The organism is Amycolatopsis sp. NPDC104819, from assembly GCF_055583145.1.
This window is the reverse complement of record NZ_JBVJON010000011.1, coordinates 229,604-318,267: the sequence shown is the minus strand read 5'-3', so window position 1 is coordinate 318,267 and position 88,664 is coordinate 229,604. Positions and strand designations below refer to the sequence as shown.

The window sequence follows — 88,664 nt, the reverse complement described above, 5'->3', positions numbered from 1 at the left end:
CCCCTCCCCCCCCCTCCCCCCTCTCCCCCCCCCCCCCCCCCCCCCCACCCCCTCCCCCCCCCCCCCCCCCCCCCCCCCCCCCCCCACCCCGAACCGAAAGAGGTACCGACGTGACCGTCCACGAGGTGGATGTCCTGATGATCGGCGCGGGGCCGGCGAACCTCGCCCTGGCCGTGGCGCTCGAGGAGAGCGGGAACACCGAGCTGGCCCGCGGCTCGATGATCCTGGAGCAGTACGAAAACGTCGTGTGGCAGCGCAACCTGCTGCTGCCCTGGGCCCGCAGCCAGGTGTCCTATGTGAAGGACCTGGTGACCCTGCGGAACCCGCGCAGCCGCTTCTCGTTCCTGAACTTCATGCACGAGCGCGGTGAGCTCGACGAGTTCGTCAACCTCGGCACCTTCAACCCGTTCCGCTGGCAGGTCTCGGCCTACCAGCAGTGGGTGGCCGACTCCCTCGAGCACGTCCGGATCCGCTACAACGCCCGCGCCGAGCGGATCCTGCCGATCCACTCCGAGGACGGCTCGGTGCTCGGCTTCACCGTCCCGCTGTCCGACGGCGACACCGTGCTCTGCCGCGACCTCGTGGTCGGCGGCGGCCGCGACGCCCACGTGCCGGACGTCTTCAAGCACCTGCCCGCCGAGCGGGTCGTGCACAGCACGCAGTACAGCAGCCGCGTCGAGACCACCGTCGGGCTGGCCCGGGAGGGCAAGCCGCTGCGCCCGGTCGTCGTCGGCGGCGCGCAGAGCGCGGCCGAGATGTTCATGGCGCTGCACCAGCACGCGCCGGGCTCGTCGCCCACCATGCTGCTGCGCTCGATCGCGCTGAAGGACTACCAGACCAGCAAGTTCGTCAACGAGCTGTTCTACCCGTCCTTCGTGGACGAGTTCTACCGGATGTCGGACGGGGTCCGGGCGAAGGTGCTCGAGGAGATGCACCTGACGAACTACGCCGGCCTGGCCGCCCCGTTCCTCGAGGAGCTGTACACGATGATCTACCGCCAGAAGATGCTGGGCGAGCCGGTCTCGACCATCCGCGGCCTGACCGAGGTCACCGGCGCGTGGACCGAGCACCGCCCCGGCGGCGGGGAGGAGGTCGTGCTGGAGGTCCACGACCTCAAGACCGGCGGCAAGGAGCAGTTCCACTGCGACGCGGTGTTCCTCGGCACCGGCTTCGACCCGCGGATGCCGGCGATGGTCCGCGACCTGGCCGACGCGATCGGCCTGCCCGAGGTGACGGTCAACCGGCAGTACCGCGCGGACCTCGGCGACGACGCCCGCGGCGCGCTGTACCTGCAGGGGGTCAACGAGGCGACGCACGGCATCTCCGACTCGCTGATCAGCGTGCTGGCCCAGCGTTCGGGCGACATCTCCGGCGACATCTTCGACCGGCGGGGCGCCCGGCCCGCGGCCGCGCCGGGCTCGAACGACCAGTCCGTGGTGGTGGCGGCATGATCGACGTCCGTCCGCTGGACCGCGCGCGGCTGGAACGCGCCTACGGCCTCGACGGGCAGCGGCTGCTGCCTTGGCCCGAGCTCAACGCCCCCTTCGAAGGAGCCTGGTGCGTCCTGCGCGCCGGCACCGAGTCCGACCCGCACGCCCACCACGAGTACGAGATCTTCATCGCGATCAGCGGTTCGGCCGAGCTGGTCGTCGACGACGAGCGGCGCTCCTTCGCCGCCGGCGACGTCGTCCGGCTGCCGCCGGGTTCGACGCACCGCGTCGTCAACGCCGGGGACGCGGACTTCGAGTACTTCGGCGTCTGGTGGGACCCCGAGATGTCGGCCCGGTTCGTGGCCCGGCACGAAGCGAGCGCGCCATGAGCACCCGGACCGTGATCATCTCCCCGGCGCCGACCGCGAACGGGGACCTGCACCTCGGGCACATCGCCGGGCCGTTCCTGGCCGCGGACGTGCACACCCGCTACGCGCGGGCCCAGGGCCGGGAAGTGCTGCTGGGCACCGGGTTCCAGGACACCTCGACGTTCGTCGTCACCACCGCGCACCGCCGGGGCGTGACTCCGGCGGAGCTGGTGGCGAACTCGGCGGCGCAGATCGAGGCCAGCCTGGCCGCGCTGGGCATCGGCGTCGACGGCTACACCGGCGACGACGACCGGTTCACCAAGTGGGTCGTCGACTTCATCGGCCGGCTGTACTCGGCCGGCAAGCTCGAGCTGCGCACGATGAAGTTCCCGTTCTCGACGCGGACCGGGCAGTTCCTGGTCGACGGGTTCGCCTCCGGCAACTGTCCGGAGTGCCTGTCCGAAGGCTGCGCGGGGCTCTGCGAGAGCTGCGGGCAGCTGGTGGCGGCGGGCGAGCTCATCGACGTCCGGTCCACTTTGGACCCCGACGACGTCGTGGAACTGCGGGAGGCCGAAGTGCTCGTGCTCCCGGTCGAGCGTTACCGGGAGCAGCTGCGGGCGCACTTCGCGGCGCACGCCGACGGGATCCGGCCGCACATGGCCCAGGCGCTGGCGGCGATGCTGGCGCGGCCGCTGCCGGACTTCCCGGTCACCTACCCGATCTCGTGGGGCATCGGCGTGCCCTTCCCCGAGGTCTCCGGGCAGGTCGTCAACCCCAACGCCGAGCCGATGGCGTGGAGCATGCACGCTTCGGCGCTGGCGGCGGAGGCCCGCGGGGTCGCGGAAGGCACCGAGGACGCGCTCTGGCTCGCCGGCGCGGGTTCGGAGATCGTGTACTTCCTCGGGTTCGACAACATCTACCCGTTCGCGATCGCCGGGCCGGCGATGCTGCTCGCGCTCGGCGGGGTGTACCAGCTCCCGACCCGGTACCTGACCAACGAGTTCTACGAGCTGGACTACCGGAAGTTCTCGACCAGCCGCGGGCACGTGATCTGGAGCCGGGAGCTGGCCGAGGAGGTGCCGCGCGACCTGATCCGGTTCCACCTGGCCGCGACCAGCCCCGAGCACCAGCGGACCAGCTTCAGCCGGGACGCGCTCACGCAGGTCACCGACACCCGGCTGGTCGGCCCCTGGAACCGGGTGGCCGACAAGGTGAACCGCTGGGTCGGCCTCGGCCCGCTGCCGGTGTCGGACCGCGCCGTCCGGGCCGCGGCCCGGATGGGCGAGCGGTTCGCGGCCTCCTACGAGCTGGCCGGGTTCAGCCTGAACCGCGCGGCGGAGGCCATCACCGAGCAGCTGGCGCGGCTGGACGGGCACGAGGTGACCGGCGCCGACGCCGGGGACTTCTGCTTCGAGGTCGACCGGCTGCTGCGCGCGGCGGCGCCGGTGCTGATCGACCTGGCGGCGCAGGTCTTCGGGCCCGACGCGGGTCCGGCGCCGGCCGCCACCGGGTCGGTCACACCGGTGGCCCTGCCCCGCCTGAGCCCGGCGCGGGCCGCGCGATGAGCGCGGGCACCCGGCAGGACGGCCTGCGGGTCGTGGTGGTCGGCGGCGGCATCACCGGGCTGCTCACCGCGATCGGCTGCGTGCGGGCCGGGCACCGCGTCGTGCTGCTGGAGCGGGGCCCGGTCCCGCACCCGGGCGCGACGTCGTTCGACCAGCACCGGGCGTTGCGCGCGCTGGTCGCCGGCGACCCGGAGGCCACCCGCCGGAGCGCGGACCTGCACCGCCGGTGGCGGGCGCTGGACGCGCTGCTGTGCGACCACCTGCCGGGTGCCTGCCTCTACCGCCGCGTCGGCGTGCTGACCGCGTTGCCCGCCGGCGAGGTGGCCGGAGCCGTCGCGACGGCCGAAGCCGCCGGGGTGCCGGTCCGGGTCGCCGACCCGGCGAGCCTGCCGCTGATCGGGTTCCCGGCGGGGTCCGGCGCGGTGCTCGAGCCGCACGCCGGCACCCTGCTGGCCGACCGCGTGCTGCACGCGGCCGCCCGCTGGCTGCGCCACCACCCCCTGGCCGAGCTGCGGCCCGGCCGGGAGGCGGTGGACATCGACGCCGGCAGCGGGCGGGTCCACCTGGCCGACGGCACCAGCGAGCACGGCGACGTCGTGCTCGTCGCCGCCGGGCCGTGGTCGTCGGCGCTCGTCGACCGGCCGGTCACGGTGCACCGCCAGACGATGGTGTACCTGCGCCCGCCGGCCGAGCTCGCCCGCGCGTGGGCGGCGACGCCGACGGCGGGCGGCATCGGCGCCGACGGCCGGGCCTGGCTGCTGCCGTCGGTGGCGGGCACCCTGCTCAAGATCAGCACCGACGCGGCGCGCCGCGAGGTGACCGGTCTGTCCACGTCGGACGACGGCACGAACTGGGCCGGGCGGGTGCTCTCGGCCGGCATCGTGTCCGAAGTGGACAGATACGCCGTCGACCGCGTCAAGCACTGCCACTACGCCACCACCGACGGCGGCGAAACCGGCTTCGTCCGCGTCGGGCCCGCCGTCTGGGCCCGCGCGGCCAGTGGCGGCGACGGCTTCCGCACCGCTCCCCTGGCGGCCGACGCCGTTGTCGCCGAACTGGCCCGCCACACCGTCCGAGCCGCGGCCTGACCGCGAACCACCCATCCGACCGGAGGACGACCTTCATGACCACGAACGCCCCGGGGGCGCTGCTCGTCATCGGCAGCGGCCTGAAGCTCTACCGCGAGTACATCGTCCGCACCGTCTCCGCCCGCGCCCGCGAGGCCGGCCTGAAACTGGTGCTGGTCAACAACCTCAAGCCCACCTGGCAGCACGAGTACTTCGACGACATCACCGTGGTCAACGTCTTCGACCACGCGCTGCTCGCCGAGACCGCCCGCGAGCTGGCCGGCCGCTACGCCGTCACCGGCGTGCTGTGCTGGGACGAGCCGCTCGTGATGCCCGCGGCCGAGCTGGCCGCCGAGTTCGGCGTCCCCGGCCTGAGCATCCCCGGCGTGCACGGCTGCCGTGACAAGCACAGCTGCCGCACCCGGCTCACCGCGGCCGGCCTGCCGCAGCCCGGGTTCGAGCTGGTCCCGGACCTCGAAGGGGCGAAGGCGGCCGCCGCGCGCATCGGCTATCCGGTGATCGTCAAGCCGCGCGCGCTGGGCGCCAGCATGGGTGTCTCACTGGCCGCCGACGAAGAAGAGCTCGTCTCCGCCTACCGCGTCGCCCACGAGGCCAGCCTCATCGGTGACGAGCCCTACCGCGGCGGCGCGCTCATCGAAGGGTTCGCCGACGGTCCCGAGATCAGCATCGACGGCGCCGTCTACAAGGGCGAGTACCTGCCGATGTTCCTGGCCCGCAAGAGCACCGGCATGCCGCCGTTCTTCGAGGAGACCGGCCACGTCGTCGACGCCGCCGACCCGCTGCTGCGCGACGAGGCCCTGCTGGACGTGCTGACCCGCGCCCACCACGTGCTGGGCATCGAGAACGGCATCACCCACACCGAGGTCCGGCTGACCGCGAAGGGCCCGGTCATCATCGAGGTCAACGGCCGCCTCGGCGGGGACCTGATCCCGTTCCTCGGCAAGACGGCCACCGGCATCGACCCCGGCGGGGTGCTGTTCGACGTCGCCACCGGGCAGCGTCCCGACGTCGCACACACCCGGGGCGGCACCGCCGGCATCCGCTTCGGCTACCCCGCACACGACTGCGTCCTGCACTCGGTCAAGGTCCCCGAGGAGGCCCCCGGCCTGGTGCTCGCGTCGCCGATGGCCGAGCCGGGCACCACGCTGCGGCTGCCGCCGGGCGGCTACATCGCCCGGCACTCCCTGGTCGTCTGCGAGGGCTCCGGCCCGGACGAGGTCTCGCGGCGGCTGGCGCACGCGGCGTCGCTCGTCGAGATCGACACCGAAGAGATCGAGCCGCCGCCCGCCGGCACCACGCTGGAGATGCCGGCCGGGCTCCTGGACGTGGACGAATGAGCATCGACTACGACGGCCGCCGGTTCCGCAAGCTCGGCGGCGGCGACGGCACCTGCGCGGAGTACCACCAGCGCGGCGACCTCGTCTGGGCCGTGTTCGAAGGCGGGCGCGTCCGCCGCGGCACGATCACCGGCACCTGCGACCCGGCCGGCGTGCTGCGCCTGGCCTACACGATGGTGCTCGACAGCGGCGAGGTGATCGCCGGGCACAGCACCAACAGCCCGCAGCGGCACGGCGGCACCCTGGTGCTGCGCGAGGTCTGGGAACGCTACGGCGAGCACGCCGACACCGGCGTCTCCTTCCTCGAGGAGATCCCCGCCGCGGTCCCGGTCGGAGCGGCGTCGTGACCGCGTGGTCTTCGCTGGCCGGCCGGGTGGACGGCGACCTGCGGCTCCCCGGCGAGCCCGGCTTCGACGAAGCCACCGCGCCGGAGAACCGGCGGTTCGCCGCCACCCGCCCGGCGGCGGTCCTCTCGGTGGCCCACTCCGGCGACGTCGCGAAGGCGATCGAGTGGGCGCGCACCGAGTCGGTGCCGCTGGTCGTCCGCGGTGGCGGACACAGCTACGCCGGCCACTCGACCGGCACCGGCCTGGTGCTGGACTTGCGGCGGCTGGCCGGCATCCGGATCGACTGCGACACCGGGCGTGTCACGGTCGGCGGGGCGACGCCGATGGCCGCGCTCTACGCCGGGTTGCGGCCGTGGGACCTGACCTTCCCGCTCGGCAACTCCGACACCGTCGGCATCGGCGGCCTGACCCTCGGCGGCGGGGTCACGACGATCTCCCGCGCGTTCGGCCTCACCTGCGACGCGCTGGTGTCGACCGAGGTCGTGCTCGCCGACGGCCGGACCGTGACGGCGTCGGCGACGGAGCACCCGGACCTCTTCTGGGCGTGCCGCGGCGGCGGGGGTGGCAACTTCGGCGTGAACACGAGCTTCACGTTCCAGGCGCGCCCGGCCCCGGCCGGCTCGACGTGCCTGCTGCTCTGGTCGTGGCCGCACGCGGTCGAGGTGCTGGCCACGATGCAGGAGATCATGCTGACCGCGCCGGACCGGTTCTCGGCCCGGATCGGCATCGCCCGCTCGGCGGGCGACGACGGCGTGGTTTCCGTGGTGGGCCACCACCTCGGCCCGGCCGAGGAGCTGCGCGAGCTGCTCGCACCGGTCTTCGCCGTCGCGGTCCCCGACCGCGCCGACATCGAGGACCGGGACTTCTGGGAGGCCGCGCGGTACCTGCACCACGGCAGTGAAGGCGGGGCGTTCGCCGCCCGCACGCGGTGCACGCCGCACGCGATCGGCGACACCGGCCTGGCGGCGCTCGTGCGCGCCGTCGACAAGTGGCCGGGCAGCGGCAACCCCGACGGCGCCGGGGCCGCGCTGTTCGCGTGGGGCGGGGCGATCAACCGCGTCCCCGTCACGGAAACGGCGTTCCCGCACCGGGACACGAAGTTCCTGCTCAGCCTCGACACGTCGTGGACCGAGCAGGACCCGGCCACGACCGTCCGGGCGAACCTGGACTGGCTGCACGCCCTGCACGCCGAGGCCGGGGAGTTCGCGCCCGACGCCTCGTACGTCAACTTCACCGATCCGGACCTCGAGGACTGGCCGCGGGCCTACTACGGGCCCAACGCCGGCCGGCTCGCCGAGGTCAAGCGCACGTACGACCCCGACCGGTTCTTCCGCTTCCCGCAAGCCCTGTGACCCCACCGGCCGGCCCGCGTCCCGCGCGGGCCGGCCCCGACCCAGGAGCAGCCGAATGCCGCCCGACCTCCGCGGTGCCATGCGCGCGTTCGCCACCGGGGTGTGCGTCGCGAGCACGTACCGCGACACCCCCGACGGCCGCCACCACGACGCCGTGACCGTCAACTCGCTCAGTTCGATCTCCCTCGACCCGCCGTTGATCTCCCTGTGCTTCCGCAAGGGTTCGGCGTTCCTCACCGACCTGCTGGCCAGCGGCCGGTGGGTGGTGTCGATCCTGCCCGCCGACGCGCGTGAGCTCGCCGGCCGCTTCGCCGGTCCGCGCGAACGGCGGGCCGAGCACCTCACCACGCTCGCCGCCCGGCCCGGCGCGCACACCGGCGCGCTGGTGCTCGACGGCGCGTCCTGGCTGGAATGCGCGCTGCAGGAGCGGTTCGACCTCGGCGACCACACGCTGGTCGTCGGAAACGTCCTGGCCACCGGACACGATCGAAGGACGCCGGCCCTGGTGTTCGTGCACGGCGAGTACCACGCCGTGAGCCGGCCGCCGGCCGCGACGCTCGACCTGTCGGGGCCGGGGCACTGGGGTGAGGCGGTGTAAATTCAGGCCGGACTGAGGGGGATTCCTTGACGAGCAGCGAAGACAGCGCGATGCGGTGGAGCGGCCAGCGCACCGACCGCGTCGACGACGGCACCCTGCCGGGGCTGGCGCGGATGAGCGGGTTCGTCCGCAGCGTCCGGACCCCGGACTTCCGCGGGGTGACCTTCCACGAGGTGCTGGCGAAGAGCGCGCTCAACCACGTGCCCGCGGACGCGCGGATGCTGCCCGGCGAGTACACGATCAACCCGTACCGCGGCTGCACGCACGCGTGCCAGTACTGCTTCGCGCGTCCCACCCACACGCGGCTCGGGCTGAACGTCGCCGGCGACTTCGACAACGAGATCATCGTCAAGACGAACATCGTCGAGGTGCTCCGCAACGAGCTGGCGCGCAAGCGGAAGCTGCCGCCGCGGGTGGCGTTCGGCACGAACACCGACGTGTACCAGCGGGCCGAGGGCCGCTACGAGCTGATGCCGGGCATCATCGACGCGCTGGCGGGCCACCGGGTGCCGTTCTCGATCCTGACGAAGGGCACGACGATCCGCCGTGACCTCGACCGCCTGGTCAAGGCGAGCCGCGCGACGACGGTGCACGTCGGGCTGTCGATCTCGATCATGGACGAAGAGCTGCAGCAGTCGGTGGAGTTCGGCACGGCGACGACGACCGCGCGCCTGGCCACGGTCCGCGCGATCCGCGACGCGGGCCTGGACTGCACGGTGTTCCTGTCCCCGATCCTCCCCCGGCTCACCGACTCCTCCGAGCAGCTGGAGGAGCTGGTGTCGGCGGTGGCCACCGCGGGCGCGACGACGGTGCTGTTCCACCCGCTGTACCTGTCGTCCGGGGTGAAGGACGTGTTCTTCTCCTGGCTGCGGCGCAACCATCCGCACCTGGTGCCGGACTACACAACGCTGTATTCGTCCGGGTCGGAGACGCTGCGGCCGTACCGCCGCGAGGTGAGCGAGCGGATCCGGGCGATCATCGCGCGGTACGGGCTCCCCGACCCGGACGAGTCGATCGAGGACAAGTTCGCGCTGAACGGGCGGCGGAACCAGCCGGAGGCGGAGCCACAGCAGGCGACGTTGTTCTGAGCCAGGCACCGAATTCACGGCGGGCGTGCAACGCTCCGCCGGTGCGCTCTCGTATGTCCCTGCGAGAGGGGTGGTCGTGGCCGATCGAGGGGAATTCAGCCGGGTCGCGCGGGAACGCGCGGCGATCTGGCGGCGTGAGGCGTTCCTGATGTGCGGGGACTGGGCCTTGGCCGAGGATCTGGTCCAGACGGCCCTGCTGCGGCTCTACACCCGCTGGCACCGCATCGACCCGGCCGGCGTCGACGCCTACGCCCGCCGCGTGATCTCCCGGCTGGCGATCGACGAGGCCCGCCGCCCGTACCGGCGCGCGGAGCTGCGTCACGAGCTCCCGGACACGCCCGTCGCGGGCGCGGAGCCGGCGGACGCGCTCGACGTCCGGGCCGCCCTGCAGCGCGTGCCGCCACGACAGCGAGCCGTCTTGGTGCTGCGGTACTTCAGCGATCTCACCAGCATCGAAGTCGCGAAGGTGCTGCGCATCTCCGAGGGCACCGCGCGGTCGCAGGCCGCCCGCGGCCTCACCACGCTCCGCCGTCTGCTCGGCGAAACCACCGCGGTGACCGAGAGGAGCAGCTGATGACGGACGCCAAGGACCTGCTGGCCCGCGCCCTCGGCGACGGCGAGCCGCCGCTGCGCCTCGACTTCGGCGCGCTCGAGGCCCGTGGCCGGGCCCGCCGTCGCACGCACGGCCGGCTCGGCGCGGCCGCGGTGGTGGCCGGGGTCGCCGTCGTCTCCGGCGCGGCGATGCTGGTGTCCGCGCCCCGGGACGCCGCACCGGGCAGCCTCGTCGCCCCCACCGAGCGGGAGATCGGCTACTGCTACCGCACCGCGGACATCGGCAGCACGGCGCCGGACCAGCACGTCGCGATCGGCGTCGGCGGCCGCGCCGGCCGGGTCGACGTCACCGGCGAAATCATGCAGATCTGCGGTGACCGCCGGCCGTCGGACGGCGGCCCGCTCGTCGCCTGCGTGCTGACGCCGGAAGCGGCGGACGTCGTGGCGGGAGCGGTCGGGGTCTTCCCGGGCGACCCGGGCACGTGCGCCCGGCTGGGGCTGCCCGCGGCCCGGTTGTGAACCCGCCGACGACCAGGCCACGTCACCTTCGGCCTCGTCCGGCTGCCCCCGAACCAGCCGGATACGGTGGGCCGGGAACTTTCGGGCGGCGGAGGGCGGCGGTGTGGCGGGCAAGCGCGACCTGATCCTGCGGGCCGCGGCCGGCCTGGTCGCCCGCAGCGGGGTCCGCGGGCTGCGCGTCGAGGAGGTCGCGGCCGAAGCCGGGACGTCCACGGGTCTCATCTACTACCACTTCAAGGACCGCGCCGGGTTGCTGAGCGCCACCCTGGACCACGTCAACGACCGCGCCGCGCGGTACACCACCGCGGCGCTGCCGGCCGGCGGGGACGCGCGGGCCCTGCTGGAGCAGCGGCTCCTGCTGGAGCTGCAGGACGTCGACGAGGTCCGCGAGAACAGCATCGCCTGGGGTGAGCTGCGCGCCAGCGCCGTGTTCGAGACCGACCTGCGCGAGCGCCTCGAAGAGGCCACCCGGATCTGGGTGGCCGAGATCGCCGAGCTGGTCACGGCCGCGGGCCCGGCCGCCGAGCCGCACGACGTCGCCGAGCGGCTGACCGCGCTGGTCGAAGGCCTTTCGGAGCGGTGGCTGTCGGGGACGCTCACCGTGGACCGGGCCCGTGGCCTGCTGCTCGGCGCGGTCGCGGCCGAGCTCGGCTCCTGACGTCTGCGTGTCATCCAGGTCACCCGAAGCGCGACTCGATTTGACTGAATTTTCAGTCAGTGTCAGGCTGGGGTGACCGACCCCGGCCGCACAGGAGCACCCACCCCATGCCCTCCGCACCCTTCTCCCGCCGCAGCGCCCTCACCACGGCGCTCGGCCTCGGCGCCGCGCTCGGGATGTCGGCGTGCAGCTCCCCCGGCTCCCCCGCGAGCGGCGGCGCGCCCGCCCCAGCCGGCCGGGTCTTCGGCGCCGAGTGGGAAAAGCACGCCCGGACAGTGATGGCGTGGCCGACCTCCGACGGGATCTGGGGCCCCGACCTGCCCGCGGTCCAGGCGGACATCGCACGGCTGGCGCGGGCCATCGCCGGGTTCGAGCACGTGGTCCTGCTGGCCGGGTCCGGCGACCGGGAACGCGCGCAGCAGGCCGCGGGCTCCGGCGTCGAGACGGCCGACATCCCCGCCGACGACCTGTGGGCCCGCGACACGGCCCCGGTTTTCGTGCGGGACAACGGGAAGCTGACCGGCGTCGACTTCAACTTCAACGGCTGGGGCGGAAAACAGCGGCACACCCGGGACGCCCGGGTGGCCCGCGCGGTGCTGGAGACCGCCGGGCTCCCGCGCGTCACGGCGCCACTGGTCGCCGAAGGCGGCGCGCTGGAGACCGACGGCGAAGGCACGCTGCTGGTCACCGAAAGCTCGATCGTGAACGACAACCGCAACCCCGGCAAGAGCCGGCAGCAGATCGAAGACGAGCTCAAGCAGACCCTCGGCGTCACGAAGGTCGTCTGGCTCGCGGGTGTGAAGGGGCAGGACATCACCGACGCCCACGTCGACTGCCTGGTCCGCTACACCGCGCCCGGCGTTGTGCTGCTGGACAAGGCTTTCCCGGGCACCCCGCCGGACGTCTGGTCACGCTCGGCCGAGCAGGCCCGTGCCGTCCTCGCCGGCGCCACGGACGCCGCCGGGCGGCCGTTCCGGATCGTCGACCTGCCGCAGCCCGATCCCGACCGGATCACCGGTGAGGGTGACGCGTTCGTGTCGTCCTACGCGAACTTCTACGTCGCCAACGGCGCCGTGTTCCTGCCGGAGTTCGGGGACGCGGCGGCCGACGCGCGCGCCCAGGACATCCTGGGTGCGCAGTTCCCGGGCCGCGAGGTGGTCCCGGTGCGGATCGACGCCATCGCCGCCGGAGGCGGCGGGATCCACTGCTCGACCCACGACGTGCCCGCGTAGGCGTCAGCCGACCAGGCGCGGGAACAGGTCGCGCACGCGCTGCCGCAAATCGCCGAGGGCCGTTTCGGCGCCCGCGAGGTGGTGCTGCAGCGCCTGCTGGAACAGGCCGTCGAACAACGCGTACGCCTCGGCCGGGCCGCAGTTCGGCTCGGCGCCGGTGAGGTCGGCGTACGCGCGGACATTGCGCCAGATCATGTCCCGCAGGCTCTCGTCGATCTCGGCGACGTCGTCGCGGAACGCCGCCTCGAACAGCGACTGCGTGCGCAGGTCGTACCAGAGCCGGTGCATCAGGGGCGCGTCGCCGAGGGTGGCGGCCAGCCCGTCCGCGCAGGCGGCGGCGAGCCCGGCCGGCGTGGCCGCTTCGGCGACACCGCCTTCGTAGCGCGTCACGCAGGACGCCTTGTACCGCCGCACGCAGTAAGTGATCAGCTCGACCTTGTCGGCGAAGTAGTAGTGCAGCAGCCCGTGCGAGAACTTCGTGTGCTCGGCGATGGTGCGCAGGCTGGTGCGGGCGTAGCCGAGGTCGGCCAACGCCAGCAGCGCCGCGTCGGCGAGCTCGCGACGGCGCTCCTCGAACTTGTCGGCCCGGCTCCGGTGCCTGACGGCGGCTGCGCTGGTCACGGGCCCGAAGATACCATCGAGCCACTCTCTGACCAATCGTCCAAGAAAATCTTGACATTCGTCCAAACGGCGGCCAAGGTCGTGTCCAGCGACCGACGGAGCTCGGGAGGGACGACGATGTCTCTGTACTTCTACCTGGAAAAAGGCGCCTCCCTGGACCCGGACGCGCCCTGCCTGACCCTCGACGGGGTGTCCCGCACCTACGGCCAAGTGGTCGAACTCGCCCAGGCCGTCGCCCGCGCCCTGCGCCGGTCCGGCGTGCGGCCCGGGGACAAGGTCGGCATCCTCTCGGCCAACGACCCGGCGGCGTTCACGTGCGTCTTCGGCGTCGCCCGGGCCGGCGCGGTGTGGTGCCCGATCAACCCGCGCAACGCCGCCGGCGAGAACGCGGAGCTGCTGGACCTGTTCGACTGCGCCACGCTGATCTTCCAGCCCGGCTTCGAAGAGCTGGTCCGCCAGATCGCCCCGAAGCTGCCCAAGCTGACCACGCTCGTCCGGCTCGGGGACGGCGACGACTTCGCCCCCGGCTTCGACATCTGGCTCGGCGCCGCGAAAGACGATCCCTCGGCCGAAGCGGACCAGCCCGACGGTGTGGTCGCCCTCGTCGGGACCGGCGGCACCACCGGGCGTCCCAAGGGTGTCATGCTCACCGACCGGAACCTCGAAGTGATGTCGGCGATCACGCTGATGAGCTACCCCTTCGACGGGCGCCCGGTGTACCTCGCCCTGGCGCCGCTGACCCACGCGGCGGGTGTGCTCTGCTTCCCGGTGCTCGCCCGCGGCGGCGAGATCGTGATCATGCCGAAGCCCGACGTCGGACGGTTCCTGGAGCTGATCGAACGGCACGGCGTCACGCACACGTTCCTGCCGCCGACGCTGATCTACATGGTGCTCGGCCACGAGGCGCTCGCCACGACGGACCTCTCGTCGCTGCAGTGCTTCTGGTACGGCGCGGCGCCGATGTCGACCGCCCGGCTGACCGAGGCCCTCGACCGCATCGGGCCGATGGCGCAGCTGTTCGGCCAGTCCGAGGCGCCGATGATGATCTCGACGATGTCCCCCGCCGAGCACCGCCGTCCCGACGGGACCGTCCACACGGGCCGGCTGTCGTCCGCCGGCCGGCCGTCGCCGCTGGTCACCGTCGCGATCCTCGACGACGAGGGCCGGCCCGTGCCCCGCGGCGAACGCGGCGAGATCTGCGTGCGCGGCTCCCTGGTGATGGCCGGCTACTACCGCAACCCCGAGGCGACGGCGGAGGCGTCGGCCCACGGCTGGCACCACACCGGGGACATCGGTTTCCTCGACGACGAGGGTTTCCTCCACATCGTCGACCGCGCCAAGGACATGGTGATCACCGGCGGCTTCAACGTCTACTCCGCCGAAGTCGAGCAGGCGGTGATGGCCCACGACGCCGTCCGCGACTGCGCCGTGATCGGCCTGCCCGACGACAAGTGGGGCGAACGTGTCACCGCCGTCGTCCAGCTCCAGCCCGGCCGCGAGCTGGACACGGGCGAGCTGATCGCGTTCGTCAAGGACCGCATCGGCAGCGTCAAGGCGCCGAAGCAGATCGAGATCTGGCCGGAGCTGCCGCGCTCAGGAGTCGGCAAGGTCCTCAAAGCCGACATCCGCTCCACCTTCACCCAGCACAGCAAGGAGGCTGTCCGACCATGAAACTCGCGCTCTACCTGCCGAACTTCCGGGACAAGGTGACCGTCCGGGAGCTCGAAGACCTCACCGCCCTCGCGGAAGACCTCGACTTCGACTCCGTCTGGACGCTCGACCGGATCATCGTGCCGGAGTCCTCGGACCGCGGGGAGATGCAGTACCCCTTCGGGATGCTGGACGAAATGGGCAAGCAGCTCCCGGTGAGCTCGCGGGGCGAGTTCCTGCAGGGCATGCCGCTGCTCCCCTGGCTCGCCGCGAAGACCTCGAAGGTCCGGATCGGCATGAGCATCATCGACACGCCGTACCGGTCCCCGGGCGTGCTCGCCGCGGAGCTGGCCACCATCGACCACCTCTCGGGCGGGCGGCTCAACGTCGCCGTCGGCTCCGGCTGGATGCCCGAGGAGTTCGCCGCCGCCAGCGCCGCGCACATCTTTCCCAAGCGGCACAAGCACGTCCGCGAAACCCTGGAGATCATGCAGGGCATCTGGACGAACGAGGTCTTCGAGTACCACGGCGAGTTCGCCGACTTCGAGCCGGCCGGCTTCGGGGCCAAGCCGGTGCAGAAGCCGCACCCGCCGATCTTCTTCAGCGGCCTCAAGGACCCGAAGCGCTCGGCCGCCCGCATCGCCAAGTACGGCCTTTCCGGCTGGATCGGGATCCAGGACTCGCCGGAGGACATCCGGCGGTGGCGCACCGAGATCCAGCGCGAGCTCGACGCGCTCGACACCCCGCGGTCGGTCGACGACCTCGAGATCTCCAGCATGATCTGGTTCGTCATCACCGACGGCGACATGGACCAGACCCCCCGGGGCAAGGGCACCAACCTGCTCGTGGGGTCGGCGGCGCAGATCACCGACCAGCTCAAGCGCTACCAGGACGCCGGGCTGACGATGCCCTTCCTGTGGCCGCCGTTCCAGGACGTGCCGGTGGCCAAGACGCTCGACGACCTGAAGCGCCTCAAGGAAGAAATCCTGCCCAAGATCGAAGCGATGTGAAGGGAAAGACCATGTCCGAACTCGAGGGAAAGCGCGTCTTCGTCACCGGGTCGGGCGCCGGCATCGGCAAGGCGATCGCGAAGCTGTTCATCGAACGCGGCGCCCGGGTCGTGGTCAGCGACCTCAACGCCCTCTCGGCCAAGCAGGCGGCCGAGGAGATCGGCGCGGCCGGCGTCGCCAACTGCGACGTCACCGACGAAACCCAGGTCCAGACCGCGATCGAGCAGGCGGTCGAGATCCTCGGCGGCCTCGACGTCCTGGTCAACAACGCCGGCATCGAGGTGTCGTCGCCGCTGCTGCAGCAGTCCACGGAGAGCTTCGACAAGATCTTCGCGGTCAACGTGCGCGGCACGTTCGTCGCGATGAAGGCGGCGACCCCGCACCTGGTCGAGTCGAAGGGCAACATCGTCAACATCTCCTCGATCGCCGGTGTCGGCGGCAGCCCGCTGCTCGGCTCCTACTGCGCGACGAAGGCGGCGGTCATCCAGCTGACCCGCGTCGCCGCGGTGGAGATGCGCCCGGCCGGCATCCGGGTCAACGCGGTCTGCCCGGGCTTCGCCGACACGGCCATGGTCGAGCGGCTGGTCCCCGACTTCGAGGCGGCGACCCAGGTCCCGTTCGGCGACCTCGTCGCGGCGAAGCAGGGCCGGCTCGGCACCCCGCAGGACATCGCGGAGGTGGCGGCGTTCCTGGCGTCCGACCGCGCGAGCTGGGTGACCGGCAGCCACTACGTCCTCGACGGCGGGCTGACCGCGTCGCTCGTGTGAGACGCCGGTCGGCGGGTCTGCTCCGGGCGGCCCGCCGGCCGGTCACTCGAAGAACTTGAGGCTCCAGCCGGTGTCGGTGGTCGCGCCCGGGACGTTGGCGCGGCGGTAGGTGGTCGAGCCCCACCAGCAGAAGGTTCCGGTGTACCAGTACCGGTTCGCCCACGAGTAGGGCGTCCCCTTGGCGACGGCGTGGAACATCAGCGGGAACTTCGGCCCGGCCGGTGGGCTGGTCGCGATGTCGCCGTTGAGCAGGACGAAGCTGTGGCTGCCCGGCCCGTCGACGTACAGCGTCGGGTCCCAGCCGGCCATCATCGTCTCGCGGTGGGAGCCGAAGAGACAGCCGTTCGACTTGTACCAGTCCCAGACGTAGGTCGGGTCACCGCCGGCGCGCAGGCGGACCTCGGCGATGCAGTACTGGTCGCTCCAGCTGCCGTTGGCCGAGTAGGCGATGTGCAGCTGCCCGCCAGGGTCCTTGATCGGCACGGGCGCTTCGTTGATGTAAGGGTTGCCGACGACGCGTTCCCAGCTCTCCCGCGGCTGCGAGATGATGTACCGGGCGCCGGTCGGCGTCGTCGGGGTGCTCATCCGCGCGATGTAGAGGTTCTGTTCGACGTTGGTGTCCCCGGCCCAGCCCGACCAGACGAACCAGCGTTGCCCGTTGAAGGTGAACTGCGTGCCGTCGATGGCCCACTTCCCGTCGGGCAGCGCCAGCTGGGTCTCGCCGGTGTAGCCGCTGTCGGCGGCGGCGGAGCTGATCACGTACATCCGGTGCGCCGCCCCGGTTCCGGCCGAGAAGTAGACGTAGAACCGGCCCCCGTCGGTGACGATCTCCGGCGCCCACACCTCCCCGAGCCCCCGGCTGTCACTCCAGATCCGCCGCGCGGGCGCGCCGGCGAGCCCGTCGGTGGAAGCGGCCTGCCGCACGACGATCCCACCCCCGGCGGACTGCACGGCGACATAGGTGGACCCGACCCGGAGCACACCCGGATCGGCGGCCCGCAAGGAGGTCTGCCCCGCCACGGCGGCCGGCGCGCCACCGAGAGCCACGGCGAAGAGCAGAACGAGAGCGGCGACGCATCGGGAGAGCTTCATGACCACATCCCTTGCTCGGTCGTGGTCCCGGCGAAGCGGGCCCTCCCGGAAGGATCACCCGCGGGCGCGGGATCCGGTAGCGCGCGGGGGACTTGCTCGATCCAGCTCGGGCGGAATTGGTCTGAACCGGTGTGCGTCGGGTGGAGTTCAAGCGAGGTCGTCCGCCGGAACCGGCAACAGCGCCAGCTCCGCCCACTCCTCCCCCGGCATCCTCGTCATCAGCACCCGAGGCGTCTCGGCCAACGCGGCCGGCCACTCACGCTGGATCTTCGGGATCAGCGGCGACTTCAAATGCCGCTCGACCCCCTCCTCCCGATGCCCCTCCAGCAGAAAGAACACCCCGGGCTCGTCCACACTGCGCGCCCACCAGAACCAGAGATTGGTGTCCTCCGAACGCGTGGCCCGGGTGAACTCCTCCACCAGCCCGAGCCAGCGATCCGCCCACTCTTCGCGCACCGTGAACCGGATCACGACGACCTGCATCAGCGGGCACTCCGTTCGCGCACCGGCGCCGTCCACCGGGCGAGGACCGCCGCCCAGTCGCCGGACTCGGCGATGCCGGCCCAGGCGATGTAGCCGTCCGGGCGGACCAGCAGGCCCGGGCCGTCGTCGGTGCGGTGGACCACCGGGACCGGCGCCCGCACCGGCCCGGCGTCCCGCTCCGCCACGAGCACGAACCCGCCGTGCCGCAACGCTTCGGCCAGCCGTCCGGACCGCAACGGGATCTCGCGCGCGGGGCGGCCGACCAGCCGGTGCGAGGACGGCGGGCGCCGGTAGCGGATGCCGGTTCCGGTGAACATGCCCGCGGCCTTGCCGGAGACCCGGCCGTTGCGCAGCAGCGCGCCGAGGACGTGGTTGCGCAGCAGCCGCGCCGGCCACGAGCGCACCGTCATCAGGCGGATCGTCGCGCCGCTCGTGCGCAGCACCAGCTTGCCGACCGGGTGCCGCTCCTCCTGGTAGGTGTCGAGGATCGCGGGGTCGGCGCCACCCAGGACGGCGGCCAGCTTCCAGCCGAGGTTGAGCGCGTCCTGGATGCCGGTGTTCATGCCCTGCCCGCCCGCGGGCGAATGGACGTGCGCGGCGTCGCCCGCGAAGAACACCCGGCCCGCGCGGTAGGCGCCGACCTGACGCTCGTCGCTGCGGAACCGGGAGATCCACCGGGTCTCCCCCATGCCGAAGTCCGTGCCCATGGTCTGCCGCAGGATGTCGCGCACCACGGCCGGCTCCGGGCGGAACGCCGGGTCGCCTTCGTGGCGCCGGTCCCAGGCGATCACGCGGAACCACCCGTCGCCGAACGGCGCGACAAAAGCGAAGCTGTCCTTGACGGCGTCCACCGTGACGACGTCGCCGGGCGGGTCTGCGAGCCGCGTGTCGGCGAGCATGATCGAGTCCAGCAGCACCTTGCCCGGGAACGCCGTGCCGGTCAGCCGCCGGACCGTGCTGTGCGCGCCGTCGGCCGCGACGACGTAGGACGCCTTCAGCGCCGGTTTCCCGGCGGACCCGAGGTGCACCAGGACCCCGTCGTCGCGCTGGTCCAGCCGCGTGAGCTCGGCCCCGCGCACGATCCGCGCGCCAAGCTCCCTGGCGCGCTCCTCCAGCAGGCTGTCGACGTTGCGCTGCGGGGTGACCAGCAGGAACGGAAAGCGTGACGGCAGCCGGGTGAGGTCGAGCCCGGCGCTCTTCCACAGGCTCAGGCTGCCCGCCTTGGCGCCCGTCGCGACAAGCGCGTCGGCGAGGCCACGGCTGTCCAGGACCTCCAGCGTCCGGGCGTGGGTCCCGAACGCCCGGCTGAGCGGCGACGCCTCCGCGTGCTTCTCGACGACCACGACCGACCGGCCGGCCAGCGCCAGCTCCCCGGCGAGCAGGCAGCCCGCCGGGCCGGCCCCGACCACCACGACATCCACGGTCTCCACCGGAACCTCCTAAGTCAACAGCGGGTGACTTAGACGGTAGCGGCCGTCCCGAAGCCAAGTCAACCGCCGGTGACTTATGCTGGCGGCGTGACCGCACCGCGCCGCCGCTCCGCCCCCGCCACCCGTGCCGCGATCCTCGAGGCCGCCCGGACGCGCTTCGGCGCCCACGGGTTCGACCGCGTCCGGCTGCGCGACGTGGCCGCCGACGTCGGCGTCGACCCGGCGATGGTGATCCGCTACTTCGGCACGAAGGAAGGGCTCTTCGCCGCGGCCGCCGAGTTCGACCTGGACCTGCCCGACCTCACCGGGGTGTCGGCGGACGACCTCGCACGGGTCCTGATGCCGCGCTTCTTCGGTGTCTGGGAGGGCGACGCCGGCTTCCTGTCCCTGCTGCGCGCCGCCACGACCAGCGCGGCCGCGGCCGAGAAGATGCTGGAGCTGTTCACCGCCCAGGTCACCCCGGCGGTGGCCGCGGTCGTGCCCGACCGGGCCCCGCAGCGCGCCGCGCTCCTCGGCTCCCAGATCCTCGGCCTGGCCCTGTCCCGCTACGTGCTGAAGGTGCCGCCGCTGGCGGACATGGGACGCGCGGAGCTCGAAGCCTGGGTCACGCCGGTCATCCGCCACTACCTCACGGACCCGGCGTGACCGCTCAGCCGGCCAGGACCACCGACCGGGTCAGGTGCGCCGGGCGGTCCGGGTCCCGGCCGGCCGCCAGCGCCAGCTCCACCGCCAGCCGCTGGACGGCGACCAGCTCCGCGAGCGGGTCCAGCCGGCCCTGACGGAGGTGGGCGCCGGTCGCCTCGATCTGTCGCACCAGGCCCGCGTCCAGGGGCGCCAGGCTCCATACCGCCCGGCCCGGCGCCGCGACCGCGATCGGGCCGTGGCGGTACTCCATCGCCGAGTACGACTCCGTCCACCAGGCCGCCGCCTCACGAACTTTCAGCGCGGCTTCGTTCGCCAGCCCGCCGTGCCAGTCCGCGCCGAGGAACGAAATCTGGGCCGCGGCGAGCAGTTCCGGCTCGAGCGGCTCGGCCAGGGCCCGGGAGACGTCGGCCAGCGCGCGGTCGACCGGCAGCCCCAGGTGCGCGCGCAGGAGCAGCAGCTGCGTGGTCGGGAAGCGCGTCTGGACCACCGACCGCTCGTCCGCGTACGGCAGGGCGACCACGTCGTCGGACAGCTCCGCGGCCGGCGAGCCGGCCACCGCGGTGATCGTCGTGACGCGGGTTCCCGGGCGGGCCCGGCCGATCGCGGTGAGGATCTCGGTGGTCGTGCCGGAGCGGGTCATCACCAGCAGCCGGTCGTAGGGCCGGTCGAGCTTCGCCTCCGACGCCGGGAAGACGTCGGTCAGGCCGAGCCCGGCGTCCTCGCGCAGCTGGGCATAACACTGGGCCATGAACAGCGAGGTGCCGCAGCCGACCACCGCGACGCGCTCCCCCGCGGCGGGCAGCGCGGGCGCGTGGGACGGCAGTTCGCGCAGCACGCGCGCCCAGCACTCCGGCTGGCTGGTGATCTCGTCGAGCGTGTGGGACATGGTTCTCCTACGGGTCAGTGGCCGAGGACGGCGCGCAGGGCGGGCTGGAGGCGGTCGCCGTGCGCGCGGACGAGGTCGTCGCACAGCTGGAAGATCCGCTCGACCGGCAGCGCGGCGGCGGTCGCGGGATCGGTCATCGCGGCGTGGCGGATGTGCCGCGGGTCGTCTTCGACGGCCGCGCGCACGACGAGGTCGTTGACACTCAGGTACGTCCGGTTCAGCGCGGCGAGCTGCGGGGGCAGCGCGCCGATGCGGGTCGGCCGGACGCCGGTGCCGTCGACCAGGCACGGCACCTCGACCACCCCGCCGGCCGACAGGTTCTCGATCAGGCCGTGGTTGACCACGTTGCCGTACACCGTGCGCGGGGTCCCGGTGAGGACACTGTGGACGATCTGCGGCGCGTACTCCTCGGTGCCTTCGACGGGCAGCGACTCGTCGGCCGCGACCGCCCGCCGCGTCCGCTCGTATTCGGCCTCGTTCTCCGCGACGATGTTGAGATAGGCGCCGATCGGCAGCCGCAGCCGCTCGACTTCGCTGTCGTGCTTGAGGTACCAGGGGACGTACTCGGCGGAGTGCTCGCTGGTCTCCGTCGGGTAGAAACCCAGGCGCCGGAACATGTCGAACCGGACGCGCCGCCGCAGCTGCTCGTCGGCCGCGGCCAGCTCGGCCAGCCGTGGGTAGAGGTCGGCGCCCCCGTGCTCGAAGCGCAGCACCCAGGCCTGGTGGTTGACCCCGGCCGCGACGTAGGTGACCTCCTCGAACGGCACGCCGACCAGCTGCGCGAGCCCGTGCACGGTCCAGTACACCGAATGGCACAGTCCGACGACCCGCGTCAGCCCGGTCGCCTCGGCCAGGTACTGGACGTTCATCGCCATCGGGTTCGTGTAGTTGAGCAGCCAGGCGTCCGGGCAGACGTCGGCGATGTCCGCGCCGAGCGCCTTCAGGAACGGGAACGTGCGCAGCGCGCGGAAGATCCCGCCGATGCCGAGCGTGTCGCCGATGGTCTGGCGCAGGCCGTAGCGCGCCGGGACCTCGAAGTCGACGCGGGTCGCCGCCCCCATCCCGATCTGGACCATGTCCACGACGAAGTCCGCGCCCGACAACGCTTCCCGGCGGTCGGCGTGCGCGGTGAGCAGCGGCTTGACCCCGCGGACGGCGGCGATCCGCCGCGCCGCGGCGAGCGCGGTCGCGAGCCGGTCCGGGTCGATGTCGTGCAGGGCGACGTGCACACCGTCCAGCTCGGGGTAGGCGAAGAGGTCGGCGAGCAGGCCCTGGGTGAACACGACGCTGCCGGCGCCGACGAAGGTGATCTTGGGGGTCATGCGGGGTCCGATCCGGTGCGTTCGAGGTGGACGAGGACGTCGTCCCACGTGGCCTGGCCTGCGGTGCCGCCGCGGGCGCGGACGGAGAAGCCGCCGCAGACGACGCCGCAGCGCAGCGCCGTCGCGAGCGGCAGCCCGGCCAGGAGGCCGGCGAGGAACCCGGCGTCGAAGCTGTCCCCGGCGCCGACCGTGTCGACGGCGGCCGCGGGGGCTCCGGGAGCGAAGGCGAATTCGCCGCCCTGGCAGCAGAAGGCGCCGTCCTCGCCGTCCTTGACCACCACGGCGGGGCCTCGCGCGGCCAGCATCGCGGCGGCCCGCCGCGCGTCGGGCACGCCCGCCAGCCGGACGGCCTCCGCGGCGTTGGGCAGCAGGAAGTCCGTCTCCGCCAAGAGGCCCCCGACATCCCAGGTCCCGGCCGGGTCGTCGTTGGTGTCGACGGACGTGGTCGCGCCGTGCTCCCGGGCGGTGCGCAGCAGGGCGGGCAGGTCGGCGGCGAGCTTCGGCAGCAGGAAGTACGACGACGCGTGGACGTGCCTGCTGCTGGCCAGCAGCTCCGGCGGGACGTCGGCCGCGGACGTCGTGGCCAGGGTGCCGGGCGCGGTGACGATCGCCCGGTCGCCGTCGCGGGTGAGGACGGTGGTCAGCGGGGTCGGCAGGTCCGGGTCGGTGCGCAACGCCGTGGTGTCGACACCGCGGTCTTCCAGCGCGGCGCGGACGAACCGGCCGCCTTCGTCGGCGCCGACCCGGCCGGCGAGGGCGACCTTCAGGCCCAGCCGGGCGGCGCCGGCGGCGGTGATGGCGCCGGAGCCGCCGAGGGTGAGCGTGCCGGAGGGGGCGAGCTGTTCGCGCTGGCCGAAGGCGAGGTCTGTCCGAAGTGGACCGAGGATGACGTCGGGGTTGGCGTCGCCGACGACCAGGAGGTCGAAACGGTGCATGGTCAGCCCTTGAGCCCGCTGGTGGTGATGGACTGGATGAACGTCTTCTGCGCGCCGAGGAAGGCGAGCAGCACCGGCAGCACGGTGATCACGTTGCCCGCCATCACCGCGGCCCAGTTCGTGTGGTGCTGGCCCTGGAAGGTGGTGAGGCCCAGCTGCAGCGTGTACGTCGTGTCGTGGTTGAGCGCGATGAGCGGCCAGGTCAGGTCGTTCCAGGTGCTCAGGAACGTCAGCACGGCCACCGTGCTCAGCGCGGGCCGCGAGAGCGGCAGCACGATCGTGACCAGCACCCGCAGCCGCGAGCAGCCGTCGATCCACGCCGCTTCTTCGAGCTCCCTGGGCAGGGACAGGAAGAACTGGCGCAGCAGGAACACCGCGAACGGCGTGACCAGGGACGGCACGATGAGCGCGCCCAGGCTGTCGATCAGGCCGAGCTGCTTCATCACCAGGAACGTCGGGATCATGGTGAGCTGGAACGGGATCGCCATCGTCGCGACCATCAGCCCGAGCAGCACCCGCGACCCGGCGAACCGCATCCGCGCGAACGCGTACCCGCCGAGCGTGCCGAACAGCAGGTTGGACCCGACCGTCACGGCCGAGACGATCAGCGAGTTCGTGAACCAGCGCACGAAGAGCGCGTTGTCGAGGACGTAGCGGTAGCCCGAGAAGTCCACCCGGGACGGCCACAGCGCGGGCGGGAAGCGGTTGATCTCGGCGTTGCTCATCACCGAGCTGAGCAGCAGCCACACCAGCGGCGCGGCGAACACCAGCGCCAGCGGCACGAGCAGCAGGTGCCACGGGCTGAAGGGCAGCCGCGGCCGGCGCAGCACGGGCAGGACGCGCGGGGCGGGCACACTGCCGATCCGGGTGGTCATCGGAGCACCTCCCGCCGGCGGCGCAGCAGGCGGACGGCCACCACGACGACGAGCAGGGCGAGCGCGAGCACGTAGGCCGACGCCGCGCCGTACCCGGCGGTGAAGTTCTTGAACGCCTGCTCCCAGACGAAGTAGACGATCACCGTGGTGGAGCCGAGCGGGCCGCCCTTGGTCGTCACGTAGACCAGGTCGAACACCTGCAGCGACGTGATCAGCTGCCACAGCACCAGGAACGCCGTCACCGGGGTGACCGCGGGCAGCGTCACGTGCCGCAGCACGCGCCAGGTGCCCGCGCCGTCCAGCCGCGCGGCCTCGACCAGCGACGGCTCGACGTCCTGCAGCGCGGCGAGGTAGACCACGATGCAGAAGCCGGTGCCGCTCCACAGCGTGATGCCGACCAGCACCAGCAGCGCCTGCCCCGGATCGGTCAGGAAACCCTGCGGGGACACGCCGAGGTGGTGCAGCAGCGAGTTGGCCGCCCCGAACTGCGGGTCGAGGATGAACGAGAACAGCACCCCCTGCGCCGTCGCCGAGAGCACGAACGGGACGAACACGAGCGTCCGGTAGACACCGATCAGCCGGATGCGCCGGTTCAGCGCCTGCGCCAGCAGGAAGCCGAACACGATACTCAGCGGGACGTAGAGCACCGTGTACAGCACGGTGTTCCAGACAGCCTGGGCGAAGTGCGGGTCCTGGGCGAGCGCGGCGTAGTTGTCCCCGCCGACCCACCGGCTGGGCGTCACCAGGTCGTCGACCTGGAACGACAGCAGCAGCGACCAGGCCACGGGCACCACACCGAGGCCCAGGATGATGAGGACAGCGGGCGAGACGTACGCCCAGGCGGCGGCGGTTTCGCGCCGCCTGCGTTGAATGGGGGTGACGGTGATGGGCCTCGGCAGTCCGGGCATGGCGGCTCCCTATCGCGGAATGATCAGGGCGGCGTTCGCGGCCGCGGCGCAGTCGCGCAGCGCGTCGGCCGGGGACGCCTGGCCGAGCAGCACGGCGACGATCGCGGTGCCCAGCGCCGCCGACACCTGCGGGTAGGCCGGGTGCACCGGGCGGACGCGGGCGTGGTCCAGCGCGTCGACGAACACCGGCAGGCCCGGTGTTTCGGCGGTTTTCGCCTGCCACGCGGGCAGCTGCTGCGTCCGGCGGCTCAGCGGGAGGCTGCCCGCGCCGTCGTCCCAGCGGACGTCCTGGGCCGGGTCCGCCAGCCAGGACAGGAAAGTCCGCGCCGCGTCGACCCGTTCTTCGCCGTTGTCGAAGAGCGTCCAGGTGTCCGGACCGGAGATCGTCACCGGGCGGCCGCTGAAGCTGGGCAGCGGCACGACCGTGTAGTCGATCCCGGCGTCGGTGATGTCGGGCAGCTGCCACGGCCCGGTCGGGACCATGCCGATGTGGCCGGCTTCGAAGGCCTGGTACATCTGCTCGCTGCCGGTCTTCGGGTCGAGGTAGACGGACTTCGCCGCCGCGAGGTCGCGGACGACTTCGAGCGCGCGCACACCCTGGCCTTCGAACCCGATGCCACGCCCGCCGGCGCCGATGACGTCGCCGCCGAGGTCCCACACCATCGGCCACAGCCGCCACACGGTGTCCTCGTCGCCGGTGGCGGGCCACGCGGTGCCGAAGGTGCCGCTGCCCGGGTCGGTGAGCTTCGCGGCCACGGCGACGAAGTCGGCCCACGTCCAGCCCGCGGCGGGCAGCGGGATCCCGGCCTGGTCGAACAACGTCCTGTTGCACACCACGGCCAGCGAGTCGAGCAGCGCCGGGACCGCGCGGGCGCGGCCGTTGACCGTGACCGCTTCCCGGGCCGGCGCCCAGAAGCCGGGGCCCGCGTCGACGAGCCCGGTGACGTCGACGACGTTCGGGCTGCGCGCCACGCTGGCGAGGTCCGAGCCGAAGACGTAGGCGATGTCCGGGAACGACCCCGACGCGAGCGCCGCGGTGATCTTCTGCAGCATCGCGTCGGCGAGGACACCGCCGCCCAGGTCGATCCGGATGCCGGGGTGCGTCCGGTGGAAGTCCGCGACGAGCGTGTCGAGGACCTTCTTGCCGGTGTCGGTCTGGCCGTGCCAGACCTCCACGGTCACCGGACCGCCGTCGCCCGTCGTGGCCGCGCCGCACCCGGCCACCGCCGTGCCGAGGGTGAGGCCGCCGACCCCGCGGAGGAAGCTCCGCCGGTCCATCAGCAGGTCTTGCGGACGTAGCCGGACTCGCCCTTCGGGACGACGTCGAGGTCGCGGCGGACGATGCTCAGCGAGCTCCACCGGCTGCAGGCGGTCTTGAGCCCGCTGTCGGTGTACTCGATGACGATCACGTGGTCGCCGAACGCGGGCGTGAACTCACCACAGTTCTTCTGCTGCCCGCACTCTTCGGCGATGGCGAAGTCGAGCCCGTTCGCCTGGCGCTGACCGGCCAGCTCGGAGGTGTTCTTCTGCGCGATCGCGAGGCCCTTTTCGTGGGCGTGCGCGGACAGCAGGCGGATGTAGGCTTGGGCGTTGCTGTCGGACAGAAGTCCTTTCGAGCGTGTGAAACTGTCGTAGTTGTCGGGCTCGATCGCCTGGTAGCCCTTGGCGGCGCAGTCGTCGACCCAAGCGTTGACCTTCGCGGCGACGCGGGTGCGCTTGTCCGCGGTCCGGAGGTCGAGCAGGGCCTCGCCCCAGTCTTCGTCGACGACCACCTTGCCGCCGGCGTCGCGCAGCAGGAGGTCGTTCCACTCCCCTTCGGCGCCGGGCTGGGCCTGGAAAGCGTTGACGTAGCAGATGTTGTAGAGCCCGGCGGCGGGCTGGGCGGTGTGGTCGCGGCTGACGACCTTGACGTCGGCGGCCGGGGTGTAGGCGCCGCCGATCTGGTAGTCGAAGCCCGCCTTGACCGGCGGGGGCGCGGGAGCCGCGGCCGGCGCGGCGGCGGCCGAGCACGCGCTGCCGCCGAGGATCGCGGCCGAGCACGCGGCGACGGTGAGGAACCGGGTGCGGGAGAAGGGCATCATCGGTCTCCGGATGATGGTGGGCACGACCCCGCCTCGGACGCCGTGCACGTCCTGGCGACTCAGTCCGGGCTCGCGGCGGCGGCCGACATACCGGCTGGGCGTACCTCTCACGCCGGGACAGAACCACGCCGACGTGCCGAGAAGTAAAACCAGCAAGTCCGCGCATGTCAAGTGCTCGATGCTGATCGCTTGGAGCGACGATCACGCACTCGCGAGCACGGCGGACGGCCTGCCTCAGGTCGCTGAGCGCCGTGACCGGGGCAGCAAGCCGAGCTCGTCCGCCGCCGGGATGTCCGGACGCCGACGGCCGCGCCCGGCTGCGCCGAAAGGGCAGCTTAGAGGGACGTTCGTACCCGACCCGGCCCGCCGGGCGTTGACCGCGCCGGGGCGCGTACCTACCGTTCGGCCACCGGCGGATAAAGGGTCTGGACCACATGGCATCCGCCCCTTCCCAGGAGGTGCCAATGCTTTCCAGGCGTACCTTCGTCACCGCGGGGCTCGTGGCCGCCGCGGCCGGCACACCGCTTTGGTCCGCCCTCGCCGCGCCGCGGGCGCGGGCCGCCGCCGCGCTGCCGCTGACCCTGAAGAACAACTCCGGCAACGGCACCGTGTACGCCTACGTCAGCGGCGCCGACACCTCGGGCTGGCCCGGCTTCGTCACCGCCGACGGCCGGTTCCAGCGGCTGCCCAACCCGTCCTCGCCGGTGACGCCGATCCCCGACTACGCGATTCCCTTGACCGGCTCGGGATCCCAGGTCACGGTGATGCTCAACGACTACATCATCGGCGGCCGCGTCTGGTTCTCGGCGGACAAGAAGATCCAGTTCTTCGTCAACCCCGGGCCCGGACTGGTGCAGCCCGGCTTCACCAGCTCGGACCCGAACTGGCAGACGAACTGGACCTTCTGCGAGTTCACCTACAACAGCGCGAACCTCTACGCCAACATCAGCTACGTCGACATGGTCGCGCTGCCGGTGTCCATGGCCACCACGGGCGCGGCCGGCGCGCAGTCGGTCAGCCCGCTGCCGGACGGCGCGCTCGCCGCCATCGCCGACGGGCTGCGCGCCCAGCACTCGACCGACGGCGCGCCGTGGGACCGGCTGGTCGTCACCGACGCGTCCGGGAAAGTGGTGCGGCTGCTCGCTCCCGGGCACTCCCCCGTCGACTTCGGGGGTTACTGGAACAACTACCTGAACGCGGTCTGGGACCACTACCGCTCGACGCCGCTGACGGTCAACGGCCAGGGCGCCATCGGCTCCTACACCGGCACGGTCAGCGGGGACACGCTCGTGTTCGCCGGTCTCGACACCAACGGCGTCCCGTTCACGAAACCCAGTGCGGTGGACATCTTCGGCTGCGCGAGCGGGCCGCTGTACAACTCCGGCGGGGACGCGCGCGGGGCCGTCGCCGCGCGGCTGGCCGCCGCGCTCAACCGCAGCAGCCTGCTGGTCGGCGGCGGCAACAACCAGCCTGACGGCGTCGCCCCTTCGCAGTACTACCAAGACGCGACGACGAACCACTACGCGCGCCTGGTCCACCAGCACGCGTCGATCGGTTACGCCTTCCCGTACGACGACGTCGGCCCGACCGGCGCCCAGCCGGTCGACGGCCACCTGCAGGACCCGGCGCCGACGTCCTGGACCGTCGCGCTCGGTCCGGGCGCGGGCGGCGGCACCACACCGCCGCCGGGCGGAGGAGTGGGCGCGTACTCCACGATCCAGGCGGAGTCCTACAGCGCGCAGAGCGGCACGCAGAACGAGGCGTGCGGGGACACCGGCGGCGGCGTCGACGTCGGCTGGATCGCCGGCGGGGACTGGCTGAAGTACTCCGGTGTCGACTTCGGCTCGAGCTCACCACGCCAGTTCGTCGCCCGCCTCGCGTCCGGCGCGGCCGCCGGGGTGAGTGGCGCGATCCTCGCCCGGCTGGACAGCGTGAGCGGGCCGGTCATCGCCGAGATCGACTTCGCCAACAACGGCGGCTGGCAGCAGTGGCAGACGGTCCCGGCCAACGTCGTCGGCGCGGCGACCGGGGTGCACGACCTCTACCTGACGTTCGGGGGCGGCTCCGCGGACTTCGTCAACATCAACTGGTTCACCTTCACCCGGTGACCGCTCACCCCACGGTGTCGAGCAGCCGGCGGGCGGCCACGGCCGCGCCGTCGGTGCGCATCCGGGCGGCCAAAGCCGTGGCCCGCGCCCGGGTTTCGGGTCCCAGGACCGTTTCGAGGGCGGCCGTCAGCGACTCGGTGCCGGCGGTCGCGCCGTCGAGGTTCACGCCGACCCGCGCCTCCCCCACCCGGGCGGCCCAGTACGGCGTGTCCGCGATCGGCAGCGGGACGACCAGCTGCGGCACCCCTGCCCGGGCGGCCGTCTGCGCGGTGCCCGCGCCGCCGTGGTGCACCACGGCGGCGACCTGACCGAACAGCCGCTGGTGGTTGACCTCGCCGATGGCGAAGCAGTCGGGCACGTCGAGGTCCGCCCAGCCGCGGGAGACGAGCACGCGGTGCCCCAGCGCGCGGATCGCTTCGACGGCCCGGGAAACGATGCCCGGCGCCGGCGGGATGCTGCCGAAGCCGACGTAGACCGGCGGCGGACCCGCAGCCAGGAAGCTCTCCAGGTCGGCCGGGAGCGGGCGGTCGTCCGGCAGGTACCAGGCGCCGGTCTGGACCACGTCGAGCCCCGGGGTCTCCGGCCACGGCCCCAGGACCGGGTCGGCGGCGAGCCACGGCCGGTCGCTGTAGACGTGGTCGCGGACGTTGTCCACCGGCGGCAGGCCGAGCGCCGCGCGGTGGCCGTTGAGCGCTTCGCGGAACTGCGTGTTCGCGTGGTCGGCGTCCCGCTCCCACAAGGCCCAGTTTCCGGTGGTCTCCGGCTCCGGCCAGCCCGGCCGCGGCGGCGGCGCGTGATGGGGCGAGGGCAGGTTGACCGCCGCGTAGGTCGCGTAGAAGTACGGGATGCCCGAAGCTTCGGCCACCGACCGCGCGCCGACCTGCGCCAGCCCGGCCGCCACCAGCGCGGAACAGCCGTCGGCCGCTTTCGGGTAGGCCTCGAACTGGGCCTCGACGACGGCGTTGCGGTAGCGGGACAGCTCGGCGGCCGACGGCGGTTGCTCCCCGCTCATCAACGCCCGCATCGACAGCCCGACCGGCACCGGCTCGATCCCGAGGCCGGTCAGCCGCTCGGCGAACTCCTCGTCCGGCGGGGTGCACATCCGCGTCTCGACACCCAGCTCCTGGAGCCGGACCGCCAGCGCCACCAGCGGTTCCACGTCGCCCCGGGTCCCGTACGTGGCCAGCAGCACCCGCATTTCGCCCCACTTCCGCCGATCTTCCCTTACGGTGCGGCAGGAGTGTACGGCGCTCCCCGCCCGGTTCCCGATCCCACTCACGGAGAGAGTCCTCGATGCGCAGTTCGTCCGTGACCACCCCCGATGTCTCGATCGTCTTGCCGTGCGCCGGATTCGCGACGCGCTTCGAAGCGCCCTACTCGAAGGAGCTGCACTGCCTGACCCCCGGCGTCACGGTGCTGGACCGCAGCCTGGCGCCCGCCGTCGAACTGGCCGAAAACGGGCTCGACGTGCGCCTGGTCGTCGTGTTCCGGGCGCACAAGCTCGACACCGTCCGCTACCTCGAGCGGTACGCCCAGACCTTCCAGATCGTCTTCGTCTACCAGGACGAATCGCTGCAGGCCGGGCTCGACGGAGCGATCCGGTCGGCCTTGCCGATGACGGCGGGACCGGTGGCCCTCGTACTCCCTGACATCGTTGTCAGCGGCGCGGGCAGCACCGGCAGCCTCGGCACCGCGGTGGAGCGCGCCAAGGAGACCGGCTGGAGCGTGGTGGCCACCGAGGAGCGCGATCCCGACGCCCTGCGGCTGACGGGCGCGCTGACCGTCAGCGGGCAAGGCAACGCCGCGACCGTCGCGGCGGCCGCCGAGAAGCCGGCGGACCCGGCGGGCTTCAACGCGTGCTGGGGCATGGTCGCGGTCACCGCGGAGGAGGCGCACCGGCTGCCCGACGTGGCCCGCCGGGACGCGGACAGCCCGCTGGCCGGCGCGGTCGCGCTGATGGTGGAGCGGATCGTGAACTACAACACAGTCGCGGGCTGACCCCTCCGGCGGAGACTTCCGGGCAGACTTGCGCCACGACTCGTGATCACCCGAAGGTGTGGTGTTAACTGTCCGGACAGACAGAGAGCGTTTCCCCGACCTCGGCTGCGACGGCACATCGCCCGCCCTGCCCGGAAAGGCCGTCCTCGATGCAGGTGACCGCACCGCTGTCGTCCGGTCAGCAGCGCCTTTGGGCCGTGTCCCAGCTCGACGGGGCCGGCCCGGCCTACAACGAGGCCATGGCGTTCACCTTGCGGGGCCCACTGGACCGCGACGCGCTGCGCCGCGCGTTCGAAGCTCTCGCCGACCGCCACGAAGCCCTGCGCACCCGGTTCGCCGTCGAGGACGGCCGGCCCGTGCAAATCGTCGAACCCGCCGGCCACGGCTTCCCGGTCACCGTCACCGACGTGACCGGGCGGCCGGAGCGGGCGGCCGAGCTGCGGCGCACCGACCCGTTCGACGCGTTCGACCTGACCCGCGCGCCGCTCGGCCGGGCCCGGCTGCTGGCCGACGGCGCCGAGCACCACGTCCTGCTGATCACCGTCCACCACACGGTCTTCGACGGCTGGTCGCGCACGCTCATGCTGCGTGAGCTCGGGATCCTCTACGCCGCTCAGATGAGCGGAGAACCGGCTTCCCTGCCCGAAACGCGGCCCTACCGCGAGCACGCCCAGGCCCAGCAGGACTGGCTCGCCGGCCCCGGCCCGGCGCCGCACGAGGCGTACTGGCGGGACCGCCTCGACGGCGTCCCGCCGGTGCTGGAGCTGCCCGCCGACCGGCCGCGCCCGGCGCGGCAGGACCACCGCGGCGGCCGGGTGCCGCTCGCGCTCGGGCCGGAGCTCACCGCGCGGGTGAAGGCGGTGGCGCGCGAGCACGGCGGCACGCTCTACTCCGCCATCCTGACCTGCTGGTTCCTGCTGCTCTCCCGGCTTTCCGCCCAAACTGACATCGTTGTCGGCGTCCCCACCGCCAACCGCGGCGGCGGCGGGGGCGACCACCCCGCCACCCTCGGCTTCTTCGTCAACACGATCGCCGTGCGCGCCGAGCTGGGCGGCTCCCCCACCGGCGCCGGCCTGCTCCGGCAGGTCCGCGCTTCCCTGCGCGGCGCGCTCGACCACGTCGACCTGCCCTTCGAGCGGGTCGTCGAGCTGGTCAACCCGCCGCGCAGCCCGGCGCACACCCCGCTGTTCCAGACGATGTTCGCCTGGGTGCCGACGATGCACGACCTGCTGGAGCTGCCGGGCGTGGCCGTCACCTCGGTCGACGTCGAGCACGCGCCCGCGAAGTTCGACCTCGCGCTCGGCCTGGCCGACGAACACGGCGACGTCGCCGGGCACCTCGACTACGCCGTCGCCCTCTTCGACCACACCACCGCGCAGCGCTACGCCCGGTACCTCGTCCGGCTGCTCGACCAGCTGGCCGCCCGGCCGGACGCGGACGTCACGAGCTACGAGCTCCTCGACGACGCCGAGCGCGACGAGATCCTCACCGCCTGGAGCACCGGCCCCCGGCCGAACCGCCGGCCCGGCGGGCTCGTCGACCGGTTCACCGGCCACGCCGGCACGACGCCGGACGCCCCCGCGCTCGTCTGCCACGGCCGGACCCTCACCTACGGCGAGCTGGACCGCCGCACGACGAAGCTGGCGAACGCCCTGCGGGCCCGCGGGGCCGGACCGGGCGAGGTCGTGGCCGTCCTCAGTGGACGGTCGGCGGAGCTGGTGGTCGCCGTGCTGGGTGTGCTGAAGACCGGCGCCGCCTACCTCCCGCTCGACCCGGCCCAGCCGGAAGCCCGGCGAGCGGCGATGCTCGAGGACGCGCGCCCGGTGCTGGTCCTGGGTGACGACGTCCCGGCGCTGGAAGCCGAAGGCGACGAGACCCGGACCCCGGTGGCCACCGGCCCGCGGGAGACGGCCTACGTCATCTACACCTCGGGCTCGACCGGGCGTCCCAAGGGTGTCGCCGTGCCGCACCACAGCGTCCTCGCCCTGTTCGACCAGTGGCTCGACCGCTTCGGCGCGACGCCCGGCGAGGCGACGTCGGCGTGGTCGAGCATCGGCTTCGACGCCTCGGTGCACGAACTGCTGCTCCCCCTGACGACCGGCGCGGTGCTGCACGTGGTGCCCGAGGACGTCCGGGCCGACCCCGCGGCGCTGATGGCGTGGCTGCGCGAACACCGGGTGGTGCAGGCGTTCCTGCCCCCCGCGTACGTCCGCTGGATCGACGAAGACCCCGCCCGCGTCGCCGGGCTCGCGCTGCGGCACGTCCTCACCGGCGTCGAATCGTTGTCGGAGGCCGCGCTGGCGCGGTTCGCCGAAGCGGTGCCCGGGCTGCGGATCTGCTTCGGGTACGGGCCGACGGAAGCCACGCTCTACGCCACCGCCCACTTCGACCCGCGGCCGCTGGAGCGCCCGGCGCCGATCGGCCGGCCGCTGCCCGGTTCGCGGATGTACCTCCTGGACGAGCGGCTGCGGCCGGTGCCGCCGGGGGTCGCGGGTGAGGTCTTCCTGGCCGGCGACTGCCTGGCCCGCGGCTACCTGCACCGGCCGGGGCTGACCGCCGAGCGGTTCGTGGCGGACCCGTTCGTCCCCGGCCAGCGCATGTACCGCACCGGCGACCTGGCCCGCTGGCTCGCGGGAGGCGAAGCCGAGTACGCGGGCCGCCGCGACGACCAGATCAAGCTGCGCGGGTTCCGCATCGAGCCCGGCGAGGTGACGGCCGCGCTGCTGGCCGTCCCCGGCGTCCGCGAGGCCGCCGTGCTGGTCGACCGCGAAGGCGAGCCCCGGCTGGTCGCCGGGATCGCGGGCGGCGCCCGGACCCCGCACGAGTGGCGGGCCGCGTTGGCCGGCCGGCTGCCGGACTACATGATCCCGTCGGTGTTCGCGGAGTTCGACCGGCTGCCGCTGAACCGCAGCGGCAAGCTCGACCGCGACGCCGTCCTGGCGCACGCCCGGGCTTCGGCCCCCGCGGCGGTCAACACCGCCGCTCCGCGCGACCACGTCGAGCTGGCGCTGCTCCGGATCTGGCGGACCCTGTTGCTGCACCCCGCGATCGGCGTCTCCGACGACTTCTTCGACGTCGGCGGCACATCCATCTCGGCGATCAAGCTGGCCCACGCGATCGGCGCGGAGTTCGGCCGTGAGCTGCCGATCCGCGACGTCCTCGTGCACCCGACCATCGAGGCGCAGGCCGCGCTGCTGCGTGCGGAAACACCGCCGGAGGGCGGCAGCCTGATCGAGTTCCGCCGCGGCGCCGGTCAAGCGCGCGTCGTCTGCGTGCACCCGGCCGGCGGGACGGCGTTCTGCTACCTGCCGCTCAGCGCCGAGCTGCCCGAGGACGTCGGCGTGGCCGGGATCCAGTCGCCCGGGCTCAACCCCGGCGAAGAGCTGCTGCCGAGCGTCGAGGCGATGGCCGAGGAGTACCTGCGGCTCGTCGACCCGCGGCCCGGCGAAGCATTGGTCCTTTGTGGACTCTCCTACGGCGGCCTGGTCGCCTACGAGATGGGACGGCGGCTGGCCGGGCACCACCCGCGCGTCAGCGTTGTCCTGCTCGACACCACCGCCACCGACGACCCGGCCGCGAAGGCGGCGATCGAGCCGGTGCCGGCGGCCGAGTTCCGCGAGAAGCTGGTGCGGTTCAACGGGATGTACCCGGGCATCGAGGACGCGCAGATCGAGCGTTACCACCGCATGTACAACCACAACCGGCTGACCGCGCGCGAGCACGACCCCGGCGAGTCGGCCGCGCGGGTGGTGTTCGTGCAGGCCGTCGGCGAGGACACGATCCCCGGCACCGCGGAGTTCTGGCGCCGGCGCGTCCGCGGGGAGTTCGAGGTCGTCCCGGCCGGCTGCGGGCACTGGGACATGCTCGAAAGCGACGCGCTGCCGCTCGTCGCCAAGGTGATCACGGCCGAGCTGGCGGCCCGATGACGTCGCTCGCCCGCCGCGTCCACGACCGGGCCCTGCGGCACCCGGACGCCGTCGCCGTGTCCGACGGCTCGCGGCGGCTCACCTACGCGGAGCTGAACGCCGGCGCCGCGGCCATCGCGGAGTCGTTGTCACGCCTCGGGGTCGGCCCGGGTGACGCGGTCGCCGTCGGCCTGCCGCGCTCGGCGGAGCTGGTCCAGGTCATGCTGGGCGTGCTGCGCTTGGGCGCGCAGGTCGTGCCGCTGGACCGGCAGAGCCCGCCCGCGCGCCGTGACGTCATCCTCGCCGACGCGGGCGCGGCCGCCGTCGTCAGCGACGAGCTGCCCGGTGTCACGCCGGCCGAACTCCTGGCCACGACTGTGTCGCCCGGCCTGCCCGCCGAGCCCGCGCCGGCGTCGTTCCTCTTCTACACCTCCGGCACGACCGGGCGGCCCAAGGGCGTCGAGGTGCGGGACGCGGGTGTCCTGCGGCTCGCCGAACCCGGCTGGCTGGACGCGGGCAGCCGGTTCGCCTGCCTGGCCAACCCGGCGTTCGACGCGATCAGCTTCGAGGTGTGGGTGCCGCTGCTGACCGGCGGCACCTGCGTGATCCTCGACGACGAGACCGTGCGGGACCCGCGGGCGTTCGCCGACGCGCTGGTCCGCGAGCGCGTCGACACGATGTTCGTGACCGCGACGCTGTTCAACGCCGTCGCGGAGACCGTGCCGGGCAGCTTCGCGACCGTGCGCCGGGTCGTCATCGGCGGTGAGCAGCTCAACGCGCCCCTGATCCGCCGCTGGTACCGGGCCAACCCGGACTCGCCGACCCGGCTGCAGAACGGTTACGGGCCAACGGAAACGACGACGTTCGCGCTGAGCTACGCCATCCCGCGGGGCTTCGACGGAGACGTGGTACCGATCGGCCGTCCGCTGCCCGGCACCGGCGCGGTCGCCGTGACGCCGGACGAGCGGGTCGCCGCCGAAGGCGAGATCGCCGAGCTGTACCTCTCCGGCGCCGGCGTCGCGCTCGGTTATCGCGGCCTGCCGGCGGAGACCGGGCAGCGGTTCGTCCGGCTGCCGTGGTTCGACGACGGCCGTGCGCGGTTCTACCGGACCGGCGACCTGGTGCGGGTGCTGCCGGGCGGGCGGTACGCCTACGCCGGGCGGACCGACCGGCAGGTGAAGGTCCGCGGGTTCCGGATCGAGCCGGGTGAGCTGGAGCAACGCCTGCTCGCGCACCCCGGGATCCGGCAGGCCCACGTCGCCGTGCGCCGCGCGGCCACCGCCGAGCTGCTCGCGTTCGTCGTAGCGGGTGACCTGTCCTTCGACGCGTTCGACGCTCATCTGAGCGAAACCGTGCCGGTCTACATGCGGCCGCACCACGTCTTCCGCCTCGGCGAACTGCCCCGGAACGCGAACGGCAAGGTCGACGAAGCCGCGCTGCTGGCGGGCGGGTTCCCGCCGTGGCGACCGGACACCGGCGGCGACGCGACGGCGTGGGAGCACGAGGTCCTGGACCTCGTGGCGGACGTCCTCGGCGTCCCGGATCTTCGTCCCGGCGACACCTGGCTGCGGTCGGGCGGCGACTCGCTCAAGGCGTTGCGGCTGCGGTTCGCGATCCGGGAACGCTGGGGCGCGGACCTCCCGCCTTCGGTGGTGCAGCGCGGGAACTTCGCCGAGCTCGCCGCCGCCGTCTCCTCGGCCGGGCACGTGGTGTATCCCCCGGTGGGCGCGCCGACAACCGCGACGACGGCCCCGGCCACCAGCGAACAGCAACGGCTTTGGCTGCTGCAGCAACGGAATCCGGCTTCGACGGCGTACCACGTGCCGCTGGCTTTCGAGATCAGCGGCGCACCCGATGTCGAGGCGCTGCGCCGCGACGTCCGGGCGCTCGTGGAACGGCACCCGGCGCTGCGGACCGCGTTCGAGGCGACCCCCGACGGCCTGCGCCAGGTGCCGAACCCGGCGTACGACCCGTGGACCGAGCCTTCCGGCGACTTCTTCACCGCGCCGTTCGACCTCGCTTCCGGCCGGCTGCTGCGCGCGGCCTGGCGGCCCGAAGGCACGCTTCTGCTGTGCCTGCACCACATCGCGGTCGACGGCTGGTCGCTCAACATCCTGTTCCGCGAGCTGTCCGGCGAACCGCCACGACCGGACGCGCACACCCCGCTCGACTTCGCCGCCTGGCAGTCCCGCTGGTTCGCCTCCCCCGGCTACCGCGACCGGCTGACCGACCGGGCCGACGACGCCGAGCCACTCGGCGAAGCGTCCCTGGCCGGGCGGCTGCACACAACCCGGATCGACCACGAGCGGGTCGACGCATGGGCCGGCGAGCTGGGCCTGACGCGGTTCCAGCTCCTGCTCGGCGTGTTCGCCTGGAGCCTCTACGCCGTGACCGGGCGGACCCGGCCGCGGATCGCCGCGCCGGTGGCGAACCGGCCGGTGCGGGAGTTCGAAGACAGTGTCGGGATGTTCGCCAACACCGTCCGGCTGCCGCTGACGGTGGATCCGGACGAAGATCTGGGCTCCCAGCTCCGCCGGCTCGGCGAAGCGTCCGGCGCGGCCCTGGACGGCCAGGACGTCGCCTTCGCCGACCTCGATCCCGGGTACGCGGCGTTCGACTACCTGTTCGTCCTGGAGAACACCGACTTCGGCGCGCTGCGGCTGCCGGGTTGCCCGGTCAGTCCACAGTGGATCGAAGCGGCCGAGGCGAAGTGCGCGCTCACGCTGTCGGTCGTCGAACGGCTCGACGGCTTCGACTGTCTGTGGGAGTACGGCGAAGGCCACTTCACCGAAGCCGAAATCACCGCTCTCGGCGACGTCTTCGACCGCGCCTTGCACGGCGACGCGCAGACACCGGACCACCGCGACCACGGCCGTGGTGCCACGGCGGAGCTGACGTGGGAGACCGTGGCGGAAGGCTTCGCGCGTCAAGTCGCGCGGACGCCCGACGCCCCGGCCTTGACCGGCGAGACCACGCTGACCTACGCCGAGCTGGACGCGCACGCGGCCCGGCTGGCCGCCACCCTGCCCGCGGACGCCACCGACATCGCGCTGTACCTGCGGCCGTCGGCCGAACACGTCGTCGCGCTGCTCGCCCTCGCCCGGCTGAACATCACCGCCGTGCCGCTGGATCCCGCGTACCCGCCGGCGTTGCTGCGGGACGTGCTCGGCCAGGTCCGGCCGCGCTGCGTCCTGCTCGCCCCGGGGGAAACCTTCGAAACGGACGTCGAGCAGCGGTTCGTCACGCTCACCGACGGCCCGGTCCCGGAGGTCCCGGCCCGGCACGCGGGCCGGCCGCTCTACACGCTGTTCACGTCGGGCTCGACCGGTGTGCCGAAGGGGGTGCGCGTCCCGGACCGCACCCTGGCCAACCTGCTGCAGTGGCAGGACGCGCCGCCCGCGGTGACGCAGCAGTTCTCGATGCTGTCGTTCGACGTGTCGTTCCAGGAGATCTTCACGACCCTCTGCGGCGGCGGGCGGCTGCACCTGGTGCGCCCGGAGTGGCGGCACGACGTCCCGGCGTTGCTGGCCCGGCTGGACACCGCCGGGATCGAACGGATCTTCCTGCCGTACGTCGCCCTGCAGCTGCTGGCCGAGCACGGCGTCCGGCTCGGGCGGTTCCCGTCGCGGCTGCGGGACGTCGTCACCGCCGGCGAGCAGCTGGTGTGCACCCCGGCGATCCGCCGCTGGTTCGCCGGACTGCCCGGCGCGCGGCTGCACAACCACTACGGCCCGACCGAGACCCACGTCGTGAGCGCGCTGACCCTCGACGGCGACCCGGCGGAATGGCCCGAGCAGCCCGCGATCGGGCGTCCGGTGGCGAACGCGGTGCTGCGCGTCGCCGACGCCTCGGGCGCGCCGCTGCCGCCGGGGCACGTCGGCGAGCTGCTCATCGGTGGTCTGGCGGCGAACCGGTGTTACCTCGGCGACGCGGCTCCGGAGAAGTTCGCCGAGCTGCCAGAGCTGTACTACCGCAGCGGCGACCTCGCGCACTTCGACCGCGCCGGGCTACTGCACTTCGACGGCCGGGCCGACCGGCAGGTCAAGCTCAGCGGGTACCGCCTCGAGCTCGGGCAGGTCGAAGCCGCGCTGCTGCGGCACCCGGACGTCGTCAACGCCGTGGTCGTGCCCGAGGGCGGCCGGCTGGCCGCGTTCCTGGAGTGCCGCCGGACGCCGTCCGCTTCGGAGCTGGCGGACCATCTGGCGCCGCTGCTGCCGCCGCACGCGAGAGTGGACCGTTTCCGCGTTGTCGACGCCCTGCCGCGCACACCCAGCGGGAAGCTCGACCGGGACGCGGCGTCCCTGGCGCCGGGCACGGATCTGCGCCGGGCCTCACCGCCGTCGAGCGAGCTGGCAGCGTTGTTCGAGGAGGTGACGGGCGCGTCGATCGGGCCGGACGAGACGTTCTTCGCCGCGGGCGCCACCAGCCTTTCGTTGATGCGCTTTCACTTGCGCTGCGCGGAAGCCGGGTACCGGTTCACCGCGGCCGACCTCTTCGAGCACGTCACTTTGCGAGACCTGACGCGGCACCTCGAAAGCGGCCCGGCCCCGGCCCGGGTCGTTTCCGAGGCCGCGGCCGACGAGCCGGTGGCCGTGGTCGGGATGGCGGTGCGGCTGCCCGGCGCACCGAACCTGGCGGCGTTCTGGGACCTGGTCGTCGCCGGCCGCCGGGGCATCCGGGAGTTCCCGGCCGCCGACGGCCTGGTCGGCGCGCGCAGCCTGCTGGACGGGCCGCTGGAGTTCGACCCGGAGCACTTCGGGATCAGCCACCGGGACGCGGCGCTGATGGACCCGCAGCAGCGGCAGCTGCTGATGGCGTGTGTCGAAGCGCTGGCCCACGCCGGGGTCACCCGGTCGGACCGGGTCGGGCTCATCGCGGGGTGCGGGGAGAACACGTACTTCCAGGAGATGCTGCGCTCGGCCGACCCGGCCGCGCTTCCGGACGGTTTTCAGCTCGCTTTGCACCACGAGAAGGACTTCCTGGCCACGAAGGTCGCGTACCACCTGGATCTGACCGGCCCGGCCCTGACGACGCAGACGGCGTGTTCGAGCTCGCTGGTGGCGGTCCACCAGGCCGCGGGGATGCTGCGCGGCGGCGAGGCGGAGGTGATGCTGGCGGGTGGCGTGCTCGTCGACGTCACCCTGGCCGAGGGATACCGGTACCGGCCGCAGCACATCTTTTCGGCGGACGGGCACTGCCGGCCGTTCAGCGACGACGCGGACGGCACCGTCGGCGGGAGCGGCGTCGGCGTGGTGGTGCTGAAGCCGCTTTCGGCGGCCCGCCGCGACGGCGACACGGTGTACTCGGTGATCACGGGCTCGGCGCTGACCAACGACGGCGCGGTGAAGCAGGGCTACAGCGCGCCTTCGCCGGCCGGGCAGCGCGCGGCCGTCCAAGCCGCACTCCGGCGAGCCGGACGTTCCGGCGCCGACGTCGGGTACGTGGAGACGCACGGAACCGGCACCCGCCTCGGCGACCCGATCGAGGTGGCGGCGCTGCGCGAGGCGATGCCGGAGTCGACGGGCTGCGTGCTGTCGTCGGTGAAGAGCCAGATCGGCCACCTCGGCGCGGCGGCGGGCGTGGTGGGCCTGATCCGCGCGACCCTCGCCCTCCACCACGGCGTGCTTCCGCCGACGGTGGACTTCCGGGCGCCGAACCCGGCGTTGGACCTGGGGCCGTTCCGCGTGCCGACGCGGGCGGAGCCGTGGCCCGCGGGCCCGCGGGTGGCGGGGGTGAGCAGCTTCGGCATCGGCGGGACGAACGCCCACGTGGTGCTGGAGTCGGTCCGCCCGGCGGCGGTTCCGGCGCCCGAACCGGTGCGGTGCCTGGTGCTTTCCGCTCGCAGCGCGTCCGCGCTCCGCTTGACGGCGGCCCGCGTGGCGGACTACCTGACCGCGCACCCAGAGTCCTATGTGGACGTTCTCCGCCACCTGCAGTCCGGCCGCCCGGAGGCTCGCTGGCGCATGGCGGCGGTGTGCGAGGACACGACCGCGGCGGTGGCTTGGCTGCGCACGGCCGAACCCCTGGAGGTGCCCGACTCCGAGCTTTCACGTGAAAGCTCCGCTCTCGGTGCCGAGCTTTCACGTGAAAGCTCGGGGATCGCCTCGGGTGCGGCCGGGCTGGCCGCCGCCTGGGTGGGCGGGGCAGCCGTCGACTGGGGCCGCTCCTCCGCGCCCGCGCCGTGGGACTTTCCGCCGCCCGCCTTCGCCGTCCGTGACTTCGACTTCCCGCGGCGAGCCGCCGCCTCGCGGCTGCCCGAAAGCGACTGGCTCCACCAGCCCACCTGGGTCCGTCTCCGGCGAGCCACAACCGCAACCAAGACCGATCGTGTCCTCGTCATCTCCGGCGAAGGCCCGCTGACCGCCCCCGCGCTCGACGCCGCCTACCCGCGCGTCGTCCGGGTCCACGCCGCGGCGGCGTTCGCCCGCCTCGGGCCCGACACCTTCGAAGCCGACCCGGCCGACGTCGCGGACCTCCGTCAGGTCCTGGCCGCCCTGCCGGACACCGGCATCGACTGGCTCCACACCCTCCCCCTCACCATCACCGGCCCCCTCGGCGAGAACTCCCTCGCCCACGCGACCTGGGCCTGCCTCGACACCCCCGCCGCCCTGGTGCGGGCCGCCCACGACCGTCCACTCAGGACTTGGTGGATCTCGAACGGCGCAGCCCCCGCCACCACCGCCGTCACGCGGCCCGAAGCCGGGCTGCTCGCCGGGATCACGGCCGTCGGCCCGCAGGAGAGCGGGCTCCCCGGCCACTGGGTCGACCTGCCCGACCCGACCCTGGACCGCCTCGCCGACCTCCTCACCGGCCCGCCCCCGCCGGACCGGGTCGCGCTCCGGGCCGGTTTCTGGTGGACGGAGGAAAGCACGCCGGTCACCCCGGGCGAACCCGGCCACGGCGACGGCACCCACCTCGTCCTCGGCGGCACCGGCGGCATCGGCACCGCCGTCGCCGAAGACCTGCTCACCCGCACCACCGGCCGGGTAGTCCTGTTGGCGCGCAACCCCTTCCTGCCCGAAGCGCTCAAACCCTGGGCGGACCGCGTCGGCCTCCTCGCCGCCGACGTCACGACGATCACCGCCGACGAGGTCGACGCCGCGGTCGGCGAGCCCCTCGCCGGGATCGTCCACGCGGCCGGCGCCCCGACCGGCGGCCTGATCGCCACCCGCGGCGAAGGCACGCAGAACGTCAAGCTCGCCGGCGCCCTGCTCACGGAACAGCTGATCGAACGCCGCCAGCCCGCGTTCGCCGTCTACTGCTCGTCGCTGTCGGCGAGGTTCGGCGGCACCGGCCAGCTGGACTACGCCGCCGCCAACGGGTTCCTCGACGCCCTCGCCCACCGCGACGGCCCGACCGTCCGCCTCTCGATCGGCTGGGACGTCTGGCGTGACACCGGAATGGCCGTCACCGCACTGGAAACCGACACGCGGCACCAGGCGCACCTCGCGGTCGGTCTGAGCGACGAAGAAGGCCGCCGCACGTTCGCCCGCGCCTTGACCACGGGCCTCCCGCAGCTCCTCGTCGCGACGACCGGCCTCGACACGGCCCGCAGGTTCCACGAGCGGGAGATCACGGTCAAGCCGGCGGAAGCCGACCTGACCGAGGAAGTCCGCGCCCTGCTGGGTGTCGCCGAGCTCGACCCGGACGTGCCGCTGTACGACCTCGGCGCCGACTCCCTGACCCTGCTGGACGTCATCGACTCCGTGAAACGGCTCTACGGCGTCGACCTCGACCTCGCGTGGCTCGGGCCCGAGGTGACGATGACGGCGTTGCTCGCGAGGCTTTCCGAAGCCGGCGACACCGGCGAAGTGGTGGTGCAGGTCTGGCGCGAGGGGACCAAGCCGGACGTCGTGTGCCTCGTGCACCCGGTCGGCGGGGACGTCCACGCGTACCGCCCGCTCGTCGAGGCCCTGGACCCCGAGCTCGGCGTCTGTGTGATCGCCGACCCGGCGTTGAGCCGGCCGGAACCGCCCGGCTGGCCGATCGCGGACCGGGCCCGCCGCTATCACGCGGCGCTGCAGAAGCGTTTCCCCGGCCGGACCTGGCAGCTGGCCGGGTGGTCGTTCGGCGCCTGGGTCGCGACCGGCATGGCCGCCGAAGCCGAGACGGCCGGGCAGCCGGTGCGCGCCCTGCACCTCATCGACCCGCCGCCGCCCGGCGCGAGCGCCGCGGACTACAGCGACACGCAGCTGGAAGCGGTGTTCGAGCGTGAGCTGGGCGCTTCGAGCGGCACCGCCGGCGAGCACGCGCGACGGCTCGCCCGCGCGTGCCGAGCCAACCTGCGCAGCATGGCCGGCCACGAGCTGCCGCGCCTGGCCGCGACGCCGAGCCACGTCTGGCTCGCCACCGAACCCGAGCCCGGCCTGCCCGTCGGCGATCGCGAGGGCTGGCGCGCCCTGCTGCCCGAACCGAGCCGCTGGCACGCACTGCCCGCCACCCACTACGGCATCGTGCGCGCGCCGCACGTCACCGCCGTGGCCGCGGCCCTCGGACTGTGAGACCCACAGGGAAGAAAGGAAACCATGGAGCAGTACGAACTCGACGCCGTCAAGCGGATCACGACGCGGCCGGCGCGCGACTTCCGGACGTTGGCGGTGCGGGGCCTGACCCCGGTCATCGGCGCCGAAGTCACCGGCCTCGACCTGACCCGGGAGCTCACCGACGAGCAGCTCACCGAGCTGAAGACGGCGTTCCTCGACCACCACATGCTGGTGTTCCGCGACCAGGACATCACGGTGGCGGACCACAAGCGCCTCGCCGCGAGCTTTGGTGAGCTGCGCCCGGTGAACCCGCCGCCCGAGCACGGTGACCCGTACATCCTCGAGGTCGCGACCGCGCCGGAGTCGGCCAACGTGTTCGGCAACGGCTGGCACGCCGACGGCACCGCCGACGCCGAGCCGTCCCTAGGCTCGATGCTCCACATCACGCGGATGCCCGAGCCGGGCAGCGGCGGTGACACGCTCTTCGCGAACATGCACCTCGCGTACGACATGCTGTCGCCGAAGCTGAAGGAGCTGCTGGCGGGCCTGACCGCGATCCACGACGGCGCGCACGCCTTCCGCGGCCACAAGATCCCGGAAGGCTACGAGCCGCCGTCGAGTGAGCACCCGATCGTCGTGCGGCACCCGGAAACCGACCGGCCGCTGCTGTACGTCAACCCGGCCTACACCTCGCGCATCCCCCAGCTGTCGGCCGACGAGAGCCAGGCCGTGCTCGACCTGCTGTTCTCGATGGTGCCGAACCGGCCGATGCTGGCCTGCCGCGTGCGCTGGGAGCCGAACACGCTGGTGTTCTGGGACAACCGCTGCGTCCAGCACCACGCGACGTACGACTACTACCCGCACACCCGCTTCGGCCACCGCGTCGCGATCAACGGCGGCCCGCTGAAAGGCTGACATGTCGTCCGAACCTGTGGTGGACGTGGCCGACCCGGCCGTCCTCGGCGACCCGATGTGCGGGTACGACCGGGTCCTCGCCGAGGCGCCGGTCTGCTGGGCCCGGCTGCCCGGCGGCGGCGAAGGCTGGCTGGTCACCGGCAGCGACGCCGCCCGCGCGGTGCTGTCCGATCCCGCCGTGCGCAACGATCCCACCGGCCTGCCGGGGCAGGGCGCGCAGACGCAGGAGGAGGCGTTCCTCGCGCTCGGCACGCCGCCGGAGCACCTGCCGTACCTGCGCGCCAGCCTGCTCAGCCTCGACGGCGCCGAGCACACCCGCCTGCGTCGCAGCATCAGCCACGCGTTCAGCGCGTCGCGGGTCGCCGCGCTGCGCCCCCGGGTGCAGGAGATCGTCGACGGCCTGCTCGACGGCCTGGACGGCGCGACGGCGGACCTGCTCGCCGACTACGCGTACCCGCTGGCGATGGCCGTGGTGTGCGAAATGGTCGGGGTGCCCGAAGCGGACTGGGCGGACTGGTACCGCTGGGGCAAGGTGCTGGTCGAAGGTGACCCGGCGCGGATCACGCCGACGCTGGGCGAGATGTTCGCGTACTGCCACGCGCTGGTGGACCGGCGCCGCGCCGAACCGCGGGAAGATCTGCTCAGCGAGGTCGTCGCCCAGGACGACCTGACCGACGTCGACGCCGTGGCGCTGGTGGTGTTCCTGGTGCTGGCGGGCCACGAAACGATGGCGCACATGCTGTCCAACGCGGCGCTTGCGCTCATGCGCGACCCGGCCCAGCGCGAGCTGCTGCGCGCGGAGCCGGAGCTGTGGCCGGCGGCGGTGCGCGAGCTGGTCCGCACCGACGGCCCGGTCCAGCTGGCCCGCCTCCGTTACGCGGCAACGGATCTGGAGGTGGCCGGCGTGCAGATCGCCGCGGGTGACGCGGTCCAGGTGGTGCTCGGCGCGGCCAACCGCGACCCGGCACAGTTCGCCAACCCGCACACGGCGAACGTCCGCTGGCAGGCCCAGCACGGCGGCCGCGAGGGCGGCGTCGGCTTCGGCTGGGGACCGCACTTCTGCCTGGGCGTGGCCCTGGCGAAGGTGGAGGCGGAGGTGGCGCTGCGGAGCCTGTTCGACCGCTTCCCGGCGGTGACCCCGGTGGCCGAGCCGAAGTGGGTGCCGCTGCCGCGCGGGCGGCACCGGGTCGACCTGGAGGTCCACCTCCGCTGAGCCGCGCCGGGCGCGGGTCAGTGCCCGGCGAACACGACCGCGTCGGCGCAGCTCATCGCCGCGTCCGGGGCGGCCTCGCTCCGGGTGTGTCGCAGGTGCGCTTCGCCCCACACCCGGACCTCTTCGACGACCGGCAGGACCGTGGTCCCGTACGGCGTGAGCCGGTAGAGGACGCGGGCCGGGACCGGGCCGGTCACCACGCGCTCGACGAGCCCGTCGGCTTCGAGCTCGTGGGCGAGCCAGTAGAGCAGGGTCAGCTTCCACTTCCCGCCGACCGCCGCGAACGCCGCGGCCATCGGGCAGCCGGGCAGCGGGTTCGGGCGTGCGGGGTTACCTGAAGGTGCGTTCTTGTCCACGGCGGTGCTCCACTCCGATAGTCGGACCATGACCGTGCCATACAAGCGAATCCTGATCGCCGTCCTGTCCGCCCTCCTGCTGGTCGCGTCCGCGGCGTCCGGTGGCGCGGCAACACCACCCGGCGGCCAGCGGGACTTCGACTGGGAGATCGGCACCTGGCGCAGCACGGTGCGGGTCCTCGCCGAGCCGCTCTCCGCATCCGCCGACACGTGGCTGCAGTTCGCGGGCACCAGCACCGTACGCCCGCTCATGGACCGGCGGGCGAACGTCGTGGAGTTCGCGGTCTCGGGGCCGGACGGAAGCATCAACGCGCTCAACATGCGCCTGTACGAACCACAGGCCGAGCGGTGGAGCCTGACCTTCGTCAACCTCCGCGACGGCCTGCTCACCCCGGCGGTGTACGGCGGTTTCCACAACGGCACGGGTGAGTTCTACGGCGACGACCAGCTCGCCGGCCGCCCGATCAAGGTGCGGTTCCTGATCTTCCGGCCGGGTCCGGACGAGGCGCGCTTCGAGCAGGCCTTCTCGGCCGACGGCGGCACGACGTGGGAAACGAACTGGCTGGCCGTCGACCGCCGGACCCGCGGGTAGCGGACGAACGCTCAGCGTGGCTCGCGAGCGAAAGCGCCGACCGGCATCGTCACGTCGGCGCTCGAGGCCCCGCACTCGAGCATCCACAGCGCCGCGGCGGGACCGAGGTCGCGGCCCAGAGCCCCGAGCGCGTCCGGATCGGGGGCGACCGCGCGCGCTTGCTCCACCCCGTGCGCAAACGCTTCCGGATCCCAGCCACGCACGTCGGCCCCGCCCAACGACCGTGCCCCCGAAGCGAGCGCCGTGACCGGGAGCGGGTCGAGGACGCCGAGCAGCCCGTGCGTCCGCTCCCCCACCAGAACGCCCATCCAGCGCGAGGTTTCCGGGGTCGGCCGGGGCCCGGTCCACCGCGCTCGTCCGTCCATGTCCGGGAGGCTCTCCGGGACACCGGACACGGCCCAGCGGCCCGCCCACTCGACGGCCAGGCCCGGCGCGCTGCGGGTGGCGGGGTTGTGGAACCGGGCCATGTCCCACCGGTTGCCGACCGCGACGGCGGCGAGGTCGCGGTGCGGCCAGACCCGGGCCTCCCACCAGAAGCCCCACGGGAACGCGGCGGTGTGCCCCCACCACCAGTCCGGCCCCAGCTCCGGGTCGGCGAGCTCGAGCGTCAGGCCGGAGTACGACCGGACGCCGTGGCTCGGGCGGGCGACCCGCGGCGTCACCATGGCCGCGAGCGACTCCGCCCGGACGAGACCGTGGTCGCCGCGGGCGGTGCGCAGCAAGGACTGCAGCAGCCGCCCGGCGTCCGCGACGCTCGTGTGCATCCCGACGCCCGGGTAGGCGGAGGTGCGCAGCGGCGGGCTCGGCAGGCACCAGTCGCCGAACGCCATGTACCCGGTCGCCCGGTCGCCGGTCCGGTCCGGCGCGCCGGTCGCCCACGGGTTCCGCGTGCCGTCCTCGACGCTCGTGGCGGTCATCCCGGCCGGCGCGAACACGTGCTCGTGGACGCGCGCACCGTAGGGTTCACCGGTTAGGTGCTCGACGGCGCCGCCGAGCACCCCGACACCGAAGCTGGAGTACGAGTAGGGGCCCGGTTTTGTCACCAGCGGCAGCGCCCCGCCGTACTCGACAGCGCGCCCGGCTTCGTGGCGGCGCCGGACGTAGTCGAGGACCGGTTCGGCGGGCGCCGCGTGTGCCGTGGCCGTGACGATGTCGCCGTAGTAACCACCTTGGTGGGCGGCCAGCATGGCCGCGGTGACGGGCGCCGGGTCGGGGCCGCGCAGCCCCGCGGGCAGCACCTGGTCGATCGGCGTGTCGAGGCCGAGCGCGCCGGCCTCCACGAGCTGCATGAAGGCCAGGCCCGTGACGGGCTTGGTGAGCGACCCGGCCGGCGCGACCGTCTCGCCGGTCATCGGCGTGCCGGCGCCGAGGTCCGCGAACCCGGTCGCGGCGGTGCGCAGCTCGGTGCCGGTCACCACCGCGACGGCCACCCCGGGCGTGCCGGTGACCGCCGCCAGCCGGGGCAGGACGGTGTCGAGCGCCCCCATCACGTCGTCGAGCATGCCTCTCCTCGCCGGGTGCCACGAACGGGTGCCCGTTCGGCAGGAGATCATCCCCTGGTGCGGGGAGGTCGGGCGTCACCGGGTCCCGGGAGACGGCTCTCGAGCTACGTGAACAGGAGGGTGCACCACCACGATTCCGGTGGACCACTCGCAGTCCGCCGTCTTCGACGAGTTCGGTGCCGACCGCTACAGCGGCCTCGCCCTCCCCGGCTCGGACTGGCTGGTCGTCGCCGGACCGGGTGGCGCCTTGTTCCGCACGTCGGACCGTGCGCTTCCCGCCGAGGTCACCCTCGAAATCTGGCCCGACGCTCCCGGCGAACCACCGGACTCCTTCGCCCAGTGACAAGACCGTCGCGCTCCCGAAGCCGGGGGACTACGGCCTCCGCGCGTCTCGAATCGGCTCCCACAACATCGCCGAGGACGGCGATCCCGATGTCTACCGGGAAGTCTGGAACGTCAAGATCTGGCCGCGAAGCTGAGGGCGGCCCGCCCCCGAACTTCCGGAGGCGGGCCGCCTTTCGTTCACTCAGCTGTCACCAAGGGCGGTCGACTGCCCCGCCCGCGACGGTGTAGGTGATGTAACCGCCCTGGAAGTCGCTGCGGTACACCCCTCCCGTCACGTACTCGTCCGTCGTCGGGTAACGCAGGTAGGACCGCTCCCACCCGAGCGCCGCCCAGCGCTTGCGGATCTCGCCCTTCACCGCGTGCGCACCCGTGGCCACCGTGTAGTAGATCGAGTGCTCGTACGCGCCGAGCCGGAAGTGGTTGTACCGGCCCACTCCGTCCGGCGTGCCGCCCTCGTCCGTGGTCGGGTAGCCCAGGCCGCGCTCGTAGTCCAGCGCCGCCCACTTCTTCCGGATCTCACCGAAGATCGCGTGCGCGCCGGTTCCGGCCGTGTAGTAGATCGACCCGATGTTCCCGTTGTTGGTGAAGTGGCTGTACTGCGCCACACCGTCCGGAGTGGACGCCGTGTCAGTCGTCGGCGGCCCCAGCTTGGCGTGCCCGCCGAAGGTGAGGTACTTGTCCCGCACCGGCCCGGTGATGAACTTCGTGCCCCCGACGGCACTCCAGTACAACCGGCCGTTGACGTACGTGCGGTAGTGGACCGTGCCGTCGGTGACCTCGGCCGCCGTCGGCGCCCCGAGCTTCGCCCGCAACGCGGCGTCGCCGTCGTAGCGCTGGTCGATCGGCGTCGCGTAGTTCGCCGTCAGCGTCAGGTCGGTCGTGCCGACGGTGACCACCCACGTGGTGCTCGTCGGACCGCCTTGCCAGCCGGTGAACTTCGAGACACCGTCGGTGCCCAGCGGCGCGGCCTCGACGTCGAACGTGGCCCCTTCGGTGACCATGGCGGAGCTGACCCCGCCCTCCACCGGGATGCTCAGCGCCGCGGGCTGCGTGCCGACCAGGGTGATCCGGTGCTCACGCGGCCGGGCCACGTAGGTCTTCGACGTGACCACGCCCGCGCTGTCGGTCACCGTCGCGGTGAACTCCATGCGGGAGTCCGGGTGGTCGGTGAACGGCTGCGCGAAACTCGCGCCCGTCCCCCCGACACCCGGGTGCGAGTGACAGGTCGCCTCACTCGGGCAGTGCCGGACCGCGGTGGTCCACGTGATCGGCAAGGCGCCGTCCTCGGCGTCCGTGGCGGTGGCGCTCAGCGAGACCTGCTGGTTCACCGCGAAGGTCGCGGTGTCCCCCGGCGTGGTCACCGTGAGCGCCGGGCTGTGGTTGCCCGGCGCCACCACGACCGTGGTCGTGCCGGTGGCGCCCAGCGGGTCGCGCACCGTGAGCTTCGCGGTGAACGACTCCGTGCCCGCTGCATAGGTGTGGTTCACCTTCGGGCCGGCGTCGGCCGCGGTGCTCCCGTCCCCGAAGTCCCAGTCGTACTTCAGCGGGTCGTTGTCGTAGTCGACCGACGCGGAGCCGTCGAAGGAGACCGTGCGGGTGTCCGGGTCGGTGGTCGACGACGCGCTCGCCACCGGCGCGGTGTTGCCGGCCGTGTAGGTCAGCCGTCGCAGCTTCCCGGTCAGGATGTCCGAGTAGACGATGTCGCCGTTGGCCGCGGCCGCGAACCTCGTCGGGCCGCCGATGTCGGTGAAGGGCGGCGGGTTCTGCGGGGCCTGCGTGAGCTTGCCCTGGTCGTCGTATCTCATCGTCCAGATCTTGTGCGTCACGTAGTCGCCGAAGAAGTACGACCCGCGGTAGGCGGCGGGGTAGCTCGATCCGTTGTAGACGACGCCGCCGGTGACGCTGTTGCCCTGCATCGCCCCGGTGCCGTGCAGGTACTCGAAGATCGGCGGCTGGTTCGCCACGCCGGCACACCCCGCGAGGCTGGTGTAACCCGGCGTCGGGTGGTTGCCCTCCCAGCACGGCCAGCCCTGGTTGCCGCCGCGCTGCACGACGTCGACCTCTTCCCAGGTGTTCCAGCCGACGTCACCGGCGACCGGCAGGCCCAGGTTCGGGTCGATGCTGAACCGGAACGGGTTGCGGAACCCGCGCGCGTACACCTTGCTCGCCGTCGACGAGGGGTTCGCGGCGTCGTAGTACGGGTTCCCCGGCACCCCCTTGCCGTCGGCCGCGAGGTGGAAGATCTTGCCGTACGGCTGGTTGACGTCCTGCGCCCGCAGCGAACCCGGGTCGACCTGCGTGAAGTCCCCGTTGTCGCCGACGGACGTCCAGATCGTGCCGTCCGCGGCGGCGACGACGCCGTTGATGGCGTGGACGTTGTGGATGCCCGGCACCTCGAACAGCGACTGCTCACCGGTCAGCCCGGTCGGCGCGCCCGCCGCGTCCACGGTCACGGTGAACCGCGACAGCCGCATGACAAAACCGCTGCCGACGTCGAGCGACCGCGTCAGGTAGAGACTGCGCGACGTCGCATAGTCCGGCGCGACGGCGACGCCGACCAGGCCGAGGTCGCCGATGACGCGGGTCGGCAGCGTCGCGAGCGTCCGCGGTGTCCCGGTGGCCGGGACCCACTGGACCCGCCCGTCCTTCGCCGTGGCGACGACGGACTGGTCCGGCAAGTACCCGAAGTCGGTCAGCTGGTACTGCCCCAGCCCCGTGTCGGTGTCCCTCAGCACGAATCCCTGCGGAAGAGCCGCGTCCGCGACCCCGGTGGACATGACGGGCAGTAACGCCCCGGTCAGCAGGGCTGCCACCACAGTGTGTCTTAACGCTCTGAGCCTTCCCAAAGTCATACCGGCCCCCTTCCAGGCGGTCGTTTATCGCCTGAATGGTTAGTCCGGTTGCACCTGATCGGGCATATTTACCGTTTTGTGACTAATGGGGCAGCGGGCTGGAAAGCACCACGCTGGTCGGGCGCCGCACCCCGTGTTTCGGTGGAGGCGGGTCAGGGTCGCGGCGGGCCTGGTTTGGGGTCGGGGTGCGCCGGAGCTGCATCGGCCGATGCCTCGCACCAGATCCCACCGGAGCCGCGCCCGCCCACCCGGGCTACCGCGTGTCGAGTTCGTCGTCCAGTGCGGCTTGTAGCTTCGCGGCCGCCCGGGTCAACGCTCGGTGGGTCAGCGCCACGGCGACCGCCGCCGCGAAGACTCCCGCCATCGCCCACGCGCCGCCGCCCTCGTCGGCCGGGACGACGGCGAGGACCACCAAGGCGAACAGCAGCCACCGGTTGCGGACGGCGGGACGGACCCGCGCGCCGGCGACCCGGCGCCGGGTGACCAGGGACATCGGACCATGAGCTCCCACGGACACCGACCTTCCGTCGGACCGGCCACACCTGGTGACCGATCGCGAACAAGAGACGTCCCGACAGTCGCGAAATCCGCCATCGGAGTTACCAGTTTGACCACCTCTGACTCGCCGTGAACATCAATCCACTCGAAAGAGTGAGATGCACAGTTGTTGCCTTTTTGTGCCCTCTCGTAAAACTATCCCGCCGCCAAAAACTTCTTCACATTCCCAATCCAGGCAAGCGATCGGGAGCCGGACGCCGGTCAGCCAGGAACCACCGTCGAATTCGTCGAACCGGACATCCACCCGCCACCCAGGACGTGGCACGAATAGCCGGACTTTCGTTTTCCACCAAGAAAATCGGCGATTTCCCCCCGGGTCGACGTCCGGGCACCCGCAGCGGGCACCCCACCCTCTACGCCCGGAGCACCGATCACACCCATGACTGATGTTGATTGATTTCGAGTAGTTTCTTGCGACTTTGTGCATCTTCGTGCAGACTGCGAGCACGCCGACCACCCGCCCGTGCGGAGATCGAGGAGTTCCGATGCGTCCTGACCGGTCGTCCCGCGCGCGGCGCGGCTCGCACGCCCTCCTGGCCGCCGTGGCCGCGGCCGCGCTGGTCAGCGGCGCCCCACCCGCCGCCGCCACGCCCGCCACCACCACGCCCACCGCCACACCGCCCACCGACGGCTACACCGTCTCCGTCGGCGCGACGCACCCGTGGTCGACCCCGACCGACTCCCCCGCGTCCCCGTACGTCGACCGTGACGGTACGTTCTACTTCCAGCAGTCCGCCGCCCTCTACGGCGCCACGGACCCGCGCGAATGGGACTTCTACAGCGGCCGCGACTTCGACAGCTTCACCAGGAACGCCGTCAGCGACGCGGTCAACCCGGCTAACCCCGACGACCGCAACAACAACACCACCTGGCGCTGCAACACCAGCCCCACCGGCGTGGAGTCGACCGCCGCGCCCTCGGGGTCGCGGTACGCGCAGAAGAACTACTGCGACCTCGTCGGCACCTGGGTCGACCCGGACACCGGCGACTGGTACGGCTTGGTGCACAACGAGTTCACGCCGCAGCCGTTCGGCGACGGCCTGCACTACGACGCGATCGACTACGCGGTCTCGACCGACCGGGGCCGGACCTGGGCGATCAAGGCCCACGTCCTCACCTCGCCGTACAGCACCCGGCGCGGCGACACCACGGCGTTCCCGAACCAGACCTACTACTACGGCGACGGCGACCAGCGCCTCTACGTCGACGCGGCTTCCGGGTACTTCTACGTCTTCTACGGCTCGCGCGTGGTCGACAAGAACGGGAGCTGGAAAGCGTTCTACGCCCACGTCGCCCGCGCGCCGATCGCCTCGAAGATGGCGCCCGGCTCCTGGCGCAAGTGGTACGACGGCGCCTGGACCGAACCCGGTGTGGGCGGCAGGGAAAGCAACCAGGTGCCGGCCGGCACGGACAACCCCGCCGGCTACACCCCGCCCGCCCAGGAGTACAACCCCGCCAACACCGGCACGGCCGACCAGCAGGTCGCGGCGGGCAAGATGCCCGCGACCTCACCGCTGTTCGTCATGGACATCACCTACAACGCCTACCTCGGCCTCTACATCGGTGAACCGCAGGCGGTCGACCAGAGCGGCAACGCGCCCCAGCAGTACTACGCCACCGACGACCTGGCCACGCAGAAGTGGTTCCCGATCGGCACCACCGGCGGCTACCACACCGCGTCCTGGTACCGGTGGTTCGTCGACTCCGCGAACAAGACGAGCTCCACCATCGTCGGCAAGGACTTCCGCGCCTACTGCTCGTTCGGCTGCTCCGGCGACGCTTCCGGGGAGTACGTGGAGGTCTCGATCGACAACCCGCGGCGCGCGCCGGTTCCCTTCGACCCGGCGAAGACCTACCGGATCGCCGACGGCGCCGGCCGGGTGCTCGCTCAGGCTCCCGGCGGCTCCGCGACGACGTCGGTCGCGGCCGGCGACGGGTCCGCCGCGCAGGCGTGGACGTTCACCGGCAACGGGGACGGCTCGTACCGGATCACGAACGCCGCGAGCGGGCACCTCCTGGGCGTGGGTTCCGCCTCCGCGGCGACGCGGGCGTGGGGCACCGCGCCGACGGTGACGGCGGCCGGCCCCGGCGGCCCGGCCGTGGGTCAGCAGTGGTTCGTCGTTCCCGGCCCGTCGGGCGCCTACCGGCTGGTCAACCGCTACAGCGGCTTGGTGCTGGGCCTGCCGGCGACCACCGGACAGCCGGCCGAGACGACACCGGTCCGCCACTGGACGGACCGGACGGGCTCGGCGGTGGGCGGCGGCCGCACCGCGGCGCAGCAGACGCTCGCCATCACGCCGGCGGGAACCGCCGGCGGCCTGGACGGCACCCACGTCCTCACGGCGGGCGGCAAGGCGCTGGACGTTCCCGGCCACAGCACCACGCGCGGGACGCAGCTGGTCACGTGGACCCCGAACGGCGGCGCGAACCAGCGCTGGACCTTCACGCGGCAGCCGGACGGGTCCTACGAGCTGCGCAGTGCCGAGTCCGGCCTGTGCGCGGACGTCGACGGCGGGCGCACGACGGCCGGCGCGGCCGTCATCCAGTGGCCCTGCACCGGCGGGGACAACCAGCACTGGACCGCCGTCCGGCGCGCCGACGGCACCGTCACACTCACGTCCGTCCACAGTGGCCTGACGCTGACCACGGCGTCCGCCGCCGACGGCGCCCGGGTCACCCAGCAGGCCGGCGCCGGAGCCGACGGCCAGCGGTGGTCGGTCAGCGGCTGAGCCACTCCGCCAGCAGCGCGCGTTCCGCGTCGGTGAGCACGGCCAGCTCCGGCATCACCGCGCGGAACACGTTGACCACCGCGCCCGGATCGGACGCCGGCGGCGCCGGCACCGACGTGAGCACGGTCGCGAGGACGGCCGTCAGCAGGTCTTCGGCCAGCGCCGGGTCACGCCGGTCTTCCGGGCGGCCGAGCAGGGTGAAGACGGCGCCGGTGCCGGCCGCGTGGATCACGTCGACCGCGCGCGCTTCCGGCACCGCGAGAAGACCCGCGGCGGCCACCCGCGTGACCCGGGCGCGGAGCACCTCGGCACCGGCCGCCGTCGCGGGCGAGTCCCGCAGGCGGCCCGGCACGGCGAGCATCAGGAAGACTTCGGGGTTGGCGAGGGCGAACGCGATGTGCGCCCGCCACGCGGCGCGCAGGTCGTCGACCGGGTCGCCGTTCTCCCCCGCGGCCTGCTCCGCCTTGCCCGCGGCGTAGCCGGCCATCACGTGCTCGGCGACCGCCCGCAACAGACCGTCCTTGTCGCCGAAGAGCCGGAAGATGGTCGGCGGCGGCACGCCCGCCGCCTGGGCGACCGCGCGGGTGGTCACCGCCCGCGCCCCGTCGTCGTGGAGCAGCTCGGCCGCGGCGGCGATGATCCCGGACCGGACGTCGACGGCGGCCTCTCCCTGCATGAACCAATGGTATCAGGATCGCGATACCACTGGTTCGGATCAGTGGTATCGTCGAAAGTGAACCAGTGATTCACAGAGGAGAACCCATGATCGTCGTCACCGGCGCCACCGGCCGCCTCGGCTCCCGGATCGTCGAAAACCTGCTCGGCCGCGTGCCCGCGGACACCGTCGGGGTGAGCGTGCGCGACCCCGGCGCCGCCGCCGGGCTCGCCGCCCGCGGTGTCCGCGTCCGCGCCGGGGACTTCACCGACCCGGCCACGCTCGACGCCGCGTTCGAGCAGGCCGACCAGGTGCTCGTCGTCTCGGCCGCGATCCGCGGCCCGCAGGCCGCCGAAGCGAGCCAGGCCGCGATCGACGCCGCGGTCCGGGCGGGCGCGTCGCGCGTGCTGTACACCAGCCACCAGATGGCCTCGGCGGACTCCCGCTTCGACCCCGGCCGGCAGCACGCGGCCACGGAAACCCATCTGGCGGCCCAAAAAGTCGCTTCGACCGCGCTGCGGCACGGGTTCTACGCGAGCACGTTCGAGTACTACCTCGCGGACGCGCTGCGGACGGGCGAGCTCCGGCTCCCGGCCGACGGCCCGGTCTCCTGGACGGCCCACGACGACCTCGCCGAAGCCGACGCGCTCGCGCTGACCCGCCCCGGCGCGTTCGACGGCCCGACCCCGCCCCTGACCGCCCCCGAGCTGCTCGACTTCGCCGACGTCGCGAACATCGTCGGCGACCTCACCGGCCGCACGATCAAGCGCATCGTCGTCGACGACGAGGAGTGGACGGCGGCGGTCACCGGGCAGGGGATGCCCGCGGCGGCGGCCGAGTTCACCCTCGGCATGTTCCGCGCCGCCCGGGCCGGCGAGATGGCGGTCACCGACCCGGCGCTCGAGACGCTCCTGGGCCGCCCGGCGACCTCGGCGCGTTCGGTGCTCGAAGCGCTTGTTCGCCGAGAATCGGCTTAGGGCCGGTAGCCAAGCCGATCGAAACCGAGGAAGCCGGACGTGCCGCGAATGACTCGTTGCGGTCGTCGGAGGTCCCGAACGAGTCATTCGCGGCAGCGAGGCCGTCAGCACCGCGCGGTGAACCCCTGTCCTGCGAGCAGCGCGCAGAAGGCCGAGCGGCCACGCGGGTATCCGCTCAGCAGCGAGTTGACGAACCATCCCGACGTCGAAGGGAACGCGAACGGCTGCCCGGAGGTGAGCTTGCCGTCGAAGCCGTAGCGCCAGTCGAGGTTGATGAACGTCATGCCGCCGACCACCCCGGACAGGTCGTAACCCTGGCCCAGGAACTGCGTCTGGACACCGTCGAGCACGCCGTTCGGGAGCGGGCCGCGGTAGCCGAGCAGGCTGCCGAGGCGGTTCACGAACGACTCGTAGTTCGTGTCGTCCTGCCGGCCGTCCGAAGACAGCGAAGCCTGCATCCGCTGGACGCCGACTTCCGCCAGCAGCACCGGTTTGCCGTGGTGCTGCGCCCACCACAGCATCCGGAGGATGTTCAGGTCCACCGGGTACTCGTGGCGGATCGCGTTGCGGTTGCCGTTGACCAGGTCGTCGTAATACCCGATGCACGTGCGGTTCGCCGTGTTCTGCTCGCCGTTCCAGTACGCCGTGCCGTTCTCCCAGAACGGCTGGCACAGATCCTGGTCGAACACGCTCAAGCCCACCCAGTCGACGACGTCGTCACCGGGGTACAGCTTGTCGAACTCGCCACGCACCGGGTGGTAGACGAACTTCGCGTTGCCGGGCGTCCGCGCCTTGACCAGCGAAACCAGGTGCCGGAACGCCGCCTTGTACGTACTGCAGTCGGTGCCGTTCGCGCAGTGGAACGCGCTGCTCACCTCGTAGTCGAGCCGCAGGTAGAAGGTCGACGCCGGATGCGCCGCGACGTAGTCGATCAGCCGCGAGAACTGCCCGTCGTAGCGGCCGTTCGCGATGTCCGCGGTCGCTTGCCGGGACGCCTGCAGCTGCGTCCCCGGATTGCCGTCCCAGCCCGGCGGGCTGTCCTTCCAGCTGATGCCGACCTCCACGGCCTGCCGCCGTGCGGTGAGGAAGTCGGCGTACGCCCGGTGCGACGACGAGCCGGACTGCCCGGCGAAGTCGCCGTCGCGGACGCCGTAATAGACCGATCCCCCGGCCGGGGTCACGCCGGTCGACAGGAGGTCCTGGTACGCCGCGACGTTGCTCTGCCCGGCCAGCAGGAACCGGGCGGGCGCGGCCGAGGCCGGAGTCACTGTCGAAAACGCCAGCAGTACAGCGAAAAGGATCGCGAGACGCTTCATCACGCGGCCCCGTTCACGTACTGGCTCTTGCGGATCTCGCTGATCCAGCGGCTCTTGATCGTCGGATCGGCCTGGACGCGCGAGTCACCCCAGTAGCCGTTCGAGCAGCCGGGTTGGCCCGCCGGGGCGCCGTTGCACTGCCACTGGGTCTGCGCGTCCCAGTTCGTGTTGATGTACGCGGCCGAGTCGATGACGTCCCGGTTCGCTGTCAGGTAGCCGAAGTAGTCGGCGTACCAGGTGTTCCAGATCGTGTCCGCCGACACCGGCCGCGGGTTCTTCGAGAAGATGCAGCTCGCCGTCTTGGCGCCGGTCGTGAAGCCCTGCGCCGCGGCTTCGGCGATCATCACCTTCTTGCCGTGCGCCCGCGCGAACTGCAGCACGCGGTCCTGCACCGAACGCGGCGTGGTCGCCTCTGCGCCGCACGACCACTGGTAGCTCTTGTAGGCGGCACCGTAGAAGTACGACATCCCGACGCGGTCGACGACATCGTCACCCGGGTACCAAACGTCGAAGTGGTTCGCGGCCGTGATGAGGTAGTTGTACTCCGGGTGCTGCGGCTGCTCGTCGATCGGCCACGCCGCCGACTGCCAGACCGTCGACACACGGGTCGCGCCGAGGGCGTTGATGCGCGACTTGATGTACCGGAACGCGGCTTTGTAGAAGTCGGCGTTGTAGCAGTTCCACGGACCGTCGAACTCGTAACCGATGCGCAGGAAGACGTCCCGGTTGTAGTTCTTCAGCTTGGTGACCATCTCGTCCACTTTGGACCGGTACTGCGTGATCAGGTTCGGGTTGCCCGCGGTGACGTCGGCGTCGCCCCGGCCGATGATCGCGCGCAGCGGCTGGTTGCCGCACCCGCTGCCCGTGTCGGACAGGTAGAGCCCGACGGCCAGCGACGCGCCGGGGAACTCGGTGAGGCTGCGAGGGAAGTCGATCGAACCGGCGCCGAAGTCGACCGGGCCGTCCATGCCCGCCAGGGGGCCGGGGTTCCCGCCCAGCACGAGGTTCGTGTACAGCGTCACCCCGCCCGGCTGCGGCGCGCCCGCGTTGACGACGTCGCGGTGGTAGTCGGACAGGGTGCCGGAGTCCTGGCCGACGAACAGCCGGATCCGGGTGGTCGCGGCGTCGGCCGAGGTCTGGCCGGTGCAGAGCAGGACCGCCGCCAGCACGGCGGTCAGGAGACGTTTCATCGGGCAACTCCTCGTTGAGTCGGACGGTCGGGCTACAACCGGCCCAGGTGCGGCGCGGAGGCGTCGCACACGAACGCGCGGCCGGTCAGATCGGTGGCGCAGACGCCGAAAAAGGCGCCGGTGAAGCCGGTGATCGGGGACGCGCCGGGGAACGGGGCGCGTTCGGCGTACTCGTCGGAGAGGATGGAGGCGTCCAGGACCGGGCCGACGCGCCGCCAGTCACCGGCGTCGGCGGAAGCGAAGAACCGCAGCTCGGCGTCCCGGACGTCCGCACGCAGGTGGATCGGGCCCGCGTCCGGCCAGGGCACCGGATCGCCGGGCGCGGACAGCCGGCCGTGGTCCGACGACAGGACGCGCAGGCAGCGGACGCCGTCCTCGCGGGTCAGGTGCAGCCAGTGCCACAGGCCGGTGTCGTAGTAGTGGATCAGCCCGGCGAGCTGCTGGTAGTCCTGCGGGTCGGCGTCGAGCGCGACTTCAAAGCGGCTGCCGTGCCACAGCTGGCGGGTGGCGACCAGGCTGACGCCGTGGCGGCTGGCCGGGGACTGCCCGCCGCGCAGCCGCAGCCAGCCGGGCCGCTCGGTCAGCGAACACCACGTCTTGTCCGGCGCCCGCCGCAGCGTCTGCCAGTCCATCCCGAGGGTCTCCTCGCCGAACCCGTCGGGCAGCTGCGGGACGCGCTCGGCGCGCGGCGCCAGGGTCCGCAGCGTCGCGGCCGGGCGACCACCGGGGACGCGCGGCCAGCCGTCGAGCCAGGACAGCGGCTGGATCGCGGTCTCGCGGCCGAGGACGCACCGGCCGTCCGCGGTCACCGGCCGCCCGACCAGGTAGGCGATGTACCAGTCACCCTGGTCGTCGACGGCGAAGCTGCCGTGCCCGGCCTTCCGCAGCGGGCCGTCGTCGCTGCTCAGGAGCGGGCCGGCCGGGTCGGGTTCGTACGGCCCGAGCAGCGACCGCGACCGGGCGACGATCACCGCGTGCCCGATGCCGGTGCCGCCCTCGGCGACGACCAGGTAGTACCAGCCGTCGCGGCGGTAGAGGTGCGGGCCTTCGGTGATGCCCCGGTCGGTGCCGGCGAAGATCCGGTGCACCGGGCCGGTGAGCGTCCGCCCGGCGAGGTCGAACTCCTGCAGGATGATCCCGGCGAAGTGCCGCTTGCCGGGCCGGTGGTCCCACTCCATCGAGAGCAGGTGGGCGCGGCCGTCCTCGTGGTAGAGCGCGGGGTCGAAGCCGAGCGAGTGCAGCGGGACCGGCGCCGACCACGGCCCGTCGATCGAAGGTGTGCTCACGTGGAAGTTCGGCGTGTCGTAGAAGCCGTCCACATTGTACGAAGCGACATTCGTGTAGACGAGGTGGAAGACACCGTCCGCATAGGACAGATCCGGGGCCCAGACGCCGCCGGAGTCGGGGACGCCGGCCAGGTCGAGGTCGGTGAGCGGGTGCGGCACACGCGTCCAGGTGGCCAGGTCGGCCGAGCGGTGCAGGACCACTCCGGGGTACCACTGGAACGTCGAGTTCGCAATGAGGAACTCGCCGCCGGCGTGGATCATCGCGGGGTCGGGGTGGCAGCCGGGCAGCACCGGGTTCGGCACGGACGGGGCGTCGAAGGGCATGGGTCTCCCCCGGGTTCGGGACGTGGGTCGGTCAGGCGACGACGGAACCGGCGGCCAGCCCTTGGCGCCAGTACCGCTGCAGCAGCAGGAAGCAGACGACGAGCGGGACGACGGCCAGCAGCGAGCCGGTCACCACCAGGTGGTGGATGACCTGGGCGCCGACCTGCGGCTGGGTGTTCCAGTCCTGCAGGCCGAGGGTGAGCGGGAACAGCTCGCGCGAGTTGAGCATCACCAGGGGCAGGAAGAAGTTGTTCCAGATGGTGACGAACTGGAAGAGGAACACGGTGACCAGGATCGGCGCCATGATCCGCAGCACGACCTGCCGGAAGATCCGCCATTCGGACGCGCCGTCGATGCGCGCGGCCTCGAGGAGTTCGGGCGGCACCGCGGACACGGCGTAGATCCGGCACAGGTAGACGCCGAGCGGCGAGACGAAGCTGGGCAGCAGCACCGACCAGACGGTGTTCTGCAGCCCGATCTTCGCCATCAGGAAGAACAGCGGCAGGGCCAAGGCGGTCGCCGGGACCAGGACGGCGCCGATGATCAGCCACGACACGAGTCCGGACCCGCGGAAGCGGAACCGGGCCAGCGCGTAGCCCGCCATCGCCGCGAGCAGCGTCGCGCCGAGGGCGCCGCCTCCGGCGTAGAGCAGCGTGTTGGCGGTCCAGCGCAGGTAGATGCCGTTCTCGTAGGACAGGGTCTGGCGGACGTTGCCGAACAGCGAGAAGTTCTCCGGCAGCGAGAAGCCGAAGGTGCTGAACAGTTCCCGGCTGTCCTTGGTGGACGAGACAGCCAGCCAGACGAGTGGCACCACGCAGTACAGGGACGCGAGGGCCAGGACGACGTACGTGATCGACGTCCACTTCGGACGAATCATCAGAGCACCCCTCCGCGGCGGCCGAGCCGCAGGAAGTACAGGCTGCCCAGGAACGTCACCAGCGCGAGCACGACGGCGATCGCGCCCGCGTAACCGGACTGCCCCTCAGCGAACGCCTTGGTGTAGGCGTAGATGTTCGGCGTGTAGGTACCGCTGATCGCCGCCGACACGGGCTTGAGCACGGTCGGCTCGTTGAAGAACTGGAACGCGCCGATCAGCGAGAACAGGAAGCTCAGGCCGAGCGCGGGCAGCACCATCGGCAGCTTGATCCGCAGCGCGATGGCGACTTCGCCGCAGCCGTCGAGGCGCGCGGCCTCGTAGACGCTCGTCGGGATCGCCTGCAACGCCGAGAGCACGATGATCATGTTGTACCCGGCCCATTCCCAGACCGCGATGTTCGTCATCGAGAACAGCACGGTGTGCGCGCCGAGGAAGTCCGGCGAGCCCACGCCGAGCGCGTCGAACGCGCGGACGATCGGGCTGAACTGCGGCTGGTAGAAGAACGACCAGAGCAGTGTCGCGATCACCGCGGGCACCGCGTACGGCAGGAACACCAGCAGCCGGAAGAACTTCCGGAACCGCACCACGACCGAGTCGAGCATCAGCGCGAGCACGACGGCGATCGCGGTGATCAGGGGGATCGTGACCACGGCGTAGAGCAGAACGCGGCCGAGCCCGGCGTAGAACTCGCCGTCGGCGAGCACGCGGCCGTAGTTGGCCAGGCCGGCGAACGCCGTTCCGGAGCGGCCCAGCAGGCCGCTGCGGGTCGGCGTGAACAGGCTCTGGTAGACCGCGACGCCGATCGGCAGGACGAAGAACACCCCGAAGAACAGCAGGAACGGCGTCAGGAACCAGTACCCGGTGCGGGCCGGCCTTCGCCGTCGCACGACGGGCGCGGCGCGGGTGACCACCCGGTCGGCCAGGGCGGTCACGCCGCCACCGTGAAGCCCTGGCTCTTCATGTCCGACACCGTGCGCGCCTGGACCGCCGACAGCGCCTGGGCCAGGGTCTGCGCTCCCCCGGCGACCTTGCCGAACTCGTCGGTGAAGGAGGAGAACGTGCCGGTCATCGTCGGTCCCCAGAGGAAGTCCGGCTTGACCTGCGCGGCGGCGGGCGCGAAGACGTCCTGGTAGATCCGCTGGCCGCCGAAGTAGTCCTGGGCTTCGGTGAACGCGGGCGAGGTCAGGTGGGTCTTGTCCGCCGGGTAGATCGACGACACCTTGATCAGCGACGCGACGGCCTCGTCGTCGGTGTTGAGCCACTCGATGAACTTCGCGGCCTGCGCCTGGTAGCGGCTGCTCGACGTCGCGGCGATCGCCGAGCCGCCCCAGTTCCCGGCGGCCGGTGCGGCGAGGTCCCACTGCGGCATCGGCGCGACGGCCCACTTGCCCGACGCGGTCGCGACGCTGCCCTTGAGGTACGAGCCGCCCCAGATCGGGCCGACCCAGGTGGCGACCTTGCCGGTCGTGAGGTCGTTGATCCAGCCGGTCGAAAAGTCCGGCTCGGCCTTGACCAGCTTGCGGGTGATCAAGTCCTGCCAGAGGTCGGTGGCCGGCTTCTGGCGCTGGTCGTCGATGGTGACGCGCCAGTCCGAACCCTGGGTGGCGAACCAGCGGGACCCGGTCTGCCAGGCGAACCCGGCCCAGTGCCCGGCTTCGTTGGTGGCGAAGGTGGCCATGGCGTGGGCGGGGTCGGCCGCGTGCAGCTTGGCCGCGGCGTCGGCGTACTCCTGCCACGTCTTCGGGACGGCGAGGCCGTACTGGGTGAAGACGTCCTTGCGGTAGAACATCCCCATCGGCGCGATGTCCTGCGGGACGGCGAAGAGCTTGCCCTCGCGGGAAACCTGCTGCCAGACCCACTCGGGGAACCGGCCCTGGAGGTCGCCGTTCACCTTGCCGGTGAGATCCGCGAGCGCGCCGGCGGCGACCATGGTGGGCAGGAACTGGTACTCGACCAGCGCGATGTCCGGGGCGTTGCCGGCCTTCACGGCGGCCTGCAGCTTCGCGTAGTAGTCCTGCGCGGGCACCTTCTCGGCCTTGACCTGGATCGCCGGGTTCTTCGCGTTCCACTTCGCGACCTCGGCGGTGTTGTCGAGGAACGTCCAGAACGTCAGCTGCGCCTTCTCCTCGGGCGCGGCCTGCGGGACACCGCCTCCGCCGTCGTCGCTCGCGCAGCCCGCGGCCAGCGCCAGTGCGGCCGCGCCGCTGCCGATCAGGAACCCTCGACGGCTGAGGTTCATGGCTGCTCTCCTTTGAGGCCCGGGGAATGGCGCTCACGCTAAGAACCTCCGACGTCGCCGGTCAACGCATCCGGCTTCGAAAGTTGCGTAGTTTTTCGAAGCTCGGATGGGCCCGTGACGTGGTTGAATACGAACGTGGACGTCAGGCCGAGGTCCGACTTTCGACAGGTTTCGGAGCGTTTCGATGGAGTCTTCCCGGGCGACGCTCGCCGCCGTCGCCGAGGCGGCCGGGGTGTCCGTGCCGACCGCGTCGAAGGTCCTGAACGGACGCTCCGACGTCGCCGCGGAGACCCGGGCGCGCGTCGAGCAGGTCGTCGCCCGCCTCGGCTACCGCAAGCCGGCCGCGGCCCGCCGCCGTCCTCGCAAGGCCGTCACGATGCTGGACCTGGTGATCAACGAGCTGGACAGCTCGTGGGCCGTCGAGATCCTCAGTGGCACCGAGAAGGTCGCGCAGGAGGCCGGGATGAGCATCGCGCTCACCGCCGTGCACTCGAATTCGACGCTGACGCGCAAGTGGCTCGACTCGCTGGCGCTGCGCGGGTGCCGCGGCGCGATCCTGGTGCTGTCGGACCTGAGCAGCTACCAACGAGCCGAGCTGGCCCGCCAGGAGATCCCGTTCGTGGTGGTGGACGCGGTCGGCCAGCCCGACGAGTCGGTGCCGTCGGTGGGCGCGACCAACTGGCACGGTGGGTTCGCCGCCACCCAGCACCTGATCGAGCACGGTCACCGCCGGATCGCGGTGATCGGCGGGCCGCAGCAGCTGATGTGCACGCGGGCCCGGATCGCGGGCTACCACGCGGCGCTGGACACGGCGGGCATCGCCCACCACCCGCCGTACATCCGCTACGGCGACTTCCGCCACCAGCAGGGCTACGAGCAGACGAGGGCGCTGCTCTCCCTGCCCAGCCCGCCGACGGCGATCTTCGCGGGCAGCGACCTGCAGGCCCTGGGCGCCTACCAGGCGATGCACGAGAGCCGTCTGCGCGTCCCGGACGACGTCAGCATCGTCGGTTTCGACGACCTGCCGTTCGCCCCGTGGACCGCACCCCCGCTGACGACGGTCCGCCAGCCGCTCCAGGAGATGGGCGCGCTGGCGGCCCGGATGCTGTTGTCGCTGATCCGGGGCGAGCCGCTGGGAGCGCGGCGCGCGGAGCTGGCGACGAACCTCATCGTCCGCGGCAGCACCGGCCCGGCCCACGGCCGGGCCGGTGCCTAGGGGGTCAGCAGGCCGGAAAGCACCACGCCGGTCAGGCGCCGCACCGCGTCTCCCGGCGACGCGCGCACCGACGTCAACGCCTGCAAACCCAGCCGGACGTCTTCGGCGGGTGCCCGCAGGATGCCCGCTTCGCGCGCCCGGTCCACCAGCCGGGCGAAAACCGCACCGTGCTCACGGGCCAAAACCGCGTACGCCGGGTTCGCCCGCATCGCGTCCGTGAGCGGGCCCTGCCACTCGCCGAACCGGTGGAACGTCCGGGTCAGCGCCCGCCGGACGTCCGGGTCGGCCAGCGCCGCGCTCAGTTGTCCCGCGCAGCGCGAAGCCTGCTCGGCGAAAACCGCCGCGACCAGGTCGTCGCGGGACGGGAAGTGCCGGTGCACCGTCGCGGGGGCCAGGCCCGCGCGCCGGGCGATCTCGCGGACCGGGACTTTGGTGCCCAGCCGGGAAAACGTCGTGTGGGCCACCGAAACCAGGTGACGGCGGTTGCGCTCGGCGTCCGCCCGCCGGTTCTGCGTCAGTTGCTCGTGCACGGCTCTCACTTCGCCCCGGCCTCCGGTGGTCACTCCTAGCGTCAACACCACCAGTCCGCCGGAACTTCCCTGGAGTGAAACGTGTTCGCAGCCCGGTTCGAGCGGTTCGGCCCGCCCGGTGTCCTGTCCGTCGGCGACCTGCCGGAGCCGCACGCCGGGCCGGGGCAGGTGCGGATCCGCGTGCGCGCGGCCGGTGTGTCGCCGGTCGACCTGGCGATCCGCGCCGGGAAGTCACGCTCGCCTCTCTCCCTGCCGCACATTCCCGGTGTCGACGCGGCGGGGGTGGTCGACGAGGCGGACGCCGACGGCGTCTCGGTCGGCGACGAGGTCTTCGGCTCGGTCGACCTCGCCCGGCTCGGTGGCGCGACGGCCGAGTTCGCGGTGCTCGCCTTCTGGACGCCGAAACCGCCGGCCATGCCGTGGGCGCAGGCGGGCGCGGCGGCCTCCGGGATCGAGACGGCCACCCGCGCGCTCGACCTGCTCGGCGTCGGTGCGGGGTCGACCCTGCTCGTCGACGGCGCTTCCGGCGGGGTCGGCAGTCTCGCCGTCGGGCTCGCCCTCGCCCGCGGCGCCCGCGTGGTCGGCACGGCCGCGCCGGGCAACCAGGAGTTCGTCGCCGGGCTGGGCGCGACACCGGTCCCCTACGGCCCGGGACTGCCCGGCCGGGTGCCGGGCCCGGTCGACGCCGCCCTCGACGTCGCCGGAAAGGGCTCGCTCCCGGAACTGGTGGCGCTGACCGGTTCGCCGTCCTCGGTTGTCACGCTCGCCGACTTCAGCGGGCCGGAGCATGGCGTCCGGGTGTCGGTCGGCACGCTGGGTGGCCAGCCCGACGGGCGGCACGGCCTCGCGGTCGCCGCGCGGCTCTTCGCCGAGGGCTCGTTCCGCGTGCCCGTGCAGACGGTCTTCCCGCTCGAGGACACGGCCGCCGCCCACACCGCCGCGGAAACCGGGCCACGGCGGGGAAAGCTCGTCGTGCTCACCCCTCCGGACGGCACTCGTGCGAGCACGACGCCGCCGACGCGTTCGCGATGACGTGGTCGAGCTTCTCCCGGGTGCTCGTCAGCTCGGCCAACTGGCGGTCGATGCGGTCGCGCTCGGCGACGAGCACCGCGAGCGCTTCGGGCGTCGCCTCGCCCGTGTCGACGGACGGCAGGATCTCCAGGATCGACTTGCTGGACAGCCCGGCGGCGTAGAACTGCTGGATCAGCCAGACCAGCTGCACCCCGCGGTCGGTGTAGTGCCGGTGCCCGCCCGCGCTGCGCTCCGGGACGAGCATGCCCCGTTCTTCGTAGTACCGCAGCGCCCGCACGCTCACGCCGGACTTCTCGGCCAGTTCCCCGATCCGCATCGCCGCTCCCGAAGTGATCTGCCGCACTCGAGGTTGAATCTCACGTCCACGTGAGGTTTTAGCGTAGCAGGGAACTCACCTGAAGGAGATCCCCGTGACCACCCGTGCCGACCACCTCCTGTCCCGCCCGCTCACGCTCGGCGAGCTCACCGTCCCGAACCGGATCGCGCTCGCGCCGATGACCCGCGCGCAGTCCCCCGGCGGCGTTCCGACCGAAGAGGTCGCCGCCTTCTACGCCCGGCGCGCGGCCGGCGGTGTCGGCTTGATCATCACCGAGGCCAGCTACGTCGGGCACCCGTCGGCCGGCGAGCACGACCAGGTGTCCCACTTCTCCGGCGACGAGGCCCTGGCCGGCTGGTCCCGGGTCGCCGACGCCGTCCACGAGGCCGGCGGCGTGATCTTCCCGCAGCTCCAGCACGTCGGGATGACGCGCAAGCCCGGGCCGGTGCCGCACCCCGGCGCGCCCGCCATGGGCCCGTCCGGCGTGCCGGTGTCGGCGGACGGCAGCCCCGGCGAGCCGGGCCGGACGATGACCCAGGCCGACATCAACGCCGTCGTCCAGGCGTTCGCGGACGCCGCGGAAGCCGCCGAACGCCTCGGCTTCGACGGCGTCGAACTGCACGGCGCCCACGGTTACCTCATCGACCAGTTCCTCTGGGCGGGCACCAACCACCGCACCGACGGCTACGGCGGCGACCTGCGCGCCCGGACCCGGTTCGCCGCCGAGGTCGTCGCCGGGGTCCGCCGCGCGGTGTCGCCCGGTTTCCCCGTGGTCGTCCGGCTTTCCCAGTGGAAGATGAACGACTACACCGCCCGGATCGCCGAGACACCGGAGGAGTTCGGCGTCATCCTCGAGACGCTCGCCGCCGCGGGCGCCGACGCCTTCCACGCCTCGACCCGCCGGTTCTGGGAGCCCGCGTTCGCCGGCTCCGACCTCAACCTCGCGGGCTGGGCGAAGAAGCTGTCCGGCAAACCCGCGATCACGGTCGGCTCGATCGGGCTCGACACGGAGTTCACGGCAGGCGGAACCGCGACGGCGACGAGCATCAACGGCGTCCTGGACCGCTTGGAGGCCGACGAGTTCGACGCGATCGCCGTCGGCCGCCCCCTGCTCGCCGACCCGTCGTGGGCGTCGAAGGTCCTGGCCGGCCGCGAAACCGAGATCACGCCCTTCACCCCGGCGGCGCTGGGCACCCGCCACTAGGACCGGTGAGCGGCGGGCGGCCGGGCTAGGGTGGTCACCCATGAAGGCCACCCCAGCCCTCGCCGCCGCGCTCCTCCTGCTGACGGCCTGCGCCCCGGGGTCGACGTCCGGCGAGATCGTGTCGTCGGCGCCGACAACCGGCGGGAGCGCGACGTCGGCGCCGGGCCCCACCGAGGCGAGCGGGTTCAACCCGCGGGCCGACGGCCTCTACGTCGGCGACCCGGCCGACAACAGCCGGACGTACCTGCGGTTCTACGCCGACCACACGGTGGTCGAAGCGGGGGTCGCACTCACCGCGACTCCCGACGACGTCCGCCGCTGGCTCACCAAGACCAGCGACAAGGAGATCTCGCGCGGCACGTGGACCCCGGCCGGCACGTTCACCGCGACGTCCGCCGCGGGCGATGTCGACTACACGGTCACCGGCCGGCGGGGCGAGGGGTACACGCTGACCTGGCACAGCAAGATCAACGGCCACGACGGCGCGGGCGCCGTCACCTTCTCGCCCGACAACCCGTAGGCGCTCGCGGCCGGCGCGGTAAACGCTTCCAGCGCACCCTGTCAATGCTTGACACGATGCGAGCCGCCTCTTAACCTTCAGTTTCGCCGCCGGGTTGTCCAGACCATTTATTCACACCCGTGAACGAATGGTGGGACGGAGTGTGCTCACGCTCCGTTCCGGTCCTCGTCGCGAAAGGACACCCAAGATGCGCGTGCGTGCCATGCTCGTCCTGCTGGCGGTTCCGGCCCTGGCCGCCGGAACCGCGTTGCCCGCCCTCGCCGGCCCCTCGGGCGGTGCGATCGGCCAGAGCGTCCTCGCCGATCCGGCCAAGGCGCCTGGCGGCAACTTCGACCTCGGCGTCTGGCAGCTGCAGGAGCCGGTCGGGTCACCCGGGTCGCCGACCACCATCTCCTCCTCGCGCCTGCAGGGCGCGAACGGCTTCCAGGACAGCTACTTCTACACCGACACCCGCGACGGCGCGATGACCTTCTGGGCGCCGGAAAAGGGTGTCACGACCCCGAACTCCAACTACGCGCGCTCCGAGCTGCGCGAGATGAACCGCAGCGGGTCGGCCGCCAACTGGTCGCTGAGCGGGTCGCACAAGCTGAGCGCCACCCTGCGCGTGGTGTCGGTGACGTCGAACGTCTGCGTCGGCCAGGTGCACCTCGGCACCGGCGGCTCGTCGACCAAACCCCTGCTGGAGCTGTACTACCGCGCGAGCGGCGACATCGTGCTGGGCACGGAGAACTCCCCCGACGGCGGCCAGACCCCGCACACCGTCGGCCACGTCGCGATCGGCAAGACCTGGACCTACACGATCGGCATCTCCGGCGGCAACACCATCGACCTCACGGTCAACGGCAGCACCACGCACTACAGCATCCCGTCGTCGTTCAAGGCGTACAAGCAGTACTTCAAGGCGGGCTCGTACAACCAGTCCTCTTCGGACAGCACGACGAAGGGCGCCCGGGTCGCGTTCTACGGCCTGACCGTCTCGCACAGCTGACCTCACCGGCCCGCCGCCCCGACCGGGCGGCGGGCTAGGTTGCCTTCAGCACGCTGGCCGCGACGATCATCACGCACACGAACGAGTTCAGGATCCGGTGGTCCACCAGGATCGCGGCGAACTCGCGCAGGGTCGCGCTGGGCCAGAAGTACCACGCCGTCGGCGCGCCGACGACCTGACCGTCCACTTTGACCGCACGCGCCAGCAACGCCGCGCGCAGGACGTGGAAGTTGTTGGTCACCACCACACACCGGTAGCCCGGGTGCCGCGCCCGCATGAGTTCCGCGCTGTAGGACAGGTTCTCCCGTGTCGTCCGCGACCGGTCTTCGAGGATGATCCGCTCGCGCGGCACGCCCCGGTCGACCAGGTAGTCCGCCATCGCGTGCGACTCGGGGACCTCCTCCCCCGGCCCCTGTCCGCCGGAGGTGACCAGCAGCGGCGCGCGGCCTTTCGCGCGTTCGGCGTCCAGCACCCGCTGGCCGCGGTCGAGCCGGCCGGCCAGCAGCGGCGGCACCTTCCGGCCGCCGAGCAGCCCGGATCCGAGCACCACGACGAAGTCGAGCGGCCGCCGGCTGCGGACCCGGCCGTAGACGAGCGAGTACAACAGAAAGCAGACGAAGAGGAACGACAGGTACGCGACGATGCCGTCGACGCTGTCCCGGACGACTTCCAGCGGCGCCCAGCCGAGCTGCCCGACGACCACCCCGAAGACGACGAGCGCCACGATGCCCAGCCCGGCCGCCAGCGACAGCAGGTTCGCCGGCCGGCGGCCTTCGCGGCGGAGCATCGTCACGCCGTTGCAGATCAGGAAGACCGCGAGCACCACGACGGTGAGCGGCACCAGGGCGAGCAGGCCGAACCCGACGATCGCCGCGGCTTCCGGCGAGATCGACGCCAGCAGGGCCAGCAAGGCCAGGCCGAAGAACGCGAGCGCGAAGAACAGGTAGAAGCCGTTGCGCAGCTTGCGGCGGTCGAGCAGGAAGCTGACGAGGAAGACGGCGAAGCAGAAGACGGCCGCCGCGAGCGGGAAGAGCGCGGGGTTCACCCCGCCTCCAGCCGCCGCCACGTCGCCAGGAACACCAGCGCCGCCGCCACCGAACCGGCCGACGCGAACGAGCTCGCGGCCAGGTAGACGACGTAGGTGTTGTCCCGCAACGTCGCCTCGTAGCCGCCCTGGGTCAGCGCCGCGCCGAGCAGGACCCCGCCGAGGGCCAGGAACACCAGGCCGCCCAGCGCGGCGAAGGTCACGACGACCACCCGCGGGATCCGGCGCTTGCCTTCGTGGCGCCGCACGGCTCCGCGGCGCGCGAGCCACCACGACGTCAGGCAGGCGAGCGCGAGGGCGATCGCGTCGGCGGCCAGGGTGTCGGACAGCCGGTGCCACTTCGCGGTCACCGTGTACGCGCCGATGCCGACCGCCCAGGACAGCAGGAAGAACAGCGCCACGCCGCGCCACCGGTAGGGCACGACGATCAGGGCGGCGAACAGCACGGTCATCGCGATCGTGGTGTGCCCGCTCGGCAGGCTGTTGGCGGCGTAGTGCCCGGTGAGCGGCACGAGCCGCGGCCGCGGCAGCACGAACCGCTTGAGCACCTGCGTCACGAGCTGCCCGGCGACGATCACCCCGGCCGCGGCGAGGGCGAGGGCGAGGGCGGGGCGGCGGCGCACCAGGCCGGCCAGGACGACCAGCACGACGGCGGCGGCGAGCGAAAAGACGGTGATCCGGCCCAGTCCCTCGTCGGCGACGGCCCGGTCCCCCGCGGCGGCCTCGTCGGCCCCGCGCAACGCCGCGTTCTCCAGCTCCTGGCCGGGCACCGTCCAGACGGCGAGCAAATAGACGGCGACGGCCACGACGACGCAGACGAGCGCGACGACCAGCCAGCGGCGAGCGGGTACCACCGGTCCTCCTCCGAGAAGTGCTGCTCCGGACGGCGCACTGGGGCGCCGCCGTCAGGAGTACACCGAAGGCGGCCCGGAACCAACACGACGGACGGTGCGCGGCCATCACCCGATCGGGTCGGACCGGCCCGATCGGCTCAGTGCCGCCCGCGGCGCGAGGCGCTGCGGGCCAGGGCGTCGACCCGCTCGCGGACCCGGTCGTCGGCGCGGTAGACCGCCAGCAGGGCCCGGATCCGGGTGTTGACGTCCGCGCCGTCGTCGACGCGGCCCTGGCGCAGCACCCGGGCGTCGTCGGGGTGCAGATAAACGCTCACACGGTGCGCCGCCACGGTTTCGGCCGTGAGGATCCGCAGGTCCTCCGGATCGCAGGCGGCCGGGTCCCCGGCGTCGCCTGCCCGTTCTCTGCTGGCCATTTCGCCCTCTTTTAGTCGGCACGGTCGATCACACCTTTCGAGTCTGATCATGTGGGCCGGGAATGACCAGTCGGCCATTGGAGTGACACCGGGGGTGACCTGGAACGACACCAGGAAAGCGCTTTGACGTTTTCACGTGAAATCGTCAAACACAATCGTGTAATTGGTCCGATACGGCGAACAATGGCGGCGGAACGCGATTCCGCGCCTACAGTTCCGTTTTGCCAATACCGATTTCGACGGAGGAAACCATGGCTCTCGAAAAGATGTCCGACCAGTTCCAGGGACTGCCGATGGAATCGCTCATCGGCGGCCCGCTGACCGCGGCGTGCAACGCCCAGGTGATGCTCGCCAACTCCACCGCCACCTACATCAACACCGTCGGCTTCGACCGGCCCGCCGACGGCCCGGTCACCGACGCGGCCGGCTTCGCCCGGCTGCGGACGGTCAAGTTCGCCTTCCAGCGGCCGCGGGAGGTCCCGCCCACCGGGGACGCCGGCGGGGACGGGCAGGCCGTCACCGAGGACGTCAGCCTGTCGGTGCCGCTGCTGTCCATGGTCCCGGTGCCGAACCTGCAGGTGGACACCGTCGACGTCGCGTTCGACATGGAGGTGAAGTCCGCCGAGCAGTCGAAGGACAGCAAGGACGTGGAGGCGTCGCTGGACGCCAAGGGCGAGGGCCGGATCGGCCCGTTCAGCCTGTCGGTGTCGGTGCACGGCAAGGTCGCCACCCACCAGGAGAACACCCGCAGCTCCGACAACTCCGCCAAGTACCACGTGGCGGTGAAGGCGACCAACCACGCGATGCCCGAAGGCCTCGCCCGGGTCTTCGACATCATGGCGACGTCGATCGCCCCGGTGACGACGGTCGTGCCGGACAAGCCCGCCGACAAGGCGGTCGCGGCGAAATGAGCGAGCCGACGGTGGCGGCCATCCTCCGGTCGCTGCACCACGCGGTGCTCGACGCCCAGCGGCTGGCCGAGGAGGAGCACGTCCGCCAGCTGCGCCGGCACACGCTCGACGCGTCCGGGGACACCCGGGCGCCGCAGCTGCTGCCGGTCACGATCCCGGGCACCCTGCCCGAGGCCGAAGACCAGCAGATCCAGGTGCCGGTGCTCGCGCTCGCGCCGCCGCACCCGCTGCGGATCCACGACCTGACCGTCAGCTTCCGGGCCCGGCTGCTCGGCCTCGGCGCCGCTCCGGACACCCCGGGCGACCCGGCCGCCACCGCGCCGCTGCTGGCGTCCCTGGGCGCCGGGGACGACGGCGACTTCGCCCAGTTCAAGGTCACCTTCGAGACCGGCGAGCGCCCCGAGGCGTTCGCGCGGCTGCTCGACCGGATGACCACGAACAACGTGCCGTGAAAGGAGAACAGCCGTGACGGCACCCGAACCGCCGGCCCCTCCGGCGGACACCCTGTCCCTGGACCAGCTGATCGCCGCGCCGGTCGTCTCGGCGGCCCGGGCGGCCGAGGCGCTCGCCGACGCGTCGGCGGACTTCGTGCGCCGGGTCGGCGTCGACGACCACGGCGCGGTCCGGACCGTCGACTTCGCCTTCAGCCGGCCGGCCGAGCGGCCGGGCACCGCGGACGAGCCGGCGGTCGTGGCCCAGGACGTCCACGTCTCGCTGCCGCTGCTGGCCCTGGTCTCGGTGCCCAGCCTGCGGATCGACACCTTCGAGACGCACTTCAGCCTCGAGGTCCGGTCGCTGGCGCCGACCGGCGGGGGCACCCCGCAGGTGCTCGCGAAACCCGCGGCCCAGCGGGAAAACACCCGGGACACGGACAAGACCGCGAAGTACACGGTCGACCTGCGCGCGTCGTCGGCTCCGCCGTCGGAGGCGCTGGCGCGCGTGCTCGACCTGATGGCCCAGTCGGTCACCGCGGTCCCGCGGCCGAAGGAATGACCGTGGACCCGGTCGCCGACGGGTTGCGGACGCTGTTCCGCGACCTGAACGGCGAGTTCGGCGCGGCCCCGATGCGGGTGCTGGAGGCCGCTTTCTGGGTCACCGCGCCGGACGGCGCCCGCGCCGTGCGGATCACGGTCGACGGCGGCGCCGCCCGGGTGTCCAGCGATCCGGTGCCCGCGCCCGCATGCGGGTCCGTCCGGCGCCGGACCGGCCGGCTGGTGGCGCGCTGGGCGCCGGTGCCGGACGCGCCGGCCTACTTCGTCCGGCTCGTCCGCCGCGGCGTCACGGTCCGCTCGGTGGTCGTCCGCGGCACCACGGCGGAACTGCCGTTCTGCCCGCTGCGCCGGCGTCGCCAGTACGCGGTCGTCGTCGCGGCCGGCACCCGCGTCCGCGGCCCGGGAACTGCTTTGCCCATCACACAAGGAAGGTGAAACCCATGGAGTACCAGAAGATCAGCTCGAAGGTGGCCGGCTCCGGCGTCCAGGAGTTCGACCAGTCGGCCGAAGCGGCCCGCGAGCGCGTGGCCATCGGCAACGGCGTCTGCCGGGCGCTGGTGGTGCAGTGGCTCGCGGCGAAGGCCCGCGGCGAGGACTACTGGACGAACCGCGGCACGGTGGCCGAACCGTTGCTGGCCGCGGCGACGAGGTTGTCCCAGGCGGTCGACCTGCAGGCGGAGTACGAACGGGTGGCCCGCTCGAGGTTCGTGGTCGACGCGGCAACGGAGAAAGCGCTCTCCGCCGCGGGCCTCGGGTTCGTCATCCGCGACACGACGGCGTCGGCGCAGTGGGGCTTCGCCACGGTGAAGCCGAACGACGAGCCCGAGAAGATCGTCAGCGCGGCGTTCGACCGCCGGTCGAGCGCCTTCATCCTGTCGATCAAGGGCGGCTCGGGCGGCCATTCCCTGGGCCTGCACCGCGACGGCCGCGGTCACGTCCGCCTGTTCGACCCGAACATCGGCGAGTTCGACGCCCGGTCCGAGAGCGAGCTCCGCACCCTGCTGATCTCGATCGGCGCGGCGTACCGCGAGCACGGGATGGACCTGCACGACAGTTACATCCTGTGGAGCTTCACCGGCTGACGCGAGCCCGCGCCGCGAGCGGTTCGCTCGCGGCGCGGACGCTCACTGCCCGTGGAAGACCTGCCCCACGACGATCGCCGCGACCAGACCGGCCACGCACAGCAGGGTGACCACGACGATCAAGCCCCAGGGCCGCCCGGACCGCGGGTTCGCGGAAGGCCGCGCGGGCATGCGCGCGACCTCCGGAAACCCGTCCGCGATCAGCGCTTCACGAGACGGCACGAGATCGCCGAGCGACAGCGCTTCACACGCCTTGACTACGTCGTCGGCCGACCAGACCGACCCGGCGTTGCCACTCCTGAGCAGTATCCGGAGGTCGTGTCCGATACCGAGCACGAGCTTGGCGCTGCTGCCGTGCGGCGGGGTGTCTCCCATCTGCACCCCGGTTCCCTTCGGCAGGAGGACGGCTACGCCGGTCACGAACATCGCGCCGCTCTCGGTGAGTCCGCCGACGGCATGCCGGACCGCGCCGACCGCCGCCTTCAGGCGGCTCGCCGGGTTCGGCGCCCATTCGCTCCCCAGGAACGCGAGCGGCTCGCTCCCCACCTGCCACTGCCCGGTCTCCGAGACGACGAGCGGCCCGGACTGCCTGCGGGTCATGCTCGTCACCTGGATCGCCAGGACCCGGGCGGGCATGCCGTCCGCGCCGAGCCCCACTTTTCGATCGCCCGGCGCAGCATGCCGGCGGCGGACGCCAAGGCGGCTTCCCGGCCGGGCCGGCCACCTTGACGTCCGCACGACAGTACCCTCAGCCCTCGGCCGCGCAGAAGCGGTCGGCCGGTGGGCGCTTCCCCGTCACCAGGAACTCCGTCACCGCGCTGTTCCCGCACTTGTTGGCCGCGAACAGGTACGCGCCGTGCCCACCCTGGTCGATCGTCACCATCCGGGCCCGGTCGCCGAAGGCCTGGCGCAGCTTGCGGGCGTTGACCAGCGGGGTGCCCGGGTCACGCTCGTTCTGCACCAGCAGCACGTTCGACGGCCCGCGGTCGGTGATCCGTACCTTCGGCTCCGCCGGCGCCGACGGCCAGTACGCGCACGCCGCGATGTTCGCCGACGCCGCGCCGATCAGCGGGTAGCGGATCCGGTCCACCGCGACGTCGGCCTGGTAGCCCGCCACAGACCGCGGCCAGCTCGAATCCCCACACAGCACGTAAAACCGGGCCGCCAGGATGTTGTCCGTCTTCGGGGGATCGGCCGTCAGCTTCGGCTCTTCGCCCTTGTCCAGCGACTTCCACGCCGCCAGCAGCTCCCGGAACTGCCCGTCGGAGTACAGGTCGCTGAAGGTGATGCCGCGGAACACCGAACCGTCGATGCCCGCCACCGGCGCCTTGTCCAGCCGGGCCGCGAGCTCGTGGTACTTCGCCGTCACCTGTGCCGGGGTGAGGCCCAGGCCGGGCGCGGCGAACTTCGCGAAGTCCGGGAACCGGTCCTCCATGCCCCGGCCGAACGCGCGCATCGCGGTGATGTCGTAGCCGCCCGGGCCGAGGTTGCTGTCCAGCACGAACCGGTCACTGCGCCGCGGGAACATCGTCGTGTACACCGAACCCAGGTACGTCCCGTACGACGCGCCCAGAAAGGACACTGTGGACTCGCCGAGCGCTTCGCGGATGCGGTCCATGTCCCGCGCGGTGTTCGCCGTGGTGACGTACGGCAGCATCCAGCCGGACTTCGACGTCGCGCACTGCTTCGCTTCGGCCTTCGCGACCTCGGCCTGCTCGAGCACGTCCGCCGGGCCGTTCGCGTACGGCAGGTTGCCGCGCGCGATCTGCGCCGGGGTCAGGTCGCAGGTCACCGGGGTGCTGTGCCCGACCCCGCGCGGGTCGAACCCGATGATGTCGTAGGAGTCCCGCACGCTCTGCGGCAGCGGCGACGGCAGCTGCGGGATCGTCAGCACGCCCGGGTAGTCCAGGCCCTCCCCACCGGGGCCGCCGGGGTTGGTCAGCAGCACCCCGCGCCGCTTCTCCGGGTTCGGGCTCGCCAGGCGCGACACCGCCAGGTCGATCTTGCGGCCGTCCGGGTTCCGGTAGTCCAGCGGCACCTGCAGCGTGGCGCACTGCAGGCCCGGGAACGGGGCGACGTCCGCGGGGCAGGCACCCCACTTCAGCCCCGTGGCCGTGGCGGCCGCACCCGGCACCACCGCCGTGGTCAGCGCGGTCGCGGTGAGCACGGTCACCAGCAACACTTTTCGCATCGGTTTCCCCTCGATCTTCGGCACGCCGGTGGTCACCGGCGCGGTTCCCAGCGGAACAGGCGGGAGGCCAGGGTGATCGCGACGACGACCCAGGCCAGGGTGGGCGCGAGCAGGACCAGCGAGTCGCTCCAGGCGACCCCGCCGTTCCACGCGTTGAGGACGAGCTCGGTCGCCGAGCCGCCGGGCAGCAGGCGCTTGAGCAGGGTGAGCTCACTCGTTCCGGTGGCGCCGACCCAGCCGGCCACGGCGATGACCCCGACGCTGAGCGGCAGCGTGGTGACCTGTGCGTGCTCGGGCGAGTTCGTCAGGCCGGCCGTGGCCAGCCCCAGCGCGAGCATCATGACCACCGTCACGACGACCGCCACGACCAGCAGGAGCGGGTTGTCCGGCCGGCTGGTGACGCTGGCCAGCACCCCCAGGATCACGGCGATCTGCACCAGCGTGATCGCGGTGATCGGCGCCAGCAGCCCGGCGAGGATGCCGGTGTCGCCCGCCGCGGTGGAGCGCAGGCGCTTGAGGAAGAGGTTCTGCCGGCGGGAGGCCAGCGTGGTCACCGTGGTCGTGTAAAGGCCGATGCCGAGCACGAAGAACAGCGCCAGCGAGGCGATGTAGCCGAGGCTGCCGATCTCCTCGAACAGCTCGTGCCGGTAGATGAGGAACGCACTGAAGGCGAGCGGCAGCAGCAGGGCGGTGACCAGCACGAGCCGGTTCCGGAAGATCTGGATCAGCTCTCCGCGAGCGATCGAAAGCATGGGAAGGGTCCCTTTCTCAGGAGTGGCCGATGGCGCGGAAGACGTCGTCGAGGCGGGTCGGGCCGGCTTCGAGCCCGCGCAGCTCCAGCGCGTTGTCCCGCGCCCAGCCGAGCAGGGTGTGGAGGTCCTTCTGCAGCGCGAAGGTCTCGATGAGGAACCGGCCGTCCTCGCCGCGTGTGGCCTGCAGCGGCGGCGCCGGAGCGTGGGCCGGGAGTCCGAAGTGGATGTTCGAGGGCAGAGTGCGCGTCAGCTCGGCGACGGTGCCCTCGCGGTGGAAGGCGCCCTGGTGCATCAGGCCGATGCGGTCGGCGCGCTGCTGCGCCTCTTCGAGGTAGTGGGTGGTGAGCACGATCGTCGAGCCCGCTTCGCGCAGCCGGTCGACGGCGTCCCAGAGGGCGTCGCGGGACTGGATGTCCAGGCCGGTGGTGGGCTCGTCGAGGAAGATCAGCTCCGGCGTCCCGTACACGGCGGTGGCGAAGTCCAGCCGCCGCTTCTCGCCGCCGGAAAGCTGGGACACCTTGGTGCCGGCCTTGCGGGTGAGGTCGACGATGCCGAGGACGCGCCCGACGTCGTCGGTCCGTTCGGTGAGCCGCCCGATCAGCGCGACGGACTCCCGCACGGTCAGGTCCGGGGAGAAGCCGCTCTCCTGCAGCATGATCCCCATCCGCGGCCGGACGGCGGCGCGGTCGCGCGGGCTCTTCCCGAAGACCCGCACGGTGCCCGAGGTCGGCGCGCGGTGGCCTTCGACGGTCTCCAGGGTCGAGGTCTTCCCGGCGCCGTTCGTGCCGAGCAGCGCGTACAGCTCTCCGCGTTCCACCTGGAACGAGAGGTCTTTGACGGCGTGGAACCCGCCGTAGGTGAGGTTCAGGCGGGCTACGTCGATGACGGGTGTCGTGGACATGCCCCGAATTCCAGCGGTTCGCCCGCCCGCCTGGCAGTGTGGCCACGTCACCCCAAGACATGACGTGGTGTCACTGGTGGCGCCCGCCCAGGCCGTTAGTCTCGGGTCATGGACGTGCCCACGATCGCGCGCCGCACGTCCTGGACCGGGGGTGCGGTCCAGGAGCGGCTGCGCCGGCTGAACCTCGTCACCACGGTGCCGCCGCTGGCGATCGTCGGTGTGCTGATGCTGGTGCTCACCGCCCGCTCCTGGTGGCACGTCCTGCTGCAGGGGGTGGGCCTGGCGGCCGCGCTGGCGACGGCGGAGCGCTGGACCGCGGGCGACTTCATCCGCGTCGCCCGGCCCTGCCTGGCCGTGACGGCGGTGGTCTGGCTCGCCGGCGCGCTGAGCGACGACACGGCGGCGTTCTACGGGCTGTCCATCGTGGGCTCGTTCCTCATCCCGCCGCTCCCCCGCCACCGCGTCGCGTCGCTGGCCGGGCTGGCCGCGCTGGTCGCCGCGTTCGGCGCCGCGAACCCGTTGATGTACCCCGACAAGACCGGCGGACGGCTGCTGCAGTACGTCGCGATCCCCGCCGCCGCCGTGGTCGGGTCGACCGCGTTCATGTTCGTCAGCCAGCGGTTCTACGACCTGGTCGCGGAGCTGGAGCAGTCACGCGACCGCGAGGCGGACCTCGCCGTGGTCCGCGAACGCATGCGGTTCGCCAGCGACCTGCACGACATCCAGGGGCACACGCTGCACGTGGTGAAGCTGAAGGTCGCCCTGGCCGAGAAGCTGGTGGACAGCGACCTCGACCGGGTCAAGGAGGAGCTGCGCGAGGTGCACACCCTCGTCGGCGACACGATCGTGCAGACCAAGGAGCTCGCCTACGCCCAGCGGCGGCTCAACCTGTCCGCCGAGCTGGAGAACGCGAAGAACCTCTTCGAAGCCGCGGGCATCCACGTGCGCGTCGACCGCGAGGCCGAAGTGGACGCCCGCGCGGGCGAGCTGCTCGGCCAGGTCCTGCGTGAGACGACGACCAACATCCTGCGCCACGCCCAGGCGCGGCAGGTGCGGATCACGCTCACCGCGTCCGGGATCACCATCGTCAACGACGGGGTCCCGGAGGCCGGACCGCCCGAGCTCAACGGGCTCGCGACGTTGAAGCAGCGGCTGGCCGACCACGGCGGTGAGCTGGAGGTGGAGCAGCGGGACGGCCGGTTCGTGACGGCGGCCGCGTTCCCGCGGTGGAAGGAGGCCCGATGACCACGGTGGTGCTGGCCGACGACGAAGTCCTGCTCCGCAAGGCGCTGGCGTCCCTGCTGCCGCTCGAAGGCGAGATCACCGTCGTGGCCGAGGCGGAAGACGGCGCGGCCGCGGTCCGCGCGACCCTGGAGCACCGGCCCGACGTGCTGGTGATCGACCTCGAGATGCCCCGGGTGGACGGTCTGGGCGCGGTCGCGGAGATCCGCCGTTCGCGGCCGGAGCAGGTGATCCTGATGCTGACCCGGCACGCGCGGCCCGGCGTGCTGCGGAAGGCGCTGAAGCTCGGCGTCCAGGGTTTTGTCAGCAAGTCCGCGGAACCGGCGCACATCACGTCGGTGATCAAGGCGCTGCACGAGGGAAAGCGCTGGATCGACCCGGACGTCTCGGCGCTGGCCGTCGTCGACGACTGCCCGCTGACCGACCGCGAGATCGACGTCCTGCGCGCGACGCGCGAGGGGTTCTCGGTCGCGGACATCGCGGGCCAGCTGCACCTCGCGGAAGGCACGGTGCGCAACTACCTGTCGAACGCGATGCAGAAGACCCAGACCCGGACGCGCCACGAAGCCGCGCGCTACGCCCGGGAACACGACTGGCTTTGACCCGCCTGCGACGGATCGGCCCACCTGGAGTGAGCCGATCCGTCATCGCGGCCGAGGTGGTCAGCCGCGCAGCAGGGCGAGGATCTGGTTCAGCAGGTTGACCAGGGCCTGCAGGTTGGACAGCGGGCCCGGGTCGAGCAGGCCGGCGATCGCGCACAGCAGGTTGCCGAGCAGGTTGCCGGGGCCGGACTCGGCCGTGATGTTCAGGTGCACCTGGTTGAGGTGCACGACCAGGCCGAGCAGGTCGAGGTCGAGCGGCCCGAGCACCAGGTCGAGGATCTGGCAGGACGCCGCCGCGACGCCGACCGGCACGCTGACCGCGCGGGACTCGGTGCCGACCTGCCGGCCCGCGGAGTCCGTCAGCGTCACGTCGGCGACGCCGTTGGCCAGCAGGGTGCTGCCGTCGGCGACGAAGTCCGTGGGGGTGAAGGTGCCGGCCGCGGTGCCGGTGCCGCCCGACGCGTCGGTGAACGTGCCGGTCAGCGGGGTGGCCAGCACCGGAACGGGCGGCGCGGCCGGGGCGGGAGCGGCGAGCGCGGTGCCCGCGCCGGTGAAGAGGGCGACCAGCGCCGTGACGAGCACGGCGATGATCGCCGCGCGGCCGGTGTTCTTGGCTCTCATGGTGGGCTCCTTCGACGGAGGAATGGGACGCTCCAGGGATCCACCAAAACGGCGACGAGAAACGCGATAGGCGCGAATTACCCGGGTGAGCAATCTCAACTGATCGACATCGGTTCGCGCCGTAACCGATCCGGCGCCGGGTCGTTTGCGATCGCCGGTTTTCCGGGCCGATTTTCCTTACTGTAGCACGTTTATCGAGATGAGGAGCCTCCGGATCGTCGCAAGAGGACAGTCCACTTCGACCGGATGTGACAGACCGGGAGAAATGTTCCCAGCTCCCGTTGAACCGAATGCACGCCCGCTGTTGCACCCGAATGTTGGCACTGTGATCACCCGGCGTTCCCGCGTCACCGGTTCTCGTCGCGCAGGGAATGGATCATGCTCCGCAGAATCTTCGACGCGCCGGCCTGATCAGCCTCGGTCAGCCCGGCCAGCATCCTGATCTCGACGGACCGGACCGCGACGGTCGCCTTCTCGAGGCTCCGCCGGCCGCGGGGCGTGAGCCGCGTCGGCAGGACCTTCCCGACGGGCGCCTCCGCGGGCCTGGTCACGTAGCCGTCCCGCTCCAGGGTCTGGAGCAGCACGTTCATCGACTGCCGCGTCACGAAGGCGCCGCGCGCGAGCTCGGAGTTCGACAGGCCCGGCCGCTGGGCCAGCAGCTCCAGGCAGGAGTAGTGCGTCACGGTCATCCCGAGCGGCCGCAGCACCGCCTCCATGGCCGCGCGCAGGGCGCTCGACGCCTCCTTCAGCAGATAGCCCAGTGACGTCTCGAGGTCGACACCGTCTTGACTCATGTCAGCATTCTGACATACAGTCGTCCGTGTCAGAAGACTGACACAACGACAAAGGAGCAGCACCCATGCCCGCCACCGGCCCCGACTTCCTCTCACTCCAAGCGCGCGACCTCGCCGCCTCACAGGCGTTCTACGAGCAGTACCTCGGCCTGGTCCGCTCGCCGGCCGGACCTCCGCACGCCGTCGTCTTCGAGACGAAGCCGATCGCGTTCGCCCTCCGCGACGTCGTTCCCGGCACCGATCTCGCCTCCGTCGCCCAGCCCGGGATCGGCGCCGCGATCTGGCTGCACGCCACGGACGTCCAGGCCATCCACGACGCTCTGGCCGCCGACGGCCACCGGATCGTCTCAGCGCCGATCGACGGCCCCTTCGGCCGGACGTTCACCTTCGCCGACCCCGACGGTTACCACGTCACGCTCCACGACCGCGGCTGACCGCCCCGGTCTCGGCGTCGCGGAACGCCGCCACGTGGGCCGAGGCACACTGGCCCGGCACGTCGTCCGCCAGCACGACGCTGCCGGTGATCGTCACCGGCGGCTCCAGCTCGATCGCCCGAACCCGGGCCGACCCGATCTCCCCCACCTGACCGGCGGGCAGCACCGCCCAGCTGTCCGGATCGGAGCCGACCTCGACAACGGTGTCCCGGGGTGTGCCGGCCGGGCGGCCGAGCCGGGGGCGGACCCTGGCGTCGCGCAGCGCGGTGGTGACGGCGTCGTGCAGGGGCGGGTCGAGCTGCCGCGAGGGGATCCGCAGGGCGCTGCCGGCCAGGTCGGCGAGGCCGACGGTGGCGCGGCCCGCGGCGGCGTGCCGGGCGGAGACGACCGCGAGCAGCGGCTCGGTCCACGTCGGCAGCACGCTGAGCCCGGGCGCCGAATGCACTCCACGGGCCAGCGCCAGGTCGAGGTCACCCTCGCGCAGGGCGTCCAGCCGGGCGGCGACCGGGAGGTCGACGAGCACGACGTCGAGGGTCGCCGCGGTCCGCCGCAAGGTGTCGATGCCCCGCTCCAGCCGGGCGGTGAGCCCGGCGGCCGTCCCGATCCGCAACGCGCCCACCGGCAGACCGGCGGCAACCTTGACCCGCTCGGCGGCCGCAAGCGCGTCCCGAGCCGCGACGAGCACCCGGCGCCCGGCCGCGGTCAGCCGAACCCGCCGCGGCGAGCGGTCGAGCAGCCGAACGCCCAGCTCCCGTTCCAGCCGCGCGATCTGGCGGCTGACCGCGGGCTGCGCGATGTGCAGCCGCTCGGCGGCCCGGCCGAAGTGGAGCTCGTCGGCGACCGTCACGAAGTACCGCAGGGTCCGAAGTTCCACCGTTCCTCCTGCGTGGCTTCGACGATGTCACCAGGTTATCGCTGCGCGTCGGTTTCGGATCTGGTTCACCGGACGGCGTCGTGCTGAAGTCGGGGCATGACCATCGAATTGGGCGAGCTGGGCGCGCACCTGCGCGAACACGAAGTCACGCCGGACGGCGCCGTCGAGCTCGAAAAGGCCGGGTACGGGACGCTGTGGCTGGACGCCTCTCCCCCGCCGGACCTCGCGCAGGCGGAGGAGCTGCTCGACGCCACCAGCAGGTTGGTGATCGGCACCAGCGTGGTGAACGCCTGGACCGCCGAGCCGGAGACCGTCGCGGCCTCGCACCACCGCATCGAGGCGCACCACCCGGGGCGGTTCGTGCTCGGGGTGGGGATCGGCCACCGCGAGGTCCACGCCGAGTACGTGTCACCGTACGAGAAGCTGGTGTCCTATGTGGACGCGTTGACCTCGGCCGGGGTGCCGGCCGGGCGGATCGTGCTCGCCGCGCTCGGCCCGCGGATGCTGCGGCTGGCCCGGGACCGGACGGCCGGGACGGTGCCGTGCCTGGTCACCCCCGAGCACACCCGCCGGGCTCGGGAGATTCTCGGGACGGGGAAACTGCTGCTGCCCGGCCATTTCGCCTTGCTGGAAGGGAATGTCGAGCGGGCCCGGGCGATCGCGCGGTCGGCCCCACCGGGAACGGCTTTGCAGGTGACGAACTACGCGGCCAACCTCCGGCGGCTGGGATTCACCGACGAGGACCTCGCGGGCACGGGCAGCGACCGCTTGATCGACGCGCTGGTTTTGCACGGCACCCCGGCAGCGGTCGCGGCGGGCGTGGCAGCGCATCGCGACGCAGGTGCGGACCATGTGGGGATCTATCCACTCGGGGATGACTTGATCGGCACGCTGCGCGAGGTGGCCGAAGCGGTTCTCGGCGCCTGACCGCGCGACACACCGCGCGCAGCCGCCGAAACTGATCTCGGCGACCCACCGACCAGCGCACCGCGCGCGGCCGCCGAAGCACCGTTCCCGTGCCTAACCGATCAGCACTCCGCGCGCAGCCAGCGAAAGCGGTCCCGGCGACTGACCGATCAGCACATTAGGCGCAGCTGCCGAAGCCGTTCCCCAGCGCCAACCGAGCGCAGCCACCGAACCGATCCCGGCCTGACCGACCAGCGCACCGCGCGCGGCTGCCGAAGCGGTTCCCCGGCGCCAACAGCTCAGCGCTCCGCGCGCAGCCAGCAAAACCGGTCCCGGCAGCCAACCCGACCACCATGCCGCAAGCAGTCGCGAGCCAGTTTCAGCGCTCAGCCAGCCAGCGCACCCCGCGCAGTCAAACCCGATCCCGGCAACCGCGCCCAACCACCGAAGTCCTTCCCTAGCCCGCACCTCCCGCGGCCGGCCGCTGCAGTCCCAAGTGGTCGCGCAAGGTCGGCCCTTCATACTCCGTCCGGAACCGGCCCTTGCTCTGCAGGATCGGCACCACATGATCGACAAAGGCCGTCAACTCGTACGGCAGCGTCGACCCCATGATCGTGAACCCGTCCACAGCCCCGGCGTCCTGCCACTCCAGCACGTGCGTGGCGAGCTGCTCCGGCGTCCCCACAAAATGGAACTGCCCGGCACCGCTCTTCAGCTGCGAAGCCACCTCGCGCAGCGAAGCCGACGGTTGAGCCTGCGAAGCGGCGAACAGCTGCTCCGCTCGGCTCGACACGTTCCCCGAACCGGTCCACAACTCCGCCGGCAGCGGCACGTCCGGGTCGTAGCCGTCCGGGTCGAGGCCTGCCGTGTACAGCACGTTCTGCCAGCGGAACTCCGGGCTCGACAGGTCCTCCAACCGCTGCGCGCGTTCGCGTGCCTCGGCCTCAGTCCCGCCCAGGGTCAGCATCAGCGCCGGGAGGACGAGGACCTGGCCCGGGTCGCGGCCCGCGGCCGCCGCCTGGGCGTGGAGGTCCGCTCGGAACGCCACCGCCGCCTCCAGCGACGGGGGCCCGGAGAACACCAGCTCCGCAAAACGCGCGGCCAGCGCGACGCCGGCCGGAGACTGGCCGGCCTGGACCAGCACCGGCCGCCCCTGCGGGGAACGCGGGAACGGCAAGATCCCTTCGACGTCGTAGAACTCGCCGTGGAACCGCGGCGCGTGCAGCTTGGCGCGATCCGCCCACACCCCACGCTCGCGGTCGCCGACCACCGCGTCGTCGTCCCAGCTGTCCCACGCTCGGGTCACGACGTCGACGAACTCGTGGGCGCGCGTGTACCGGTCCGCGTGGTCCGGGTGCGCGCGCTCGCCGAAGTTCGCCGCGGCCAGCGGGGTGATCGTGGTGACGATGTTCCAGCCCGCGCGACCGCCGCTGAGGTGGTCGAGCGTGGCGAACCGGCGGGCCAGCTCCCACGGCTTGTTGTACGTCGTGGAGCCGGTCCCGATCAGTCCGATGTGGCTGGTGACCGCGGCCAGCGCCGAAAGCACCGAGATCGGGTCGAACTGCGTCTGCGGCAGGTGCGTGGCCCGGTACTCGGCGATGGCGATGTTGTCGGCCAGGAAGATCGTGTCCATCAAGCCGCGCTCGGCGATGCGCGCGATGTCCGCGTAGTACGGCAGCCCGAGCACACCGCGCACGTCGTCGGAGACCACGCGCCAGGCGGACTCGTGGTAGCCGTTCGGCCAGATGAACGCGTTGAAGTGCAGCTGTCCCGCGTCCGCCATCTCAGGCCAGCCCCTGCTGCGACAGCCAGTCCTTCGCCACGTCGGCCGCCTGCTCACCGTCGGAGTCCACACGCTTGTTCAGGTCGCGCATGATGTCGGTGGTCAGCTTCGCGCTCACGGCGTTGACCACGGCCGCGAAGTCCGGTCCCCGCTCGTCGAGCACCTTCTTGTTCACCGCCGGCACCACGTTCTCCGTCGGGACCATGCTGAGGTCGTCCTTGAGCGCGACGTACTTCGCGTCGCCGGCCGGCGGGCTCACCGAGTCCACCGGGATCACCGTCACGGCTCCGGAGTCGAGCTGCTGGATCCGCGGCCCGAACTCCTGGACGGTCTGGAACGACGCGTTGGTCAGCTTGTAGACGTCGGTGAAGCCCTTGAAGCAGGTGAGCCGCTTCTCGCACTCCGGCCCGCCGGCCAGGACGACCTTGTCGAGCTTCTTCAGGTCGCTGATGTTCGCGAGGCCCTTCGACTTCGCAAGGTCGGCCTTCACGATGTAGGTGTTCTTGTCCTCGGCCGCGGCGAAGTCCAGCAGCGAGACGCCGCTCGGCTCGAACAGCTTCGCCAGCTGCTCGTGCTCACCCTTCGCGTCCTTCACCGGCTCCGCGCCGAACCCGGTGGTGATCGCCGATCCCTGGTACTCCGGAATGAACTGCAGCTCACCGGACTTCAGCGACGGGTAGATCAGCTCCCGCGACCCCAGGTTCAGCTTCTTCGTGACCGGGTAGCCCTTCGCCTGCAACGCGGCGGCGTAGATCTCGGCCAGGATCTGGCTGTCGGTGAAGTTGAACGACGCGACGACGATCGGCGCGCCGCCCTTGCCCTGCGCGGCGGGCTGGTCGCTGCCCCCGCCGCCGCATGCGGCCAGGCCCAGTGCGGCCACACCCACCAGCACAGCCGCTCGGATCTTCCGGCTCCAGCTCACGACGCACTCTCCTCGTTCCACGGGTCGAACGAATGGAACCCTAACCAGCACCACCGACAGAAACCACATGCTGGGAGTCCGCTCAGCGCCAGCCGAGCTCCGGGGCGACGTGCGTCAGGATGCTTTCCAGCACGTGGGCGTTGTAGTCGACGCCGAGCTGGTTCGGGATGGTCAGCAGCAGGGTGTCCGCGGCCTGGACGGCCTCGTCCTCCTCGAGCTCCCGCACCAGTTCGTCCGGCTCCGCGGCGTAGGACCGGCCGAAGATCGCCCGGGTGTTCTCGTCGATCATGCCGACCTGGTCGTGTGAGGTGCGGTCCCGGCCGAAGTAGGCCCGGTCCAGGTCGTTCGTCAGCGCGAAGATGCTGCGGCTGACCGACACCCGCGGCTCTCGCTCGTGACCGGCCTCCTTCCACGCCTCTCGGTAGGCCTCGATCTGTTTGCGCTGCTGGACGTGCAGGGGCTCGCCGGTCTCGTCGTCCTTGAGCGTGGAGCTCTGCAGGTTCATGCCCAGCTTCGCGGCCCAGACGCTGGTCGCGTTCGAGCCCGAGCCCCACCAGATGCGCTCGCGCAGGCCCTCCGAGTGCGGCTCGAGGCGCAGCAGCCCCGGCGGGTTCGCGAACATCGGCCGCGGGTTCGGCTGCGCGAAACCCTCGCCTTCGAGCAGCTTGAGGAAGACCTCGGTGCGGTCACGCGCCATGTCCGCGTCGGTCTCGCCCTCGGCCGGGGCGTAGCCGAAGTAGCGCCAGCCCTCGATCACCTGCTCGGGGGATCCCCGGCTGATGCCGAGCTGGAGCCGGCCGCCGGAGATGAGGTCGGCCGAGCCCGCGTCCTCGACCATGTAGAGCGGGTTCTCGTAGCGCATGTCGATCACGCCGGTGCCGATCTCGATCTTCGACGTGCGCGCGCCGATGGCCGCGAGCAGCGGGAACGGGCTCGCCGCCTGCCGCGCGAAGTGGTGCACCCGGAAGTACGCGCCGTCGATGCCGAGCTCCTCGGCCGCGACCGCCAGGTCGATCGACTGGTGCAGGAAGTCCGCCGCCGACCGCGTCTCGGAGTACGCGCCCGCCGACCAGTGGCCGAATGACAGAAAACCGATCTTCTTCACGCACCGTGCAAGCGCTCGACGTCCGGGATTGATTCCGCAAGGGACGAGACGCGGCCGACATCACGAATGGGAAACGCGGACGCTGGGTACCCAGCCTGCACGAAGCCCGAGGCCATGGGGGGTCCGAGCGGAGACAGGGAGGAGTACATCGTGCATCGACATACTCCGGAACCGAGCACCGGAAGCGACACGGACAGCGAGCCCGCCGGCGTCGGCGCGAGCACGCCGATCGACCCGGCGGTGCGGACGAGTTTCGAAGAGCTCGTGCCCGCGGAGTCCGGCGAGATCTCGGTGCTGCGCCGGAAGCTGACCGCCTGGCTCGACGAGCTTCCCCTGGACGAAGACACGAGCTACGACGTCGTCCTGGCCACCTACGAGGCACTGGCCAACACGGCCGCGCACGCCTATCCCGAGGGCGGCGGCTGGGCCCGGCTGTACGCGGACTGGGCGGGTGACACGGTCACCGTCGTCGTCAGCGACACCGGCCGCGGCGGCGCCGTCAAGCGCGTCGGCGAGGCGCCGCTGACCTCGGGCGGGCGCGGGCTGCGCCTGATCGACGAGGTCACCGACCAGGCGACCGTCGACACCGGCGAGCGCGGCACCCGCGTGACGATGATCTGGCGGCCCGCCGCGCTGCGGTCCTGATCCACTCGCGCCCCCGACGAACGAGGGGTTGACCGCCGCCGGGGCGAGGAGTGGCATGGACGCCGTGATGCGCCTGCGCTCCGCCGCCGTGACCGCCGCCCTCGCCGGATGCCTGGTCGTCCCGGCGCCCGCTTCCGCTTCCGCCGGCCCCGCGCTGGGGTTCGACCTCGACGCGGCCACCATTCCCGAGCTCCAGCAGCGGATGGACCACGGCGGTCTCACGGCCGTGCGGCTGACCGCGGCCTACCTCGAGCGTATCGGCACCGTGGACCGGAAGGTCCACGCGGTGGTCGCCGTCGACCCCGGCGCGCTGCGGGCGGCGGCCGCCAGCGATGCCCGCCGCCGGGCCGGGCACACGCTCGGGCAGCTGGACGGGATCCCGGTGCTGCTCAAGGACAACATCGACACGCGCACCCTGCCGGCCACGGCCGGGTCACGCGCGCTGCCGCGCACGCGGCCGGCCGCCGACGCGGCGCTCGTGAACCGGCTCCAGCGCGGCGGCGCCGTCATCCTCGGCAAGACCAACCTGT

81 protein-coding genes (1 of these 81 cut by a window edge) are annotated in these 88,664 nt (G+C 72.2%); 43 read left to right on the top strand and 38 right to left on the bottom strand.

Annotation, left to right across the window (positions count from 1 at the left end):
* Positions 1-110: 110 nt before the first annotated feature.
* The 13 genes from ACZ63E_RS32880 to ACZ63E_RS32820 all read left to right on the top strand — a co-directional run bounded on the left by ACZ63E_RS32880 (position 111) and on the right by ACZ63E_RS32820 (position 12,134).
* Positions 111-1,451 carry a SidA/IucD/PvdA family monooxygenase gene (locus ACZ63E_RS32880; RefSeq protein WP_465340089.1) on the top strand — a complete coding sequence of 447 codons (1,341 nt, stop codon included), beginning with the start codon at positions 111-113 and terminating at the stop codon, positions 1,449-1,451.
* A complete protein-coding gene (locus ACZ63E_RS32875; protein ID WP_465340088.1) occupies positions 1,448-1,819 on the top strand; it encodes a cupin domain-containing protein in 372 nt (123 codons plus the stop codon). The genes ACZ63E_RS32880 and ACZ63E_RS32875 overlap by 4 nt, the downstream gene beginning before the upstream one ends.
* Positions 1,816-3,363, top strand: a complete 1,548-nt coding sequence (locus tag ACZ63E_RS32870) for a class I tRNA ligase family protein (protein WP_465340087.1) — start codon at positions 1,816-1,818, stop codon at positions 3,361-3,363. The genes ACZ63E_RS32875 and ACZ63E_RS32870 overlap by 4 nt, the downstream gene beginning before the upstream one ends.
* Positions 3,360-4,451, top strand: coding sequence for an NAD(P)/FAD-dependent oxidoreductase (locus ACZ63E_RS32865; RefSeq protein WP_465340086.1), 1,092 nt, complete (start codon positions 3,360-3,362; stop codon positions 4,449-4,451). Before ACZ63E_RS32870 ends, ACZ63E_RS32865 begins: the two co-directional genes overlap by 4 nt.
* A 35-nt stretch (positions 4,452-4,486) precedes the next feature.
* Entirely contained in the window at positions 4,487-5,788 is a 1,302-nt protein-coding gene (locus tag ACZ63E_RS32860) for an ATP-grasp domain-containing protein (protein WP_465340085.1), read from the top strand.
* Positions 5,785-6,135, top strand: coding sequence for an avidin-fold protein (locus tag ACZ63E_RS32855; protein ID WP_465340084.1), 351 nt, complete (start codon positions 5,785-5,787; stop codon positions 6,133-6,135). Before ACZ63E_RS32860 ends, ACZ63E_RS32855 begins: the two co-directional genes overlap by 4 nt.
* Positions 6,132-7,487 (top strand): FAD-binding oxidoreductase, encoded by a 1,356-nt coding sequence (locus ACZ63E_RS32850; protein ID WP_465340082.1) that lies wholly within the window; start codon positions 6,132-6,134, stop codon positions 7,485-7,487. Before ACZ63E_RS32855 ends, ACZ63E_RS32850 begins: the two co-directional genes overlap by 4 nt.
* A gap of 55 nt (positions 7,488-7,542) precedes the next feature.
* Positions 7,543-8,085 carry a flavin reductase family protein gene (locus ACZ63E_RS32845; protein WP_465340081.1) on the top strand — a complete coding sequence of 181 codons (543 nt, stop codon included), beginning with the start codon at positions 7,543-7,545 and terminating at the stop codon, positions 8,083-8,085.
* Positions 8,086-8,111: 26 nt separating this feature from the next.
* Positions 8,112-9,173, top strand: coding sequence for a radical SAM protein (locus ACZ63E_RS32840; protein WP_465340080.1), 1,062 nt, complete (start codon positions 8,112-8,114; stop codon positions 9,171-9,173).
* Positions 9,174-9,249: 76 nt separating this feature from the next.
* Positions 9,250-9,747, top strand: coding sequence for a sigma-70 family RNA polymerase sigma factor (locus ACZ63E_RS32835; RefSeq protein ID WP_465340079.1), 498 nt, complete (start codon positions 9,250-9,252; stop codon positions 9,745-9,747).
* Positions 9,747-10,244, top strand: coding sequence for a hypothetical protein (locus ACZ63E_RS32830; RefSeq protein ID WP_465340078.1), 498 nt, complete (start codon positions 9,747-9,749; stop codon positions 10,242-10,244). Before ACZ63E_RS32835 ends, ACZ63E_RS32830 begins: the two co-directional genes overlap by 1 nt.
* A gap of 103 nt (positions 10,245-10,347) precedes the next feature.
* On the top strand, positions 10,348-10,902 hold the full coding sequence (locus tag ACZ63E_RS32825) for a TetR/AcrR family transcriptional regulator (RefSeq protein WP_465340077.1): 555 nt from the start codon (positions 10,348-10,350) through the stop codon (positions 10,900-10,902).
* Positions 10,903-11,009: 107 nt separating this feature from the next.
* Positions 11,010-12,134: an agmatine deiminase family protein gene (locus ACZ63E_RS32820; RefSeq protein WP_465340075.1), complete on the top strand. Its 1,125-nt coding sequence runs from the start codon at positions 11,010-11,012 to the stop codon at positions 12,132-12,134.
* A gap of 3 nt (positions 12,135-12,137) precedes the next feature.
* Here ACZ63E_RS32820 and ACZ63E_RS32815 read toward each other — a convergent pair whose 3' ends face one another.
* Entirely contained in the window at positions 12,138-12,755 is a 618-nt protein-coding gene (locus tag ACZ63E_RS32815; protein WP_465313432.1) for a TetR family transcriptional regulator, read from the bottom strand.
* A 117-nt stretch (positions 12,756-12,872) separates the two neighbouring features.
* On the opposite strand from ACZ63E_RS32815, the gene ACZ63E_RS32810 reads away from it, so the two are divergent.
* From ACZ63E_RS32810 to ACZ63E_RS32800, 3 genes are read left to right on the top strand one after another with little or no spacing between them, the layout of a single operon-like run.
* Positions 12,873-14,426, top strand: coding sequence for an acyl-CoA synthetase (locus ACZ63E_RS32810; protein WP_465340074.1), 1,554 nt, complete (start codon positions 12,873-12,875; stop codon positions 14,424-14,426).
* Positions 14,423-15,415, top strand: a complete 993-nt coding sequence (locus tag ACZ63E_RS32805) for an LLM class flavin-dependent oxidoreductase (protein ID WP_465340073.1) — start codon at positions 14,423-14,425, stop codon at positions 15,413-15,415. Before ACZ63E_RS32810 ends, ACZ63E_RS32805 begins: the two co-directional genes overlap by 4 nt.
* An 11-nt stretch (positions 15,416-15,426) precedes the next feature.
* A complete protein-coding gene (locus tag ACZ63E_RS32800) occupies positions 15,427-16,182 on the top strand; it encodes an SDR family NAD(P)-dependent oxidoreductase (protein WP_465340072.1) in 756 nt (251 codons plus the stop codon).
* 42 nt (positions 16,183-16,224) lie between these two features.
* On the opposite strand, the gene ACZ63E_RS32795 is transcribed toward ACZ63E_RS32800, so the two are convergent.
* The 3 genes from ACZ63E_RS32795 to ACZ63E_RS32785 all read right to left on the bottom strand — a co-directional run bounded on the left by ACZ63E_RS32795 (position 16,225) and on the right by ACZ63E_RS32785 (position 19,187).
* A complete protein-coding gene (locus ACZ63E_RS32795; RefSeq protein WP_465340071.1) occupies positions 16,225-17,274 on the bottom strand; it encodes a glycoside hydrolase family 43 protein in 1,050 nt (349 codons plus the stop codon).
* Positions 17,275-17,421: 147 nt separating this feature from the next.
* Positions 17,422-17,757 (bottom strand): putative quinol monooxygenase, encoded by a 336-nt coding sequence (locus ACZ63E_RS32790; protein ID WP_465340070.1) that lies wholly within the window; start codon positions 17,755-17,757, stop codon positions 17,422-17,424.
* Positions 17,757-19,187: an FAD-dependent monooxygenase gene (locus ACZ63E_RS32785; RefSeq protein ID WP_465340069.1), complete on the bottom strand. Its 1,431-nt coding sequence runs from the start codon at positions 19,185-19,187 to the stop codon at positions 17,757-17,759. The genes ACZ63E_RS32790 and ACZ63E_RS32785 overlap by 1 nt, the downstream gene beginning before the upstream one ends.
* A gap of 87 nt (positions 19,188-19,274) precedes the next feature.
* Here ACZ63E_RS32785 and ACZ63E_RS32780 point away from each other — a divergent pair, with 87 nt between their 5' ends.
* Positions 19,275-19,832, top strand: a complete 558-nt coding sequence (locus ACZ63E_RS32780; RefSeq protein ID WP_465340068.1) for a TetR/AcrR family transcriptional regulator — start codon at positions 19,275-19,277, stop codon at positions 19,830-19,832.
* Between the two features lie 4 nt (positions 19,833-19,836).
* Here the strand turns inward: ACZ63E_RS32780 and ACZ63E_RS32775 are convergent, their stop codons facing one another.
* From ACZ63E_RS32775 to ACZ63E_RS32745, 7 genes are read right to left on the bottom strand one after another with little or no spacing between them, the layout of a single operon-like run.
* The gene (locus ACZ63E_RS32775) at positions 19,837-20,718 is read right to left on the bottom strand and encodes an SIS domain-containing protein (RefSeq protein WP_465340067.1); all 882 of its coding nucleotides are present in this window, start codon (positions 20,716-20,718) and stop codon (positions 19,837-19,839) included.
* Between the two features lie 14 nt (positions 20,719-20,732).
* Positions 20,733-22,040, bottom strand: a complete 1,308-nt coding sequence (gene melA, locus ACZ63E_RS32770) for an alpha-galactosidase (protein ID WP_465340065.1) — start codon at positions 22,038-22,040, stop codon at positions 20,733-20,735.
* Positions 22,037-22,975 (bottom strand): carbohydrate kinase family protein, encoded by a 939-nt coding sequence (locus ACZ63E_RS32765; protein ID WP_465340064.1) that lies wholly within the window; start codon positions 22,973-22,975, stop codon positions 22,037-22,039. The genes melA and ACZ63E_RS32765 overlap by 4 nt, the downstream gene beginning before the upstream one ends.
* 2 nt (positions 22,976-22,977) lie before the next feature.
* Complete coding sequence (locus tag ACZ63E_RS32760; RefSeq protein WP_465340063.1) at positions 22,978-23,850, bottom strand: carbohydrate ABC transporter permease; 873 nt, start codon at positions 23,848-23,850, stop codon at positions 22,978-22,980.
* Positions 23,847-24,758, bottom strand: coding sequence for a carbohydrate ABC transporter permease (locus tag ACZ63E_RS32755; RefSeq protein ID WP_465340061.1), 912 nt, complete (start codon positions 24,756-24,758; stop codon positions 23,847-23,849). Before ACZ63E_RS32755 ends, ACZ63E_RS32760 begins: the two co-directional genes overlap by 4 nt.
* A gap of 9 nt (positions 24,759-24,767) precedes the next feature.
* Positions 24,768-26,036, bottom strand: coding sequence for an ABC transporter substrate-binding protein (locus ACZ63E_RS32750; RefSeq protein WP_465340060.1), 1,269 nt, complete (start codon positions 26,034-26,036; stop codon positions 24,768-24,770).
* A complete protein-coding gene (locus tag ACZ63E_RS32745) occupies positions 26,036-26,836 on the bottom strand; it encodes an endo alpha-1,4 polygalactosaminidase (RefSeq protein ID WP_465340058.1) in 801 nt (266 codons plus the stop codon). The genes ACZ63E_RS32750 and ACZ63E_RS32745 overlap by 1 nt, the downstream gene beginning before the upstream one ends.
* A 467-nt stretch (positions 26,837-27,303) precedes the next feature.
* Between ACZ63E_RS32745 and ACZ63E_RS32740 the strand changes: the two genes are divergently transcribed.
* The gene (locus ACZ63E_RS32740) at positions 27,304-28,947 is read left to right on the top strand and encodes a beta-1,3-glucanase family protein (protein ID WP_465340057.1); all 1,644 of its coding nucleotides are present in this window, start codon (positions 27,304-27,306) and stop codon (positions 28,945-28,947) included.
* A 4-nt stretch (positions 28,948-28,951) separates the two neighbouring features.
* Here ACZ63E_RS32740 and ACZ63E_RS32735 read toward each other — a convergent pair whose 3' ends face one another.
* Positions 28,952-30,145, bottom strand: coding sequence for a glycosyltransferase (locus ACZ63E_RS32735; protein ID WP_465340056.1), 1,194 nt, complete (start codon positions 30,143-30,145; stop codon positions 28,952-28,954).
* Between the two features lie 95 nt (positions 30,146-30,240).
* Between ACZ63E_RS32735 and ACZ63E_RS32730 the strand changes: the two genes are divergently transcribed.
* The 5 genes from ACZ63E_RS32730 to ACZ63E_RS32710 all read left to right on the top strand — a co-directional run bounded on the left by ACZ63E_RS32730 (position 30,241) and on the right by ACZ63E_RS32710 (position 45,461).
* Positions 30,241-30,945 carry a glycosyltransferase family protein gene (locus ACZ63E_RS32730; RefSeq protein ID WP_465340055.1) on the top strand — a complete coding sequence of 235 codons (705 nt, stop codon included), beginning with the start codon at positions 30,241-30,243 and terminating at the stop codon, positions 30,943-30,945.
* Between the two features lie 149 nt (positions 30,946-31,094).
* A complete protein-coding gene (locus tag ACZ63E_RS32725) occupies positions 31,095-34,871 on the top strand; it encodes a non-ribosomal peptide synthetase (RefSeq protein ID WP_465340054.1) in 3,777 nt (1,258 codons plus the stop codon).
* Positions 34,868-43,351: an amino acid adenylation domain-containing protein gene (locus ACZ63E_RS32720; RefSeq protein ID WP_465340053.1), complete on the top strand. Its 8,484-nt coding sequence runs from the start codon at positions 34,868-34,870 to the stop codon at positions 43,349-43,351. The genes ACZ63E_RS32725 and ACZ63E_RS32720 overlap by 4 nt, the downstream gene beginning before the upstream one ends.
* Before the next feature lie 24 nt (positions 43,352-43,375).
* Positions 43,376-44,248, top strand: a complete 873-nt coding sequence (locus ACZ63E_RS32715) for a TauD/TfdA dioxygenase family protein (protein ID WP_465340051.1) — start codon at positions 43,376-43,378, stop codon at positions 44,246-44,248.
* Between the two features lies 1 nt (position 44,249).
* Positions 44,250-45,461, top strand: a complete 1,212-nt coding sequence (locus ACZ63E_RS32710) for a cytochrome P450 family protein (RefSeq protein WP_465340049.1) — start codon at positions 44,250-44,252, stop codon at positions 45,459-45,461.
* A 17-nt stretch (positions 45,462-45,478) separates the two neighbouring features.
* Here ACZ63E_RS32710 and ACZ63E_RS32705 read toward each other — a convergent pair whose 3' ends face one another.
* Positions 45,479-45,847 (bottom strand): winged helix-turn-helix transcriptional regulator, encoded by a 369-nt coding sequence (locus tag ACZ63E_RS32705; RefSeq protein WP_465340048.1) that lies wholly within the window; start codon positions 45,845-45,847, stop codon positions 45,479-45,481.
* On the opposite strand from ACZ63E_RS32705, the gene ACZ63E_RS32700 reads away from it, so the two are divergent.
* Positions 45,846-46,409 (top strand): hypothetical protein, encoded by a 564-nt coding sequence (locus ACZ63E_RS32700; RefSeq protein ID WP_465340047.1) that lies wholly within the window; start codon positions 45,846-45,848, stop codon positions 46,407-46,409. The two genes, ACZ63E_RS32705 and ACZ63E_RS32700, sit on opposite strands and share 2 nt — an antisense overlap.
* A gap of 11 nt (positions 46,410-46,420) precedes the next feature.
* On the opposite strand, the gene ACZ63E_RS32695 is transcribed toward ACZ63E_RS32700, so the two are convergent.
* Positions 46,421-47,911 (bottom strand): serine hydrolase domain-containing protein, encoded by a 1,491-nt coding sequence (locus tag ACZ63E_RS32695; protein ID WP_465340046.1) that lies wholly within the window; start codon positions 47,909-47,911, stop codon positions 46,421-46,423.
* 139 nt (positions 47,912-48,050) lie between these two features.
* Between ACZ63E_RS32695 and ACZ63E_RS32690 the strand changes: the two genes are divergently transcribed.
* The gene (locus ACZ63E_RS32690) at positions 48,051-48,254 is read left to right on the top strand and encodes a hypothetical protein (RefSeq protein WP_465340044.1); all 204 of its coding nucleotides are present in this window, start codon (positions 48,051-48,053) and stop codon (positions 48,252-48,254) included.
* Between the two features lie 190 nt (positions 48,255-48,444).
* On the opposite strand, the gene ACZ63E_RS32685 is transcribed toward ACZ63E_RS32690, so the two are convergent.
* Together ACZ63E_RS32685 and ACZ63E_RS32680 are read right to left on the bottom strand one after the other, a co-directional pair.
* Positions 48,445-51,108, bottom strand: coding sequence for a PQQ-dependent sugar dehydrogenase (locus ACZ63E_RS32685; protein WP_465340043.1), 2,664 nt, complete (start codon positions 51,106-51,108; stop codon positions 48,445-48,447).
* 253 nt (positions 51,109-51,361) lie between these two features.
* Positions 51,362-51,601, bottom strand: coding sequence for a hypothetical protein (locus tag ACZ63E_RS32680; protein ID WP_465340042.1), 240 nt, complete (start codon positions 51,599-51,601; stop codon positions 51,362-51,364).
* A 550-nt stretch (positions 51,602-52,151) separates the two neighbouring features.
* Between ACZ63E_RS32680 and ACZ63E_RS32675 the strand changes: the two genes are divergently transcribed.
* Positions 52,152-54,395 carry an RICIN domain-containing protein gene (locus tag ACZ63E_RS32675; RefSeq protein WP_465340041.1) on the top strand — a complete coding sequence of 748 codons (2,244 nt, stop codon included), beginning with the start codon at positions 52,152-52,154 and terminating at the stop codon, positions 54,393-54,395.
* Here the strand turns inward: ACZ63E_RS32675 and ACZ63E_RS32670 are convergent.
* Complete coding sequence (locus tag ACZ63E_RS32670) at positions 54,385-55,071, bottom strand: TetR/AcrR family transcriptional regulator (RefSeq protein WP_465340040.1); 687 nt, start codon at positions 55,069-55,071, stop codon at positions 54,385-54,387. The genes ACZ63E_RS32675 and ACZ63E_RS32670 overlap by 11 nt on opposite strands.
* Before the next feature lie 86 nt (positions 55,072-55,157).
* Here ACZ63E_RS32670 and ACZ63E_RS32665 point away from each other — a divergent pair, with 86 nt between their 5' ends.
* Positions 55,158-56,027 carry an NmrA family NAD(P)-binding protein gene (locus ACZ63E_RS32665; RefSeq protein WP_465340038.1) on the top strand — a complete coding sequence of 290 codons (870 nt, stop codon included), beginning with the start codon at positions 55,158-55,160 and terminating at the stop codon, positions 56,025-56,027.
* A 104-nt stretch (positions 56,028-56,131) separates the two neighbouring features.
* Here ACZ63E_RS32665 and ACZ63E_RS32660 read toward each other — a convergent pair whose 3' ends face one another.
* The 6 genes from ACZ63E_RS32660 to ACZ63E_RS32635 are packed head-to-tail and all read right to left on the bottom strand — an operon-like array spanning position 56,132 to position 63,259.
* Positions 56,132-57,343: a glycoside hydrolase family 26 protein gene (locus ACZ63E_RS32660; protein ID WP_465340037.1), complete on the bottom strand. Its 1,212-nt coding sequence runs from the start codon at positions 57,341-57,343 to the stop codon at positions 56,132-56,134.
* A complete protein-coding gene (locus ACZ63E_RS32655) occupies positions 57,343-58,533 on the bottom strand; it encodes a glycoside hydrolase family 26 protein (protein WP_465340036.1) in 1,191 nt (396 codons plus the stop codon). The genes ACZ63E_RS32660 and ACZ63E_RS32655 overlap by 1 nt, the downstream gene beginning before the upstream one ends.
* Positions 58,534-58,565: 32 nt before the next feature.
* Positions 58,566-60,143, bottom strand: coding sequence for a glycoside hydrolase family 43 protein (locus ACZ63E_RS32650; protein ID WP_465340035.1), 1,578 nt, complete (start codon positions 60,141-60,143; stop codon positions 58,566-58,568).
* 31 nt (positions 60,144-60,174) lie between these two features.
* Positions 60,175-61,020 (bottom strand): carbohydrate ABC transporter permease, encoded by an 846-nt coding sequence (locus tag ACZ63E_RS32645; protein WP_465340034.1) that lies wholly within the window; start codon positions 61,018-61,020, stop codon positions 60,175-60,177.
* Positions 61,020-61,952, bottom strand: coding sequence for a carbohydrate ABC transporter permease (locus ACZ63E_RS32640; RefSeq protein WP_465340032.1), 933 nt, complete (start codon positions 61,950-61,952; stop codon positions 61,020-61,022). The genes ACZ63E_RS32645 and ACZ63E_RS32640 overlap by 1 nt, the downstream gene beginning before the upstream one ends.
* The gene (locus ACZ63E_RS32635) at positions 61,949-63,259 is read right to left on the bottom strand and encodes an ABC transporter substrate-binding protein (RefSeq protein ID WP_465340031.1); all 1,311 of its coding nucleotides are present in this window, start codon (positions 63,257-63,259) and stop codon (positions 61,949-61,951) included. Before ACZ63E_RS32635 ends, ACZ63E_RS32640 begins: the two co-directional genes overlap by 4 nt.
* A gap of 184 nt (positions 63,260-63,443) precedes the next feature.
* Here ACZ63E_RS32635 and ACZ63E_RS32630 point away from each other — a divergent pair, with 184 nt between their 5' ends.
* Positions 63,444-64,475, top strand: coding sequence for a LacI family DNA-binding transcriptional regulator (locus ACZ63E_RS32630; protein ID WP_465340030.1), 1,032 nt, complete (start codon positions 63,444-63,446; stop codon positions 64,473-64,475).
* Here ACZ63E_RS32630 and ACZ63E_RS32625 read toward each other — a convergent pair.
* Complete coding sequence (locus tag ACZ63E_RS32625; RefSeq protein WP_465340029.1) at positions 64,472-65,005, bottom strand: TetR/AcrR family transcriptional regulator; 534 nt, start codon at positions 65,003-65,005, stop codon at positions 64,472-64,474. The two genes, ACZ63E_RS32630 and ACZ63E_RS32625, sit on opposite strands and share 4 nt — an antisense overlap.
* Positions 65,006-65,086: 81 nt before the next feature.
* Here ACZ63E_RS32625 and ACZ63E_RS32620 point away from each other — a divergent pair, with 81 nt between their 5' ends.
* Positions 65,087-66,037, top strand: a complete 951-nt coding sequence (locus ACZ63E_RS32620; RefSeq protein WP_465340028.1) for an NADP-dependent oxidoreductase — start codon at positions 65,087-65,089, stop codon at positions 66,035-66,037.
* Here the strand turns inward: ACZ63E_RS32620 and ACZ63E_RS32615 are convergent.
* Positions 65,982-66,353, bottom strand: coding sequence for a MerR family transcriptional regulator (locus ACZ63E_RS32615; RefSeq protein WP_465340027.1), 372 nt, complete (start codon positions 66,351-66,353; stop codon positions 65,982-65,984). The genes ACZ63E_RS32620 and ACZ63E_RS32615 overlap by 56 nt on opposite strands.
* A gap of 94 nt (positions 66,354-66,447) precedes the next feature.
* Here ACZ63E_RS32615 and ACZ63E_RS32610 point away from each other — a divergent pair, with 94 nt between their 5' ends.
* The 3 genes from ACZ63E_RS32610 to ACZ63E_RS32600 all read left to right on the top strand — a co-directional run bounded on the left by ACZ63E_RS32610 (position 66,448) and on the right by ACZ63E_RS32600 (position 69,065).
* Positions 66,448-67,557, top strand: a complete 1,110-nt coding sequence (locus ACZ63E_RS32610; RefSeq protein ID WP_465340026.1) for an NADH:flavin oxidoreductase — start codon at positions 66,448-66,450, stop codon at positions 67,555-67,557.
* 40 nt (positions 67,558-67,597) lie between these two features.
* A complete protein-coding gene (locus ACZ63E_RS32605; RefSeq protein WP_465340025.1) occupies positions 67,598-68,077 on the top strand; it encodes a hypothetical protein in 480 nt (159 codons plus the stop codon).
* A gap of 187 nt (positions 68,078-68,264) precedes the next feature.
* On the top strand, positions 68,265-69,065 hold the full coding sequence (locus ACZ63E_RS32600; protein ID WP_465313465.1) for a polysaccharide lyase family 7 protein: 801 nt from the start codon (positions 68,265-68,267) through the stop codon (positions 69,063-69,065).
* Positions 69,066-69,099: 34 nt separating this feature from the next.
* Here ACZ63E_RS32600 and ACZ63E_RS32595 read toward each other — a convergent pair whose 3' ends face one another.
* From ACZ63E_RS32595 to ACZ63E_RS32585, 3 genes are all read right to left on the bottom strand, one after another.
* On the bottom strand, positions 69,100-70,110 hold the full coding sequence (locus tag ACZ63E_RS32595) for a YdcF family protein (protein WP_465340024.1): 1,011 nt from the start codon (positions 70,108-70,110) through the stop codon (positions 69,100-69,102).
* Positions 70,107-70,964, bottom strand: coding sequence for a phosphatase PAP2 family protein (locus ACZ63E_RS32590; RefSeq protein ID WP_465340023.1), 858 nt, complete (start codon positions 70,962-70,964; stop codon positions 70,107-70,109). Before ACZ63E_RS32590 ends, ACZ63E_RS32595 begins: the two co-directional genes overlap by 4 nt.
* 137 nt (positions 70,965-71,101) lie before the next feature.
* Positions 71,102-71,377 (bottom strand): hypothetical protein, encoded by a 276-nt coding sequence (locus ACZ63E_RS32585; protein WP_465340022.1) that lies wholly within the window; start codon positions 71,375-71,377, stop codon positions 71,102-71,104.
* Between the two features lie 251 nt (positions 71,378-71,628).
* Here ACZ63E_RS32585 and ACZ63E_RS32580 point away from each other — a divergent pair, with 251 nt between their 5' ends.
* From ACZ63E_RS32580 to ACZ63E_RS32560, 5 genes are read left to right on the top strand one after another with little or no spacing between them, the layout of a single operon-like run.
* Positions 71,629-72,288, top strand: coding sequence for a DUF2589 domain-containing protein (locus ACZ63E_RS32580; protein ID WP_465340021.1), 660 nt, complete (start codon positions 71,629-71,631; stop codon positions 72,286-72,288).
* A complete protein-coding gene (locus tag ACZ63E_RS32575) occupies positions 72,285-72,740 on the top strand; it encodes a DUF2589 domain-containing protein (protein ID WP_465340020.1) in 456 nt (151 codons plus the stop codon). The genes ACZ63E_RS32580 and ACZ63E_RS32575 overlap by 4 nt, the downstream gene beginning before the upstream one ends.
* Before the next feature lie 13 nt (positions 72,741-72,753).
* Positions 72,754-73,281 (top strand): DUF2589 domain-containing protein, encoded by a 528-nt coding sequence (locus ACZ63E_RS32570; RefSeq protein ID WP_465340019.1) that lies wholly within the window; start codon positions 72,754-72,756, stop codon positions 73,279-73,281.
* Positions 73,282-73,283: 2 nt separating this feature from the next.
* Positions 73,284-73,715 (top strand): hypothetical protein, encoded by a 432-nt coding sequence (locus tag ACZ63E_RS32565; protein WP_465340018.1) that lies wholly within the window; start codon positions 73,284-73,286, stop codon positions 73,713-73,715.
* Positions 73,716-73,720: 5 nt separating this feature from the next.
* Positions 73,721-74,362, top strand: coding sequence for a YopT-type cysteine protease domain-containing protein (locus ACZ63E_RS32560; RefSeq protein ID WP_465340016.1), 642 nt, complete (start codon positions 73,721-73,723; stop codon positions 74,360-74,362).
* 42 nt (positions 74,363-74,404) lie between these two features.
* Here the strand turns inward: ACZ63E_RS32560 and ACZ63E_RS32555 are convergent, their stop codons facing one another.
* The 4 genes from ACZ63E_RS32555 to ACZ63E_RS32540 form a co-directional block, all read right to left on the bottom strand.
* Positions 74,405-74,962: a hypothetical protein gene (locus ACZ63E_RS32555; RefSeq protein ID WP_465340015.1), complete on the bottom strand. Its 558-nt coding sequence runs from the start codon at positions 74,960-74,962 to the stop codon at positions 74,405-74,407.
* A gap of 148 nt (positions 74,963-75,110) precedes the next feature.
* Complete coding sequence (locus ACZ63E_RS32550; RefSeq protein WP_465340014.1) at positions 75,111-76,553, bottom strand: alpha/beta hydrolase; 1,443 nt, start codon at positions 76,551-76,553, stop codon at positions 75,111-75,113.
* A gap of 32 nt (positions 76,554-76,585) precedes the next feature.
* Positions 76,586-77,305 carry an ABC transporter permease gene (locus tag ACZ63E_RS32545; RefSeq protein ID WP_465340013.1) on the bottom strand — a complete coding sequence of 240 codons (720 nt, stop codon included), beginning with the start codon at positions 77,303-77,305 and terminating at the stop codon, positions 76,586-76,588.
* 16 nt (positions 77,306-77,321) lie between these two features.
* A complete protein-coding gene (locus ACZ63E_RS32540) occupies positions 77,322-78,206 on the bottom strand; it encodes an ABC transporter ATP-binding protein (RefSeq protein ID WP_465314503.1) in 885 nt (294 codons plus the stop codon).
* Between the two features lie 108 nt (positions 78,207-78,314).
* On the opposite strand from ACZ63E_RS32540, the gene ACZ63E_RS32535 reads away from it, so the two are divergent.
* On the top strand, positions 78,315-79,451 hold the full coding sequence (locus ACZ63E_RS32535) for a sensor histidine kinase (RefSeq protein WP_465340011.1): 1,137 nt from the start codon (positions 78,315-78,317) through the stop codon (positions 79,449-79,451).
* The gene (locus ACZ63E_RS32530) at positions 79,448-80,050 is read left to right on the top strand and encodes a response regulator transcription factor (protein WP_465340010.1); all 603 of its coding nucleotides are present in this window, start codon (positions 79,448-79,450) and stop codon (positions 80,048-80,050) included. Before ACZ63E_RS32535 ends, ACZ63E_RS32530 begins: the two co-directional genes overlap by 4 nt.
* Before the next feature lie 60 nt (positions 80,051-80,110).
* Here ACZ63E_RS32530 and ACZ63E_RS32525 read toward each other — a convergent pair whose 3' ends face one another.
* Positions 80,111-80,671, bottom strand: a complete 561-nt coding sequence (locus ACZ63E_RS32525) for a hypothetical protein (RefSeq protein ID WP_465340009.1) — start codon at positions 80,669-80,671, stop codon at positions 80,111-80,113.
* A 347-nt stretch (positions 80,672-81,018) separates the two neighbouring features.
* Positions 81,019-81,465, bottom strand: a complete 447-nt coding sequence (locus ACZ63E_RS32520; protein WP_465340008.1) for a MarR family winged helix-turn-helix transcriptional regulator — start codon at positions 81,463-81,465, stop codon at positions 81,019-81,021.
* A gap of 65 nt (positions 81,466-81,530) precedes the next feature.
* Here ACZ63E_RS32520 and ACZ63E_RS32515 point away from each other — a divergent pair, with 65 nt between their 5' ends.
* The gene (locus ACZ63E_RS32515; RefSeq protein ID WP_465340007.1) at positions 81,531-81,899 is read left to right on the top strand and encodes a VOC family protein; all 369 of its coding nucleotides are present in this window, start codon (positions 81,531-81,533) and stop codon (positions 81,897-81,899) included.
* Here ACZ63E_RS32515 and ACZ63E_RS32510 read toward each other — a convergent pair.
* Positions 81,877-82,773, bottom strand: a complete 897-nt coding sequence (locus tag ACZ63E_RS32510) for a LysR family transcriptional regulator (RefSeq protein ID WP_465340006.1) — start codon at positions 82,771-82,773, stop codon at positions 81,877-81,879. The two genes, ACZ63E_RS32515 and ACZ63E_RS32510, sit on opposite strands and share 23 nt — an antisense overlap.
* Positions 82,774-82,869: 96 nt before the next feature.
* On the opposite strand from ACZ63E_RS32510, the gene ACZ63E_RS32505 reads away from it, so the two are divergent.
* Entirely contained in the window at positions 82,870-83,700 is an 831-nt protein-coding gene (locus ACZ63E_RS32505) for a TIGR03620 family F420-dependent LLM class oxidoreductase (RefSeq protein ID WP_465340004.1), read from the top strand.
* A gap of 436 nt (positions 83,701-84,136) precedes the next feature.
* Here the strand turns inward: ACZ63E_RS32505 and ACZ63E_RS32500 are convergent, their stop codons facing one another.
* The 3 genes from ACZ63E_RS32500 to ACZ63E_RS32490 all read right to left on the bottom strand — a co-directional run bounded on the left by ACZ63E_RS32500 (position 84,137) and on the right by ACZ63E_RS32490 (position 87,489).
* Positions 84,137-85,462: an NtaA/DmoA family FMN-dependent monooxygenase gene (locus ACZ63E_RS32500; RefSeq protein WP_465340002.1), complete on the bottom strand. Its 1,326-nt coding sequence runs from the start codon at positions 85,460-85,462 to the stop codon at positions 84,137-84,139.
* A 1-nt stretch (position 85,463) separates the two neighbouring features.
* Entirely contained in the window at positions 85,464-86,384 is a 921-nt protein-coding gene (locus ACZ63E_RS32495) for an ABC transporter substrate-binding protein (protein WP_465340001.1), read from the bottom strand.
* An 82-nt stretch (positions 86,385-86,466) separates the two neighbouring features.
* Positions 86,467-87,489, bottom strand: coding sequence for an LLM class flavin-dependent oxidoreductase (locus tag ACZ63E_RS32490; RefSeq protein WP_465339999.1), 1,023 nt, complete (start codon positions 87,487-87,489; stop codon positions 86,467-86,469).
* Positions 87,490-87,639: 150 nt separating this feature from the next.
* On the opposite strand from ACZ63E_RS32490, the gene ACZ63E_RS32485 reads away from it, so the two are divergent.
* Together ACZ63E_RS32485 and ACZ63E_RS32480 are read left to right on the top strand one after the other, a co-directional pair.
* Positions 87,640-88,134 (top strand): ATP-binding protein, encoded by a 495-nt coding sequence (locus tag ACZ63E_RS32485; RefSeq protein WP_465339998.1) that lies wholly within the window; start codon positions 87,640-87,642, stop codon positions 88,132-88,134.
* Positions 88,135-88,189: 55 nt separating this feature from the next.
* Positions 88,190-88,664, top strand: partial view of an amidase gene (locus tag ACZ63E_RS32480; RefSeq protein WP_465339997.1) — the 5' end (the start) only. The gene runs 1,097 nt beyond the window's last position; 475 of the gene's 1,572 nt are visible here — the first part of the coding sequence; it begins with the start codon at positions 88,190-88,192; its stop codon lies beyond the right edge, outside the window.

What these genes read in the sequence shown, in the direction of transcription:
- ACZ63E_RS32820 (WP_465340075.1), top strand. Translation starts at nt 11,010, where the DNA reads ATGCCCTCCGCACCCTTCTCCCGCCGCAGCGCCCTCACCACGGCGCTC.
- ACZ63E_RS32755 (WP_465340061.1), bottom strand. Translation starts at nt 24,758, where the DNA reads ATGCCCGGACTGCCGAGGCCCATCACCGTCACCCCCATTCAACGCAGG.
- ACZ63E_RS32875 (WP_465340088.1), top strand. Translation starts at nt 1,448, where the DNA reads ATGATCGACGTCCGTCCGCTGGACCGCGCGCGGCTGGAACGCGCCTAC.
- ACZ63E_RS32540 (WP_465314503.1), bottom strand. Translation starts at nt 78,206, where the DNA reads ATGTCCACGACACCCGTCATCGACGTAGCCCGCCTGAACCTCACCTAC.
- ACZ63E_RS32725 (WP_465340054.1), top strand. Translation starts at nt 31,095, where the DNA reads ATGCAGGTGACCGCACCGCTGTCGTCCGGTCAGCAGCGCCTTTGGGCC.
- ACZ63E_RS32700 (WP_465340047.1), top strand. Translation starts at nt 45,846, where the DNA reads ATGACCGTGCCATACAAGCGAATCCTGATCGCCGTCCTGTCCGCCCTC.
- ACZ63E_RS32560 (WP_465340016.1), top strand. Translation starts at nt 73,721, where the DNA reads ATGGAGTACCAGAAGATCAGCTCGAAGGTGGCCGGCTCCGGCGTCCAG.
- ACZ63E_RS32555 (WP_465340015.1), bottom strand. Translation starts at nt 74,962, where the DNA reads ATGACCCGCAGGCAGTCCGGGCCGCTCGTCGTCTCGGAGACCGGGCAG.
- ACZ63E_RS32535 (WP_465340011.1), top strand. Translation starts at nt 78,315, where the DNA reads ATGGACGTGCCCACGATCGCGCGCCGCACGTCCTGGACCGGGGGTGCG.
- ACZ63E_RS32740 (WP_465340057.1), top strand. Translation starts at nt 27,304, where the DNA reads ATGCTTTCCAGGCGTACCTTCGTCACCGCGGGGCTCGTGGCCGCCGCG.
- ACZ63E_RS32575 (WP_465340020.1), top strand. Translation starts at nt 72,285, where the DNA reads ATGAGCGAGCCGACGGTGGCGGCCATCCTCCGGTCGCTGCACCACGCG.
- ACZ63E_RS32860 (WP_465340085.1), top strand. Translation starts at nt 4,487, where the DNA reads ATGACCACGAACGCCCCGGGGGCGCTGCTCGTCATCGGCAGCGGCCTG.
- ACZ63E_RS32665 (WP_465340038.1), top strand. Translation starts at nt 55,158, where the DNA reads ATGATCGTCGTCACCGGCGCCACCGGCCGCCTCGGCTCCCGGATCGTC.
- ACZ63E_RS32735 (WP_465340056.1), bottom strand. Translation starts at nt 30,145, where the DNA reads ATGCGGGTGCTGCTGGCCACGTACGGGACCCGGGGCGACGTGGAACCG.
- ACZ63E_RS32685 (WP_465340043.1), bottom strand. Translation starts at nt 51,108, where the DNA reads ATGACTTTGGGAAGGCTCAGAGCGTTAAGACACACTGTGGTGGCAGCC.
- ACZ63E_RS32730 (WP_465340055.1), top strand. Translation starts at nt 30,241, where the DNA reads ATGCGCAGTTCGTCCGTGACCACCCCCGATGTCTCGATCGTCTTGCCG.
- ACZ63E_RS32655 (WP_465340036.1), bottom strand. Translation starts at nt 58,533, where the DNA reads ATGAAACGTCTCCTGACCGCCGTGCTGGCGGCGGTCCTGCTCTGCACC.
- ACZ63E_RS32760 (WP_465340063.1), bottom strand. Translation starts at nt 23,850, where the DNA reads ATGACCACCCGGATCGGCAGTGTGCCCGCCCCGCGCGTCCTGCCCGTG.
- ACZ63E_RS32530 (WP_465340010.1), top strand. Translation starts at nt 79,448, where the DNA reads ATGACCACGGTGGTGCTGGCCGACGACGAAGTCCTGCTCCGCAAGGCG.
- ACZ63E_RS32745 (WP_465340058.1), bottom strand. Translation starts at nt 26,836, where the DNA reads ATGCCCTTCTCCCGCACCCGGTTCCTCACCGTCGCCGCGTGCTCGGCC.
- ACZ63E_RS32585 (WP_465340022.1), bottom strand. Translation starts at nt 71,377, where the DNA reads ATGGCCAGCAGAGAACGGGCAGGCGACGCCGGGGACCCGGCCGCCTGC.
- ACZ63E_RS32650 (WP_465340035.1), bottom strand. Translation starts at nt 60,143, where the DNA reads ATGCCCTTCGACGCCCCGTCCGTGCCGAACCCGGTGCTGCCCGGCTGC.
- ACZ63E_RS32600 (WP_465313465.1), top strand. Translation starts at nt 68,265, where the DNA reads ATGCGCGTGCGTGCCATGCTCGTCCTGCTGGCGGTTCCGGCCCTGGCC.
- ACZ63E_RS32515 (WP_465340007.1), top strand. Translation starts at nt 81,531, where the DNA reads ATGCCCGCCACCGGCCCCGACTTCCTCTCACTCCAAGCGCGCGACCTC.
- ACZ63E_RS32830 (WP_465340078.1), top strand. Translation starts at nt 9,747, where the DNA reads ATGACGGACGCCAAGGACCTGCTGGCCCGCGCCCTCGGCGACGGCGAG.
- ACZ63E_RS32580 (WP_465340021.1), top strand. Translation starts at nt 71,629, where the DNA reads ATGGCTCTCGAAAAGATGTCCGACCAGTTCCAGGGACTGCCGATGGAA.
- ACZ63E_RS32715 (WP_465340051.1), top strand. Translation starts at nt 43,376, where the DNA reads ATGGAGCAGTACGAACTCGACGCCGTCAAGCGGATCACGACGCGGCCG.
- ACZ63E_RS32750 (WP_465340060.1), bottom strand. Translation starts at nt 26,036, where the DNA reads ATGGACCGGCGGAGCTTCCTCCGCGGGGTCGGCGGCCTCACCCTCGGC.
- ACZ63E_RS32520 (WP_465340008.1), bottom strand. Translation starts at nt 81,465, where the DNA reads ATGAGTCAAGACGGTGTCGACCTCGAGACGTCACTGGGCTATCTGCTG.
- ACZ63E_RS32545 (WP_465340013.1), bottom strand. Translation starts at nt 77,305, where the DNA reads ATGCTTTCGATCGCTCGCGGAGAGCTGATCCAGATCTTCCGGAACCGG.
- ACZ63E_RS32805 (WP_465340073.1), top strand. Translation starts at nt 14,423, where the DNA reads ATGAAACTCGCGCTCTACCTGCCGAACTTCCGGGACAAGGTGACCGTC.
- ACZ63E_RS32865 (WP_465340086.1), top strand. Translation starts at nt 3,360, where the DNA reads ATGAGCGCGGGCACCCGGCAGGACGGCCTGCGGGTCGTGGTGGTCGGC.
- ACZ63E_RS32505 (WP_465340004.1), top strand. Translation starts at nt 82,870, where the DNA reads ATGACCATCGAATTGGGCGAGCTGGGCGCGCACCTGCGCGAACACGAA.
- ACZ63E_RS32635 (WP_465340031.1), bottom strand. Translation starts at nt 63,259, where the DNA reads ATGAACCTCAGCCGTCGAGGGTTCCTGATCGGCAGCGGCGCGGCCGCA.
- ACZ63E_RS32775 (WP_465340067.1), bottom strand. Translation starts at nt 20,718, where the DNA reads ATGTCCCACACGCTCGACGAGATCACCAGCCAGCCGGAGTGCTGGGCG.
- ACZ63E_RS32870 (WP_465340087.1), top strand. Translation starts at nt 1,816, where the DNA reads ATGAGCACCCGGACCGTGATCATCTCCCCGGCGCCGACCGCGAACGGG.
- ACZ63E_RS32605 (WP_465340025.1), top strand. Translation starts at nt 67,598, where the DNA reads ATGAAGGCCACCCCAGCCCTCGCCGCCGCGCTCCTCCTGCTGACGGCC.
- ACZ63E_RS32680 (WP_465340042.1), bottom strand. Translation starts at nt 51,601, where the DNA reads ATGTCCCTGGTCACCCGGCGCCGGGTCGCCGGCGCGCGGGTCCGTCCC.
- ACZ63E_RS32645 (WP_465340034.1), bottom strand. Translation starts at nt 61,020, where the DNA reads ATGATTCGTCCGAAGTGGACGTCGATCACGTACGTCGTCCTGGCCCTC.
- ACZ63E_RS32705 (WP_465340048.1), bottom strand. Translation starts at nt 45,847, where the DNA reads ATGGTCCGACTATCGGAGTGGAGCACCGCCGTGGACAAGAACGCACCT.
- ACZ63E_RS32790 (WP_465340070.1), bottom strand. Translation starts at nt 17,757, where the DNA reads ATGCAGGTCGTCGTGATCCGGTTCACGGTGCGCGAAGAGTGGGCGGAT.
- ACZ63E_RS32675 (WP_465340041.1), top strand. Translation starts at nt 52,152, where the DNA reads ATGCGTCCTGACCGGTCGTCCCGCGCGCGGCGCGGCTCGCACGCCCTC.
- ACZ63E_RS32630 (WP_465340030.1), top strand. Translation starts at nt 63,444, where the DNA reads ATGGAGTCTTCCCGGGCGACGCTCGCCGCCGTCGCCGAGGCGGCCGGG.
- ACZ63E_RS32550 (WP_465340014.1), bottom strand. Translation starts at nt 76,553, where the DNA reads ATGCGAAAAGTGTTGCTGGTGACCGTGCTCACCGCGACCGCGCTGACC.
- ACZ63E_RS32525 (WP_465340009.1), bottom strand. Translation starts at nt 80,671, where the DNA reads ATGAGAGCCAAGAACACCGGCCGCGCGGCGATCATCGCCGTGCTCGTC.
- ACZ63E_RS32670 (WP_465340040.1), bottom strand. Translation starts at nt 55,071, where the DNA reads ATGCAGGGAGAGGCCGCCGTCGACGTCCGGTCCGGGATCATCGCCGCC.
- ACZ63E_RS32845 (WP_465340081.1), top strand. Translation starts at nt 7,543, where the DNA reads ATGCCGCCCGACCTCCGCGGTGCCATGCGCGCGTTCGCCACCGGGGTG.
- ACZ63E_RS32710 (WP_465340049.1), top strand. Translation starts at nt 44,250, where the DNA reads ATGTCGTCCGAACCTGTGGTGGACGTGGCCGACCCGGCCGTCCTCGGC.
- ACZ63E_RS32660 (WP_465340037.1), bottom strand. Translation starts at nt 57,343, where the DNA reads ATGAAGCGTCTCGCGATCCTTTTCGCTGTACTGCTGGCGTTTTCGACA.
- ACZ63E_RS32765 (WP_465340064.1), bottom strand. Translation starts at nt 22,975, where the DNA reads ATGCACCGTTTCGACCTCCTGGTCGTCGGCGACGCCAACCCCGACGTC.
- ACZ63E_RS32855 (WP_465340084.1), top strand. Translation starts at nt 5,785, where the DNA reads ATGAGCATCGACTACGACGGCCGCCGGTTCCGCAAGCTCGGCGGCGGC.
- ACZ63E_RS32695 (WP_465340046.1), bottom strand. Translation starts at nt 47,911, where the DNA reads ATGCTCGACGACGTGATGGGGGCGCTCGACACCGTCCTGCCCCGGCTG.
- melA (WP_465340065.1), bottom strand. Translation starts at nt 22,040, where the DNA reads ATGACCCCCAAGATCACCTTCGTCGGCGCCGGCAGCGTCGTGTTCACC.
- ACZ63E_RS32800 (WP_465340072.1), top strand. Translation starts at nt 15,427, where the DNA reads ATGTCCGAACTCGAGGGAAAGCGCGTCTTCGTCACCGGGTCGGGCGCC.
- ACZ63E_RS32500 (WP_465340002.1), bottom strand. Translation starts at nt 85,462, where the DNA reads ATGGCGGACGCGGGACAGCTGCACTTCAACGCGTTCATCTGGCCGAAC.
- ACZ63E_RS32615 (WP_465340027.1), bottom strand. Translation starts at nt 66,353, where the DNA reads ATGCGGATCGGGGAACTGGCCGAGAAGTCCGGCGTGAGCGTGCGGGCG.
- ACZ63E_RS32720 (WP_465340053.1), top strand. Translation starts at nt 34,868, where the DNA reads ATGACGTCGCTCGCCCGCCGCGTCCACGACCGGGCCCTGCGGCACCCG.
- ACZ63E_RS32810 (WP_465340074.1), top strand. Translation starts at nt 12,873, where the DNA reads ATGTCTCTGTACTTCTACCTGGAAAAAGGCGCCTCCCTGGACCCGGAC.
- ACZ63E_RS32795 (WP_465340071.1), bottom strand. Translation starts at nt 17,274, where the DNA reads ATGAAGCTCTCCCGATGCGTCGCCGCTCTCGTTCTGCTCTTCGCCGTG.